Source organism: Enterobacter cloacae complex sp. P24RS, from assembly GCF_014982165.1.
GTDB lineage: Bacteria > Pseudomonadota > Gammaproteobacteria > Enterobacterales > Enterobacteriaceae > Enterobacter > Enterobacter quasihormaechei.
In genome coordinates this window covers 168,266-281,842 of sequence record NZ_JADCKU010000004.1, presented here as the reverse complement: position 1 = coordinate 281,842, position 113,577 = coordinate 168,266, and the positions used below count along the sequence as shown (strand labels likewise).

113 protein-coding genes, 2 tRNA genes and 1 other RNA gene (1 of these 116 running past the window's edge) are annotated in these 113,577 nt (G+C 55.2%); 62 read left to right on the top strand and 54 right to left on the bottom strand.

Annotation, left to right across the window (positions count from 1 at the left end; genetic code table 11):
* On the top strand, positions 1-668 hold the 3' portion of the coding sequence (locus INF58_RS05930) for a methyl-accepting chemotaxis protein (RefSeq protein WP_193527222.1). The gene continues 994 nt to the left of window position 1, outside the view; only the last 668 of its 1,662 coding nucleotides appear in the window; the start codon falls outside the window, past its left edge; it ends in the stop codon at positions 666-668.
* Positions 669-704: 36 nt separating this feature from the next.
* Here INF58_RS05930 and smrA read toward each other — a convergent pair whose 3' ends face one another.
* From smrA to INF58_RS05910, 4 genes are all read right to left on the bottom strand, one after another.
* Positions 705-1,268, bottom strand: coding sequence for a DNA endonuclease SmrA (gene smrA / locus INF58_RS05925; RefSeq protein WP_063866853.1), 564 nt, complete (start codon positions 1,266-1,268; stop codon positions 705-707).
* A 340-nt stretch (positions 1,269-1,608) separates the two neighbouring features.
* Positions 1,609-3,120 carry a glucosyltransferase domain-containing protein gene (locus INF58_RS05920; RefSeq protein ID WP_193527221.1) on the bottom strand — a complete coding sequence of 504 codons (1,512 nt, stop codon included), beginning with the start codon at positions 3,118-3,120 and terminating at the stop codon, positions 1,609-1,611.
* Complete coding sequence (locus INF58_RS05915) at positions 3,107-4,045, bottom strand: glycosyltransferase family 2 protein (RefSeq protein ID WP_193527220.1); 939 nt, start codon at positions 4,043-4,045, stop codon at positions 3,107-3,109. The genes INF58_RS05920 and INF58_RS05915 overlap by 14 nt, the downstream gene beginning before the upstream one ends.
* A 2-nt stretch (positions 4,046-4,047) precedes the next feature.
* The gene (locus INF58_RS05910; RefSeq protein WP_193527219.1) at positions 4,048-4,413 is read right to left on the bottom strand and encodes a GtrA family protein; all 366 of its coding nucleotides are present in this window, start codon (positions 4,411-4,413) and stop codon (positions 4,048-4,050) included.
* Positions 4,414-4,587: 174 nt separating this feature from the next.
* Between INF58_RS05910 and ogt the strand changes: the two genes are divergently transcribed.
* The 3 genes from ogt (at position 4,588) to uspE (ending at position 7,128) form a co-directional block, all read left to right on the top strand.
* Positions 4,588-5,103, top strand: coding sequence for a methylated-DNA--[protein]-cysteine S-methyltransferase (gene ogt, locus INF58_RS05905; protein ID WP_193527218.1), 516 nt, complete (start codon positions 4,588-4,590; stop codon positions 5,101-5,103).
* A 183-nt stretch (positions 5,104-5,286) separates the two neighbouring features.
* Positions 5,287-6,039: a fumarate/nitrate reduction transcriptional regulator Fnr gene (fnr, locus tag INF58_RS05900; RefSeq protein WP_000611906.1), complete on the top strand. Its 753-nt coding sequence runs from the start codon at positions 5,287-5,289 to the stop codon at positions 6,037-6,039.
* 138 nt (positions 6,040-6,177) lie between these two features.
* Entirely contained in the window at positions 6,178-7,128 is a 951-nt protein-coding gene (gene uspE / locus INF58_RS05895; RefSeq protein ID WP_003857535.1) for a universal stress protein UspE, read from the top strand.
* A 40-nt stretch (positions 7,129-7,168) separates the two neighbouring features.
* On the opposite strand, the gene INF58_RS05890 is transcribed toward uspE, so the two are convergent.
* From INF58_RS05890 to pntA, 3 genes are all read right to left on the bottom strand, one after another.
* A complete protein-coding gene (locus tag INF58_RS05890) occupies positions 7,169-8,278 on the bottom strand; it encodes a mechanosensitive ion channel family protein (protein ID WP_193527217.1) in 1,110 nt (369 codons plus the stop codon).
* A gap of 107 nt (positions 8,279-8,385) precedes the next feature.
* Positions 8,386-9,774, bottom strand: coding sequence for a Re/Si-specific NAD(P)(+) transhydrogenase subunit beta (gene pntB, locus INF58_RS05885; protein WP_063451506.1), 1,389 nt, complete (start codon positions 9,772-9,774; stop codon positions 8,386-8,388).
* A gap of 10 nt (positions 9,775-9,784) precedes the next feature.
* A complete protein-coding gene (gene pntA / locus INF58_RS05880; RefSeq protein ID WP_032673495.1) occupies positions 9,785-11,314 on the bottom strand; it encodes a Re/Si-specific NAD(P)(+) transhydrogenase subunit alpha in 1,530 nt (509 codons plus the stop codon).
* A 535-nt stretch (positions 11,315-11,849) separates the two neighbouring features.
* Between pntA and ydgH the strand changes: the two genes are divergently transcribed.
* The 3 genes from ydgH (at position 11,850) to folM (ending at position 15,124) form a co-directional block, all read left to right on the top strand.
* The gene (gene ydgH / locus INF58_RS05875; RefSeq protein ID WP_193527216.1) at positions 11,850-12,794 is read left to right on the top strand and encodes a DUF1471 family protein YdgH; all 945 of its coding nucleotides are present in this window, start codon (positions 11,850-11,852) and stop codon (positions 12,792-12,794) included.
* 185 nt (positions 12,795-12,979) lie between these two features.
* Positions 12,980-14,362 carry an amino acid permease gene (locus tag INF58_RS05870; protein WP_193527215.1) on the top strand — a complete coding sequence of 461 codons (1,383 nt, stop codon included), beginning with the start codon at positions 12,980-12,982 and terminating at the stop codon, positions 14,360-14,362.
* 39 nt (positions 14,363-14,401) lie between these two features.
* The gene (gene folM / locus INF58_RS05865) at positions 14,402-15,124 is read left to right on the top strand and encodes a dihydromonapterin reductase (RefSeq protein ID WP_193527214.1); all 723 of its coding nucleotides are present in this window, start codon (positions 14,402-14,404) and stop codon (positions 15,122-15,124) included.
* Here folM and INF58_RS05860 read toward each other — a convergent pair.
* Complete coding sequence (locus INF58_RS05860) at positions 15,121-15,456, bottom strand: GlpM family protein (RefSeq protein ID WP_063451511.1); 336 nt, start codon at positions 15,454-15,456, stop codon at positions 15,121-15,123. The two genes, folM and INF58_RS05860, sit on opposite strands and share 4 nt — an antisense overlap.
* Before the next feature lie 127 nt (positions 15,457-15,583).
* On the opposite strand from INF58_RS05860, the gene rstA reads away from it, so the two are divergent.
* The 5 genes from rstA (at position 15,584) to tus (ending at position 20,012) form a co-directional block, all read left to right on the top strand.
* Positions 15,584-16,300: a two-component system response regulator RstA gene (gene rstA / locus INF58_RS05855; protein WP_193527213.1), complete on the top strand. Its 717-nt coding sequence runs from the start codon at positions 15,584-15,586 to the stop codon at positions 16,298-16,300.
* Between the two features lie 247 nt (positions 16,301-16,547).
* On the top strand, positions 16,548-16,808 hold the full coding sequence (locus INF58_RS05850) for a hypothetical protein (RefSeq protein WP_193032538.1): 261 nt from the start codon (positions 16,548-16,550) through the stop codon (positions 16,806-16,808).
* 311 nt (positions 16,809-17,119) lie between these two features.
* Positions 17,120-17,488: an anti-adapter protein IraM gene (gene iraM / locus INF58_RS05845; RefSeq protein WP_074177744.1), complete on the top strand. Its 369-nt coding sequence runs from the start codon at positions 17,120-17,122 to the stop codon at positions 17,486-17,488.
* Between the two features lie 221 nt (positions 17,489-17,709).
* The gene (rstB, locus tag INF58_RS05840; RefSeq protein ID WP_193527212.1) at positions 17,710-19,008 is read left to right on the top strand and encodes a two-component system sensor histidine kinase RstB; all 1,299 of its coding nucleotides are present in this window, start codon (positions 17,710-17,712) and stop codon (positions 19,006-19,008) included.
* Between the two features lie 74 nt (positions 19,009-19,082).
* Entirely contained in the window at positions 19,083-20,012 is a 930-nt protein-coding gene (tus, locus tag INF58_RS05835; protein ID WP_193527211.1) for a DNA replication terminus site-binding protein, read from the top strand.
* On the opposite strand, the gene fumC is transcribed toward tus, so the two are convergent.
* Positions 20,013-21,407 (bottom strand): class II fumarate hydratase, encoded by a 1,395-nt coding sequence (gene fumC / locus INF58_RS05830; RefSeq protein ID WP_112792995.1) that lies wholly within the window; start codon positions 21,405-21,407, stop codon positions 20,013-20,015.
* 175 nt (positions 21,408-21,582) lie between these two features.
* Positions 21,583-23,229, bottom strand: a complete 1,647-nt coding sequence (fumA, locus tag INF58_RS05825) for a class I fumarate hydratase FumA (protein WP_063448897.1) — start codon at positions 23,227-23,229, stop codon at positions 21,583-21,585.
* A 199-nt stretch (positions 23,230-23,428) separates the two neighbouring features.
* Here fumA and manA point away from each other — a divergent pair, with 199 nt between their 5' ends.
* Complete coding sequence (manA, locus tag INF58_RS05820; protein WP_193035732.1) at positions 23,429-24,604, top strand: mannose-6-phosphate isomerase; 1,176 nt, start codon at positions 23,429-23,431, stop codon at positions 24,602-24,604.
* A gap of 99 nt (positions 24,605-24,703) precedes the next feature.
* Positions 24,704-26,230, top strand: a complete 1,527-nt coding sequence (locus INF58_RS05815; RefSeq protein WP_193527210.1) for a YdgA family protein — start codon at positions 24,704-24,706, stop codon at positions 26,228-26,230.
* 81 nt (positions 26,231-26,311) lie between these two features.
* Here the strand turns inward: INF58_RS05815 and INF58_RS05810 are convergent, their stop codons facing one another.
* Positions 26,312-27,340, bottom strand: coding sequence for a Mal regulon transcriptional regulator MalI (locus INF58_RS05810; protein ID WP_193527209.1), 1,029 nt, complete (start codon positions 27,338-27,340; stop codon positions 26,312-26,314).
* A gap of 179 nt (positions 27,341-27,519) precedes the next feature.
* On the opposite strand from INF58_RS05810, the gene malX reads away from it, so the two are divergent.
* From malX to add, 3 genes are all read left to right on the top strand, one after another.
* Entirely contained in the window at positions 27,520-29,112 is a 1,593-nt protein-coding gene (gene malX / locus INF58_RS05805) for a maltose/glucose-specific PTS transporter subunit IIBC (RefSeq protein WP_063866957.1), read from the top strand.
* 49 nt (positions 29,113-29,161) lie between these two features.
* Positions 29,162-30,334, top strand: coding sequence for a MalY/PatB family protein (locus tag INF58_RS05800; RefSeq protein WP_193527208.1), 1,173 nt, complete (start codon positions 29,162-29,164; stop codon positions 30,332-30,334).
* A 96-nt stretch (positions 30,335-30,430) separates the two neighbouring features.
* Positions 30,431-31,432: an adenosine deaminase gene (add, locus tag INF58_RS05795; RefSeq protein WP_193527207.1), complete on the top strand. Its 1,002-nt coding sequence runs from the start codon at positions 30,431-30,433 to the stop codon at positions 31,430-31,432.
* A gap of 54 nt (positions 31,433-31,486) precedes the next feature.
* Here add and INF58_RS05790 read toward each other — a convergent pair whose 3' ends face one another.
* On the bottom strand, positions 31,487-32,527 hold the full coding sequence (locus tag INF58_RS05790) for an oxidoreductase (RefSeq protein WP_063448904.1): 1,041 nt from the start codon (positions 32,525-32,527) through the stop codon (positions 31,487-31,489).
* A gap of 240 nt (positions 32,528-32,767) precedes the next feature.
* Here INF58_RS05790 and blr point away from each other — a divergent pair, with 240 nt between their 5' ends.
* The 12 genes from blr (at position 32,768) to gstA (ending at position 42,946) form a co-directional block, all read left to right on the top strand.
* Complete coding sequence (blr, locus tag INF58_RS05785; protein WP_151884424.1) at positions 32,768-32,893, top strand: division septum protein Blr; 126 nt, start codon at positions 32,768-32,770, stop codon at positions 32,891-32,893.
* A gap of 229 nt (positions 32,894-33,122) precedes the next feature.
* On the top strand, positions 33,123-33,338 hold the full coding sequence (gene ydgT / locus INF58_RS05780) for a transcription modulator YdgT (RefSeq protein WP_000217941.1): 216 nt from the start codon (positions 33,123-33,125) through the stop codon (positions 33,336-33,338).
* 85 nt (positions 33,339-33,423) lie between these two features.
* Positions 33,424-33,864: a DUF2569 domain-containing protein gene (locus tag INF58_RS05775; protein WP_193527206.1), complete on the top strand. Its 441-nt coding sequence runs from the start codon at positions 33,424-33,426 to the stop codon at positions 33,862-33,864.
* 76 nt (positions 33,865-33,940) lie between these two features.
* Positions 33,941-34,522, top strand: a complete 582-nt coding sequence (gene rsxA / locus INF58_RS05770) for an electron transport complex subunit RsxA (RefSeq protein WP_022647920.1) — start codon at positions 33,941-33,943, stop codon at positions 34,520-34,522.
* The gene (gene rsxB, locus INF58_RS05765; protein ID WP_112792988.1) at positions 34,522-35,100 is read left to right on the top strand and encodes an electron transport complex subunit RsxB; all 579 of its coding nucleotides are present in this window, start codon (positions 34,522-34,524) and stop codon (positions 35,098-35,100) included. The genes rsxA and rsxB overlap by 1 nt, the downstream gene beginning before the upstream one ends.
* Positions 35,093-37,114 (top strand): electron transport complex subunit RsxC, encoded by a 2,022-nt coding sequence (gene rsxC, locus INF58_RS05760; protein ID WP_193527205.1) that lies wholly within the window; start codon positions 35,093-35,095, stop codon positions 37,112-37,114. The genes rsxB and rsxC overlap by 8 nt, the downstream gene beginning before the upstream one ends.
* Positions 37,115-38,167, top strand: coding sequence for an electron transport complex subunit RsxD (rsxD, locus tag INF58_RS05755; RefSeq protein ID WP_107535226.1), 1,053 nt, complete (start codon positions 37,115-37,117; stop codon positions 38,165-38,167).
* 10 nt (positions 38,168-38,177) lie between these two features.
* Positions 38,178-38,798 carry an electron transport complex subunit RsxG gene (rsxG, locus tag INF58_RS05750; protein ID WP_112792985.1) on the top strand — a complete coding sequence of 207 codons (621 nt, stop codon included), beginning with the start codon at positions 38,178-38,180 and terminating at the stop codon, positions 38,796-38,798.
* Between the two features lie 2 nt (positions 38,799-38,800).
* Positions 38,801-39,487, top strand: a complete 687-nt coding sequence (locus INF58_RS05745) for an electron transport complex subunit E (protein ID WP_063448911.1) — start codon at positions 38,801-38,803, stop codon at positions 39,485-39,487.
* Positions 39,484-40,119, top strand: coding sequence for an endonuclease III (gene nth / locus INF58_RS05740; protein ID WP_015570668.1), 636 nt, complete (start codon positions 39,484-39,486; stop codon positions 40,117-40,119). The genes INF58_RS05745 and nth overlap by 4 nt, the downstream gene beginning before the upstream one ends.
* Before the next feature lie 607 nt (positions 40,120-40,726).
* On the top strand, positions 40,727-42,235 hold the full coding sequence (dtpA, locus tag INF58_RS05735) for a dipeptide/tripeptide permease DtpA (protein ID WP_107535673.1): 1,509 nt from the start codon (positions 40,727-40,729) through the stop codon (positions 42,233-42,235).
* 105 nt (positions 42,236-42,340) lie between these two features.
* Positions 42,341-42,946: a glutathione transferase GstA gene (gstA, locus tag INF58_RS05730; RefSeq protein ID WP_063448912.1), complete on the top strand. Its 606-nt coding sequence runs from the start codon at positions 42,341-42,343 to the stop codon at positions 42,944-42,946.
* Between the two features lie 60 nt (positions 42,947-43,006).
* Here gstA and pdxY read toward each other — a convergent pair whose 3' ends face one another.
* The 5 genes from pdxY to anmK all read right to left on the bottom strand — a co-directional run bounded on the left by pdxY (position 43,007) and on the right by anmK (position 47,589).
* Complete coding sequence (gene pdxY, locus INF58_RS05725; protein ID WP_193527204.1) at positions 43,007-43,867, bottom strand: pyridoxal kinase PdxY; 861 nt, start codon at positions 43,865-43,867, stop codon at positions 43,007-43,009.
* Between the two features lie 66 nt (positions 43,868-43,933).
* On the bottom strand, positions 43,934-45,208 hold the full coding sequence (gene tyrS / locus INF58_RS05720) for a tyrosine--tRNA ligase (protein WP_193527203.1): 1,275 nt from the start codon (positions 45,206-45,208) through the stop codon (positions 43,934-43,936).
* A gap of 125 nt (positions 45,209-45,333) precedes the next feature.
* The gene (gene pdxH / locus INF58_RS05715) at positions 45,334-45,990 is read right to left on the bottom strand and encodes a pyridoxamine 5'-phosphate oxidase (RefSeq protein WP_003857601.1); all 657 of its coding nucleotides are present in this window, start codon (positions 45,988-45,990) and stop codon (positions 45,334-45,336) included.
* Positions 45,991-46,047: 57 nt separating this feature from the next.
* Entirely contained in the window at positions 46,048-46,377 is a 330-nt protein-coding gene (gene mliC, locus INF58_RS05710) for a C-type lysozyme inhibitor (RefSeq protein WP_193527202.1), read from the bottom strand.
* 87 nt (positions 46,378-46,464) lie between these two features.
* Positions 46,465-47,589: an anhydro-N-acetylmuramic acid kinase gene (gene anmK / locus INF58_RS05705; protein ID WP_063866979.1), complete on the bottom strand. Its 1,125-nt coding sequence runs from the start codon at positions 47,587-47,589 to the stop codon at positions 46,465-46,467.
* A 255-nt stretch (positions 47,590-47,844) separates the two neighbouring features.
* Between anmK and slyB the strand changes: the two genes are divergently transcribed.
* Together slyB and INF58_RS05695 are read left to right on the top strand one after the other, a co-directional pair.
* Complete coding sequence (gene slyB / locus INF58_RS05700) at positions 47,845-48,312, top strand: outer membrane lipoprotein SlyB (protein WP_193527201.1); 468 nt, start codon at positions 47,845-47,847, stop codon at positions 48,310-48,312.
* Between the two features lie 196 nt (positions 48,313-48,508).
* Positions 48,509-49,870, top strand: a complete 1,362-nt coding sequence (locus tag INF58_RS05695; protein WP_193527200.1) for a GGDEF domain-containing protein — start codon at positions 48,509-48,511, stop codon at positions 49,868-49,870.
* Between the two features lie 38 nt (positions 49,871-49,908).
* Here INF58_RS05695 and slyA read toward each other — a convergent pair whose 3' ends face one another.
* Complete coding sequence (gene slyA / locus INF58_RS05690) at positions 49,909-50,349, bottom strand: transcriptional regulator SlyA (RefSeq protein ID WP_063448919.1); 441 nt, start codon at positions 50,347-50,349, stop codon at positions 49,909-49,911.
* 187 nt (positions 50,350-50,536) lie between these two features.
* Here slyA and INF58_RS05685 point away from each other — a divergent pair, with 187 nt between their 5' ends.
* From INF58_RS05685 to INF58_RS05675, 3 genes are read left to right on the top strand one after another with little or no spacing between them, the layout of a single operon-like run.
* On the top strand, positions 50,537-50,773 hold the full coding sequence (locus INF58_RS05685; RefSeq protein ID WP_063866984.1) for a DUF1656 domain-containing protein: 237 nt from the start codon (positions 50,537-50,539) through the stop codon (positions 50,771-50,773).
* A 2-nt stretch (positions 50,774-50,775) separates the two neighbouring features.
* The gene (locus INF58_RS05680; RefSeq protein ID WP_063448921.1) at positions 50,776-51,636 is read left to right on the top strand and encodes an HlyD family secretion protein; all 861 of its coding nucleotides are present in this window, start codon (positions 50,776-50,778) and stop codon (positions 51,634-51,636) included.
* Positions 51,636-53,669 carry an FUSC family protein gene (locus INF58_RS05675; protein WP_193527199.1) on the top strand — a complete coding sequence of 678 codons (2,034 nt, stop codon included), beginning with the start codon at positions 51,636-51,638 and terminating at the stop codon, positions 53,667-53,669. The genes INF58_RS05680 and INF58_RS05675 overlap by 1 nt, the downstream gene beginning before the upstream one ends.
* Here the strand turns inward: INF58_RS05675 and sodC are convergent.
* The 3 genes from sodC to INF58_RS05660 form a co-directional block, all read right to left on the bottom strand.
* Positions 53,648-54,166, bottom strand: coding sequence for a superoxide dismutase [Cu-Zn] SodC (sodC, locus tag INF58_RS05670; RefSeq protein ID WP_107535216.1), 519 nt, complete (start codon positions 54,164-54,166; stop codon positions 53,648-53,650). The genes INF58_RS05675 and sodC overlap by 22 nt on opposite strands.
* A gap of 80 nt (positions 54,167-54,246) precedes the next feature.
* On the bottom strand, positions 54,247-55,143 hold the full coding sequence (locus INF58_RS05665) for an aldo/keto reductase family oxidoreductase (RefSeq protein ID WP_107535215.1): 897 nt from the start codon (positions 55,141-55,143) through the stop codon (positions 54,247-54,249).
* Positions 55,144-55,191: 48 nt separating this feature from the next.
* Positions 55,192-55,431, bottom strand: coding sequence for a DUF1289 domain-containing protein (locus INF58_RS05660; RefSeq protein ID WP_063866994.1), 240 nt, complete (start codon positions 55,429-55,431; stop codon positions 55,192-55,194).
* Positions 55,432-55,578: 147 nt separating this feature from the next.
* Here INF58_RS05660 and eptA point away from each other — a divergent pair, with 147 nt between their 5' ends.
* The 5 genes from eptA to rnt all read left to right on the top strand — a co-directional run bounded on the left by eptA (position 55,579) and on the right by rnt (position 60,259).
* Positions 55,579-57,219, top strand: coding sequence for a phosphoethanolamine transferase EptA (eptA, locus tag INF58_RS05655; protein ID WP_193527198.1), 1,641 nt, complete (start codon positions 55,579-55,581; stop codon positions 57,217-57,219).
* 26 nt (positions 57,220-57,245) lie between these two features.
* Entirely contained in the window at positions 57,246-57,845 is a 600-nt protein-coding gene (locus INF58_RS05650; protein WP_063866998.1) for a TetR/AcrR family transcriptional regulator, read from the top strand.
* Between the two features lie 53 nt (positions 57,846-57,898).
* Positions 57,899-58,996: an alkene reductase gene (locus INF58_RS05645; protein WP_063867000.1), complete on the top strand. Its 1,098-nt coding sequence runs from the start codon at positions 57,899-57,901 to the stop codon at positions 58,994-58,996.
* Positions 58,997-59,095: 99 nt separating this feature from the next.
* The gene (gene gloA, locus INF58_RS05640) at positions 59,096-59,503 is read left to right on the top strand and encodes a lactoylglutathione lyase (RefSeq protein WP_063448928.1); all 408 of its coding nucleotides are present in this window, start codon (positions 59,096-59,098) and stop codon (positions 59,501-59,503) included.
* Positions 59,504-59,599: 96 nt separating this feature from the next.
* Entirely contained in the window at positions 59,600-60,259 is a 660-nt protein-coding gene (gene rnt, locus INF58_RS05635) for a ribonuclease T (protein ID WP_063448929.1), read from the top strand.
* A 76-nt stretch (positions 60,260-60,335) separates the two neighbouring features.
* Here the strand turns inward: rnt and grxD are convergent, their stop codons facing one another.
* A complete protein-coding gene (gene grxD, locus INF58_RS05630) occupies positions 60,336-60,683 on the bottom strand; it encodes a monothiol glutaredoxin 4 (RefSeq protein ID WP_003832760.1) in 348 nt (115 codons plus the stop codon).
* Positions 60,684-61,022: 339 nt separating this feature from the next.
* On the opposite strand from grxD, the gene INF58_RS05625 reads away from it, so the two are divergent.
* Positions 61,023-61,781, top strand: coding sequence for a C40 family peptidase (locus tag INF58_RS05625; protein ID WP_063867003.1), 759 nt, complete (start codon positions 61,023-61,025; stop codon positions 61,779-61,781).
* A 122-nt stretch (positions 61,782-61,903) separates the two neighbouring features.
* Positions 61,904-62,485, top strand: coding sequence for a superoxide dismutase [Fe] (gene sodB / locus INF58_RS05620; protein WP_063867005.1), 582 nt, complete (start codon positions 61,904-61,906; stop codon positions 62,483-62,485).
* A 37-nt stretch (positions 62,486-62,522) separates the two neighbouring features.
* Here the strand turns inward: sodB and INF58_RS05615 are convergent, their stop codons facing one another.
* On the bottom strand, positions 62,523-63,689 hold the full coding sequence (locus INF58_RS05615) for an MFS transporter (protein ID WP_045622824.1): 1,167 nt from the start codon (positions 63,687-63,689) through the stop codon (positions 62,523-62,525).
* Positions 63,690-63,850: 161 nt separating this feature from the next.
* A complete protein-coding gene (locus INF58_RS05610) occupies positions 63,851-63,940 on the bottom strand; it encodes a YnhF family membrane protein (protein WP_003857632.1) in 90 nt (29 codons plus the stop codon).
* Between the two features lie 297 nt (positions 63,941-64,237).
* Between INF58_RS05610 and purR the strand changes: the two genes are divergently transcribed.
* Complete coding sequence (gene purR, locus INF58_RS05605; protein ID WP_006809011.1) at positions 64,238-65,263, top strand: HTH-type transcriptional repressor PurR; 1,026 nt, start codon at positions 64,238-64,240, stop codon at positions 65,261-65,263.
* A 17-nt stretch (positions 65,264-65,280) separates the two neighbouring features.
* Here purR and punR read toward each other — a convergent pair whose 3' ends face one another.
* Complete coding sequence (gene punR, locus INF58_RS05600) at positions 65,281-66,192, bottom strand: DNA-binding transcriptional activator PunR (protein WP_047353996.1); 912 nt, start codon at positions 66,190-66,192, stop codon at positions 65,281-65,283.
* A 113-nt stretch (positions 66,193-66,305) separates the two neighbouring features.
* On the opposite strand from punR, the gene punC reads away from it, so the two are divergent.
* Both punC and cfa read left to right on the top strand, forming a co-directional pair.
* Complete coding sequence (gene punC, locus INF58_RS05595) at positions 66,306-67,505, top strand: purine nucleoside transporter PunC (RefSeq protein WP_193527197.1); 1,200 nt, start codon at positions 66,306-66,308, stop codon at positions 67,503-67,505.
* Between the two features lie 297 nt (positions 67,506-67,802).
* Positions 67,803-68,951: a cyclopropane fatty acyl phospholipid synthase gene (gene cfa, locus INF58_RS05590; RefSeq protein WP_063867015.1), complete on the top strand. Its 1,149-nt coding sequence runs from the start codon at positions 67,803-67,805 to the stop codon at positions 68,949-68,951.
* A gap of 31 nt (positions 68,952-68,982) precedes the next feature.
* Here the strand turns inward: cfa and INF58_RS05585 are convergent, their stop codons facing one another.
* Positions 68,983-69,624 (bottom strand): riboflavin synthase, encoded by a 642-nt coding sequence (locus tag INF58_RS05585; protein WP_063448935.1) that lies wholly within the window; start codon positions 69,622-69,624, stop codon positions 68,983-68,985.
* Positions 69,625-69,849: 225 nt separating this feature from the next.
* Here INF58_RS05585 and mdtK point away from each other — a divergent pair, with 225 nt between their 5' ends.
* From mdtK to INF58_RS05565, 4 genes are all read left to right on the top strand, one after another.
* On the top strand, positions 69,850-71,223 hold the full coding sequence (gene mdtK, locus INF58_RS05580; protein ID WP_107535207.1) for an MdtK family multidrug efflux MATE transporter: 1,374 nt from the start codon (positions 69,850-69,852) through the stop codon (positions 71,221-71,223).
* Between the two features lie 153 nt (positions 71,224-71,376).
* Positions 71,377-71,453, top strand: a tRNA-Val gene (locus tag INF58_RS05575).
* A 4-nt stretch (positions 71,454-71,457) separates the two neighbouring features.
* Positions 71,458-71,534: transfer RNA gene (locus INF58_RS05570), tRNA-Val, on the top strand.
* Between the two features lie 122 nt (positions 71,535-71,656).
* On the top strand, positions 71,657-73,252 hold the full coding sequence (locus INF58_RS05565; protein ID WP_193527196.1) for an FAD-NAD(P)-binding protein: 1,596 nt from the start codon (positions 71,657-71,659) through the stop codon (positions 73,250-73,252).
* A 28-nt stretch (positions 73,253-73,280) separates the two neighbouring features.
* Here INF58_RS05565 and INF58_RS05560 read toward each other — a convergent pair whose 3' ends face one another.
* Together INF58_RS05560 and INF58_RS05555 are read right to left on the bottom strand one after the other, a co-directional pair.
* A complete protein-coding gene (locus tag INF58_RS05560; protein ID WP_193033558.1) occupies positions 73,281-73,916 on the bottom strand; it encodes a carbonic anhydrase in 636 nt (211 codons plus the stop codon).
* A gap of 72 nt (positions 73,917-73,988) precedes the next feature.
* Positions 73,989-74,771 carry an MBL fold metallo-hydrolase gene (locus tag INF58_RS05555; RefSeq protein ID WP_193527195.1) on the bottom strand — a complete coding sequence of 261 codons (783 nt, stop codon included), beginning with the start codon at positions 74,769-74,771 and terminating at the stop codon, positions 73,989-73,991.
* A gap of 125 nt (positions 74,772-74,896) precedes the next feature.
* Between INF58_RS05555 and INF58_RS05550 the strand changes: the two genes are divergently transcribed.
* A complete protein-coding gene (locus INF58_RS05550; protein ID WP_193527194.1) occupies positions 74,897-75,037 on the top strand; it encodes a hypothetical protein in 141 nt (46 codons plus the stop codon).
* Between the two features lie 58 nt (positions 75,038-75,095).
* Here the strand turns inward: INF58_RS05550 and INF58_RS05545 are convergent, their stop codons facing one another.
* From INF58_RS05545 to INF58_RS05520, 6 genes are all read right to left on the bottom strand, one after another.
* Complete coding sequence (locus INF58_RS05545) at positions 75,096-76,502, bottom strand: DUF1996 domain-containing protein (protein ID WP_193527193.1); 1,407 nt, start codon at positions 76,500-76,502, stop codon at positions 75,096-75,098.
* Between the two features lie 144 nt (positions 76,503-76,646).
* On the bottom strand, positions 76,647-76,814 hold the full coding sequence (locus tag INF58_RS05540) for a hypothetical protein (protein WP_063867029.1): 168 nt from the start codon (positions 76,812-76,814) through the stop codon (positions 76,647-76,649).
* Between the two features lie 118 nt (positions 76,815-76,932).
* Complete coding sequence (fumD, locus tag INF58_RS05535) at positions 76,933-77,142, bottom strand: fumarate hydratase FumD (RefSeq protein ID WP_003857676.1); 210 nt, start codon at positions 77,140-77,142, stop codon at positions 76,933-76,935.
* A 108-nt stretch (positions 77,143-77,250) separates the two neighbouring features.
* Positions 77,251-78,063 (bottom strand): MetQ/NlpA family ABC transporter substrate-binding protein, encoded by an 813-nt coding sequence (locus INF58_RS05530; protein ID WP_063448942.1) that lies wholly within the window; start codon positions 78,061-78,063, stop codon positions 77,251-77,253.
* Positions 78,064-78,086: 23 nt separating this feature from the next.
* Positions 78,087-78,755: a methionine ABC transporter permease gene (locus tag INF58_RS05525; RefSeq protein WP_193527192.1), complete on the bottom strand. Its 669-nt coding sequence runs from the start codon at positions 78,753-78,755 to the stop codon at positions 78,087-78,089.
* Positions 78,748-79,770, bottom strand: a complete 1,023-nt coding sequence (locus INF58_RS05520; protein WP_193527191.1) for a methionine ABC transporter ATP-binding protein — start codon at positions 79,768-79,770, stop codon at positions 78,748-78,750. Before INF58_RS05520 ends, INF58_RS05525 begins: the two co-directional genes overlap by 8 nt.
* Before the next feature lie 399 nt (positions 79,771-80,169).
* On the opposite strand from INF58_RS05520, the gene INF58_RS05515 reads away from it, so the two are divergent.
* The 4 genes from INF58_RS05515 to lpp all read left to right on the top strand — a co-directional run bounded on the left by INF58_RS05515 (position 80,170) and on the right by lpp (position 85,046).
* Positions 80,170-81,540 carry a cystathionine beta-synthase gene (locus INF58_RS05515; RefSeq protein ID WP_193527190.1) on the top strand — a complete coding sequence of 457 codons (1,371 nt, stop codon included), beginning with the start codon at positions 80,170-80,172 and terminating at the stop codon, positions 81,538-81,540.
* A 12-nt stretch (positions 81,541-81,552) separates the two neighbouring features.
* Positions 81,553-82,698 carry a PLP-dependent aspartate aminotransferase family protein gene (locus tag INF58_RS05510; protein WP_193527189.1) on the top strand — a complete coding sequence of 382 codons (1,146 nt, stop codon included), beginning with the start codon at positions 81,553-81,555 and terminating at the stop codon, positions 82,696-82,698.
* Positions 82,699-83,075: 377 nt separating this feature from the next.
* Positions 83,076-84,497, top strand: a complete 1,422-nt coding sequence (gene pykF, locus INF58_RS05505; protein ID WP_193527188.1) for a pyruvate kinase PykF — start codon at positions 83,076-83,078, stop codon at positions 84,495-84,497.
* Positions 84,498-84,809: 312 nt separating this feature from the next.
* A complete protein-coding gene (gene lpp / locus INF58_RS05500; protein ID WP_001082307.1) occupies positions 84,810-85,046 on the top strand; it encodes a murein lipoprotein Lpp in 237 nt (78 codons plus the stop codon).
* Positions 85,047-85,106: 60 nt separating this feature from the next.
* On the opposite strand, the gene INF58_RS05495 is transcribed toward lpp, so the two are convergent.
* From INF58_RS05495 to sufA, 7 genes are all read right to left on the bottom strand, one after another.
* Positions 85,107-86,120 (bottom strand): L,D-transpeptidase family protein, encoded by a 1,014-nt coding sequence (locus INF58_RS05495; protein WP_063867038.1) that lies wholly within the window; start codon positions 86,118-86,120, stop codon positions 85,107-85,109.
* A gap of 97 nt (positions 86,121-86,217) precedes the next feature.
* Complete coding sequence (gene sufE / locus INF58_RS05490; RefSeq protein WP_063448947.1) at positions 86,218-86,634, bottom strand: cysteine desulfuration protein SufE; 417 nt, start codon at positions 86,632-86,634, stop codon at positions 86,218-86,220.
* Positions 86,635-86,648: 14 nt separating this feature from the next.
* The gene (gene sufS / locus INF58_RS05485) at positions 86,649-87,869 is read right to left on the bottom strand and encodes a cysteine desulfurase SufS (RefSeq protein ID WP_112792962.1); all 1,221 of its coding nucleotides are present in this window, start codon (positions 87,867-87,869) and stop codon (positions 86,649-86,651) included.
* On the bottom strand, positions 87,866-89,137 hold the full coding sequence (gene sufD, locus INF58_RS05480) for a Fe-S cluster assembly protein SufD (protein WP_193527187.1): 1,272 nt from the start codon (positions 89,135-89,137) through the stop codon (positions 87,866-87,868). The genes sufS and sufD overlap by 4 nt, the downstream gene beginning before the upstream one ends.
* Positions 89,112-89,858: a Fe-S cluster assembly ATPase SufC gene (gene sufC / locus INF58_RS05475; protein WP_063448950.1), complete on the bottom strand. Its 747-nt coding sequence runs from the start codon at positions 89,856-89,858 to the stop codon at positions 89,112-89,114. Before sufC ends, sufD begins: the two co-directional genes overlap by 26 nt.
* Before the next feature lie 9 nt (positions 89,859-89,867).
* On the bottom strand, positions 89,868-91,358 hold the full coding sequence (gene sufB, locus INF58_RS05470) for a Fe-S cluster assembly protein SufB (RefSeq protein ID WP_063448951.1): 1,491 nt from the start codon (positions 91,356-91,358) through the stop codon (positions 89,868-89,870).
* A gap of 8 nt (positions 91,359-91,366) precedes the next feature.
* A complete protein-coding gene (gene sufA / locus INF58_RS05465) occupies positions 91,367-91,735 on the bottom strand; it encodes a Fe-S cluster assembly scaffold SufA (protein WP_003857741.1) in 369 nt (122 codons plus the stop codon).
* A gap of 506 nt (positions 91,736-92,241) precedes the next feature.
* On the opposite strand from sufA, the gene INF58_RS05460 reads away from it, so the two are divergent.
* Positions 92,242-92,601 (top strand): CHAP domain-containing protein, encoded by a 360-nt coding sequence (locus INF58_RS05460; RefSeq protein WP_193527186.1) that lies wholly within the window; start codon positions 92,242-92,244, stop codon positions 92,599-92,601.
* Position 92,602: 1 nt separating this feature from the next.
* Positions 92,603-93,055 carry a DUF3828 domain-containing protein gene (locus INF58_RS05455; RefSeq protein ID WP_193527185.1) on the top strand — a complete coding sequence of 151 codons (453 nt, stop codon included), beginning with the start codon at positions 92,603-92,605 and terminating at the stop codon, positions 93,053-93,055.
* A 110-nt stretch (positions 93,056-93,165) separates the two neighbouring features.
* Here INF58_RS05455 and INF58_RS05450 read toward each other — a convergent pair whose 3' ends face one another.
* Both INF58_RS05450 and INF58_RS05445 read right to left on the bottom strand, forming a co-directional pair.
* Positions 93,166-93,894: a MerR family transcriptional regulator gene (locus tag INF58_RS05450; protein ID WP_063867053.1), complete on the bottom strand. Its 729-nt coding sequence runs from the start codon at positions 93,892-93,894 to the stop codon at positions 93,166-93,168.
* Positions 93,895-94,083: 189 nt separating this feature from the next.
* Positions 94,084-95,304, bottom strand: coding sequence for a diguanylate phosphodiesterase (locus INF58_RS05445; RefSeq protein ID WP_193527184.1), 1,221 nt, complete (start codon positions 95,302-95,304; stop codon positions 94,084-94,086).
* A 339-nt stretch (positions 95,305-95,643) separates the two neighbouring features.
* Here INF58_RS05445 and ycgZ point away from each other — a divergent pair, with 339 nt between their 5' ends.
* The 3 genes from ycgZ to INF58_RS05435 are packed head-to-tail and all read left to right on the top strand — an operon-like array spanning position 95,644 to position 96,516.
* The gene (ycgZ, locus tag INF58_RS05440; RefSeq protein ID WP_063448954.1) at positions 95,644-95,883 is read left to right on the top strand and encodes a regulatory protein YcgZ; all 240 of its coding nucleotides are present in this window, start codon (positions 95,644-95,646) and stop codon (positions 95,881-95,883) included.
* Positions 95,884-95,887: 4 nt separating this feature from the next.
* Entirely contained in the window at positions 95,888-96,208 is a 321-nt protein-coding gene (locus tag INF58_RS20910; protein ID WP_227415017.1) for a hypothetical protein, read from the top strand.
* Between the two features lie 29 nt (positions 96,209-96,237).
* Positions 96,238-96,516, top strand: coding sequence for a biofilm/acid-resistance regulator YmgB/AriR (locus INF58_RS05435; protein WP_193527183.1), 279 nt, complete (start codon positions 96,238-96,240; stop codon positions 96,514-96,516).
* A gap of 57 nt (positions 96,517-96,573) precedes the next feature.
* Here the strand turns inward: INF58_RS05435 and INF58_RS05430 are convergent, their stop codons facing one another.
* The 6 genes from INF58_RS05430 to INF58_RS05405 are packed head-to-tail and all read right to left on the bottom strand — an operon-like array spanning position 96,574 to position 102,575.
* Positions 96,574-97,227 carry a LuxR C-terminal-related transcriptional regulator gene (locus INF58_RS05430; protein WP_193527182.1) on the bottom strand — a complete coding sequence of 218 codons (654 nt, stop codon included), beginning with the start codon at positions 97,225-97,227 and terminating at the stop codon, positions 96,574-96,576.
* 41 nt (positions 97,228-97,268) lie between these two features.
* A complete protein-coding gene (locus INF58_RS05425; RefSeq protein ID WP_193527181.1) occupies positions 97,269-97,781 on the bottom strand; it encodes a fimbrial protein in 513 nt (170 codons plus the stop codon).
* Between the two features lie 11 nt (positions 97,782-97,792).
* Positions 97,793-98,740 (bottom strand): fimbrial protein, encoded by a 948-nt coding sequence (locus INF58_RS05420; protein ID WP_193527180.1) that lies wholly within the window; start codon positions 98,738-98,740, stop codon positions 97,793-97,795.
* Position 98,741: 1 nt separating this feature from the next.
* Positions 98,742-101,282 (bottom strand): fimbria/pilus outer membrane usher protein, encoded by a 2,541-nt coding sequence (locus tag INF58_RS05415; protein ID WP_193527179.1) that lies wholly within the window; start codon positions 101,280-101,282, stop codon positions 98,742-98,744.
* A gap of 27 nt (positions 101,283-101,309) precedes the next feature.
* The gene (locus INF58_RS05410) at positions 101,310-101,987 is read right to left on the bottom strand and encodes a molecular chaperone (protein ID WP_193527178.1); all 678 of its coding nucleotides are present in this window, start codon (positions 101,985-101,987) and stop codon (positions 101,310-101,312) included.
* Between the two features lie 57 nt (positions 101,988-102,044).
* Positions 102,045-102,575, bottom strand: a complete 531-nt coding sequence (locus INF58_RS05405) for a fimbrial protein (RefSeq protein WP_193527177.1) — start codon at positions 102,573-102,575, stop codon at positions 102,045-102,047.
* A gap of 354 nt (positions 102,576-102,929) precedes the next feature.
* On the opposite strand from INF58_RS05405, the gene INF58_RS05400 reads away from it, so the two are divergent.
* Positions 102,930-103,589 (top strand): winged helix-turn-helix transcriptional regulator, encoded by a 660-nt coding sequence (locus INF58_RS05400; protein WP_193527176.1) that lies wholly within the window; start codon positions 102,930-102,932, stop codon positions 103,587-103,589.
* A 77-nt stretch (positions 103,590-103,666) separates the two neighbouring features.
* Positions 103,667-104,296 carry a helix-turn-helix domain-containing protein gene (locus tag INF58_RS05395; RefSeq protein WP_193527175.1) on the top strand — a complete coding sequence of 210 codons (630 nt, stop codon included), beginning with the start codon at positions 103,667-103,669 and terminating at the stop codon, positions 104,294-104,296.
* Between the two features lie 46 nt (positions 104,297-104,342).
* Here the strand turns inward: INF58_RS05395 and INF58_RS05390 are convergent, their stop codons facing one another.
* From INF58_RS05390 to INF58_RS05380, 3 genes are all read right to left on the bottom strand, one after another.
* Positions 104,343-104,537 carry a YdiH family protein gene (locus INF58_RS05390; protein ID WP_063448958.1) on the bottom strand — a complete coding sequence of 65 codons (195 nt, stop codon included), beginning with the start codon at positions 104,535-104,537 and terminating at the stop codon, positions 104,343-104,345.
* 85 nt (positions 104,538-104,622) lie between these two features.
* Positions 104,623-105,033: a 1,4-dihydroxy-2-naphthoyl-CoA hydrolase gene (menI, locus tag INF58_RS05385; protein WP_131636812.1), complete on the bottom strand. Its 411-nt coding sequence runs from the start codon at positions 105,031-105,033 to the stop codon at positions 104,623-104,625.
* On the bottom strand, positions 105,030-108,086 hold the full coding sequence (locus INF58_RS05380) for an FAD-binding and (Fe-S)-binding domain-containing protein (RefSeq protein ID WP_193527174.1): 3,057 nt from the start codon (positions 108,084-108,086) through the stop codon (positions 105,030-105,032). The genes menI and INF58_RS05380 overlap by 4 nt, the downstream gene beginning before the upstream one ends.
* A gap of 197 nt (positions 108,087-108,283) precedes the next feature.
* On the opposite strand from INF58_RS05380, the gene ydiK reads away from it, so the two are divergent.
* Both ydiK and rprA read left to right on the top strand, forming a co-directional pair.
* Positions 108,284-109,399 carry an AI-2E family transporter YdiK gene (gene ydiK / locus INF58_RS05375; RefSeq protein WP_063866486.1) on the top strand — a complete coding sequence of 372 codons (1,116 nt, stop codon included), beginning with the start codon at positions 108,284-108,286 and terminating at the stop codon, positions 109,397-109,399.
* Between the two features lie 209 nt (positions 109,400-109,608).
* An RNA gene (gene rprA / locus INF58_RS05370) (antisense sRNA RprA) lies at positions 109,609-109,716 on the top strand.
* Between the two features lie 5 nt (positions 109,717-109,721).
* On the opposite strand, the gene INF58_RS05365 is transcribed toward rprA, so the two are convergent.
* Positions 109,722-112,097 carry a glycoside hydrolase family 3 N-terminal domain-containing protein gene (locus INF58_RS05365; RefSeq protein ID WP_193527173.1) on the bottom strand — a complete coding sequence of 792 codons (2,376 nt, stop codon included), beginning with the start codon at positions 112,095-112,097 and terminating at the stop codon, positions 109,722-109,724.
* A gap of 3 nt (positions 112,098-112,100) precedes the next feature.
* Complete coding sequence (locus tag INF58_RS05360) at positions 112,101-113,501, bottom strand: MFS transporter (protein WP_112792895.1); 1,401 nt, start codon at positions 113,499-113,501, stop codon at positions 112,101-112,103.
* Positions 113,502-113,577 lie beyond the last annotated feature (76 nt).

The window sequence follows — 113,577 nt, the reverse complement described above, 5'->3', positions numbered from 1 at the left end:
ATGCGTCTGAAACCGCCGCTCGCGGCGGTCAGGTCGTGGATAACGTGGTGCGTACCATGAATGACATCGCCGACAGTTCTCAGCAAATTGCGCATATCACCGGCGTTATCGATAGCATTGCCTTCCAGACCAACATTCTGGCGCTCAACGCCGCGGTTGAAGCCGCGCGTGCCGGGGAACAGGGTCGCGGCTTTGCGGTTGTGGCCGGTGAAGTACGGACGCTGGCCAGCCGCAGCGCGCAGGCGGCGAAGGAGATCAAAGGGCTTATTGAGAGCTCCGTCAGCCGGGTGAATACCGGCTCTGAACAGGTGAGCGAGGCGGGTGTGACCATGAAGGAGATCGTCGCGGCCGTGACGCGCGTAACCGATATTATGGGGGAAATCTCGTCGGCGTCTGACGAGCAAAGCCGCGGTATTGAACAGGTCAGCCTGGCGGTCTCGCAGATGGACAGCGTTACGCAGCAAAACGCCGCGCTGGTACAGGAATCGGCAACGGCGGCGGCCGCGCTGGAAGATCAGTCAGAACAGCTGCGCCAGGCCGTGGCGGCTTTCAGGCTGAATGCTCAGGCTTCTCCGGCATCCCGTCCTGAAAACGTGAAAGCGCCCGCACTGCTGCGCCCGTCAACGGCAGGCGCAAATACCTCCGACGCAAACTGGGAAACCTTCTGAGTGACGGGCGGGCGAGCCTGTCGCCCGCCTGGCTGATTAGCGGCTACGCTTGGCGTGGCGCTCCCAGTTATCTCGCTTCGCTTCCTCAGACTTACGCAACGAGACATAGCATGCTCCACTGCCGCCGTGATACGGCTGCGCTTCGCAAAAGGCCTGTACTTCGTCAAACTCGGTCAGCCAGCGCGCAAGATAGCTGCGCACCACGTTAGGGTGCGATTGCTGCTCACGCCCTTTACCGTGCACGATGATCAGGTTGCGCAGCCCGTCACGTCCGGCCTGGCGAATAAAGGAATACACCTGCTGGCGGCATTGCTCCGCGGGCTGGCGTAACAGCGTTAAGCTGGCCTGACGGGAATATTTGCCGGAACGCAGCTTATCAAATACCCCCTGCTGTACCCCTTCCCGCTGGAACATCAACGGCTCTTCAAGGGGGAGCAGTTCAAGAAACCCCAGCGTCAGAAAGTTATCCAGCTGCTCGGTATCCATTTCCTGACGCGCCCGCGTGTTGCGGCTCTGCTGCCAGTGAATATCCGTGCAGCGTTTGAGCGGCTGGACATCCTCCATGGCGTCAAGGAAAAGTGATTTGTCGTCAGGGTTCATGGAAATCCTCCGGCTACATCTGAGTAAGTACTATACCTGCGCCCGTTGCGGGTCTCAACGATCAAACCGTATGCCGCAGGATAGAAATATAAACTTGGTGAATATATTAAAAATGGCACAGGAGAATGTTTAACGAGACTTAACTAAAATTTAAATATTAATACATTTAAAAATTTAAGTTAAATTTTCGTGAAATTAATCACTCTCTTTCCTGTTTTTTTAGATAAAAGCTGTTATAACTTAATAAACCTGCCGAGGGAAAGAACGCGTAGGATCTGTGAAGGGAAGCACTGCTGTGTACTCATGGGCCTGACGATGTCGGCAGGCCCTGTTTTTTTAATTAATGTAATTTATCGCAGGTTGTCTTATTTATATCAACATAGCGCACGTCATCTTTGGCGTACATGATAAACTCCTTCCTGACCAGCTTATTTGGCCATTCGCAAAATTCATTAACGTTTATTGCCACTTTGATTTCGACATCACGATTATATAACTGTGCCTGGCGGGTGGGCCAGATGCTGGAGTTTAACATATACGTGTTATGTAAAATATATTTTGTAAACGGGAAATTATCGCGCACGTTGCGCACCTGGCGCAACCAGAGGCGGTTTATAGAATAATAAGGTGGAACTATAAAGACTTTTGTGGGCAGCGTATTGTTTACAGGATAGTTTAAAATAACGTCAAGCAGCCGATCTTCATAATCATACTGCGCCCGAATAGCACCGGTAATCGCCGCGTTGAGGCTTGCCATTAAGGTAAAGAAAAGGATCCAGCCTGTGCAAAGGTATTTAAAGGCGGCTTTACGCAGATAAACCAGCGGGAAAAACCAGATAAGCATGACGAACTGATTGCCCGCCATCGCCCTTCCGGCGTAGAGCGGATCGCGTAACAATGCCTGAGGCAGCAGTGCCATCAGCAGGCCAAGCCCGCTGAGAAGTAAGAAGAGCGACAGACAGAGCCAGACGCTGCGCTGGATGACTCTGGCACGCATAGCCACGCCACACAGTGAACACAGAAACAGCCCAATCAGCACCACCCCGGCAGTGCCATAAAACGGCGAGAAAAAGATGTCCGCCAGATTACGCAGCCGGGTGAACATTTGCGCCGGAAAAACAATGCTTAGCGTCAGAAGTTTGCTATGAATTAAGGCATAGGGTCTCAACGGCAGGAGCAGAATAAACAGCTTATAAGCGCTAAATCCGGCAAAAAGCGCAACCATCACTCGGCCATAGTGCTCCCGGAGATCGTGACTTAACGATCCCGTATCAAAGAAAGACTTGAACAAGAGCACCGCAATTATCAAAAATGGCGCCACCAGAAATAGCTGATAAAAGCAGAGAGAGGCAAAATAGCAGCCGAAAAACAGCACGTAGCCGCGCCAGCCTCTGCCGCCCATAAAGGGCAGCACCGTGAGCACAAGCGCCGCGCCCATGGTCACGGAATCGAAGCTGTACTGGATGCAGTGAATAAACCAGGGGGAAAAAACAACCGTCAAGGAGAACAGGAAACCGTTCCATGAAGGTTGGTTAATGACCTTCATATACACGACCCAGGCAGTCACCGCCACGCACAGCGCACTAATAAGCTTGGTCAACGGCGCAACGTTGACGGCGTTGATATCTGTCGGCCGGCCAAACCAGCCCGAAAGCAGCCTGATAACGATTTCCGCCGCCGGTCGACCGCTGTCAGCGTACTCTCCCCAGCCGATGCCATCGTAAAGCCCGTAGCCAACAGCATTTCGCCCAATATCGTCGTTAAACAGATAGGTCTGAGTTAACGCAGGGAAAAAATAGATAAACGCGCACAGCGCAAATAAACCCAATACGGCCGCATTATTTTTTAACATCGTCACTGCCCTCGCTGTCCTGTTTGAGGATGTAGCGCGGACGCCCTTTCACCTCAATAAATATTCTGCCGATATATTCGCCCAGCACGCCGATGCTGATTAACTGAACGCCGCCGATAAATAAAATCGCAACCATTAATGAGGGGTAACCGGGAACATCATTTCCCCAGATAAGTTTGTCGATAATCATCCATAGCGCATACGTTAACGACAGGCTGGCGATGAAAAAGCCCAGGTAGGTCCAGAGCTGAAGGGGGAAAATAGAAAATGAGGTGATGCCTTCCACCGCCAGTTTCCATAACGTCCAGCCGTTAAATTTACTGGCGCCAGCCTGACGGGGTTCACGAGTATAGGTGACGACCGCCGTTTTGCCCCCCGCCCATGAGAGCAGCCCCTTCATAAACAGCGTCCTTTCCGGTAGCAGAAGGATGGCGTTTACGGTTTCCCGCGACAGTAATCTGAAATCACCGACATTCTCGACGATACCCGGCGAGCTGATTTTATTGTGCGCGCGGTAAAACCACCGGGCCGTTTGCCGTTTCAGCCAGGTATCGCACCGACGGTCGATGCGCTGGGCAAGCACGGTATCGAACCCGTCCTGCCAGCGTGCAACAAGGGCAGGAATAACATGAATGGGATCCTGTAAATCCACATCAATAGGGATCACCGCGTCACCCGTAGCCGCCCGCAGCCCCGCCAGCAGTGCCGGTTCTTTACCAAAGTTACGGCTAAACTCGACGATGCGAACGCGGCCAGAAAAGGCCTGGCTACGGATAGCCGCGACGGTATTATCGCCACTGCCATCGTCGACAAATATCAGCTCAAACGTATGATTTACGCCGTCCAGATCGCGCCGCAGCGCGTTAAAAAACAGCGGTATGGCCTGCTCCTCATTAAACACGGGAACAACCAGAGAAATAACCATATTCAATCCTTGAATATTACACAGCGAGAAAATACAAAACCTAACACCATGCTGATGAAGGAGAAAAGGCACAGCGTAAATACCGCAGGAAGATCAACAATTTCCGAAACTTTCCCCGTAGACCATGCCAGGCAGGACATTACGGCCATAAATAAAAGATACTTATGCAACGCCCGCTTTTTTTTAAAGGTCCAGACGGCGTTCACCACAAAGCTAAACGATGCTGCAAAAAAGAAGGCCGTAACGTTAGCGAGACTTTGCGGAAATGAAAATAAAAAACAGGTTAACAGGAAGACCAGCACATGAATAATCGTGTTCGCCACGCCGACAGAGATATATCGCATGAATATAAATAAAGAAGCACGCACGTTTTAAGGTATCCCCAACAGTAACGTGCAGAGTATAGGGTGCCGCTCTCAGAAAATATTCTGATCCCGCTTAAATATAATCTGAAAAATCTACCCCTCTTGTTCCAAGGCAGGATCTTGAACAACGGCACATTTCCCGACATGATAATGTTTTTAGCTTTGCAGGTATCTCTTATGCTTACGCTGTTACAGGAATTGATTCCCACGCCTCTGGGACCTCTGTGGGTAATATGTGATGAGCAGTATCGCTTACGCGCGGTCGAGTGGCAGGAACACAGTGACCGTATGGTAGCGCTGCTGGACATTCATTACCAAAAAGAAGGCTATCAGCGCAGAGATACCGTTAACCCGGGTGGTCTTTGCGAAAAGCTCACGGCCTACTTCGAAGGCGATCTTGCCATCATTGATACCCTGCCAACCGCCACGGCGGGCACCCCTTTCCAGCGCGAGGTGTGGCAGGCGCTGCGTAATATTCCCTGCGGGCAGGTGATGCACTACGGTCAGCTGGCAGAGCAGCTTGGCCGTGCCGGTGCGGCGCGCGCCGTCGGTGCGGCAAATGGCTCTAACCCCGTCAGCATTGTGGTGCCTTGCCATCGCGTGATTGGACGTAACGGCACCCTGACCGGCTATGCCGGAGGCGTTCAGCGCAAAGAGTGGCTGCTGCGTCACGAAGGGTATTTTTTACTGTAATTCCCAGGCTATTTGTGCCTATTTTTCTTCCCCTTAGGCTAATAATCCTTAATCAATCTGTGGAATTTCAAGGAGATGGCAATACGCTGCCATCTCTTGCCTTTATTGAAGGATTGCCAGGCTTACGTCCTTACCAAAAAGCTGTTAAAATTGACCAATATCAATTAAGGCTTGAGCAAACCTATGATCCCGGAAAAGCGAATTATACGACGCATTCAGTCTGGCGGTTGTGCTATCCATTGCCAGGATTGCAGCATCAGCCAGCTCTGTATCCCGTTTACCCTGAATGAGCATGAACTCGATCAGCTTGACAACATTATCGAGCGCAAAAAGCCTATTCAGAAAGGGCAGACGCTGTTTAAGGCGGGAGACGAACTGAAATCGCTCTATGCTATCCGTTCTGGCACCATCAAAAGCTACACCATTACCGAACAGGGCGACGAGCAGATCACCGGCTTCCATCTGGCAGGCGATTTAGTCGGCTTTGACGCCATCGGGAGTGGCCATCACCCGAGCTTTGCTCAGGCGCTGGAAACCTCTATGGTCTGCGAAATCCCGTTTGAAACGCTGGACGATCTGTCCGGTAAGATGCCGAACCTGCGCCAGCAGATGATGCGTCTGATGAGCGGTGAGATCAAAGGCGACCAGGATATGATCCTGCTGCTTTCCAAAAAGAATGCGGAAGAGCGTCTGGCCGCGTTTATCTACAACCTCTCCCGCCGTTTCGCGGAACGCGGATTCTCTCCGCGCGAGTTCCGTCTGACCATGACGCGTGGCGATATTGGTAACTATCTGGGCCTGACCGTGGAAACCATCAGTCGTCTGCTGGGTCGTTTCCAGAAGAGCGGAATGCTGGCGGTTAAAGGTAAGTACATCACCATCGAAAACGGTGAAGCGCTGGCGATTCTGGCCGGTCACTCCCGCAACGTGGCATAACCCGCCCGGATAACGAATGCCAGGTCGATAAATTTTCATGATTTATTGATCTGGCAAAAACTTCCCCCCTGTTTCATTCAAGATATATAGGTTACTCTTTTACTTACAGACTGTGGTGACAGTTGTAAGGAGACCTGTATGGCAAAGTATCAAAACATGCTGGTGGCTATCGATCCTAATCAGGACGATCAGCCAGCATTACGACGTGCTGTGTATTTACATCAACGGATTGGTGGCAAAATTAAAGCCTTTTTGCCGATTTATGACTTCTCATACGAGATGACCACCCTTCTGTCGCCTGACGAGCGTACCGCTATGCGTCAGGGAGTGATCAGCCAACGTACCGCGTGGATCCGCGAGCAGGCGAAATATTACCTGGAAGCGGGCGTACCTATCGATATTAAAGTGGTCTGGCACAACCGCCCTTTCGAAGCCATTATTCAGGAAGTGGTGGCCGGTGGGCATGACTTGCTGCTGAAAATGGCGCACCAGCACGACAAACTGGAATCCGTGATTTTCACGCCGACCGACTGGCACCTGCTACGCAAATGCCCTTGCCCGGTATGGATGGTGAAAGATCAGCCGTGGCCTGAGGGCGGGAAAGCGGTCGTGGCGGTCAATCTGGCCAGCGAAGAGGATTATCACAATTCGCTGAACGAGAAGCTGGTGAAGGAGACCCTTCAGCTTGCCGACCAGGTTAACCACACCGAAGTCCATCTGGTGGGAGCGTATCCGGTTACGCCAATCAATATCGCCATCGAGCTGCCTGAATTTGACCCGAGCGTGTATAACGACGCGATTCGCGGCCAGCATTTGCTGGCAATGAAAGCGTTGCGCCAGAAATTCAGCATCGATGAGAACATGACGCACGTAGAAAAAGGGTTACCGGAGGAGGTTATTCCGGATCTGGCAGAGCATTTGCAGGCCGGGATTGTGGTGCTGGGCACCATTGGCCGCACCGGGATTTCTGCCGCGTTTCTGGGGAACACCGCCGAGCAGGTGATCGACCATCTGCGCTGCGACCTGCTGGTTATCAAGCCGGATCAGTATCAGACACCGGTTGAACTGGACGACGAAGAAGACGATTAACCCAAAATGAAAGCCCGCCGGTAACGGCGGGCTTTTTTTATTACGCTTCGCTCAACCGCTGGGCGGGCGCCTCGTCGCCAGCGTCCATCCAGGGCGCGTGAAGAACCATGCTCGGCAGCGCCAGCTTGATCTCCTGCTGATTCAGCCCTTCCAGAATACGGATATTGATCTCCTGCTGAATATCCATGTACTTGTTGTAATCCGCCGTATTAACGATATGGACCACCTCGAAGGTCAGACGATCGCGATCGAAGCCCAGGAAATGGGCGCGGTCAAACTTCGTTTCCCCAACGTCGGTAATGATCTGTTTAACCATCTCACCCACAGAACGCAGTTTATCCGGCGCCGTGTCGCTGGCGACGCCGAAGGTAAAGACGATTCGGCGCGTTTGCATCCGCTTATAGTTATGCAGCGTCTGTTGCAGCAGGATGGCGTTCCCGCAGACAATCTGCTCCCCGCTCAGGCTGCGTATACGGGTGGTTTTCAGACCAATGTGCTCGACCGTGCCGGCGACATCGTTAAACACCACAAAATCGCCAATTTCGAACGGCTTATCAAAACCGATAGAGAGCGAGGCGAACACGTCGCTCAGGATCGTCTGGACTGCGAGGGCGATAGCGATACCCCCTACCCCGAGGCTGGCAACCAGAGCAGTGATGTTGACGCCCGCGTTAGCAAGAATAGACAGCAGCATCACTGACCAGACAATGGCACGGAGGATGAGCCCCGTGATCACCAGCGTAACCGGGTTTTTATGGCTTCCCGGTGCCAGCATGACGTGACGAAGCCACGACACAACCCCCTGATCCATCCACAGCGCCACCTGAATGGCGAAGACCAGGAACCAGGAGTGGCTCACGGTGCTAAAGAGATGGTCCGGTAAGTCAACGAAGCGCAGGCTGAACAACAGCGCCACGACAAACAGCAGGACGCGGCTGGTGCGGTTAAGCATATCCGTCAGGATAAAGCGCATCCGGTTGGTGGTGGGATGCTTGTCGCCCCAGGTGGTGATGCCTTTCTTCACGAAGGCGATCAGGCGCGTCAGCAGCCAGTATACCAGCAGCGTCACAATGACCACCGTGGCGACGCCAATCCAGAATGATGGCGTCATCATCAGCGCGATGATGTCGAAGCGGGACAGAAATTGCATTACACCTCCTCGTATTACACAAAGGGTAAAGTATAGACAGAGGAGAATGGCTGACCGCAGAAATAAGAAAACCGCCCCAGGGGGCGGTTTGGCAGGATGAAGCGAAATTAAAGCGATTTCAGAATCGCATCCACGCTGGCCTTGGCGTCGCCAAACAGCATGTGGGTGTTCTCTTTAAAGAACAGCGGGTTCTGCACACCAGCGTAGCCGGTATTCATAGAGCGTTTGAAGACAATGACGTTCTGCGCCTTCCACACTTCCAGAACCGGCATGCCCGCAATCGGGCTGCGCGGATCGTCCTGCGCCGCCGGGTTAACGGTGTCGTTGGCGCCAATCACCAGCACGGTGTCGGTATCGGCGAAATCATCGTTGATCTCGTCCATTTCCAGCACAATGTCGTAAGGCACCTTCGCTTCCGCCAGCAGCACGTTCATGTGGCCTGGCAGACGCCCCGCCACCGGGTGAATACCAAAGCGCACTTTGATACCGCGCGCGCGCAGTTTTTCCGTGATTTCCGCCACCGGATACTGCGCCTGCGCCACCGCCATGCCGTAGCCCGGGGTGATGATGACGGAATGCGAGTTTTTCAGCATCTCTGCGGTGTCTTCCGCGCTGATCTCTCTGTGTTCGCCCACTTCTTCGTCAGAACCGGTAGAAGAACCGTCAGAACCGAAGCCACCGGCGATGACGCTGATAAACGAACGGTTCATCGCCTTACACATGATGTAAGACAGGATCGCACCGGAAGAACCGACCAGCGCACCGGTGACAATCAGCAGGTCGTTGCTCAGCATAAAGCCTGCCGCCGCCGCTGCCCAACCGGAATAGGAGTTCAGCATGGAAACGACCACCGGCATATCTGCCCCACCGATAGACGCCACCAGATGCCAGCCGAACGCCAGTGCGATAATGGTCATCACCAGTAACGCCAGCACCTGCAAGCCTACGCTTTCGGTGCGCACGAAGATCACCAGCAGCACAAAGGAAACGACCAGCGCCGCCAGGTTCAGCTTGTGACGGTTAGGCAGCATCAGCGGCTTAGACGAGATCTTCCCGCGCAGCTTGCCGAACGCCACAATCGACCCGGTGAAGGTCACTGCACCGATGAAGATGCCAAGGAACACTTCAGTCAGGTGAATGTTAACCAGAATCGGCTCCAGGCCCGGTTCGTGGTACAGGTAGCTGTTAAAGCCCACCAGCACCGCAGCCAGACCCACGAAGCTGTGCAGAATAGCAACCAGCTCCGGCATCTCGGTCATTTCAACGCGTTTCGCCAGACGAATACCAATCGCGCCGCCGATGATCATCGCTACCAGGATCCACGCCACGTTGCCGGTGTCCGGCCCGAAGATGGTGGCAATCAGCGCAATCGCCATCCCGGCGATACCAAAGTTATTTCCCTGCTGAGACGTTTCGTGTTTGGAAAGTCCCGCCAGACTGAAAATAAACAGGATTGCAGCAACAATGTATGCGGCTGTGACTAATCCTCCAGACATATGCTACCCCTTAGCCTTTACGAAACATTTTCAGCATGCGCTGAGTCACGGTGAAACCACCGAAAATATTGATGCTGGCGATCAGCACCGCAATAAAGCTCAGGAAGCTGATCCAGCCGCCATGACCAATTTGCAGCAATGCCCCAACCACGATAATCCCGGAGATGGCATTGGTGACCGACATCAGCGGCGTATGCAGCGCATGGGATACGTTCCATACAACGTAGTAACCGACCACGCAGGAGAGCGCGAAAACGGTGAAGTGGCCAAGGAACTCTTTTGGCGCGACGTCCGCCAGCCAGCCAAACAGGATAATGACCAGCGCCATGATGGCGTATTTGCGCCACGGTGATGCAGGTTTTGCTGGCTCAACGGGCTCTGGCGCCGCTTTCGGGGCAGCCTGAGGCTGAGCAGAAACCTGAATCGGCGGTGCAGGCCATGTGATTTCACCTTCGCGAACGACGGTGACGCCGCGCACCACCACATCATCAAAATCAACGGTGATGTTGCCGTCTTTCTCTTTACAGAGCAGTTTCAGCAGGTTAACGAGGTTCGTGCCGTACAGTTGAGAGGACTGGGTTGGCAGACGCCCCGGCAGGTCGGTATAGCCGATCACCTTCACGCCGTTCGCGGTCGTTGTGACCTGATTTGGCACGGTATACTCACAGTTACCGCCGTTTTGCGCCGCCAGATCGACAATCACGCTGCCCGGCTGCATGGAGTCTACCATTTCACGGGTGATCAGCTTCGGTGCCGGTTTACCCGGAATAAGCGCGGTGGTGACAATAATGTCCACCTCTTTCGCCTGCGCTGCAAAAAGCGCCATCTCCGCTTTGATAAAGGCTTCAGACATGACCTTCGCGTAACCATCACCGCTGCCCGCCTCTTCCTTGAAGTCCAGCTCAAGGAACTCGGCCCCCATACTCTGCACCTGCTCCTTCACTTCCGGCCGGGTGTCAAACGCGCGGACAATAGCGCCCAGGCTGTTTGCCGCCCCGATAGCGGCAAGACCTGCCACACCGGCACCAATCACCATCACTTTTGCGGGTGGTACTTTACCTGCCGCCGTAATTTGACCGGTAAAGAAGCGACCAAACTCATGAGCAGCTTCGACAATGGCGCGATAGCCGGCAATGTTCGCCATAGAGCTCAGCGCATCCAGAGACTGCGCGCGCGAAATACGCGGCACGGAGTCCATTGCCATCACGGTGACGCCGCGTGCCGCCAGCTTCTCCATCAGCTCCGGGTTTTGGGCTGGCCAGACAAAGCTCACCAGCGTAGTGCCCGCGTTCAGCAGTTCAATTTCACTCTCTTCCGGTGCATTGACCTTCAGAATAATGGGTGATTGCCAGACTTCAGCACCGTCCACGACGTCCGCGCCAGCCTGAATAAAGGCCTCGTCATCGAAACTCGCCAGTTTGCCCGCGCCGCTTTCAATCGCGACGGTAAAACCCAGCTTAAGTAGTTGCTCCACCGTTTTCGGTGTTGCCGCTACGCGGGTTTCATTGGCTAACCGTTCTTTTGGTACCCCAATACGCATAGTTTTCCCTTCCATCGGTTTTTGATGATGGTTTGTCGATAATTGCCCGCGGTTTGTATCAATTTTCGCCAGCGTGATAGCGGCGGAGAATGAGTAACCCCGGAAAATAAAACAGTAACAAACTTTCTATAACCTACTGAAAATACCGCCCGCGATCTACCGCCAGAAAACACTATTTCTTACTTTATCTGTGAAAAATAAGCGATCGGGGTCACTGACAGAGATATTTACCTTAAATTCGCCTTCAGGACCGATAAATCGCGCAAGCGAAGCGGTAAAAACATGATATAGCGCCATAAAAGAACAACTCATTAACATTAAATTAACTTGTAAAAGTCATATGCTTTATCAGTTTTGCTTGTCAAACGTCTGTTTTTTCCACATATCACTAAATGTTATCGAATCAGATCCTTTGGTGAGCACAGGCTGTGAAAAATGCCGCAGACAGCGACGGGTGTTAAATGCCATAATCGGGACCGTCTCAAATTAACAACAACACCAGTACATGGTTTGCGCAAGGCGAAGGATTATTTTTATGAAGCTTAAGAACACACTCCTGGCGTCCGCACTTCTTTCCGCGACCGCCCTGTCTGTGAATGCCGCGACAGAGTTAACGCCGGAGCAAGCGGCAGCGTTAAAACCTTTTGACCATACGGTCATTGTGGGTCGCTATAACTCCATTGGCGATGCCGTCGCCGCTGCATCAAAAGCCGCCGATAAAAACGGCGCTGCCTCGTTTTACGTTGTTGACCAGTCCGATCAGGGCAACAGCGGCAACCAGCGCGTGACCGTTGCGCTGTACAAAGAGAATGCCCCGAAAGCGGATGAACAGAAAAACCGCGTGATTAACGGCATTGTTGAACTGCCGAAAGATCAGGCCGTTCAGCTGGAACCGTATGATACCGTTACCGTTCAGGGCTTCTACCGCAGCCAGCCTGAAGTTAACGATGCCATCACCAAAGCCGCGAGAGAAAAAGGCGCTTACGCGTTCTACATCGTGCGTCAGGTAGATGCCAACCAGGGTGGAAACCAGCGCATCACCGCCTTCATCTATAAGCAAGATGCGAAAAAACGCGTGGTGCAAAGCCCGGATGCGATTCCAGCGGATTCAGACGCCGGTCGCGCCGCGTTAGCGAAAGGCGGTGAAGAAGCGAAGAAAGTGGAAATCCCGGGCGTAGCAACGTCTGCTGCACCAAGCGCTGAAGTGGGCCGTTTCTTTGAAACCCAATCCACGAAAGGCGGTCGTTATACCGTTACGTTGCCAGACGGCACGAAAATTGAAGAGCTGAACAAAGCCACCGCCGCGCAGATGGTGCCGTTCGACAGCATCAAGTTTACGGGCAACTACGGCAACATGACGGAAATCTCCTATCAGGTGGCGAAGCGTGCCGCGAAGAAAGGTGCGAAGTACTACCACATCACCCGCCAGTGGCAGGAACGCGGTAACAACCTGACCATCAGCGCCGATCTGTACAAGTAACAAAACGGTTTCATAAAGGCGGCACACTGCCGCCTTTTTTGTTACTTTTTTTCTGATTTCTGCCTCACGTCATTGCATGCATCCGTCACACTCCGTAAAATCCCGCGCCTTAGTGTGATCCACCATTTTTATGCGCCTTAGCGAAATAATTATTCTGGGTTTGGACCTTTCATAACAGGAAGCCAATGGAAAAGAAACTTGGCCTGAGTGCTTTAACTGCACTTGTATTGAGCTCAATGCTGGGCGCGGGCGTATTCAGTTTGCCGCAGAACATGGCGGCCGTTGCCAGCCCTGCCGCATTACTGATTGGCTGGGGCATTACCGGTGTCGGGATTTTGCTGCTGGCGTTCGCCATGCTGCTGCTGACCCGTATTCGCCCGGATCTGGACGGCGGAATATTCACTTACGCCCGTGAAGGTTTCGGCGAGCTGATTGGCTTCTGCTCCGCCTGGGGTTACTGGCTGTGTGCGGTGATCGCCAACGTCTCCTATCTGGTTATCGTCTTCTCGGCGCTCAGTTTCTTTACCGATACGCCCGAGCTGCGCCTGTTTGGTGACGGCAATACCTGGCAATCCATCGTCGGCGCCTCGGTGCTGCTGTGGATCGTTCACTGGCTGATTTTGCGCGGTGTTCAGACCGCGGCCAGCATCAACCTGGTGGCGACGCTGGCCAAGCTGGTGCCGCTTGGCCTGTTCGTCGTCCTCGCCTTCCTTGCCTTCCGTCTCGATGTGTTTACGCTCGATTTCAGCGGCATTGCGCTGGGCGTCCCCGTCTGGGAACAGGTAAAAAATACCATGCTGATCACCCTGTGGGTGTTCATCGGTGTTGAAGGGGCCGTCGTGGTCTCTGCCCGCGCGCGCAACAAGCGCGACGTGGGACGCGCCACGCTGCTGGCCGTCCTGGCGGCGCTGGGCGTTTATCTGCTGGTGACGCTGCTGTCGCTCGGCGTGGTGGTCCGCCCTGAACTGGCGGAAATGCGTAATCCGTCCATGGCCGGGCTGATGGTGAAAATGATGGGTCCCTGGGGTGACGTGATAATCGCGGCGGGTTTAATCGTCTCCGTCTGCGGCGCATACCTGAGCTGGACCATTATGGCCGCAGAAGTTCCGTTCCTGGCCGCCACGCATAAAGCGTTCCCGCGCCTCTTTGCCCGTCAGAACAAAAACAGCGCGCCATCGGCCTCGCTGTGGCTCACCAACATCAGCGTGCAGGTTTGTCTGGTGCTGATCTGGCTCACAGGTTCGGACTATAACACGCTGCTGACCATCGCCTCCGAGATGATTCTGGTACCCTATTTCTTAGTGGGTGCATATCTGTTAAAAATTGCGACCCGCCCGGCACACTATGCGGTCGGCGTCGGCGCCTGTATTTACGGTCTATGGTTGTTGTATGCTTCCGGCCCGATGCATCTGCTGCTGTCCGTGGTGCTTTACGCGCCGGGCCTGCTGGTGTTTATCTACGCTCGCCGTACGCATCAGCTTGATAACGCCCTTAAACGCCGCGAAATGGCGTTGATAGGTCTGCTGTTAGTCGCTGCCGTGCCGGCAACGTGGATGTTAATGGGATAGCGCCGCCTGTCCCATTGTTCAACTGAAAAGGAGATTACGATGGGACACTCGCAGCAACGCCCAATATTGATCACTGGCGCAGGCCGTCGCATCGGCCTCGCCCTCGCCCATCACTTTCTCAATCTTCGCCATCCGGTTATCGTCAGTTACCGAACGGAGTATCCCTCCATTGAAGGGCTTCGAAATGCCGGTGCAGTATGCATTCAGGCGGATTTCTCCACGGATGAAGGCATCCTTGCCTTTGCGGAAAACGTAAAATCCACCACCCACGGGCTGCGGGCGATTATTCATAACGCCAGCACCTGGATCCCTGAAAAAGCCGGACATTCGCTCAGCGAAACGCTTGCCTGCATGATGCAGATCCACGTTAATGCCCCTTATCTGCTCAACCATGCCCTACAGGATCTGCTGCGCGGACACGGCCATGCCGCAGGCGACATTATCCATTTCACCGATTACGTGGTGGAGCGAGGAAGCGATAAACACATCGCCTACGCGGCCAGCAAAGCCGCCCTGGATAATATGACCCGCTCGTTTGCGCGCAAGCTGGCGCCCGAGGTGAAGGTCAACGCGATTGCTCCGGCGATGATTTTGTTCAACGAGGGCGATGATGCCGAGTATCGCCAGCAGGCGCTCAACAAGTCGCTGATGAAAATCGCGCCCGGCGAGAAAGAAGTGATCGACCTGATCGATTATCTGCTGACCAGCTGCTACGTCACGGGCCGAACGTTTGCCGTGGACGGTGGTCGTCCGCTGCGCTAGTGAAAGCGGCTCCAGAAGAATATGAGCACCCAGGCGCTGAGGCTCCAGCAGACCACCGCCCCGCCCAGCGCCACGGGCAGACGCAGAAACCCGGTGAAGTACCACAGCGACAGCAGATAGATAAAATACGGGATGATTGACCACATCCCGAAGACGATCGTGGCGCGCAACGCCTCAATACCCCGCTCGGAGGCCACGATATAGTGTGCGATTAACGCAAAGGTCGGGAACAGCGGAATCAGCCCGGCAATGTAATAGTTCTTCGTTTTAGCCAGCACCCCAATCAATAACACCACCAGTGCACCCAGCGCGGCTTTTATTACCAGCCCCATGCTTTTCCCTTAACAATCAAATAACAATGTTACGCAGCATAACGGAACTCCGGCTAATTGAGAAAGATTAATGGAAGGTTAAGGTTGCGCGGTGTATGTTGACGTTTTTCGCGATAACAGACGTCGTATGAATAAGATTGTTTATGTTGAAGATGAACCCGAAGTGGGGCAATTGATCGCCGCTTATCTGGGTAAACATGATATGGACGTGGTTGTCGAGCCTCGTGGCGATCGCGCTGAGGACGTCGTCACCCGCGAAAATCCGGATCTGGTGCTGCTGGATATCATGCTGCCCGGAAAAGATGGCATGACGCTCTGCCGGGATCTGCGCGCGAAGTGGGACGGCCCGATCGTGCTGCTGACCTCGCTGGACAGCGATATGAATCATATTCTGTCGCTTGAGATGGGCGCTAATGACTACATCCTCAAAACCACGCCCCCGGCGGTCCTGCTTGCCCGCTTACGCCTGCATCTGCGCCAGCACGCCAGCGCCGAACGTGATGCGCCTGCGCCTTCTTTAACGCCGCATAAAGCGATGCGGTTCGGCACGCTTTCTATCGACCCGATTAACCGCCAGGTTACGCTTTCCGGTGAGCTGATTGCGCTCTCAACCGCAGATTTTGACCTGCTGTGGGAGCTGGCAACCCATGCCGGGCAAATTATGGACCGGGACGCGTTGCTGAAAAATTTGCGCGGCGTCAGTTACGACGGGATGGATCGCAGCGTTGACGTGGCGATTTCACGTCTGCGTAAGAAACTGCTGGATAGCGCTACTGAGCCCTACCGCATCAAAACCGTGCGCAACAAAGGCTACCTGTTTGCACCGCACGCCTGGGAAACCTGATGGTGCCCGGCGCATAAGACTTTTCTTGCTATTACAGCAAGATGTTGCATAATTGTACGTATGCACTTCTCCTTCTTCTTCAGGGCACATGCCAGCAGCAGCGACATAAACCAGGAACCGCTTCTGCCGCTTGCCCCAGTTCTTCTTAACCTTCAGAGCTTCTAAGCAGTGACACGCTTCTGACAGTGACGTTGCAAGCCGTACTTCTCCAAAAAAATCTTGATATGAGGATTTAAGCCCATGAAATATGTATAGCTACGATGATGTAGATAACATTAAAACCAACCTTGAATGGATTGTTCATCAAACCACAGCCAGCCAAATGCTGCCTACCCGGCACGACCAAAAAGCCCTCTTTAATCTTCTGGAACTGATCCAGACCTATGAAGCGCTCCTTGAACTGATCGACGAACACGGTATTTCCGTCATTGATGAGGGTATCGCGGAAGGCCTGTCGATTACCGAAAAGCTGATAGCAAAAGTGAAACGTCCGGGAGACGCCATTTAATTATTTTGCGCATTGCCATTACGATGTGTTTTTCCATGGTAATGGCAATGAAACGTTCGGACAATTCCTCACGATTACACCGAAATGTTAAATCTTTTTCTCGATCAAAATTTAACCGACACTCTCCTTCCGTGAGAAAAAATCATAAAAAAAACCCTCACCTCCGTGAGTATTATATCATTGAAATGAAAGGGAATAATCTATACCCAAATAAAATAACGATCAATATCAATAAGTTACGATATTGATTAACTTGAAATCTCGTGCTAAACAAAATTACAGACTTATCATCCTAACCTGAGGGAAGCATAATGGCATGGCGCGTTTTAAGTTCTGTGATCTGTCCTAATACAGGCATTGTTTACTCCTGCATTGTTGGCCTTAAACTGATCAGATTAATTATCTGGTACGAAAGCGATATATATTTAGTGCCGGGAGACAGAATTCACCCTACGAAAAACGGCGTGTTCATTAATGGAGAATTTAGCCAGATATCACTCTATAACGTGTCACCCTACCGGGAAGCACTATGGGAAGAGATAAAAAATAAAATGGCGTGCCCGTTTAATAAAGAAAGCGAAAAAAAAACCTGTTCCTATTCAGTGCATTGTAATGCGCGAAAATGCCCGCACGGCTTTACCACTAATCCGTTAATAATAGGATTACGGCGTAATCATTAATATCGCTAACGAATAACCTATGCCTGCAATGCTCTGATCCGATAAGAAACCTTAATGAGTTGGAGCCCTTTCTTGTGCACACCCCTTACGTTCCAGAAAGCCCGCGCCTGGTATTATGCGCTGCTCCGCCGTGATGACTGTTGTCAGCAGATGTAAACCCTGCTTTGATAGCGTTAATGATGGTGAACAGAAACGCTAGCGTTGCGTATCGGTGATATTTAATGAAAAAGCTGTTTGTACAGTTTTATCTTCTGCTGTTTGTCTGCTTCCTGGTAATGACGATGCTGGTCGGGTTGGTCTATAAATTCACCGCAGAGCGCGCGGGCAGACAATCCCTGGACGATCTGATGAAAAGCTCCCTCTACCTGATGCGCAGCGAGCTGCGTGAAATTCCCCCGCATGACTGGGCACGCACCTTAAAAGAGCTGGATCTGAATCTGTCGTTTGACCTGCGCATCGAGCCGATGAAGGATTTTGATTTAGCGCCGCCCGCGATGCAGCGCCTGCGCGACGGAGACATCGTGGCGCTGGACGAAAAATACACCTTTATTCAGCGTATTCCCCGCAGCCACTATGTCCTGGCCGTTGGGCCAGTACCCTACCTCTATTACCTGCACCAGATGCGCCTGCTGGATCTCGCCCTGCTGGGCTTTATTGCCATCTCGCTCGCTTTCCCTGTTTTCATCTGGATGCGTCCGCACTGGCAGGACATGCTGAAACTGGAATCCGCCGCGCAGCGTTTTGGGGAAGGTCATTTCACTGAACGCATTCACTTCGACAGCGGCTCCAGCTTTGACCGCCTCGGTATTGCCTTTAACCAGATGGCCGATAACATCAACGCCCTGATTGCCAGTAAGAAACAGCTGATCGACGGCATTGCGCATGAACTGCGCACGCCGCTGGTACGCCTGCGGTATCGTCTGGAGATGAGCGAAAACCTGACCGATGCGGAATCCCAGGCGCTCAATCGGGATATTGGCCAGTTAGAAGCGCTGATTGAAGAGCTGCTGACCTATGCCCGCCTCGATCGGCCTCAGACAGAGTTGCACCTGAGTACGCCGGATCTCCCTGTCTGGTTACAGACGCACATTAACGATGTGCAGAGCGTTAATCCTCAGCGAAAACTGCTGACGGCTATTACTCCCGGGGCGTACGGCGCGCTGGACATGCGCCTGATGGAGCGCCTGCTGGACAATCTGATGAACAACGCCATGCGCTACAGCGAAACGACGCTGCGCATAGGTTTAGATTTACAGGGGAGCCAGGCGATTCTGCATGTGGAAGACGATGGTCCCGGCATTGAGCCAGCCGAGCGTGAAAAGGTGTTCGAGCCGTTTGTGCGCCTCGACCCCAGCCGCGACCGCGCTACCGGCGGCTGTGGTCTGGGGCTGGCGATTGTCCGATCCATTGCCCAGGCGATGGGCGGCACGGTTCGCTGTGAAGCGAGCGAGCTGGGAGGGGCCCGTTTCGTCTTTAGCTGGCCGATCTATCACAACATTCCCCTTCCCGTACCTGCCTGACCTAAACCGCACGCTGGCCTGACCCGGCGTGTTGTGCTATACCTCTAGTATGTTGTAACTAATTAGGGGCGATCATGGCGACTTACGATCTCATCGAAAGGCTGAACACTACGTTTCGGGAAATAGAGCAGGCGTTATTGTCCCTGACGGGGCAACTACAGGGCTGCCGCCTGCTGGCCGCCCGTGTCTTTTCCCTGCCCGACGTGGCGAAAGGCGCGGAACACGATCCGCTGAACACCATTGAGGTGACGCAGCATATTGGTAAGGCGGCCCTGGAGCTGACGTTGCAGCACTATCGCCGCCTCTTCATCCAGCAGCAGTCCGAAAATCGCAGCAGTAAGGCCGCCGTTCGCCTGCCCGGCGTCATCTGTCTGCAAACGGATACCGCAACGCGTGAAGAGATTGAGGCGCAGATTACGCATATTAATGCGCTGAAAGCCGCCTTCGAGAAGATCGTGACCGTTGAGTCCGGGCTGGCGCCCGCTGCCCGCTTTGAATGGGTGCATCGCCAGCTTCCGGGGCTGATCACCCTGAACGCTTACCGCTCGCTGACGGTACTGCGCCACCCCGCCACGCTGCGCTTCGGCTGGGCCAACAAGCACATCATTAAAAACTTCACGCGCGATGAGATCCTGGCGCAGCTGGAGAAAAGCCTGAAATCGCCGCGGACGGTCGCCCCGTGGTCGCGGGAACAGTGGATTGAACGGCTGGAGGAGGAGTACCACAGCATTGCCTCCCTGCCGGCTGATACGCGTCTTAAGATAAAGCGTCCGGTGAAGGTGCAGCCTATCGCCCGCGTCTGGTATGCCGGGCAGCAAAAGCAGGTGCAGTATGCCTGCCCAACGCCGCTGATTGCGCTCTACGATGCGGATCGGGGTGCGGTAGTGCCGGATATTGGGGAACTGCTGAACTACGATGCCGAAAATGTTCAGCATCGCTATAAACCCCAGGCGCAGCCGCTACAGCTGATTATTCCGCGGCTGCACCTGTATGTGGCGCAGTGATTACTTAAGGCTGCCCACCATCGCTTCCGGGCGGACCCAGGCATCAAACTCGGCGTCCGTCAGGTAGCCCAGCGCCAGCGCAGAGGCTTTCAGGGTAAGCCCCTCTTTGTGCGCTTTTTTCGCGATTTCGGCCGCTTTGTCATAGCCGATATGGGTGTTCAACGCCGTAACCAGCATCAGGGACTCATTCAGCAGCTGGCTGATTCGCTCGCGATTTGGCTCAATGCCCACCGCGCAGTGCTCGTTAAAGCTCTCCATGCCGTCGGCCAGCAGACGAATCGATTGCAGTACGTTGTGGATCACCATCGGGCGATAGACGTTAAGCTCGAAGTTACCCGACGCGCCGCCCATGTTCACCGCCACGTCATTACCCATCACCTGGCAGCACAGCATGGTCATGGCTTCGCACTGAGTTGGGTTCACTTTACCCGGCATAATGGAGCTGCCCGGCTCGTTTTCCGGAATGCTGATCTCGCCGATGCCGCAGCGCGGGCCGGAGGCCAGCCAGCGGACGTCGTTGGCGATTTTCATCAGCGAGGCTGCCAGCCCTTTCAGCGCGCCATGCGTGTGAACCAGCGCATCGCAGGTCGCCAGCGCTTCGAACTTATTCGGGGCGGTTACAAACGCCTGCCCGGTGATCTTCGCCAGCTCGTCGGCCACGCGCACCGCATACTCGGGATGGGTATTTAACCCGGTGCCAACCGCCGTTCCGCCAAGCGCCAGCTCCGCCAGGTGCGGCAGGCTGTGTTCGATATGCTTAAGGTTGTGCTCCAGCATCGCCACCCAGCCGGAGATTTCCTGGCCGAGCGTCAGCGGCGTGGCGTCCTGAAGATGCGTACGACCAATTTTAACGATGTCGCGGAAAGCCTGCGCTTTCTCGTTAAGCGTCGATTTGAGCACGTTGAGCTGCGGAATAAGCTGCTCGCGGACAGCGATGACAGCCGCCACGTGCATGGCCGTCGGGAACACGTCGTTGGAACTCTGGCTTTTGTTCACGTCATCGTTCGGGTGAACCTTACGCTCCATGCCGCGCGCGCCGCCAAGCAGCTCGCTCGCGCGGTTCGCCAGCACCTCGTTCATGTTCATGTTGCTCTGGGTACCTGAACCGGTCTGCCAGATGGCGAGGGGGAATTCGTCGGGATGCTTGCCCGCCAGCACTTCGTCGGCGGCATTAATGATGGCGCTGGCCTTATCGGCATCCAGCAGGCCCAAATCCTGGTTTACTTTGGCGGCTGCGCGTTTGGTCAACGCCAGCGCCTGGATGAGCGAGACGGGCATTTTTTCTGTCGAAATGCGGAAATGCTCCAGCGAACGCTGGGTTTGCGCGCCCCATAGCTTGTCGGCCGGGACATCGATGGCGCCCATAGAGTCTTTCTCGCGGCGATGCATTGTCATTACTTACTCCTTGATAACAAAGATGGGATTGCTCACATGCTTAAGAGATAAGTATTGATGACTTCTGAGAAACGTTATGGCGCTTTGTGCGCTCTTTTTGACGTCGGATGGCGCTGACGCTTACCCGACCTACGAGAGTGTAAGCCGGGTAAGCGCCACCCGGCAATTTACAGAATTACTTCACACACGCCGAACACTGAGACGACTGGATCTGTTTGAAGAAGTCGTTACCTTTGTCATCCACGAGGATGAACGCCGGGAAGTCTTCCACCTCAATTTTCCAGATCGCTTCCATACCCAGCTCCGGGTACTCCACGCATTCCAGGCTCTTGATACTGCCCTGCGCCAGCACCGCTGCCGGGCCGCCGATGCTGCCGAGATAGAAGCCGCCGTGCTTGTGGCACGCGTCCGTCACCTGCTGGCTGCGGTTGCCTTTCGCCAGCATGATCATGCTGCCCCCGTTGGCCTGCAACTGGTCAACGTAAGAGTCCATACGGCCCGCCGTGGTGGGGCCTAACGAACCGGAAGCATACCCCTCAGGCGTTTTTGCCGGGCCTGCGTAGTAGATCGGGTGATCTTTAATGTACTGCGGCAGCCCTTCGCCGTTGTCCAGGCGCTCTTTCAGCTTCGCATGGGCGATGTCGCGGCCCACGATAATTGTTCCGTTCAGGGAAAGGCGCGTTGAAACCGGATACTGTGAAAGCTGGGCCAGGATCTCCTTCATTGGGCGGTTCAGGTCAACGCGTACCGCTTCGCCCTCACCCGCTTTACGCAGCGCTTCCGGGATATATTTACCCGGGTTGTTCTCCAGCTTTTCGATCCAGATGCCGTCGCGGTTGATCTTGGCCTTGATGTTACGATCCGCAGAGCACGACACGCCCATGCCCACCGGGCAGGATGCGCCGTGACGCGGGAGTCGGATCACGCGAATGTCATGCGCGAAGTATTTCCCGCCAAACTGCGCGCCCAGCCCCAGATTCTGCGCTTCGGTCAGCAGTTCCTGCTCAAGCTGCACGTCGCGGAACGCCTGGCCATGCTCGTTACCTTCGGTTGGCAGACCATCGTAGTATTTGGTGGAAGCCAGCTTGACGGTTTTCAGGGTGCTTTCAGCGGACGTACCGCCAATCACAAACGCGATATGGTACGGTGGACAGGCCGCGGTGCCGAGGGTGCGCATCTTCTCGACCAGATAGTTCTTCAGCTTGCCCGGAGTCAGCAGCGCTTTGGTTTCCTGGTAAAGATAGGTTTTGTTGGCTGAACCGCCGCCTTTGGCGATGCAGAGGAATTTATATTCGTCACCGTCGACGCTGTAGAGGTCAATCTGCGCCGGCAGGTTAGTGCCGGTGTTCACCTCTTTGTACATATCCAGCGCCGCGTTTTGCGAGTAGCGCAGGTTATCTTCGGTGTAGGTGTTGTAGACGCCGTGCGCCAGCGCCGCTTCGTCACCGCCGCCGGTCCAGACGCGCTGGCCTTTTTTACCGGTGATAATGGCCGTGCCGGTGTCCTGGCAGGTCGGCAGAATGCCTTTCGCCGCGATATCCGAGTTACGCAGGAATTGCAGCGCGACGTATTTGTCGTTCTCGCTGGCTTCCGGGTCGCTCAGGATATCGGCAACCTGCTGCTGATGCGCCGGACGAAGCATAAAGGAAGCATCGTGGAAGGCCTGCTGCGCCAGCAGCGTAAGCGCCTGTGGGTCAACTTTGAGGATCTCCTGCCCTTCAAACTCAGAGACAGAAACGTAATCGCGGGTTAACAGGTAATACTCGGTCCGATCCTGACTGAGGGGGAAAGGATCCTGATAATGGAAGGGTTTATTCGACATTGTTCTCTCACTTACTGCGTCGGTCTGTTTATTCAGGGCAGATGTTCCGCTGCCCGGCTTAAAAGCGAGTCAGCTTATCCTACACAATTTTTTAACAAAAACTGAGACTAGTACGACTTTTTACATCCGCAGGTTACTTCCATCCGGTTTATTGCTTTAATACCCGGAGTTAATTCCACATTTGAATCAGGGCTTGATAATGCAAAAACTCATCAACTCAGTGCAAAACTACGCCTGGGGAAGTAAAACTGCGTTAACGGAACTCTACGGTATCGCCAACCCGGACAATCTGCCGATGGCAGAGCTGTGGATGGGCGCGCACCCGAAGAGCAGCTCAAAAATAGAAGATGCCAGCGGCCAGGTTCGCAGCCTGCGTGACGTCATCGACGCCGACAAGGCCGCGCTGCTCGGCGAAAAAGTGGCGAATCGTTTTGGTGAATTGCCGTTTCTGTTCAAGGTACTGTGCGCCGATCAGCCGCTCTCCATTCAGGTTCATCCAAACAAAAAAGCATCTGAAATCGGGTTTGCTAAAGAAAATGCCGCAGGTATTCCCTTAGACGCGGCAGAACGTAACTACAAAGATCCTAACCACAAGCCGGAACTGGTGTTCGCCCTTACCCCTTTCCTGGCGATGAATGCCTTCCGTGAGTTTTCCGAGATTATTTCTCTGCTGCAACCGGTCGCCGGAGCGCATAAGGCTATCGCTCACTTCCTGGAGAACCCAACCGCGGAAGCCCTGAGCGCGCTGTTTGCCAGCCTGCTGAATATGCAGGGCGAGGAAAAATCCCACGCGCTGGCGGTGCTGAAAGCCGCGCTGAACGGCCAGCAAGGTGAGCCATGGGAGACCATTCGCGTGATTTCGGCGTTTTACCCGGACGACAGTGGCCTCTTCTCTCCGCTGCTGCTGAACGTGGTGAAGCTCAATCCGGGCGAAGCGATGTTCCTGTTCGCTGAAACCCCGCACGCCTACCTGAACGGCGTGGCGCTGGAGGTGATGGCTAACTCCGATAACGTGCTACGCGCGGGCCTGACGCCTAAATACATCGATATCCCTGAGCTGGTTGCCAACGTGAAGTTCGAGGCGAAACCTGCTGCGGAGCTGCTTACTCAGCCGGTGAAAAACGGCGCAGAGCTGGACTTCCCGATCCCGGTTGACGATTTTGCCTTCTCCCTGCACGACCTTAGTGCAGACGAAACCGCCATTGCGCAGGAGAGCGCGGCGATCCTGTTCTGCGTGGAAGGTGAAGCGACCTTGCATAACGGTAGCGAGCGTCTGGTGCTCAAGCCGGGGGAATCCGCTTTTGTTCCGGCAAACGAGTCGCCTGTCTTGGTAAGCGGCACTGGCCGTCTGGCGCGCGTTTTTAATAAGCTTTAGGGACTTACTGAATTTTTTAACAACTCTTGCTAAGCTAGTAACAGGCGTTGTAACACCAGGCGGTTTTGACCGCCTGGTTTCATTTTAGGGATAATCGCAATGAAAAAATCGGTCGTAGCGGTAGGAGTGATTGTTGCTTTAGGCGTGATCTGGACGGGTGCTTCCTGGTATACCGGGAAACAGCTGGAAAGCCGTCTGGCAGAGATGATGGCGCAGGCAAACAGCGAGATTAAGCGCAGCGCGCCTGAAGCAGGCCTGGAGCTGAGCTACCAGAATTACCAGCGCGGCTTATTTACCAGCCATATGCAGGTGGTGGTGAAGCCGGTTGCGGGTAATCAGAACGCCTGGCTGAAACCGGGCCAGAGCGTGGTGCTGGATGAGGTGGTCAGCCACGGTCCGTTCCCGCTGGCGCAGTTGAAGAAATTTAACCTGATCCCCTCCATGGCATCAGCCAGAACCGTACTGGTCAATAATGAGGTGACGAAGCCGCTGTTCGATATGGCGAAAAATACGTCGCCGTTTGAGATCAATACCCGCATCAGCTATGCCGGCGATACGCATTCCGACATCGACCTGAAAGCGCTGAATTACGAACAAGGCACCGATAAAGTCGCCTTCAGCGGCGGTAATTTCAAGCTTGACGCCGATCGTGACGGCAAGAATGTCTCCCTGACAGGCGATGCTGAAAGCGGCCTGGTGAATTCAGTTAATGAATATAACCAGAAGGTTCAGCTCACCTTTAACAACCTGAAGGCCAGCGGCAACAGCCGCATGACCGATTTTGACGAGCGTATTGGCGACCAGAAGCTGAGCCTCGATAAGATCGCCATTGCGATTGAAGGCAAGGAGATGGCGGTGCTGGAAGGCATGGATCTGGACGGCAAGTCGGACGTGTCCAAAGACGGCAAAAGCATCAACACCCAGCTGGATTACAGCCTGAAAAGCCTGAAGGTTCAGAATCAGGACCTGGGTACCGGCAAGCTGTCACTGAAAATCGGCAACATTGACGGCCAGGCATGGCACGCATTTAGCCAGAAATACAGCAAAGAGAGCCAGGCTCTGCTGACCGATGCCGCCCTGCAACAGAATCCGCAGGCGTACCAGCAGCAGGCGATGGCGGTGCTGTTTAATAACCTGCCGATCCTGCTGAAAGGCGAGCCGGTAATTACCGTTGCGCCACTGAGCTGGAAAAACGACAAGGGCGAAACCAACTTCAACCTGTCGCTGTTCCTGAAGGATCCGGCAGCCGCTACCGGCGAGCCGCAGACCCTGGCGCAGGAAGTTGACCGCAGCGTGAAGTCGCTCGACAGCAAGCTGACTATCCCGATGGATATGGCGACCGAGTTCATGACGCAGATTGCGAAGCTTGAAGGTTATGGTGAAGAGGATGCAGGCAAACTGGCGAACCAGCAGGTGAAAGGCCTGGCGGCGATGGGCCAGATGTTCCGCATCACGAAAGTGGAAGACAACACCATTTCCACCAGCCTGCAATATGCTAATGGTCAGGTAACGCTCAACGGCGACAAAATGCCGCTGGAAGATTTTGTCGGCATGTTTGGTATGCCGACGCTGGGCATTCCGGCACAGGCTGAACCGGCAGCGCCGCCGGCAGTACCGCAGCAGTAATCGACAAAACCCCTCGCACGAGGGGTTTTTTATTGCCGGGTGGCGGCTGCGCCTTACCCGGCCTACGATTCTGGGCCTGCGTCACTTCACTGTCACTAACCGCGCCGCCACAATCTGATGCCCAGCCTGGACGTCCGCCTTCTCGATCCGCTGCATGATCCTGTCCGCCAGGGTGTACCCCATTTCCCGAGCCGGCGTCGTCGCCCAGACGATGGGGAGATCGTCCAGCGCATTTTCACCCACATCGGCAAACGCCCCCAGCGCCACCTGGTGACCGAAGAAGGTTTCTACCCCGCCCTCACCGCTCTGGCGTCCGGCGCGGATCAAGCCGAACCACGCCCCCATCGCAATCACATCGTTATAGCAAATCACCGCGCTGATTGTCGGGCTGGTGCGGAGCAACGTGCCGATGGCTTCTGCGGCTTTCTTCTGGCTGGATTCGCACTCCACCACCCATTCGCTGTGAAACGGTAGGCCGTATTTGATGAGCGTGGAGCAGTAACCGCCCACCCGCTCGGCACGCGTGAGAGACGAGCTTTTACCACCGAGCCAGGCGATACGCTGATGGCCGCGATGAATAAGATGTTTGGTCAGCATTTGCGCGGCCTGCATGTTATCCGGGCGAAGAGTATCGGCTTCGTCGAGATAGCTGGCGCGCGACGCAAACACCAGCGGTACGCCTTTCTGCGCGGCGCGCTCACAGAGTTCGCTGCCCACGCCGGACGCACCGGCCACTATAACCCCATCCACCCCTTGCGTCAGCAGCATATCCAGCCTGGAGAGCAGTTGCTCCGGTTCCCGCCCACCGTGGAGCAGAAACACCATTCGCCCCTGCGCTTCAAGCGCCTCGGTAAGCCCTGCGGTCAGTTCTGCATAAAACGGCGACGTGAGGTCGCGAACGATCAGCCCTATCACCCCGCTTTGCCCGCCGCGCAGCGCCGATGCCTGGCGATTTCGCACAAAGCCCAGCTGCTCAACGGCCTCGTTGACGCGCTGACCCGTTGCAGGAGAGATGCGCCCCTTTCCGCTCAGTACCAGCGAAACGGTGCTGACGGAAACCCCCGCCGCCAGCGCGACATCGTTGATGGTGATCTTTTTCGCTACAGCCATGTGGTGGCGTGACTCCCTGATAATGAGAACGCTAAAACGTTTTATCAATACGTTATCTTTATACTACCAGTAAAAGCCTGAGAATGTGATTTAGCGCGCACTAAAGTTTGATAAAACGTTTTATCTTCTCGCTGCATCGAGGCCGTTAAATCTCTTTCTACCATTTAAGGAGTCGTTTTATGACGACGAAAGCAGCACAAAAAATATCGCTGTGGGAGTTTTTCCAGCAACTGGGTAAGACCTTTATGCTGCCCGTGGCACTTCTCTCCTTTTGCGGGATCATGCTGGGGATCGGCAGTTCGTTAAGCAGCCACGATGTCATTACCCTGATCCCTTTCCTGGGAAATCCGGTACTTCAGGCGATCTTCATCTGGATGAGCAAGGTCGGATCGTTTGCCTTCAGTTTCTTGCCGGTGATGTTCTGTATCGCCATCCCTCTGGGCCTGGCGCGCGAAAATAAAGGCGTGGCGGCCTTTGCGGGCTTCGTGGGCTATGCGGTCATGAACCTTGCGGTTAACTTTTGGCTGACCGCGAAAGGCATACTGCCGACGACCGACGCGGCCGTACTGAAAGCCAATAACATTCAGAGCGTGATCGGCATTCAGTCCATCGACACCGGGATCTTGGGAGCCGTGATCGCCGGGGTGATCATCTGGATGCTGCACGAGCGCTTCCATAACATCCGCCTGCCCGATGCGCTGGCCTTCTTCGGCGGCACCCGCTTTGTGCCAATTATCACGCTGGTTGTGATGGGGCTGTTTGGCCTGATCATCCCCCTGATTTGGCCCGTTTTTGCGATGGGGATCGCCGGTATTGGCCGCATTATCAACGGCGCGGGTGATTTCGGACCGATGATTTTCGGCACGGGCGAACGTCTGCTGCTGCCGTTCGGCCTACAGCACATTCTGGTTGCCCTGATCCGCTTTACCGAAGCGGGCGGCACCATGGACGTCTGCGGCCACTCCGTGAGCGGTGCGCTGACCATCTTCCAGGCGCAGCTGAGCTGCCCGACCACGCACGGCTTCTCTGAAAGCGCGACCCGTTTCCTGTCACAGGGTAAAATGCCTGCCTTCCTCGGCGGTCTGCCCGGCGCGGCGCTGGCGATGTACCACTGCGCCCGTCCAGAAAACCGTCATAAAATTAAAGGCCTGCTGATTTCCGGCGTGATCGCCTGCGTCGTAGGCGGCACTACCGAGCCTATCGAGTTCCTGTTCCTGTTCGTTGCCCCGGTGCTGTACCTCATTCACGCCGTGCTGACCGGCCTGGGCTTCACCGTGATGGCGGTGCTGGGCGTCACCATCGGAAATACCGACGGCAACGTGATCGACTTCGTGGTGTTCGGTATCCTGCACGGCCTGTCCACCAAGTGGTATCTGGTGCCGGTAGTGGCGGCCATCTGGTTTGCGGTGTACTACGGGATCTTCCGCTTCGCCATCACCCGCTTTAACCTGAAAACGCCAGGCCGCGATGCCGATACGGCCACCAGCGTTGAACAGGCGGTAGCCGGAACCGTGGGTAAATCCGGCTATAACACGCCGGCTATTCTGGCGGCGCTGGGCGGTGCGGATAACATCACCTCTCTGGATAACTGCATCACCCGCCTGCGCCTGTCGGTGGCAGACATGTCGAAAGTGGACACCAACGCCCTTAAAGCTAACCGGGCTATCGGCGTGGTACAGTTAAATCAACACAATTTGCAGGTCGTCATTGGCCCGCAGGTTCAGTCAGTGAAGGATGAGCTGGCAACCCTGATGCGAACCGTCGAAGCCTGATGCCTCGCCCCCCTCGTCATGAGGGGGTTTTACTTTACGGAGCACCGTCATGTTTGATTTTTCTACCGTCGTGGATCGACACGGCACCTGGTGTACCCAGTGGGATTATGTCGCCGACCGTTTTGGCGCTGCCGACCTGCTGCCCTTCACCATCTCTGATATGGATTTTGCCACCGCCCCCTGCATTACCGAAGCGCTGCACCAGCGAATTAACCACGGGGTGTTTGGCTACAGTCGCTGGAAAAATGACGACTTCCTGGCCGCCGTGGCGCACTGGTTCCGGCAACGCTTTAACAGTCAGATTGATAGCGAAACCGTGGTGTATGGACCGTCGGTCATTTATATGGTCTCTGAGCTGATCCGCATCTGGTCCTCGCCTGGCGACGGCGTGGTGGTTCATACTCCGGCTTATGATGCGTTTTACAAAGCGGTCGACGGCAACCAGCGTAACGTTGTTTCCGTGCCGATGCAGAAAACGGCGCATGGCTGGGACGGCAATATGGCCGCGCTGGAAGCGGCGCTGGCAAAACCGGAAAACACGATTTTGCTGCTGTGTAGCCCGCAAAACCCGACCGGCAAAGTGTGGACGCGGGACGAGCTGGCCACAATGGCGGCGCTTTGCAGACGATACGATGTGGCGGTAATCAGCGACGAAATTCATATGGATATGGTATGGGGAACGCATCGCCATACGCCCTGGAATGAGGTGGCGAGTGGCAAATGGGCGCTGCTGACCTCGGGATCCAAGAGCTTCAACATTCCGGCGCTGACGGGCGCCTACGGGCTCATCGCCGATAACGACAGCCGTAACGCCTATCTGAATGCATTAAAAGGCCGGGACGGGCTCTCTTCCCCTTCCGTGCTGGCACTGACCGCACACATTGCGGCTTATCGGCAGGGCGAACCCTGGCTGGATGCGCTGCGGGCATATCTTGCAGAAAATCTGCGCTATATTGCTGACGAACTGAATACCGCCTTTCCGGCACTCAGCTGGCAACCGCCTGAGGCTACCTATCTCGCCTGGATCGACCTCAGCCCGCTCGGTATTGACGACAATACGCTGCAAAAGGTGCTGATTGAGCAGCAAAAAGTGGCCATCATGCCGGGATATACCTATGGAGCAGAAGGAAAAGGCTACGTTCGTCTGAATGCGGGTTGCCCCCGTAGTAAGCTTGAACAGGGCGTTCAGCGCCTCATCGCGGGCATCAACACGCTGCTGTAAATTATTTGCGCAACGGAATATTCCCTTGCGCAAATAGCTTTTTACCCCGTTTTGTTTTTATAATATGGCGCACTTTAACCAGCAAAGAGTGCGACCATGATTGATACACGCCTGCCTTTAACCGATATTCACCGCCACCTTGACGGCAACATTCGTGCCCAAACCATTCTCGATCTTGGCCGCCAGTTCAATTTGACGCTTCCTGCTGAAACGCTTGAAACCCTGATCCCCCATGTGCAGGTCACGTCGAACGAGCCGGATCTGGTGAGTTTCCTGAGCAAGCTCGACTGGGGCGTGAAGATGCTGGCCTCGCTCGATGCCTGTCGCCGTGTCGCCTTTGAAAACATCGAAGATGCCGCACGCAACGGCCTGCACTATGTCGAGCTGCGTTTCTCCCCGGGCTATATGGCGATGACCCACAATCTGCCCGTGGCGGGCGTGGTTGAAGCGGTCATTGAAGGCGTGCGTGAAGGCTGCAAAACCTTTGAAGTTCAGGCGCGTTTAATCGGCATTATGAGCCGTACCTTCGGTGAAGCGGCCTGTCTTCAGGAGCTGGAGGCGTTACTGGCGCATCGCGACCAGATCACCGCCATCGACCTCGCCGGTGACGAGCTGGGTTTCCCGGGCAGCCTGTTCCTGTCTCATTTCAACCGCGCACGTGATGCCGGCTGGCACATTACCGTTCATGCGGGTGAAGCCGCGGGGCCGGAAAGCATCTGGCAGGCCATTCGTGAACTGGGTGCAGAACGTATCGGTCACGGCGTGAAGGCGATTGAAGATCGTGCGCTGATGGATTTCCTCGCAGAGCAACGTATCGGGATTGAATCCTGCCTGACCTCCAATATTCAGACCAGTACGGTGGCATCACTGGCGCAACACCCCCTGAAAACCTTCCTGGAACACGGGGTACTCGCTTCACTGAACACAGACGATCCGGCCGTTCAGGGCGTGGATATTATTCACGAATACACTGTCGCCGCACCGCAGGCCGGACTGAGCCGCGAGCAGATCCGTCAGGCGCAAATCAACGGGCTGGAAATTGCCTTCCTGACGCCAGAAGAGAAACAGTCGCTTCGGGATAAGGTGTCGACCGCATAAACCCTTTGCCGGGTGGCGGCTACGCCTTACCCGGCCTACAAAGGTATTTAACACCTATGCCAGACAGAGCGTGGCGCGATGTCTGGCAGATTCGATCCCCAGCTCGATGAGCTCCATAATCTGGATGGCCTGGCTCGCCGGAACCGGATTTTCACCTGAACCGTTCAGCGCGTCACGGATTGCAGCGTAGTAGGCCGGGTAATTCCCCGGCAGGGTCAACACCGTTTCCTCAACCAGCGTCTCGCCCTCCGCACGCGTCACCACCCCGTCCCGCATGTCGTAGCCCCAGTCCTCCTGCGGTAAGCGTTCGCCATTTTTGAGGCGCTCTTCCTGGGGATCCAGGCCGAACTTCACGTAGCTGCCGCGCGCCCCGTGAAGGATATAGCGGGCCGATTCCGCAGCCGCAAGCATTGTCCCGTGCAGCACGATGCGGCGCTGCGGATAGCTTAAAATGGCGTGAAAATAGTCGGTTGTCTCTGCGCCCGGCCTGAGCTGCGCTAAATCGACCGTCATGCTCACGGGCAGACCAAACAGATGGACGGCCTGATCGAGCAGATGCGGCGCTAAGTCATACCAGATGCCGCTGCCCGGCCCCGCCTGCTCGCGCCAGCGGTCACGCACCTGCGGACGATAACGATCGAAGTGCGATTCAAAATAGGCAATTTCCCCGAGCGTGCCTTCGCTCAGCAGCGCTTTCACCGTCAGGAAATCGCTGTCCCAGCGCCGGTTGTGAAAGACCGACAATAACCGTCCCAGGCTTCGCGCCAGCGCGTCCAGCTCGCGCGCCTGTGACAACGTCACGGTAAAGGGCTTATCGACGACAACATGTTTACCCGCCTCCAGCGCCGCTTTCGCCAGCGGAAAGTGGGTGTCGTTAGGGGTAGGGATAACAATAAGGTCAATATTAGGATCGTTAAACAGATGCTTAGGCTCCGTCACCACCGGCACGTTGGGCCAGTCGGCGTGGACTTTGGCTTCATCGCTGCTTGAAATAGCCGCCAGCGCCATGCCCGGCGTGCCGGCAATCAGAGGTGCATGAAAGGTTTTACTTGCGTACCCGTAGCCAATAAGACCGACGCGGATGTTTTCACTCATCGTGTGCCCCCTCGCTGTGCGCTTATTTATCACTGGCCCTGTGCTTATCGCACAGATTAATAATGTGCCCTGTGCGTTAAAATAGCATCCTGCGGAAACGTTTTTTTGTAACGCCGCATTAAAGGAGACATATTGCCACCGGGAATCGTTCCCAAAGCGCTTGCTCTGGAGAAAAGGGCGCTGTAACATTTGTAATCTGTATTTATGGATAAATTACAAACACATATTATGACGTCAATAATTAATCGAATCATTGAATTAGCGGGATGGATTGTCCTTGGGGTTTCGGTCGTGTTGCTTGGCATTGCCAGCCATATCGATAACTACCAGCCGCCGGAGCCCGTCACTGTCGCACAACAAAAGTAAGCCATATCGTCATAAAGCGTGACACATTACGTTATGGTACGTATTGCCAGCCGTAATGAACGGGGTTACCCTTCTCTTCCAGGCATCTGCTGATGCCTGATTCTTCGCAAAGAAAACTCCTAATTTCGTCGCGTTACCCGAGTGGACAGTTTACGTCTTTATTAATCCGTTTATTATTCGAACGCATTACCTTTATGGGTATTACCCTTTTATATGGAAACTTATTAATATGACAGTTCAGGACTATTTATTAAAATTTCGCAAGATCAATTCCCTTGAAAGCCTGGAAAAACTGTTTGACCATCTGAACTACACGCTGTCGGATAATCAGGACATCATCAATATGTACCGCGCTGCCGATCATCGTCGCGCCGAACTCGTCTCCGGCGGTCGCCTGTTCAACGTGGGGGAAGTGCCTAAGTCCGTCTGGCGTTACGTTGTATAAGAAAGTAGCCTTCGGCGCGAAATGTTATATACTCTCCGCCCTGCAAATTTCTGTATAACATTTCGCGCAGACTATGGGAGAGCGTATGACCGCATTGCCTGGAGAAAGAATTAGGGGCTGGTTAATCGCCCCGCTGGCATGGCTGCTGGTGGCACTATTAAGCGCATCGCTGGCACTGTTGCTTTACACCACCGCACTGGTTACGCCTCATGCTATTCAGACGCTGATGTCCCAGAGTGCGCTTAATATTGCAACGTGGTTTGTGTCGTTCGTTTTCGCGATCGCGATGTGGTACTACACGCTGTGGCTGACCATCGCCTTCTTTAAGCGCCGCAAAAATGTGCCGAAACATTATATTATCTGGCTGCTTGTCTCTGTGCTGCTGGCGGTTAAAGCGTTCGCTTTTTCGCCAGTGCCTGACGCGCTGGCGGTTCGCCAGCTCCTGTTTCCGCTGCTGGCAACGGCGCTTCTGGTGCCCTATTTCAAGCGTTCGACGCGCGTTAAGAAGACCTTCGTTAACCCGTAATAACCTTACAGTTAACCTGTTGTGGCCTGTTGTCGTTTATCCGATAATAGGCGGCTATTTTATTTCAGGCTAAATAATGACCGATTACTTACTGCTCTTTGTCGGAACTGTGCTGGTTAATAACTTCGTACTGGTGAAGTTCCTTGGCCTGTGCCCGTTTATGGGCGTCTCCAAAAAGCTGGAGACGGCAATGGGCATGGGGCTGGCCACCACCTTCGTGATGACGATGGCCTCCATTTGCGCATGGCTGATTGACACCTGGATCCTGATCCCGCTGGACATGCTCTACCTGCGCACCTTGTCCTTTATCCTGGTCATCGCGGTCGTGGTGCAGTTTACCGAAATGGTTGTGCGAAAAACCAGCCCTGCCCTGTATCGTCTGCTGGGCATCTTTCTGCCGCTCATCACCACTAACTGTGCGGTGCTGGGCGTGGCGCTGCTCAACATCAACCTTGGGCATAATTTCATGCAGTCGGCGCTGTACGGTTTTTCCGCGGCGGTCGGTTTCTCCTTTGTTATGGTCCTGTTCGCGTCGATTCGCGAACGTCTGGCAGCGGCGGATATTCCCGCGCCGTTTCGCGGTAACGCCATCGCCCTGGTGACCGCCGGTTTAATGTCTCTGGCCTTTATGGGCTTTAGTGGTCTGGTGAAGTTGTAATGAGTGCTATCTGGATTGCCATCGCGTCCATCAGCGTACTGGGACTCGTCTTTGGCGTCATTCTGGGTTATGCCTCCCGTCGTTTTGCGGTGGAGGACGATCCGGTTGTTGAAAAAATTGATGAACTTTTACCGCAGAGCCAGTGTGGGCAGTGCGGCTACCCTGGCTGTCGCCCTTACGCTGAGGCGGTGGGCGTGCAGGGAGAAAAGATCAACCGCTGCGCGCCGGGTGGTGAAGCCGTCATGCTTAAAATTGCCGCGCTGCTTAACGTCGATCCGCAGCCTGTAGATGGCGATGAACAGGCGCATGAGCCCGTCCGTGCCCTTGCTGTGATCGACGAAGCCAACTGCATCGGCTGCACCAAATGTATTCAGGCGTGTCCTGTAGACGCCATTGTGGGCGCTACGCGCGCGATGCACACCGTTGTGGCGGATCTGTGCACCGGCTGTAATCTCTGCGTGGCGCCCTGCCCGACGCAGTGTATAGAACTACGCCCGGTTGAAACGACTACCGAAAACTGGAAGTGGGATCTTCAGACCATTCCGGTTCGCAATATTCCTGTGGAACAACATGCTTAAGTTATTTTCTGCTTTCAGAAAAGAGAAGATCTGGGATTTCGATGGCGGTATTCATCCGCCGGAAATGAAATCGCAGTCTAACGGCACGCCGCTGCGCCAGATCCCGCTGGCGACCCGTTACGTTATGCCACTCAAACAGCACATCGGCGCTGAGGGTGAACTGTGCGTGAAGGAAGGCGATAGCGTTCTTCGCGGTCAGCCGCTGACCTTTGGTCGCGGACGGATGCTGCCGATACATGCCCCGACTTCCGGTAAAGTGGTGTCCATTGCCCCCCATACCGTTGCCCACCCGTCGGCGTTGTCTGAGCTGAGCGTCATCATTGAAGCCGATGGCGAAGACCGCTGGATCGATCGTGACGGCTGGAGCGACTACCGCGCCCGCAGCCGTGAAGAGCTGATTGCACGCATTCATCAGTTCGGCGTGGCGGGTCTCGGGGGCGCTGGCTTCCCGACCGGCGTCAAGCTGCACGGCGGCGGCGATAAAATCGAAACGCTGATTATCAACGCCGCCGAGTGCGAACCGTACATTACCGCCGATGACCGTCTGATGCAGGACTGCGCGGCGCAGGTGGTTGAAGGTATTCGCATCCTTGCGCATATTCTGCAACCCCGTGAAGTGCTGATCGGTATTGAGGACAATAAACCGCAGGCCATTTCGATGCTGCGCGCGGTGCTGGCCGACAGCCATGATATTGGTCTGCGCGTGATCCCAACGAAATACCCGTCCGGCGGGGCAAAGCAGCTGACGCAGATCCTGACCGGTAAACAGGTACCCCACGGGGGCCGTTCGTCCGACATCGGCGTGCTGATGCAAAACGTGGGTACCGCTTACGCGGTGAAGCGTGCGGTCATCGACGGTGAGCCGTTGACCGAACGCGTCGTCACGCTGACCGGCGAGTCCGTCTCCCGTCCCGGTAACGTCTGGGCGCGTCTGGGTACGCCGGTTCGTCATCTGCTTGAACAGGCGGACTTCTGCCCGGGAAGCGATCAGATGGTCATTATGGGCGGCCCGCTGATGGGCTTTACCCTGCCGTGGCTCGACGTGCCGGTAGTGAAGATTACCAACTGCCTGCTGGCCCCTTCCCCATCGGAGATGGGCGAAACGCAGGAAGAGAAAGGCTGCATCCGCTGTAGCGCCTGCGCGGACGCGTGTCCCGCAGATTTGCTGCCGCAGCAGCTTTACTGGTACAGCAAAGGCCAGCTGCACGATAAAGCTCAGGCGCACAACCTGGCAGACTGTATTGAATGCGGTGCCTGCGCCTGGGTCTGCCCAAGCAATATTCCGCTGGTGCAGTACTTCCGTCAGGAGAAAGCCGAAATCTACGCGATCTCCATGGAAGAAAAACGTGCCGCTGAAGCGAAGGCCCGATTTGAAGCGCGCCAGGCGCGACTGGAGCGCGAGAAACAAGCCCGTCAGGAACGGCATAAGCAGGCCGCCGTGCAGCCTGCGGCCAAAGATCAGGACGCCATTAACGCAGCCCTGGCCCGCGTGCGCGAGAAAAAAGCCACTGCCGCCCAGGCGGTAGCGATCGTGGCGGGACAGAAGCCGGACAACAGCGAAGCGATTGCGGCCCGCGAAGCGCGTAAAGCCGAAGCGCGCGCGCGTCAGGCGGAGAAAGCGCAAAACGCCAATCCGGAAGCCGACATCGACCCGCGTAAAGCGGCGGTGGAGGCGGCTATCGCCCGTGCAAAAGCCCGCAAAGCCGGACAGCAGTCGGTAGTGGTTGAACAGGAAGCGACGGATCCGCGCAAGGCGGCCGTGGAAGCGGCTATTGCCCGCGCCAAAGCACGTAAAGCAGCGCAGAGTCAGCCTGCCGAAGAGGGTGAAGCGCCCGTCGACCCGCGTAAAGCCGCCGTTGAAGCGGCCATCGCCCGCGCGAAAGCAAGAAAAGCGGCGCAGCAGGACGACCTGCCTGCGGCCGCTAACGACGATCCACGCAAAGCCGCAGTCGCCGCCGCGATTGCGCGCGTTCAGGCAAAGAAAGCCGCGCAGCAAGCCGTTAACGAGGATTAAATGGTTTTCAGAATTGCAAGTTCCCCGTATACCCATAACCAGCGCCAGACATCGCGTATTATGATGCTGGTGTGCCTGGCCGCGCTGCCAGGTATTGCCGTTCAGTGTTGGTTTTTCGGCTGGGGTACGCTTTTCCAGTTGATTCTGGGTTGTGCCAGCGCCGTTGCAGCAGAAGCCGCGATCCTGAAGCTGCGCAAAATGGACGTCACGCGCATCCTGAGCGATAACTCTGCCCTGTTGACCGGTCTGCTGCTGGCCATCAGCATTCCGCCGTTCGCCCCGTGGTGGATGGTGGTGCTGGGGACGGTATTTGCGGTGATTATCGCTAAACAGCTGTACGGCGGGTTGGGCCATAATCCGTTTAACCCGGCGATGATTGGCTACGTGGTGCTGCTGATCTCCTTCCCGGTACAGATGACCAGCTGGCTGCCGCCGCATGAGATCGCCGCCACCGTGCCCGGCTTTATGGATGCCCTGCACGTTATCTTTACCGGCCACACCGCGCTGGGCGCGGATATGAACGCGCTTCGCATGGGCGTAGACGGTATCAGCCAGGCCACCCCGCTCGATACCTTCAAAACCTCCCTGCGCGCCGGTCACAGCGTTGAGCAGGTGATGAAATCCTCCATTTTCAGCGGCGTGCTGGCGGGCGCTGGCTGGCAGTGGGTCAATCTGGCCTACCTGCTGGGCGGTGCCTTCCTGCTGCAACAAAAAGCGATCCGCTGGCATATTCCGGTGAGCTTCCTGGTAACGCTGGCCGTCTGCTCGACGCTCGGCTGGGTTATTTCACCGGATTCACTGGCCAGCCCGCAGCTCCATCTGCTCTCCGGCGCGACCATGCTCGGGGCATTCTTCATTCTGACCGATCCGGTCACCGCCTCCACCACAAACCGTGGCCGTCTGATTTTCGGCGCGCTGGCGGGCCTGATGGTCTGGCTCATTCGCAGCTTTGGCGGCTATCCGGACGGCGTGGCTTTTGCCGTGCTGCTGGCGAATATCACCGTTCCGCTCATCGACTACTACACGCGTCCGCGCGTGTACGGCCATCGCTAAGGGTCACGCCATGCTAAAGACAATGCAAAAACACGGCGTCACGCTGGCGATCTTCGCCGCCGCCCTCACCGGAATGACCGCGCTGGTGAACGAACTGACGAAAAACACCATTGAAGAGCAGGCAATCAAGCAGCAAAAAGCGCTGTTCGATCAGGTGATCCCATCAGATCTCTATGATAACGATCTGCAAAAAAGCTGCTTTGTTGTGCAGGCACCGCAGCTCGGTAAAGGAACGCACCGCGTTTATATTGCCCGTAAGGGCGATAGCCCGGTGGGTGCCGTCATGGAAGCCACCGCGCCGGACGGTTACTCCGGCGCGATTCAGCTGCTTGTGGGCAGCGATTTTTCCGGCACCGTGCTGGGCACGCGCGTGACGGAACATCACGAAACGCCGGGCCTTGGCGACAAAATTGAAACCCGCTTAAGCGACTGGATTTTACACTTCGCCGGGAAGATGATTCACGGCGAGGACGATCCCGCTTTCGCGGTGAAAAAAGATGGCGGCGAGTTTGACCAGTTCACCGGCGCCACGATTACGCCTCGCGCGGTGGTTAACGCCGTCAAACGCGCCGGGCTGTATGCCGAAACGCTGCCCGCGCAGATCAATCACCTTTCCGCCTGTGAGGAGTGACCATGAGCCAGGTTAAAGAGGTTATCGTCCAGGGACTCTGGAAAAACAACTCGGCACTCGTACAGCTGCTCGGGTTGTGCCCGCTGCTGGCGGTGACGTCTACCGCCACCAATGCGCTCGGACTGGGGCTGGCGACTACGCTGGTGCTGACCCTGACCAACTTCTCAATTTCTGTTTTGCGCCGCTGGACGCCGTCGGAAATCCGTATTCCGATTTATGTCATGATCATTGCGTCGGTAGTCAGCGTCGTGCAAATGCTGATTAACGCCTACGCATTTGGCCTGTACCAGTCCCTCGGGATTTTCATTCCCCTTATCGTGACCAACTGTATCGTCGTTGGCCGCGCTGAAGCCTTTGCGGTGAAAAACAACCCGGCCATCTCCGCGCTGGATGGGTTTTCGATCGGCATGGGCGCCACTGCCGCCATGTTTGTTCTCGGCTCCGTGCGTGAAATTTTGGGCAACGGCACGCTCTTTGACGGTGCTGACGCGCTGCTTGGCGGCTGGGCGAAGTCGCTGCGTATTGAGGTGTTCCATACGGACACCCCGTTCCTGCTGGCGATGCTGCCCCCGGGAGCCTTCATTGGCCTTGGGATGATGCTGGCGTTAAAATACCTGATTGATGAAAAACGTAAGCGCCGCGCCGCTGAACGCAGCGTACAGGAAGGGATCCCCGAGAAAGCAGCATGAATAAAGAGAAACGCATAGCGATCCTCACGCGCCTGCGCGATGAGAACCCTCATCCAACGACGGAGCTGAATTTTAACTCGCCGTTTGAATTGTTGATCGCGGTGCTGCTCTCCGCGCAGGCCACTGACGTGAGCGTCAACAAAGCAACGGCCCTGCTCTACCCTGTCGCCAATACGCCCCAGGCCATGCTGGAGTTGGGCGTTGAAGGGGTGAAATCCTATATCAAGACCATCGGCCTGTTTAACAGCAAGGCCGAAAACGTCATTAAGACCTGCCGGATCTTGCTGGAGCAACACGGCGGTGAAGTACCGGAAGATCGCGCTGCGCTGGAAGCGTTGCCGGGCGTCGGGCGGAAAACGGCAAATGTGGTGCTGAATACGGCGTTTGGCTGGCCGACGATCGCCGTGGACACCCATATCTTCCGCGTCTCTAACCGCACCCGGTTCGCGCCGGGCAAGAACGTCGAAGAGGTTGAAGAGAAGCTGTTAAAGGTGGTTCCTGCGGAGTTTAAGGTGGACTGCCACCACTGGCTGATCCTTCACGGGCGTTATACCTGCATTGCACGTAAGCCACGCTGCGGCTCCTGCATCATCGAAGATCTGTGTGAGTACAAAGAAAAAGTCTATCCCTGAGCGGTCAGCCTTTTTACATGCCTAAGCCCTTAATTGTAATAAGGGTTCTGGTATCGTTTCCGTTGACCGTAAATTGCCCTCTCTTTTTACGTTAAGCGTTGTCGATTCTTCGGTCATTTAACACTCAAACAGGTTAATAGTTTTTTCATCACCAAAAATTTCTATACATCTGTGATCGCGATCATTCTGATAACCTGATGTTGGATTTTTGTTGTTAAAACCCTTCCTATCCCTTAGCCAGACAAGATCTCATTGGCTCCACACCGCACATAAGACCAGTCATTTTTCAGAATATGGGCTATATCACTGCCATTTGCCCAAAATAGCAGAACATATCGCCATACAGCCATTCAACAGGGCCATTTACAGTGAAAAAAACCAACAATTCTCAACGGATGAAATTTAACGCTGCATAACATTTGCGTGAACCGATGAATATACCGCCGCAGTTATATGTAACAGATTATTACAAACGTATTGCCAGATGGGGCTGGATAGTGAACATTACCCGCCGTTTCCCCTCCCAATATAACTATAAAGCGGATGGACTACGGTCATCACGCTATGAACACCCCCGTTAATATGGGATGTAAAAAAAGAGGTATATGTGTCGACTGCAAACAATAAACCAACAGAGGAAAGCGTAAGTCTGAACGCTTTCAAACAGCCTAAAGCGTTCTATCTCATTTTCTCTATCGAATTATGGGAGCGTTTTGGCTACTACGGCCTGCAAGGGATTATGGCCGTTTACCTGGTGAAGCAACTGGGTATGTCCGAAGCCGATTCCATCACGCTGTTCTCGTCCTTCAGTGCTCTGGTCTATGGCCTGGTCGCTATCGGCGGCTGGTTAGGCGATAAAGTCCTCGGTACGAAACGCGTGATTATGCTGGGCGCCGTGGTTCTGGCGATTGGCTATGGTCTGGTTGCATGGTCCGGGCACGATGCGGGCGTGGTATACATGGGCATGGCCACCATCGCGGTAGGTAACGGCCTCTTTAAGGCTAACCCGTCCTCCCTGCTTTCTACCTGCTACAACAAAGATGATCCGCGTCTGGACGGTGCATTCACCATGTACTACATGTCCATCAACATCGGTTCATTCTTCTCTATGCTGGCAACCCCATGGCTGGCCGCGAAATTCGGCTGGAGCGTAGCGTTTGCGCTGAGCTTCGTGGGTATGCTGATCACCGTTGTGAACTTCCTGTTCTGCCGTAGCTGGGTTAAAGATTATGGTTCTAAACCAGACTTCGAACCCGTGCATATGGGCAAACTGCTGGCAACCATCGTCGGCATTGTGATCCTGGCCGCTGTCGCCACCTGGCTGCTGCACAACCAGGGTATTGCACGTGCCGTACTGGCCGTGGTTGCGCTGGGTATCGTGATCATCTTCGCTAAAGAAGCCTTCGCGATGCAGGGTGCGGCACGTCGTAAGATGATTGTGGCGTTCATCCTGATGCTGGAAGCGATTATCTTCTTCGTTCTGTACAGCCAGATGCCAACGTCTCTGAACTTCTTCGCTATCCGCAACGTTGAACACTCCATCCTGGGTATCGCGTTCGAGCCGGAGCAGTATCAGGCACTGAACCCGTTCTGGATCATGATTGGTAGCCCAATTCTGGCCGCTATCTATAACAAGATGGGCGACCGTCTGCCGATGCCGCACAAGTTCGCTATCGGTATGGTGCTGTGCTCTGGCGCGTTCCTGGTGCTGCCGCTGGGGACGAAATTCGCGACCGATGCGGGTATCGTTTCTGTTAACTGGCTGATCCTGAGCTATGCGTTGCAGTCTATCGGTGAGCTGATGATCTCCGGTCTGGGCCTGGCAATGGTTGCACAGCTGGTTCCTCAGCGTCTGATGGGCTTCATCATGGGTAGCTGGTTCCTGACTACTGCGGGTGCAGCGATCATTGCAGGTAAGATTGCGAACCTGATGGCGGTACCGGATAACGTTACCGACCCGCTGGTCTCCCTGAACGTCTACGGCACCGTGTTCATGCAAATTGGTATCGCGACTGCCGTGATTGCTGTGCTGATGCTGCTGACCGCACCTAAACTCAATCGTATGACGCAGGACGACGACAAATCCGCGAAAGCGACCAACACCGCGAACGCGTAATGTCATCGGGAAACGACTGAACAGAAGCCGCTAATTGATTAGCGGCTTTTTTTTTATCCGAACGCGCACTAACATAGCGGGAACCTCAGCAAAAAGGAGTTACCGATGAAACTGTTCTATAAACCGGGCGCCTGCTCTCTTGCTTCGCATATCACCCTTCGCGAGAGCGGTAAGGATTTCACGCTGGACGGCGTTGACCTGATGAAAAAGCGCCTGGAAAACGGGGATGACTTTTTTGCGATTAACCCAAAAGGGCAGGTTCCGGCCCTGCTGCTGGATGATGGCACCCTGCTGACCGAAGGCGTGGCAATTATGCAATTCCTGGCGGACAACGTACCGGATCGTCAGCTCCTTGCCCCCACCGGCAGCATTGCGCGCTATAAGACGCTGGAGTGGCTTAACTATATTGCCACCGAACTGCACAAAGGCTTTACGCCTCTGTTCCGCCCGGACACGCCGGAAGAGTACAAACCCACCGTACGCATGCTGCTGGAGAAAAAATTACAGTACATCAACGACGCGCTGAAAGACGACCAGTGGATCGGGGGCTCGCGTTTCACCATCGCCGATGCCTATCTGTTTACCGTTCTGCGCTGGGCGCGCGCGGTTAAGCTGAACATGGACGGGTTAGATCATATTGCGTCATATATGGCGCGCGTGGCGGAACGCCCTGCGGTGGCTGCGGCGCTGAAAGCGGAAGGACTGAATTAACCGAGTGGCCTGTGTTGCCGGGTGGCGCTGACGCTTACCCGGCCTACGACCTCTGGACGGTTATAACCGTGTGGCGCTGAAATAGTGCTCCGGCTTCGCGATACGATCCTGCGCCGCAACCACCTGTAGCTCATATTCCTGCATCGACTTTGTCGCAATCATGATTTCATAAACGGCTGCCGTCACGTGCTCCAGCGCGTCGCGCAGGCTCGCGCCCTGCAAGAGCTTCACCAGCAGTAAACCGCTGGTCACATCACCGACCCCGACGGGCTGACGTGTACCGAAATCCACCAGCGGTCGACTGATGTGCCAGGCTTCGTCCTTCGTCACCAGCAGCATCTCAAAACGGTCCTGGCTCAATCCTGCGCGTGCCAGGTGTTTAACCAGTACAATCTCTGGCCCCTGCGCGATCAGCTCGCGAGAAGCGCTTACAGCCTCTTCTACGCTGTTAACCGTATGCTCGCTCAGGATCTCCAGTTCAATCAGGTTGGGCGCAATAATATCGCTGGCGGGCAACGCATGACGGACATGAAACTCCGCAACGCCCGGCGCTACGATGCAGCCCTTTTCCGGATGGCCCATCACCGGATCGCAGAAATATTTCGCCGCAGGGTTAGCCGCTTTCACCTGGCGCACGATGCCGAGGATATGCTCCCCCTGCTCCGCCGAGCCCAGATAGCCGCTCAGTACAGCATCGCAGCGTTTAAGCTGGTCGATATCCGCAATGCCCTGAACGATTTCCGTCAGATGCGACGGCGGCATCACGCAGCCGGTCCATTTACCGTACTGGGTGTGATTCGAGAACTGGACGGTATTGAGGGGCCAGACGTTGGCCCCGAGGCGGCGCATCGGGAATTCCGCAGCGCTGTTGCCAGCATGTCCAAAAACAACGTGGGACTGAATGGCGAGGATGTTCTTCATCTTGTACTTACCAAACCCTGTCAAAACAAAAGGGGCGTGGTTTCCCACGCCCCTGCATACTTTTAATTACTTCCAGCAGACCAGGCAGTAGTTTTTCTTACCGCGACGCAGCAGCGTGTAGCGACCATACAGACGGTCGTTGTCGGTAAAGGTGTATTCCGGATCGGCCTGTTTCTCACCGTTGATGGTGATCGCGTTAGAGGCGATGGTTTTACGCGCCTGACCGCGAGACGGCTGGAGCTCGGAGTCGACCAGCGCCTGCATCAGATCGGCGCCTTTTTCCATCTCCACCATCGGCACGCCATCCTGCGCCAGCTGTTCGAAGTCCTCTTCGCTTAAATCGCTCAGGGTGCCGTTGAACAGGCTCGCCGTGATGCGTTTCGCCGCCGCCAGACCTTCTTCACCGTGAACCAGTTTGGTCACTTCGTCCGCCAGCACGTACTGGGCGCGCGGTGCTTTACCGCTGTTCTTGTCTTCTTCTTCCAGCGCATTGATCTCTTCGATATCCATAAAGGTGAAGAACTTCAGGAAGCGATAGACATCGGCATCCGCCGTGTTAATCCAGAACTGGTAGAATTTGTACGGGCTGGTTTTCTTCGGATCGAGCCATACCGCACCGCCTTCGGTCTTACCGAACTTGGTACCGTCTGCTTTGGTGATCAGCGGCACGGTCAGACCAAACACCTGATTCTGATGAAGACGACGGGTCAGATCGATACCGGAGGTGATGTTCCCCCACTGGTCGGAACCGCCAATTTGCAGAGAGACGCCGTGCAGCTTGTTCAGGCAGGCGAAGTCATAGCCCTGCAACAGGTTGTAGGAAAACTCGGTGAAAGAGATGCCCTGATCGTCACGGTTAAGACGCTGCTTGACCGCTTCTTTGTTAATCATCTGGTTAACAGAGAAGTGTTTACCGATGTCGCGCAGGAACGTCAGCACGTTCATGCCACCAAACCAGTCGTAGTTGTTCGCCGCAATCGCAGCGTTGTCACCACAGTCGAAATCGAGGAACGGTGCAACCTGTTTACGGATCTTGTCCACCCACTCCTGAACGGTGTCTTCGGTATTCAGCTTACGCTCAGCGGCTTTGAAACTGGGGTCGCCAATCAGACCGGTCGCGCCGCCAACCAGCGCGACAGGCTTGTGGCCGGCCATCTGGAAGCGTTTCAGGCATAACAACGGAACAAGATGCCCCAAATGCAAGCTGTCAGCGGTAGGATCGAAGCCGCAATAGAGCGCGATCGGGCCTTGCGCCAGTCGCTCTGCTAACGCTTCTTCGTCCGTCACCTGAGCCACGAGGCCCCGCTCTTGCAATTGTTTAATCAAGTTACTGCTTGCCATCAAATTCTCCATGTATAAACGACTGCACCTTTGCCGGTACACGACTTTTCGCCTGGTGCGAAAGGTACATAGAATAAAGCGCCAGCGCGGTGTGCGCTAGCGTTTAACACAACAAATTTCAGGGTTTACGGCGCCAGTCGGTCTATTTTCCAGCCACCGTTGTCGCGCTGGTATAAAAAGCGGTCGTGGAGACGGTGTTCACCGCCCTGCCAGAACTCCATTTGCTCAATAGGAATGCGGAACCCGCCCCAGAAACTCGGCAGCGGCACTTCACCCTGCTGAAACTTCTGTTTGAGTTCGAGGAATTTACTCTCCAGTACGCCGCGGGCCGAGATTCGGCTGGACTGTTTAGAGACCCAGGCACCGATCTGACTGTCGCGCGGGCGGCTGTGGAAATATTTCACCACTTCGAGGGTAGAGAGGCGCTCCGCCTTGCCGGTGACCATTACCTGACGCTCCAGCATATGCCACGGGAAAAGCAGGCTAATACGCGGATTATTTTCCAGATGGTGAGCTTTACGACTGCCAAGGTTGGTGTAGAACACCAGCCCTTTCTCGTCATAATGCTTGAGCAGTACGATGCGTTGATACGGCTGACCATTTTCATCAACCGTCGCAACCACCATTGCCGTCGGGTCGGCCAGTTTCGCTTCGCAGGCCTGCTTCAGCCAGCGTTCAAAAAGCACCAGCGGTTCAGCGGGAAGATCCTGGCGGCGCAGCCCGCCTTTGGTATATTCACGGCGCAGATGCGCAATTTGCTGTAGTTCGTCGTTATCTGACATGGCGTTAGCTGAAAGTGAGATTAGGTGGCGCTATTGTGCGCGCCCCCTTTAAAAATCTCAACGCTTCGGATTTTCAAGCTGACAATTGTTCAGCACAATGCGGTCTCGCTTGTAGACGGTGGCGCTGTCACCTTTCGACCAGAAGACATAGATCCCGTCAGAGTAGCGCGCACCGGAGGCCGACATTCCCTGCTTCGGCGTCAACAGTTTATTGTCATAAATAAAGCTGGCTTCCTGACGCGTGTTGTTGAGCTTCACCGTCAGCGGTTTTTCATCACAACGGTATTCCAGCGTATCGGTCTGCATACGCTCGACGAACTGGTTATAGACGCTGCATCCGGTCACAAGAAAAGGCACAGCAATGAGAAGAAGTTTTTTCATGGGCAAATTCCGAAGACTATCCTGGTCCTGGAGGGCGTGGCCGCCCTCCTGTTTTTCCCTATTTTACGGATTACGTCTGGCGCTGAATTTCAGTTAACTCTGATTATGGCGCGGGTTTGCGGGGAAAATGGCCCCGAGGACGCTCGCCTCCCGCGCACCGGTGACGGACGGTAAATTCCCAGGCAGACCGGCAACCGTGCGCCAGGCAAGCCAGGCGAAGGCCAGGGCTTCCATATCGTCTCCGCTGATCCCGGCTTCATCAGTGGTGGTGACTTCAGTGCCCGGCAGCAGGGCGGCGAGGCGCGCCATCAGGAGCGGGTTGCGGCTTCCGCCCCCGCATACCAGCAGACGCTCGCACCCGCCGCTGAGCAACACCTGTTCAGAAATCGACACGGCGGTAAGCTCGGTCAGCGTGGCCTGCACATCCTGAGGCGCCAGACCGGGGAAGCGCGCCAGCTGACGTTCAAGCCAGCCGTAGTTGAAATACTCTCGCCCCGTGCTTTTCGGCGCTGGCAGAGCAAAGAAAGGATCGCTTAACAGGGTTTGCAGCAAGGGAAGGATCACTTTACCCTGGCTGGCCCACTGCGCGTCTTTATCGTAGGGTTTACCGCTCTGACGCCAGATCCAGGCATCCATCAGCATATTGCCGGGTCCGGTATCGTATCCACGTACGGGCTGCCCGGGAATGAGCATCGACAGGTTGGCGATCCCGCCAATGTTCAGGACCATTCTGCGCTCCACCGGGTGCGCCAGCAGCGCCTGGTGAAAGGCCGGCACCAGCGGCGCGCCCTGCCCGCCAAGGGCCATATCCCGACGTCGGAAATCGCCCACGACCGTCACGCCGGTTTTTGCCACAATCTGGTTGTTATCGCCAATTTGCATCGTGTGCGGCGCCTCGCCGACCGGTTCATGCCAGACGGTCTGCCCATGGCAGCCTATCGCCACGATATCCTGCGGGTGGAGTCTTTCTTGCTGCATCAGGGCCAGGACCGCATCAGCAAACAGTGCCCCCAGACGCACATCCAGCTGGCCCAGCTGGGAAAGCGTCAGCTGTTGCCCCTGGCAGATATTCAGAATCTCTTCTTTTAACGAGACCGGAATAGGCCAGCTCAGGCTTGCCTGCTGCGCCACCATGTTTTCATCAATGGCAGCCAGAACGACATCCACACCGTCGAGACTGGTACCAGACATCACACCGATATAGCGACCCGATTTCATGCGCTTTCCTTACGTTACGTGGGCTAAGTGCAACCACTCCACCATAAATAACGCTGCTTTGCTATGCGGCGATAATAATTTTTAACAATCTCAGGCCTGTAACGCAGGCGGCTTTTGTTTATGTTCCGTTAAGCCACGTTCCAGTAAAATTTATTTATTCGGCATGCAAAGATAGGAAGTGTGGTCAGGAATGCCATATAATTTAGCCATAACGGATGCCCCGTCCGGGCGTTTTTTGGTGAACAGGAGAGTCAAATGATTTTACGTGTAATGGGCGTTTCGCTGATTGGTTTAACACTGGCGGGTTGTGTGAACGACAATTCACTCTCCGGCGACGTATATAGTGCAACTGAAGCTAAACAGGTACAGAACGTGACATACGGTACTATCGTTAATGCCCGTCCTGTTCAGATTCAGGGTGGCGATGACACGAACGTTGTGGGCGCTATTGGTGGTGCTGTACTGGGTGGTTTCCTGGGTAACACCATTGGCGGCGGCACCGGTCGCTCTCTGGCTACCGCAGCGGGCGCAGTGGCCGGCGGTGTAGCGGGTCAGGGCGTTCAGGGTGCGATGAACAAAACCCAGGGCGTTGAGCTGGAAATCCGTAAAGACGATGGCAGCACCATTATGGTTGTGCAGAAACAGGGTAACACCCGCTTCTCTGCTGGCCAGCGCGTGGTTCTGGCAAGCAACGGAAGCCAGGTCACCGTCTCCCCGCGTTAATATCCCGCTGGATGCGGTCTCTTCGGGCCGCATCCCTTTACAAAAAATATCATTTTAAAAAATATATTTCTAAAAACATATTCACATGATGAATGGTTAATTTCATCTGAAATTGTTCCTGCGCAAAGTATCTTTTATTTCTCTCCTTTAGACTCGTCTGATTCTCTTTTTCTCTCTTTTATTTTTTTAAAATTCTATGCTTGCGATCTGTCGATTTGTAAAGAACCGCTTTGTGGCCTTCGCACTGGGGTGCATTGTTATCATTGCCGCATTACAAGGTTTTTTTATAAAGCTTGTTGAATGGGTTCCTTCATTCTCTCCGCTATTTTTCCCTACGCTCACGATATTTCTCCTGGTATTCCATCTGTTTATCGCCTGTTTTATGGCGATGAAATACTGGTGCGATAAAAAACGGTTATATCTCGTTCCGATTGCGTTGGCCTTTGCCGGTTCTGCACTGCTGATGGTGGGTACACTGTCCAGCTTTCCGGCCTGGCTGGATCTCTATCAGTTCAACGAGGCGAACTATAATGACGCGATGATCTTTTATATGTTCCGCCACCTCTTAATGGCGGTGCTGATGATGGCCTCAGTATTGCTGTATACGCTGCGCGCTTCCCCCCTTTCACGAAGCGCCCACATCGGCATTGTCGCCGGGTCGACGCTCTTTACGGGCTGCATGCTCGGGCTGGCGTGGTTCTATTCCAGCCATTCCACGATGCTAACCCTGGATCTTGTGGATAATGAAACCCGGAAGTTTATGGTTCTCTGGAGCCAGACCATCAATATCATTTTGGTCATTCTTTGGGTTATCACCTTAATCACCCTGATGGCCGTAACCCGGATAAGAAATTTGTTCTGGATCGGCGGCAATTTTTTATGCGTCTGTTATGTCGTCACGCTGTTAATGCTGTTGTTAGGCGGACACGCGGAAGATGTTTCATGGTATCGCGCACGGTTATTCGAAACCGTCGCGACGTTAATGATTATTTTCATTTTACTTTCCGACGTCTTTAATTTGTATCGTGATTCGCACGTCAAATATCAGCAGTCTTATCAAAATTCAATCCGCGACCCGCTTACCCGTCTTTATAATCGCAGCTATTTTTATGATTCGTTAAATTACGCCCTCAGCTCGGCAACGGAGGCACATCCGGTATCGGTGGTGGTAAGCGATCTTGACCGTTTCAAGCGCATCAACGACTGTTACGGGCATTTGCAGGGGGATAAGGTTTTACAGTTTGTCTCTAATCTGCTGACGGATTCCGTACGCCCCCAGGATATCGCGGCCCGAATCGGCGGTGAAGAGTTTGTGCTGATGCTGACCAATACCCCTTCAGACGCCGCGCGGCAGGTGGCCGAGCGCATTCGCCTCAAGCTGAGCGGGTTTGATAAAGCCAGCAGCGGTGGTCATCTGCCGGAGCCCATTACCATCAGCATGGGCGTATTCACCGCAACGTCGCCAGAAACCAGTGCGGAAACCTGCGTGGAGAGCGCAGATAAAGCCATGTACGAGGCAAAAGAGACGGGGCGCAACCGGGTGGTGGTATTCAGATAATAAGAAAGGCCCTGGATTCACAAGGCCTTTTCTTTCGGTCAGTCGCGGGATTGCAGATCGTGGATATTCTGCTCAAGACGGGCAATGAGTCCGATCAGCATCTCCAGCTCTGCGGGGGAAATACCGGACAGGATCTCCCCTCGCGTCTTACTGATGACGGTTTCCATCTCAGTAATAATCGGGGCCGCTTTTTCCGTCAATTTGATCCGCTTGGCGCGACGGTCGCTGGCGCAGGTTTGTCGGGAGATGAGTCCCTTCTCTTCCAGCTGGTCAAGGGTACGCACCAGTGACGGCTGCTCAATGCCAATCGCTTTTGCCAGTTGGATCTGTGACTGGTCGGGCGGGAGCTGATGAATATTATGCAGCGTAACCCAGTGCGTCTGCGTGAGTTCCAGAGGTTTCAGGCGATGGTCAATCAGAGCACGCCAGATGCGTACCAACCTTGCCAGATCAGAACCTAATGGCGATTCCAATTTCATCTCCTTATAATTAGCTTGCTAAGTGATTATAGTGATTTTAGAATAGTTTGCAGTATTTGTATTGCCAAAACAAATGCAATCACGGTATTCATCATTCCTGAAACGATGATTTACACTGAACTGTAATGCGCCATCGCATTGAAACATGCCCTTGTGGCCCTTACCCCACTGCAAAGGATCGCTGCTTGTGACGTTCTTTTCCCCCTCCGCAGGGTTGCCCCTCCAGGATCTGATTGTTGGCGCATCGGTCTACTTTCCGCCACTCTTTAAAGCCGTGATGGTTGGTTTTGTGATCTGGCTCATTGCGCATCGCCTGCTGCGCGACTGGATGTATTCCGGTGAAATCTGGCACCCGATGTTGATGGATCTCTCCCTGTTTACCCTCTCCGTCTGTCTTGGCCTTGCCGTGTTAACCGTGTGGTGAGAATGTCATTGAAAACGTTAAAATACTTTTCCACTCTTTTCGTTTTAGCCCTGGCGCTGCTGGCCGGCTGGTGGCTCTGGAATTATTACATGCAGTCGCCCTGGACGCGCGATGGTAAGGTTCGTGCAGAACAGGTCAGCATCACGCCTCAGGTATCCGGCAGTATCAGCGCGCTACTGGTGAAGGATAATCAGTTCGTTCACGCAGGCGATGTGTTATTCCGCATTGATGAGACCCCTTTCCACATTGCGGTTCTTAATGCCCAGGCGCAGCTCGCTAAGGCTCAGTCCGATCTGGCAAAAGCCAATAACGAAGCCGACCGCCGCCGACACCTGTCGAGAAACTACATCTCTGCGGAAGATCTCGATACCGCCAACATCAATGTTAAAACCATGCAGGCCAGCCTGAAGGTTGCAGAGGCAACCCTGAAACAGGCCGAGTGGCAGCTGACCCAGACGGTGGTTAAAGCCCCGGTGGATGGATGGGTAACGAGCCTGTCTACCCGCGTAGGTGATTATGCCACCACAGGGCAGCCGGTCTTTGCCCTCGTCGATAGCCACTCTTTCTATGTTGTGGGCTATTTTGAAGAGACCAAGCTGCGCCATATCCGCGAGGGCGCACCTGCCCGAATCACACTCTACAGCGGCGCAGAGACGTTACAGGGTCACGTTGGCAGCATAGGCCGGGCGATTTACGATCAGAGCGTCGAAACCGACTCGGGCCTGGTGCCCGATATCAAACCCAACGTGCCGTGGGTGCGTCTGGCTCAGCGAGTCCCTGTTCGCGTCGAGTTTGATCAACTGCCGAAAGACATTACCCTGGTCTCAGGCACTACCTGCACCGTCTCCATCGGGTCGCGGTGATGAACCTGGAGGCTTTCTCCTGGCGCAATACGCCCTGGATAAAAGCGACGCGCCCGCAGTGGCGCTACGCGCTGCGCAACGGCATCGCCATGTGTCTTGCGCTTACGGTTGCCTATTACCTGAATCTGGATGAACCCTACTGGGCGATGACCTCTGCGGCGGTCGTCAGCTTCCCGACCGTCGGTGGCGTTATCAGTAAAAGCCTCGGGCGCGTGGCGGGTAGCCTGCTGGGAGCGACCGCCGCGTTGCTCCTTGCTGGCCACACCCTGAACGATCCCTGGCTGTTTCTGTTAAGCATGTCGGCATGGCTGGGGCTGTGCACCTGGGCCTGCGCCCATTTTACCAATAACGTTGCCTACGCCTTTCAGCTGGCAGGTTACACCGCGGCCATTATCGCCTTTCCCGTCGTTAACGTGCTGGATACCACCGAGCTGTGGGATATCGCCCAGGCACGCGTGTGTGAAGTGATGGTCGGCATTCTGTGCGGGGGCGTTATGATGATGATCCTGCCCAGCACCTCAGATGGCACCGCGCTCATCACCGCCCTTAAAACGATGCACGCGCGTTTGCTGGAACATGCCAGCCTGCTCTGGCAGCCTGATACTAACGATGATATCCGTATCGCGCATGAAAAAGTCATCGGCCAGATCCTGACCATGAACCTGCTGCGCATCCAGGCTTTCTGGAGCCACTACCGTTTTCGCCGTCAGAACACGCTGCTTAACTATTTGCTGCATCAGCAATTGCGGATGACGAGTGCGATCTCAAGCCTGCGCCGGATGTTGCTGAACTGGCCTGCACCGCCCGCGCATACCCGGGAGGTTATCGAGGCGCTGCTCGCCACCCTTGCGCGTCCGGATGCCGATATCTATACTGTGGCCCGCATTATCGCCCCGCTCGCCCCAACGGATGAATATGACTACCGGCACCGCGCCTTCTGGCAGCGTCTGAACTATTTTTGCCGCCTGTATCTGCGCAGCAGCCGCTGGTTAAAAGCCGTCGAAAATGCTACGCCCGTCACCGAATTTTCCGTTCCCGGTAGCCCTGCTCTGGCGCGCCATACTGATGCGATGGAAGCGCTGTGGAGCGGATTTCGCACCTTTTGCGCGCTGATGCTGGTTGGCGCATGGGCCATTACCACCCAGTGGGAAGCGGGGAGCGCGGCGCTCACCCTCGCCGCCATCAGCTGCGTGCTCTATTCCGTGGCGGCCTCCCCGTTCAACTCCCTGACGCTCCTGATGCGCACCCTGGTGCTGCTCTCGCTGTTCAGCTTTGTCGTTAAGTTCGGTTTGATGGTGCAGATAAGCGACCTGTGGCAGTTCCTGCTGTTCCTGTTTCCGCTGTTAACCACCATGCAGCTGCTTAAGCTGCAAATGCCTAAACTGGCCGGCCTGTGGGGACAGCTGATTGTCTTTATGGGCTCCTTTATTTCGGTGACAAATCCGCCGGTGTACGATTACGCCGAGTTCCTCAATGACAACCTGGCGAAGATCCTCGGCGTGGGGCTGGCGTGGCTGGCCTTCGCCGTGTTGCGCCCGGGCTCTGACGCGCGTAAAAGCCGCAGGCATATCCGGGAGTTACGCAGAGGTTTCGTGGATCAGCTGAGCCGCAGGCCGCACCTGCGCGAAAGCGAGTATGAATCGCTGGTTTACCATCACGTCAGCCAGCTGAACAACAGCAAGGATTCCCTCTCCCGACGCTGGCTACTGCGCTGGGGCGTGGTGCTGCTGAATTGTTCGCACGTGGTATGGCAGTTACGCGCCTGGGAGACGCGTTCCGACCCGCTGGCGCAGGTTCGTGATAATTGTATTTCCATGCTCCGCGATGTGATGAGCGAGCGCGGGGTTCAGCAACGCCCCCTTAGCGTCACGCTGGTCGAACTTCAGCGTATTTGCGACGTGCTGGCGCGCCATCACCTGCCAGCGGCCCGCGACCTGGCGTCCATTATCTGGCGGCTGCACTGCTCCCTGTCACAGCTTGAACAGGCGCCGCCACCCGGAACGATTGGCGATCAGATCACGCCGCAGGCATAGCGCGCCCCGCCGCCGCCCAGCGGTTTAGGCTGATCGGACATGTTATCGCCGCCCACGTGGATCATCAGCGCTTTGCCTTTGACCTCGTCAATCTTTTTCAGCCGTGGCGCAACAACGGGATCGGTAGCTTTACCGTCGTTATTAACCACCAGCACCGGCAGATCGCCGAGGTGCCCCATGCCTTCAGGACCTTCATGCTTGCCGGAGTTATGCGGATCCAGATGTCCCCCTGCGGCTTCCGCCGCAGTTGGTTTGCCCTCTTTCATTGCGGGTTGACAGCTGCCTTTGGCATGGACGTGATAACCGTGCTCACCGGGTGGAAGAGCCTTGAGATCGGGTGCAAATTCCAGCCCTTTATCGGTTTCGGTGATTTTCACCGTCCCGATGGACTGGCCTACTCCCTGAGAAGTGACGAGATTCATTTCAACTTCTTCGCTGGCTGCCTGCGCTCCTGCGCAAACAACCAGCGTGACCACTGCCAGAGCAAAACGCTTCATATGACCTCCACGGGTTATTTTTTGCACCTTAAGTCTATACCAGAGGCGCAGATTTCACCGGAAAGTCAGACTCCGCGTGATCAGGGTACGTCGTAGCCCAGAGCCGCCTTGCGGATGCGGAACCACTGCTGACGCGACATATCCAGCTCTTCAGCCACCAGCGCCGCGCGTACGCGCTCAATTTTGCCGGAGCCGATAATGGGCAGCGGTTTAGACGGCAGGCGCAGGATCCAGGCGTAAACCACCTGCTCAATGCTTTCCGCATTCAGTTCGCGGGCCACGGTTTCAAGCTCGTTACGCAACGGCTGGAAGGCCTCATCGTTAAACAGGCGACCGCCGCCGAGACAAGACCAGGCCATCGGACGAATGCGTAACTGTTGCAGCTGATCGAGCGTTCCGTCCAGCAGCAGCGGCTGGTGAACAGGCGAGATCTCCACCTGGTTCGTCGCCAGCGTAAACGGCAGACGAGACTGCAACAGCGTAAACTGTGCCGGAGTGAAGTTAGACACGCCGAAATGACGTACTTTACCGCTCTGGTGCAGCGTCAGGAACGCTTCCGCAACCTCATCCGCATCCATCAACGGATCGGGACGATGGATCAGCAGCAGGTCGATACGATCGGTGGCGAGGTTGACCAGCGACTGCTCGGCGCTTTTAACGATATGCGCGCTGTCGGTGATGTAATGTCCGAGGGCATGCTCCGGTTTTGCCGTGGTGGCAATACCGCATTTGGTCACAATCTCCATACGTTCACGCAGCGCCGGCACCCGCTTCAGCGCTTCGCCAAAGGCAGCCTCGCACTGATAGCCGCCATAAATATCAGCGTGATCGACGGTAGTGATCCCGAGATCGAGATGCTCTTCAATAAAGTTCGCCAGCTGGACGGGAGACATATTCCAGTCCATCAGGCGCCAGTAGCCCATTACAAATCGGGAGAATTCCGGGCCCTGCGGGGCAAGGGTAATACGCTGAACCATAACATTTTCCTCAAGGAAGTCATGTCCCCAGTATACGCAATTACCTTGCTAAAACAGTGAGGGTTGCTGAGGTTCTTCGGTTTCTACCGCTTTGTTTGCGCGAATTTTACGCAGCAGACGCTGTCGACAGAGCCGTAAGACCTCCTGCTTTTGCGCGTCGCTGAAGTTTTGCCAGTTAAAACGTTCATCGCGCGTGCGCATGCACCCGCGGCAGTACCCTTTTTCATCAACCTGACAAATACCCCGGCACGGGCTCTGGACAGGGAAAAATTCCAGTTGCTCTGCCACACCCACCTCCACAACGCCATCATTCCCTACAGTGAAGACCCTAATTTGCCTGCATGCAAGGGTGTTCCCCACAAACGGGGCATTAAGGTTTCGCTAATCTTCGCTTCTTATACTCGTCGCATTGATATAACGAATGGTTGAATCATCATGTGGCTTGCTAAAAAGTTACGCTGTAACGATATAAAATTTACCCTGGCCTGTGCGCTTTTTTTCACCGTGTTAAATGCGCTGTTTATTCAGCGTAGCTGGTCGATTATCGCACCTTCCCGTGTGCACGACGTGCTTTTTGCCGCCAGCGTGCCGCTGGTGCTGTTCTGCGGTTGGGTCATTGTTTTTAGCCTGCTGAATATTCCCTACATTCGCAAGCCGCTCATGATTGTCCTGACCATAGGATGCGCCGCCGCGACGTATTTTATGTATACCTATGGCGCGGTTATCGATCAGAACATGATGGTGAACGTATTCGAGACTAACTCTCAGGAAGCGACAGCCCTGGTGACGCCGCAGATGCTCCTGTGGCTGGTCGTGGCGGGTCTGGTTCCTTCCATCGTGTTAGCCCTGACGCGCATTCGAAGTGGAAAATGGTGGTATGCCCTGCTGACGCGTTTCGCCGCCATGCTCGGCGCGCTGTTGGTGATTATCCTGGTCGCGGCGGTATTCTATAAAGACTACGCTTCGCTGTTCCGCAATAATAAAAGCATCGTGAAAATGGTCACGCCAGCGAATTACGTCAGCGCCATAGTGAAGTACAGCGAAATGCGCTGGTTTGCCGGCGACCAGACGTTGGTCCGCATCGGCGAGGATGCCCATAAAGGCGCGCTGATTTCCGGCCAGCACAAGAAAACCGTGCTGGTTCTGGTGGTGGGCGAAGCCTCCCGCGCCGCAAATTACTTGTTAAATGGTTACCCGCGTGAAACCAACCCCGAGCTGAAAAAGCAGGATGTCATCAACTTCCCACAGGCAACCTCCTGCGGCACGGAAACCGCCGTTTCCGTCCCATGCATGTTCTCCGGCATGACACGAAAAAAATATGACGCTGACCTCGCCCACCATCAGGAAGGTCTGCTTGACGTGCTTAACCACGCCGGATTCAACCTGCTGTGGCGCGACAATGACGGCGGGTGCAAGGGCGCCTGTAACCGCGTGCCACATACGGACATGACGCAGTGGAAACTGGATCGGTTCTGTAAGGACAAATCCTGTCTGGACGATGTCAACCTGTACCGTCTGGATAACGTGCTGGATGGTCTGAAGCAGGACACGGTTCTTGTTATTCACCTGATGGGGAGCCACGGCCCGGCCTATTACAACCGTTACCCGGACAGCTTCCGGAAATTTACGCCGACGTGCGATACCAATGAAATTCAGGATTGCGATCATCAGTCGCTGATCAATACCTATGACAACTCGATTCTGTATACCGACAGCGTCCTCAGCCGAACCATCGACGCGCTGAAAGCCCGGCAGGCCAGTATGAATACGGCGCTGATTTACCTCTCCGATCACGGTGAGTCCCTCGGCGAAAGCGGTATTTATCTGCACGGCACGCCGTATATGCTGGCCCCGGAGCAGCAAACGCATATTCCGTTCATGTTCTGGCTCTCCCCGGATTACGTGAAAAACTTTGGCGTAAACCCGGACTGCCTGCGCGCCCATGCTGCAAAAGATGCGGTTTCGCAGGATAATTTGTTCGCCACCGTGCTGGGCATGATGGACGTGAAATCAACGGTTTATCAACCACAGCTGGATATTTTGTCGCAGTGTCGACGCCAGGCTGACTTGCATTAGACCGAACGGTCTATTAGAGTGAAGGCATGAGCAGACACACAGAACACGATACGCGCGAACATTTACTGGCTACCGGCGAGCGCCTTTGCATGCATCGCGGGTTTACCGGGATGGGGCTGAGCGAGTTGTTAAAAACCGCTGAAGTCCCTAAGGGATCGTTTTATCACTATTTTCGATCCAAAGAGGCGTTTGGCGTGGCCATGCTGGAGCGGCACTACGCCAGCTATCATCAGCGCCTGGCAACCCACTTCGCCTGCGGTGAAGGGAATTACCGGGATCGTATTCTGAACTACTATCAGGAAACGCTGACGCAGTTCTGTCAGCAGGGCATCATCAGCGGTTGCCTGACGGTAAAACTGTCTGCCGAAGTGTGCGATCTTTCCGAAGACATGCGCACCGCCATGGATAAAGGGGCCAGCGGCGTTATCGCTCTGCTGGCTCAGGCGCTGGATAAAGGCCGCGATGAACAAACGCTCGGCTTCTCCGGCGATCCGCTCACGCAGGCACAGGTGCTCTATTCCCTCTGGCTAGGCGCCAACCTGCAAGCAAAAATTTCTCGCAGTGCCGTGCCGCTCGAAAGCGCGCTGGCGCATGTGAAACGTTGTATTACGGCGCCCGGCGCGTAGCCGGCGTTTTTATTTACCCTTTTACTAGTCGACTGGTCTACTCAGGAGCCGTTATGTCCGCTGAAAAGCTATTTACCCCACTGAAAGTCGGTGCCGTTACCGCCCCAAACCGCGTGTTTATGGCCCCACTCACCCGTCTGCGCAGCATCGAGCCGGGCGACATCCCAACGCCATTGATGGGTGAATATTACCGTCAGCGCGCCAGCTCTGGCCTGATCATCTCCGAAGCCACGCAGATTTCTGCCCAGGCCAAAGGCTACGCCGGTGCGCCGGGTCTGCACAGCCCGGAACAGATCGCCGCGTGGAAAAAAATCACCGCAGGCGTGCACGCTGAAGATGGCCGTATCGCCGTTCAGCTGTGGCACACCGGTCGTATCTCGCACAGCAGCATCCAGCCTGGCGGTCAGGCGCCGGTTTCTGCCTCTGCCCTGAACGCGAATACCCGTACTTCCCTGCGCGATGAAAACGGTAACGCGATCCGCGTCGACACTACCACGCCGCGCGCGCTGGAGCTGGACGAGATCCCGGGTATCGTGAACGATTTCCGCCAGGCCGTTGCCAACGCCCGTGAAGCAGGCTTTGACCTGGTCGAGCTGCACTCTGCGCACGGTTACCTGCTGCATCAGTTCCTGTCACCATCCTCCAACCAGCGTACCGACCAGTACGGCGGCAGCGTCGAAAACCGTGCGCGTCTGGTGCTTGAAGTGGTAGACGCCGTTTGTAACGAGTGGAGCGCTGACCGTATTGGTATTCGTGTCTCCCCGATCGGTACCTTCCAGAACGTCGACAACGGTCCGAACGAAGAAGCGGACGCGCTGTATCTGATTGAAGAGCTGGCGAAACGCGGTATCGCATATCTGCACATGTCCGAGCCGGACTGGGCTGGCGGCAAGCCTTACACCGAAGCCTTCCGCCAGAAAGTGCGCGAGCGCTTCCACGGCGTGATTATCGGGGCGGGTGCCTATACGGCAGAAAAAGCCGAAGACCTGATCGGGAAAGGCCTGATCGACGCCGTGGCCTTTGGCCGCGATTACATTGCAAACCCGGATCTGGTGACCCGTTTGCAGAAGAAAGCCGAACTGAACCCGCAGCGCCCTGAAAGCTTCTACGGTGGCGGCGCGGAAGGTTATACCGACTACCCTTCACTCTAATCCCGCTTTGTACGTTGATAGCGGCGACATTTCGCCGCTATACTAAAACATCGTTTCTGTTCAAAAAGATAATCCATTTCATTGGTTAATGAGGAAATTATGCGCCTACTTCACACCATGCTGCGCGTTGGCGACCTGCAACGTTCTGTCGATTTCTACACTAACGTTCTGGGCATGAAGCTGCTGCGCACCAGCGAAAACCCGGAATATAAATACTCTCTGGCTTTTGTGGGTTACGGCCCGGAGTCAGATGAAGCGGTCATCGAGCTGACCTATAACTGGGGCGTGGACAGCTACGAGCTGGGCACGGCTTACGGCCACATCGCGCTGGAAGTGGATAACGCGGCGGAAGCCTGCGAACGTATCCGCAGCAACGGCGGTAACGTCACCCGTGAAGCCGGTCCGGTTAAAGGCGGCACCACCGTGATTGCGTTTGTTGAAGATCCGGATGGTTATAAAATCGAGCTGATCGAAGCCAAAGACGCTGGTCGCGGTCTGGGCAACTGATCCCACAGGGCGCACTATGCGCCCGTTGTTTTGCTGCATCCCCTCTCAAAATTTGCCATAATGCGCACTGCTTTTTCCCCCTTGTAAGAGACCCTGATGTCCGATAACGCTCAATTTACCGGTCTGTGCGACCGTTTTCGTGGTTTTTATCCCGTTGTCATTGATGTAGAAACAGCCGGATTTAACGCTAAAACCGATGCGCTGCTTGAGATTGCCGCCATCACGCTGAAGATGGATGAACAGGGCTGGCTTGTACCGGACACCACGCTGCATTTCCACGTTGAACCCTTTGAAGGGGCAAACTTACAGCCAGAGGCGCTGGCCTTTAACGGAATCGACCCGACAAACCCGCTGCGCGGGGCGGTAAGCGAATACGAGGCGCTGCACGCCATTTTCAAAATGGTGCGTAAAGGCATGAAAGAAAATGACTGTAGCCGCGCCATCATGGTGGCCCACAACGCGACGTTCGATCATAGCTTTACCATGGCTGCCGCCGAGCGCGCCTCGCTGAAACGCAATCCATTCCATCCGTTTGTGACCTTCGACACCGCTGCGCTGAGCGGCCTGGCGCTGGGGCAAACCGTGCTGTCCAAAGCCTGCATCACAGCGGGTATCGCGTTTGACGGCACCCAGGCCCATTCCGCCCTGTACGACACAGAGCGCACGGCGGAGCTGTTCTGCGAGATCGTCAACCGCTGGAAACGACTGGGCGGCTGGCCGCTGCCGATGGGCGACGAGGCCGATATTCAGTCATAAGTCGGGTAAGCGACAGCGCCACGCGAAAAAAAAGCGACCAGCATAATGTGGTCGCTTTTTTATATCCGCAGAAAACTTACTCTGCGTCCGGCTCTTCGGTTTTATACTTCGCCGCAGTCTCTTTGATCAGCTGCTGCAATTCGCCACGCTGATACATTTCAATCAGGATGTCGCATCCGCCAACCAGTTCACCGTCAACCCACAGCTGTGGGAAGGTCGGCCAGTTTGCGTATTTTGGCAGCTCGGCGCGAATGTCCGGGTTTTGCAGGATATCAACGTAAGCAAAACGCTCACCACAGGCAGACAGCGCCTGAACAGCTTGCGCGGAGAAGCCGCAGCTTGGCAGCTTCGGGGAACCTTTCATGTACAGGAGAATCGGGTTTTCAGCGATCTGGCGCTGAATTTTTTCAATAGTGGTGCTCATGTCTTGCTTCCTTTAACTTCTGTTACGGCATCAGTCTGACATTGTAGCGGTTCAGGCCGACATCGGAAAATAACATTTTTGTCACGTCTCATTATTTTATCGCTTATCGCATAAAGTTGCATTGCAAATGACGCTTAACGCCACGCACCGTGCGGTTTTGCTTAAGGAGCGAACACGCGTGCAACAGAATGGTGAATTTTTTTGCACTTGCTAACGAAACACAATTTTTGAATGAAAAATGCTATTAACTTATTCTGATTTTATGGATTAGAATCGACAGGTTTTGTAAATCTCACGCGGGTATGCATTGTTGGCCTGCACTTATCAGGGGACTGCCCAGTGGCGCGGATAACTAAAATCTCGATGACGCTCTGTGCTTTACTGTTTACCACACTCTCATTGACGCCAGCGGCGAACGCCTCCGAACAGGCGCGGCATTCTGCTGTACAAAAAACGCATCTGGCAAAAGCCACAGAACGTAAGAAAAAAACCACCAGCAAAACCGTTAAAAAGAAAACCACCGCTCAGACCAAAAAGACCGCCTCCAGCAAAACCAAAACCCTCCGTTCCGGCACGCACAAAACCACCCGTAAAACCGCCAGCCTTGTGAGTGAAAAATGCACCGTGCGCAAAGGGCATAAAACAAAATGCGCTAAAGTGACGAAGCTGGCTGACGTGCATAAAGCGCGTATGCAGAAAGCGCAAAAAACGGCGATGAATAAGCTGATGGGGCAAATTGGTAAACCGTATCGCTGGGGTGGCACCTCTCCCCGCACCGGTTTTGACTGTAGCGGGCTGGTCTATTATGCCTATAAAGATTTGGTGAAGTTCCGCATTCCTCGCACCGCCAATGAAATGTACCACCTGCGCGACGCCGCGCCTGTAAACCGTGGCGAGCTGCAAAATGGCGACCTGGTGTTCTTCCGCACTCAGGGACGCGGCACGGCCGATCACGTTGGGGTGTACGTGGGTAACGGTAAGTTTATCCAGTCACCGCGCAGCGGACGGGACATTCAGATCACCTCCCTCAGCGAAGATTACTGGGTGCGCCACTATGTGGGTGCGCGCCGCGTGATGACGCCAAAAACCGTCCGCTAAACTCTGCCCTGTCGCCCGTGCGGCAGGGTAAGTTCCTCTTTTGCATACCCTTTCAATTTGCTATTCTGTCCTTGTTGTCTGTAGGGTTATTGGCAACGTATAAAACAATAAGGAGAGAAGCAATGTCGTTCGAATTACCTGCACTACCGTATGCAAAAGACGCCCTGGCCCCGCACATTTCCGCGGAAACCCTGGAGTACCATTACGGCAAACATCACCAGACCTATGTCACCAACCTGAACAACCTGATTAAAGGCACCGATTTTGAAGGCAAAACGCTGGAAGAGATCGTGCGCAATTCAGACGGTGGCGTTTTCAACAATGCTGCTCAGGTGTGGAACCACACCTTCTACTGGCACTGCCTGGCACCGAATGCAGGTGGGGAACCTACCGGTGACCTGGCCGCAGCGATTAACGCCGCGTTCGGCAGCTTCGCGGATTTCAAAGCGAAGTTTACTGACGCCGCCGTTAAAAACTTTGGCTCCGGCTGGACCTGGCTGGTGAAAGAGGCCGATGGCAAACTGGCTATCGTTTCTACCTCTAATGCGGGTACCCCGCTGACCACCAGCGCAACGCCGCTGATGACCGTGGACGTATGGGAACACGCCTATTACATTGATTATCGTAATGCGCGCCCGAACTACCTGGAGCACTTCTGGGCACTGGTTAACTGGGAATTTGTTGCGAAGAACTTCGCCGCGTAAGGGACACGCAGAAGGGGCAACCCTTCTGCGTTTTTGTTTATTCCGCCGTACACACCGCTTCTGGCTGTTTACGCCCGGACATCAGCACCAGCAGCAGGCCGAGTGCGGCAATGATCGCCCCCATCACCGGCACAAAGCTGTAACCTAAACCACCGGAAATCACCGCCCCGCCCGCTGCGGCTCCCAGCGCATTGCCCAGGTTAAACGCACCGATATTCACGGATGATGAGAGCCCCGGCGCCTCATGCGCAACGCGCATCACGCGCATCTGCAACGGCGGCACCACGGCAAAGGTTGCGGCGCCCCACACCACCATAGCAACCGCGGCACCCACTTCGTTACGCGCCAGCCACGGGATCGCCACCATGATGACGATCAGCAGCGTTAAGAAGCCTTTCAGCGTCCCACTCACGGAGCGGTCGGCAAATTTCCCGCCGAGATAGTTGCCAATCGAGAACCCGACACCAATCAGCACCAGCATCGCGGTAACAAAGAGTGGCGTTGCGTGGGTAATGTCGTGCAGCACCGGGGAGATATAGGTGTAGAGCGTAAACATCGCCCCCGCCCCCAGCACCGTGGTGAGCAGCGCGGAAAGCACCTGGGGACGCATTAGCACCGCCAGCTCTTTACGTACTTCCGGACGTTCTCCCGCACTTCCTTTCGGCAGCGAGAAGAACAGCGCGACCATCGCAACCACGCCCAGTCCGGCGGTTGCGAGGAAAGACATACGCCAGCCGATGGCTTCTCCCAGCCAGGTGGCGGCGGGAACACCGCCGATATTAGCGATGGTGAGACCCATAAACATGGTGGCTACCGCGCTGGCCTGCTTATGTTTTGGCACCACGCTGGCGGCAACAACCGAGCCCAGCCCGAAGAAGGCGCCATGGTTCAGGCTGGTCAGAATACGGGAAAGCATCAGGGTGGTGTAATCCGGCGAAATCGCGGAAAGCACGTTGCCCAGGGTGAAAATCGCCATCAGGAAAATCAGCGCATTGCGGCGCGCGCGGTGCGAAAGCAGCAGCGTCATCAGCGGCGCGCCCACCATCACGCCGATCGCGTAGGCGCTGATCAACATACCGGCCGCAGGGATAGAGACGTCCACGCCCCGGGCGATAACAGGCAATAACCCCATCGGGGAGAATTCAGTGGTGCCAATCCCAAAGGCGCCAATCGCCAGGGCCAGCAGGGGAAAATTGATTTTCATGAATAAACTCCGGATACCGTGCCGTTACCCGGCACAGAATTAAGAAGTCAAAAGCATGACATCAATCACAAAAAATGAGAAGTTAACATTTTGGCAAAAGATTTTTGCCGGAAAGATAACAATAGCGGCAAGCGAGGGAGAAAATTCTCCCTCCACCTAAATCAGTGCAGCGCAGCGGTTAAACCACCCGCAACAATCAGGGCAAGAACAACAATGGTGGTAAACAGCGAAAACTTCAGATCGGTACTCATCAATTTTTCTCCTTTTATTCACCCTACGAAAAGTGAGCCTGCTCATTTTTACACAGTTCAGGTCAAAAATCTTCCAGGATTTAAGCGGATATCCACTTTACCTCTTCCCCTTTTCATCAAGATAGGACAAAATTCCACGCTAAATTTATTAGCGTACCGGCCACTGACCCCCTCCTGACGTCCTGTGTCGTTTTCCCGGCGTGTCGCAACTCAAGATTGCGTAATAAGGGTGAGAGAAGGCAAACGTTTACCTTCAATGGTTTCAGGAGCTTAGGATATGGTCTGGAGTGACATTTAATGGCAACAATTAAAGACGTAGCAAAACGCGCAAACGTTTCCACTACAACCGTATCACATGTTATTAACAAAACGCGTTTTGTCGCTGAAGAGACGCGCAATGCCGTCTGGGCAGCGATCAAAGAACTGCACTACTCGCCAAGTGCGGTCGCGCGTAGCCTGAAGGTTAATCACACCAAATCGATTGGCCTGCTGGCCACCAGCAGTGAAGCGGCCTACTTTGCTGAAATTATCGAAGCCGTTGAAAAAAACTGCTTCCAGAAAGGCTATACCCTGATCCTGGGCAACGCGTGGAACAACATTGAGAAACAGCGCGCTTATCTGTCGATGATGGCGCAAAAGCGCGTCGACGGCCTGCTGGTGATGTGTTCTGAATACCCAGAGTCGGTCCTTTCCATGCTCGAAGAGTATCGCCACATTCCGATGGTGGTGATGGACTGGGGCGAAGCGCGCGCCGACTTCACCGATTCCGTTATCGATAACGCCTTTGAAGGCGGCTACATGGCGGGACGTTACCTGGTGGAACGCGGTCACCGTGAAATTGGCGTGATCCCGGGCCCGCTGGAGCGTAACACCGGTGCTGGCCGCCTGGCCGGTTTCATGAAGGCGATGGAAGAGGCGCTGATTACCGTGCCGGAAAACTGGATTGTTCAGGGCGATTTCGAGCCGGAGTCGGGCTATCGCGCCATGCAGCAGATCGTCTCCCAGCCGCATCGCCCTACTGCTGTGTTCTGCGGCGGCGATATCATGGCCATGGGCGCCCTCTGTGCGGCAGATGAACTCGGCCTGCGCGTCCCGCAGGATATCTCGGTGATCGGCTATGATAACGTGCGCAACGCCCGCTTCTTTACGCCGGCGCTGACCACCATTCACCAGCCGAAAGATTCGCTGGGTGAAACCGCCTTCAATATGCTGATGGACAGGATCGTCAACAAGCGTGAACAGTCCCAGTCTATTGAAGTGCACCCGCGCCTGATTGAACGCCGTTCCGTTGCGGACGGTCCGTTCCGCGACTATCGTCGTTAATCCTTTTACGGGGCCAGCTATGCTGGTCCCCGTAACCACTCCCGGTTCAGCGTTTCGCTGTCTCCCAGATAATCCAGCAGCCAGGCCATGGCCGGGGATACGTCGTTTTGCTGCCACGTCAGACAGCACGCGGCGTCCGGGAAGGGATTTTCCAGCGTCAGAGCCACCCACTCCCCCGCGTCGATGCGCGGACGCGCAAAATGCACCGGCACCATGCCAACGCACAGCCCCGCGCTCAGGCAGGTGGCTGACGACTCCCAGTCCGGCGCGACCACGCGGCGCTGATTATCCAGCAGCCAGGTAATACGCTTCGGCAGCGAACGGGACGTATCTTCCAGCACCAGCGAGGGCCAGTTGCGCAAGGTGTCATCGCTCAGCGGCCCTTCCAGCGCCGCCAGCGGATGATCGCGCGCGACCACGCAGGTCCAGCTCAGCATGCCCATGTCGCGAAACGCGTAGCGCCCCCCAACCGGGATCGCCTGGGTGGCGCCAATTGCCATCTCTGCCCTGCCGTCCGCCAGCGCATCCCAGACGCCGTTAAACACCTCCTGTGAAACGCGCAATTCGACGTCGGAGAAATGACGATAGAAATCGACGATCATCTGCCGGGTGCGTTCCGGCTTAACGATGTTATCCACCGCGATGGAAAGATGACCGCGCCAGCCGTTGGCGATCTGCTGGCACTGCTCGCGGGTGATCTGCATTTTTTTGATAACAGACCGCCCCTCTTTCAAAAACCACGCGCCGGCGGGCGTGAGCTCCACGTCGCGATGGCGCCGCTCAAACAGCGGGACCGCCAGCCACGCTTCCAGCTGACGCACCGTATAGCTGATGGCCGACGGAACGCGATGCAGCTCCTGGGCGGCACCGGTAAAGCTGCCGTTACGCGCCACGGCATCGACCACTTCAAGAGAATAATCTGACCACATCTTTTGCCTGCAAAATTTTTGAATTCACCCGCCAAATATTAGCGTTTCACAAGCCGCTTTGCACCTCCTACACTCTGCGCCAACGTACACCTGCCTCCTCAGGAGAATAAACAGTGCAACCCAGGAAAGGATTTTTAGTCTGGCTCGGCGGCTTAAGCGTGCTGGGCTTTTTGGCGACCGATATGTATCTGCCCGCGTTCGCCGCGATGCAGGAAGATTTGCAAACCCCTGCCGCCGCCATCAGCGCCAGCCTGAGTTTGTTCCTCGCAGGCTTTGCTTTTGCGCAACTGCTCTGGGGGCCGCTCTCGGATCGTTTTGGCCGTAAACCCGTCCTGTTGCTGGGACTGGCAATTTTTGCCGTAGGCTGTCTGGGCATGCTGTGGGTCCGCGATGCCGCCTGGCTCCTTGTGCTGCGCTTCATCCAGGCCGTCGGCGTCTGTGCCGCAGCGGTCACCTGGCAGGCGCTGGTAACCGATTATTATCCGGCTTCGCGCACTAACCGCATTTTCGCCACCATTATGCCGCTGGTCGGCCTGTCGCCGGCGCTCGCCCCGCTGCTGGGCAGCTGGATTCTGGCGCATTTCGACTGGCAGGCCATTTTCGCCACGCTGTTTGCCATCACGCTGGTGCTGATGCTGCCCGCGTTCGGGCTCAAGCCTGCGCGTAAAAAAGAGACGCATCCGGACGCGCAGCCAGTGACCTTTACCTCCTTACTGCGGGCAAAAGCCTATCGCGGTAACGTGCTGATTTATGCCGCCTGCTCTGCCAGCTTCTTTGCCTGGCTGACCGGTTCGCCGTTCATTCTGCATGACATGGGCTACAGCCCGGCGGCTATCGGCCTGAGCTACGTTCCACAGACCATCGCCTTCCTGGTGGGTGGCTATGGCTGTCGCGCCGCACTGCAAAAATGGGAAGGCCAACAGATGCTGCCCTGGCTGCTGGTGTTGTATGCGTTAAGCGTGATTGCGACCTGGGCCGTCGGCTTTATTCCCGGTGCCGGGCTTGCAGAAATTTTGATCCCGTTCTGCGTTATGGCGATCGCTAACGGGGCCATTTACCCAATTGTAGTGGCGCAGGCGTTACGTCCGTTCCCGCAGGCGACGGGCCGCGCTGCCGCGCTGCAAAATACCCTGCAACTTGGCCTGTGCTTCCTGGCAAGCCTTGTGGTCTCTGCGCTGATTGCGACCCCGCTGCTCACCACCACCAGCGTAATGCTGGTCACCGTTGCGCTAGCGGGTCTGGGGTATCGCATGCAGTCCTCCGCGCGTCGCGAGCAGAATGACAACGCGCAAACCGAAACGTCTCATGCCTGATTGCGCGGGAAATTATGTTAAAAACCAGTGATTAGGTTGCTAACAATTTTCTGTTGAATCACCCATTTTTGAGGCCTATACTGAAATTGGTTCGATAAATACGATAAATATTAAGCGTTAACGGGAGCCGGAGCGCTCCCGTTTTACCATGGAAGGCATTTCGGCAAGGGTTATCTCCCTTCCTCTGTTCTACGTCGGATATTAGCCTCGCGGGCATTTACCGTGAGATTTCTCACAAACCAAAAAAGCGTCTACGCTGTTTTAAGGTTCTGATCACAGCAAGGTGATGGAGAAGCTATGAGTTCATCGTGTATAGAAGAAGTCAGCGTTCCGGACGATAACTGGTCCCGGATCGTCAGTGAACTGTTGGGACGTGCGGGCATTACGATTAATGGCTCATCGCCCTCCGATCCCCAGATTAAGCATCCCGATTTTTTCAAACGCGTTTTGCAGGAGGGATCGTTAGGGCTGGGTGAAAGCTATATGGACGGCTGGTGGGAGTGTGAACGGCTGGATATGTTCTTCTCCAGCGTGTTACGCGCCGGTCTGGAAAATCAGCTCCCCCGTCACTTCAAAGATACGCTACGTATCGCCTCTGCCCGCCTGTTCAATCTGCAAAGTAAAAAGCGCGCGTGGATCGTCGGCAAAGAGCATTACGATCTGGGCAACGACCTTTTCAGCCGCATGCTCGACCCGTTAATGCAGTACTCCTGCGGATACTGGAAAAAAGCGACGACCCTGGAAGAGGCGCAGCAGGATAAGCTACAGCTGATCTGCGATAAATTGCAGTTGCAGCCCGGCATGCGCGTGCTGGACATCGGCTGTGGCTGGGGCGGCCTTGCCTGGTTTATGGCGAAGCATTACGGCGTGAGCGTCGTCGGGGTCACGATTTCGGCTGAACAGCAGAAGATGGCGCAGGCGCGTTGCCTGGGGCTGGATGTCGATATCCGGCTTCAGGATTACCGCGACCTGAACGAGCAGTTCGACCGCATTGTTTCCGTTGGCATGTTCGAGCACGTCGGGCCCAAGAACTACAGGACCTATTTCGAGGTCGCTGACCGGAACCTGAAGCCTGACGGTATTTTCCTGCTACACACCATTGGCTCTAAGCGCACCGACAACAACGTGGATCCCTGGATTAATAAATATATCTTCCCGAATGGCTGTTTACCCTCTGTTCGCCAGATTGCCAACGCCAGCGAACCGCATTTCATTGTGGAAGACTGGCATAATTTTGGCGCAGATTATGACACCACGCTGATGGCGTGGCATGAACGTTTCCAGGCCGCATGGCCTGAAATCGCCGACAACTATTCGGAACGATTCAAACGAATGTTCAGCTATTATCTCAATGCCTGTGCCGGAGCTTTTCGCGCGCGGGATATACAGCTATGGCAGGTGGTGTTTAGTCGCGGGATTGAGCACGGCCTGCGCGTGGCCCGCTAAAAAAATAACCCCGGTTGCCCGGGGTTATTTTTTATTCTTCTTCCACGGCCTTTATTATCGCCGCCTCTTTCGCCGCCAGCACGCGCTCAACGGTATCCACGACCGCCTGGGTCTGCGGATCAATTTCGATATTCACCCGCTGCCCCAGTTTTTTTGAACCAAGCGTTGTACGTTGCAACGTTTCTGGAATTAAATGCACGCAAAAACGGGTTGGCGTCACTTCACCTACGGTCAGGCTAATCCCATCAATGCCAATAAATCCTTTATAAAGGATGTATTTCATTAAGGTGGGATCCTGCACCTTAAACCAGATTTGACGGTTATTTTCCGAGGTCACGATTTTCGCCACTTCGGCGGTGGTCATAATATGGCCCGACATCAGGTGCCCGCCAATCTCATCGCTGAATTTCGCCGCCCGCTCAACGTTGACGGTATCCCCCACTTCCAGCTCGCCCAGGTTAGTGATGCGCAGCGTCTCTTTCATTAAATCAAAAGCGATCTGGTTACCGTTAATTTCGGTCACCGTCAGGCAGCAGCCGTTATGCGCTATCGACGCCCCGGTTTCAATGCCGTCGAGCATATATTCAGGCAGCTCGACCACGTGAGTGCGGAAATTCGGTTTTTCATCAATGGACACCACTTTGGCAGTGCCCTGCACAATACCAGTAAACATGCTTACAGCTCCTGTTCATTCCGAACGGCGATGACACCGTATAATCCCACCACAATAACAGTTGAAAAAACAGGTTGCCAGTGATGCGCAATTTCTGGCGATTTTTTCACTAGATAATTAGTTAAACCCCGCTACAATAGCTGGCATCCCTCTGTTTTTTCTTCTTGCTGCCAGTTACGGCGGCCTTTTTAGTCTCTCAAATAACTACAATACAAAGGTGTTCACGTGCAGAAGTATATGATCGAAGCGCGTCAGTTATTAGCACTGGCAATACCGGTGATCGTCGCGCAGGTAGCCCAAACCGCAATGGGATTTGTGGATACGGTAATGGCCGGTGGTTACAGCGCCACCGATATGGCCGCCGTGGCGATCGGAACCTCAATCTGGCTCCCGGCCATTCTGTTTGGTCACGGCCTGCTGCTGGCGCTGACGCCCGTTATCGCACAGCTTAACGGCTCCGGTCGACGTGACCGCGTGGCCCATCAGGTTCGCCAGGGCTTCTGGCTGGCCGGGGGCGTCTCCGTCCTGATTATGATCGTTCTGTGGAACGCCGGGTATATTATCCGCGCCATGCATAATATCGATCCGGCGCTGGCAGATAAGGCGGTCGGTTATTTGCGCGCCCTGCTCTGGGGTGCCCCCGGCTATCTGTTCTTTCAGGTAGCACGTAACCAGTGTGAAGGGCTGGCAAAAACCAAGCCGGGCATGGTGATGGGCTTTATCGGCTTGCTGGTGAATATTCCCGTGAACTATATCTTCATTTACGGTCATTTTGGCATGCCGGAGCTCGGTGGCGTGGGCTGCGGCGTTGCGACGGCAGCGGTGTACTGGGTGATGTTCGGAAGCATGCTCACCTACATTAAACATGCGCGATCCATGCGCGACATTCGCAACGATACCGCCTTTAGCACGCCTGACTGGTCGATGTTGACCCGCCTGACCCAGCTGGGTCTGCCCATTGCGCTGGCGCTGTTCTTTGAAGTGACGCTGTTTGCCGTTGTCGCCCTGCTGGTTTCGCCGTTAGGGATTATTGATGTGGCAGGCCACCAGATCGCGCTGAACTTCAGCTCTTTGATGTTTGTTCTGCCGATGTCGCTGGCGGCTGCGGTGACGATTCGCGTGGGCTTCCGTCTGGGGCAAGGTTCTACGCTGGATGCGCAAACGGCTGCCCGCACCGGGCTGGGCGTCGGCGTCTGCATGGCGGTCTGTACCGCCCTCTTTACCGTGCTGTTGCGTGAGCAAATTGCCCTGCTCTATAACGACAATCCGGAGGTAGTGACTCTGGCCTCGCACCTGATGCTGCTGGCGGCCATTTATCAGATCTCTGACTCCATCCAGGTAATTGGCAGCGGCGTGCTGCGTGGGTATAAAGATACGCGTTCCATCTTCTTTATCACCTTCATTGCCTACTGGGTGCTGGGCCTGCCGAGTGGCTACATTCTGGCGCTCACGGATCTGGTGGTGGATCGCATGGGGCCAGCCGGGTTCTGGATGGGCTTTATCATCGGCTTAACGTCTGCGGCCATTATGATGATGCTGCGCATGCGCTTCCTGCAACGTCAGCCCTCTACGGTTATTTTGCAGCGCGCTGCACGTTAATGACCCTGTAGCCGCCGGCTGGCGGCTACTTTCTCTTCACTTTGCGCGGTAATGAAGCAATCGCGTGAAATCAGAGAGAAAAATGCATTTTCCCTCTTGCCACCTTGGTGCTGTGCCGCTAATATTCGTCCCCGTTGTCACCGACAACACAATGCGTTCATAGCTCAGTTGGTTAGAGCACCACCTTGACATGGTGGGGGTCGTTGGTTCGAGTCCAATTGAACGCACCATTCTGCGTCCGTAGCTCAGTTGGTTAGAGCACCACCTTGACATGGTGGGGGTCGGTGGTTCGAGTCCACTCGGACGCACCATTTCAGTCCTGAAATGGTGCAAAAATCCTCTTCTTAACATCTTAATTTCTCCCTGCATTAAACGGCCTAATCTTTCTCCTGCTACGCTTTTCTTATGGTTCAGAAACGCAGGAACGCTTTCGATGAAAAAAATTGCCATTATCGGCTCAGGCCCAACAGGGATTTACACCTTCTACTCACTTCTTACCAACGCAGCGCCCCTTTCGATCACCGTGTTTGAGAAAGCAGATCAGCCCGGCGTCGGTATGCCTTACAGCGATGAAGATAACTCCCGACTGATGCTGGCGAATATCGCCAGTATCGAAATCCCGCCCATTTTTATCACCTATCTCGACTGGCTTAAGCAGCAAAATGCAGCCCATCTTGCCCGCTATAGCGTCGACAAAGACAAACTGCACGACCGGCAGTTTCTGCCCCGTATTCTGCTGGGTGAATATTTCCACGACCGTTTTCTCGCCGTCGTTGCCGAGGCGAAAAAGGCAGGATTTCAGGTTGAGGTTCATCCCAACGCAGAAGTAACGGATATCAAAGCAGATGCAGACGGCGTGGCCCTGTCAGTGAACGATGCGCCTTTCTCCAGAAGATTTGACCTTGCCGTGGTCGCCACCGGTCACGTCTGGCCTGATGAAGATGAAGCCACCCGCGCCTGGTACCCGAGCCCATGGTCGGGGCTGATGGACGCAGAGATCCGAGCCTGTGAGGTGGGGATCATGGGGACTTCCCTTAGCGGGCTGGACGCCGCGATGGCGGTTGTGATGCAGCACGGTCGGTTTACCGGCGAGCAGTTCGTTGTCAATAAAGGCAGCGAGGGGTTAAAAATCACGCTGATGTCCCGCACGGGCGTTCTGCCGGAAGCCGACTTTTACTGCCCTATTCCTTATGAACCGCTGTCGGTGTTAACAGCATCTGTGGCGGAAAGCGAGATCGCTAAAGGCCCGGACGGGCTGCTTGACCGCATCTTTGCGCTGATGGTGAAAGAGCTTGAGCTGGCCGATCCGCAGTGGTGCCATGCGATATCGCTCAGCACGCTGAATGCCGACACCCTTCGTGAGGTCTGGTTTGAGGATCGTAAAAATCATGGTCCTTTCACCTGGGCCGAATCGAACCTGAAAGAAGTGGAGCGCAACAAGCGCGACAAACGCACCGTTGCCTGGCGCTATACCGTGCTTCGTCTGCATGAGGTGGTTCAGGCGATTGTCCCTTCACTTAACGAACAGGACAGAGAGCGGTTTAAGTCGGGGCTGGAGCGCGTATTTATCGATAACTATGCCGCTATTCCACCGCAGTCTATCCGCCGGTTACTGGCGCTCCGAGAGGCAGGGATCATCAGCGTGGTCGCCCTCGGTGATGATTACGACCTGGATATCGGCAGCGATCAAACCGTCATCACCACGCAAGAAAAGAGTTATCGCTTCGATGTCTTTATTGATGCGCGCGGGCAAAAACCGCTCAAAAATAAGGATATCCCCTTCCCGACGCTGCGCAAACAGCTTGAGGAAACGGGCGATGAGATACCGGACGTGGGGGAAGACTACACGTTGCTGTCACCTGCGTCTCTGCGCGGACGTATCGCGTTTGGGGCGATCCCCTGGCTGATGCACGACCATCCGTTTGTTCAGGGTTTGTCAGAGTGCGCTGAAATTGGTAAGGCGATGGCGAAAGCGGCGGGAAATCCTGCGTCGGGCGTGCGGCGGAAATTACCGTTCATGGAGTTTTAACCGGGCTTCCCTGCCCTACGGTGTCGGATTACTCGAAGAAGACTTCCGGGTTTTCCGACAGCGATACAAAGCTTTTGGTGTTCTTATCCAGGGCAAGGATTTTGCCGCTTTCAATATCATACACCCAGCCGTGCAGGCGAATGGCGTTGTTGCGCAGGCCTACCGCCACCGACGGATGGGTCTTGATGTTGCTCAGCTGCGCAAAGACGTTCTCCTGCACCATCGCATTCACTTTATCGACTGGCGTATCCCAGGTTTTCTTCTCCACCACCGCTTTAGCCGCATCAGAATAGCGCAGCCAGTGGGAAACGGCCGGCATGGGCTCCAGATCCGCGTTGTCGGCAATCGCCTTCATCGCGCCGCAGTTTGAGTGACCGCAGATAACGATATCGGTCACGCCGAGAGCCACCACCGCGTATTCGATGGTCGCTGAGACGCCGCCAGGCTCCGGCCCGAACGGTGGCACAATGTTGCCAGCGTTTCGAATGACAAAGAGCTGTCCTGGCTCCTGTTGCGTAACCAGTTCCGGAACCAGACGGCTGTCGGAGCAGGAGATGAACAGCGCTTTGGGATTCTGACTGGACGCTAAACTACGAAAAAGCTCTTTACGTTGCGGGAAAATCTCTTTTTGAAAGCTGAGAAAACCTTCAATGATATGTTGCATAGCCATTTCTCTTTTATCTGTTTTAGTTTAGGTATGATCGCGATCACACTCGTAAAATTTAACCACCGTGCCTTATCGGAGACAAGCAATATATTTCTGGCCCGACCGCTGCACGATCTCATCCGCGTTCGTCAGGATGTTTTGTCCTTCAAAGGCCCCGTACAGGCGCTGGTACTTTTTCCCCGCCAGTCGGTCGGTCACCGACTCGACGGTGCGGGCAGGCAGCGGGAGCATATTCGGATAACTCCACATAAACGACACGGCGTCTTTACCCGGCGTGACCTGCAAAATATCACCGGCCAGCAGTACGCCGTCGCCTGACTGCCAGTGCAGCACCGTGCCGCCTGCGAAATGCCCGCCCAGTCGCAGCAGCGTTACCGACGGCATAATTTCCAGAGTGTCCTCCTCCCAGAAGCGTATCGCCGGACTGTCACGCATTACCCACTGCCGATCGCTGGCGTGCAGGTAGATCGGCGCGTTAAACGCCGCGGCCCACTCCTGCATGGTGGTGTAGTAATGAGGGTGCGAAATCGCAATCGCGCCGATCCCGCCGAGCGCGTCAATTAACGCTCTGGTGGCCGGGTCAAGGTTCGCGATGCAGTCCCACAGGATATTGCCCTGCGGCGTGCGCAGCAGGATGGCGCGCTGGTTAATAGCAAAAGAGGGGACGGTTTTGATGCTGAACAGCTGCGGCTCCAGCTGTTGCCATTTGTTGGTATGCGTGGCCGTAAGACTATCGAAATCCGTCCACGCCTGGCCCGTCACCGGAACATACTGGCGTTCATCGTCGCAAATCGGGCAGCGTTTGGGGGGTTCATCGTAAGCGGTACCGCAGGTTTTACACAGCGTAATCATCAGCGTTCCTCAGCAATAAAGCACTGAGTATGGCAGGGATTATCCATATGTGCTGCGGGGTGCATCGCCCCCTTTTTTTGACTTATACTGTGCCAGTATCAAAAACTGAATAACGCAGGTGGCACATGGAAATTGATCTCGATAACTTAGTCTTTAACGGGCTGGATGAAGCAGAAGAGCGCAACGCGGAACGTCTCGACGACGCGGATAAAAAAACCCAGGCGATTGTCGCCGATGACGACTGCGGCGATGCCTGCAAGATCTGACGAGAAAGCACCGGAAGCCCCGGTGCTTTTTTTTTATGCATAAGGTTTTCACGCGCTATCAGTTCTCCGGCGTTTTGCTAAACCCGGTGAGCATCAGGATCAGACTTTGCGGAGATGATGCCGTCTCAAACTGATAGTGGTTTCCCTGACGATCGCCGCCGATATACCACGAAATTTCGGTTTTCCCTTCTGCCAGCGCCTTGCGTACCGCTTTATCGACATCCACCATCCGGTATTCGCGGGCGTGGTTCAGGTACAGCACCGCATCCGACCGGTAGTTGCAGGACGGTCGCGCGTGCCAGTTCACGCTGGCCGGATCCCAGTCGTTGCTCGCCGGATAGAAGAAGATTTGATCCGCGCCGTTGGTTTCCACTTTCCCGCCATAGATACGCACGCGGTACTTAAACTGGGCAGGATCCTGTCCGGCAGGTAACGGAGGAATGTTGAACTTCACCAGCGACAAGGTTTCGCTGTTTTTCGTCCTTCCGCCGTTCTGCCAGTTATCCTGCACCAGTAAGGCCTGAGGATCGGGCTGCGACAGTGTGGGTTCTAGGCTGCTTAGCCAGACGTTGGCCTTCGCTTTTGAATATCCGTACGGGACGGTGGTGCCGCAATCCAGCCCGCGGTTCATACACAGGTCGGTCATAAAGCGCGCGGCATCTTCCGTCCAGCCGTTCATGAAGTCAGCATGCGCCGTATAGAGGCTTCCCCACCGCTCCTCGCGCTCATTACCGTGCATGATGGGGTCGAGTGAAAGCTGCGCTTTGCTGGTGTCCAGAGCGCTAATCGTCGGGAGCACGTACGCGATATTCATGTTCACCGTCGGGATCTTAATCGGGAAGGCGGACGGACACTGCCCTTTCGTGTCGTAGGTGGCGTTAACCAGACCGTGGGCAGGCTTCAGGTGTACCCCATCCCAGCAGTTGGGGAACTGAATGCCGATATTAAACTGCACGGCATCCTTCGCCTTGCGTAAGCCGCAGACTTCACCCGTTTTGCTGGTGTAGCCCTTACCGTTGGCGCATAAAAAGGTGATATGGGGATTGGGCGCGGTGCCGTGATGATCGCCGGCCAGCAGCGACAGCCCCGCCGGGAACGGATGCAGCGGCCAGGCGTCAACGTTCGATGCCTGATAATAGGTTTTTTGGTAGGCGGGTTTCACCACCGTTCCGTCCGGCAACCTCAGCGAGGGCGCCCAGTAGGCCGAGCTGTCTGCTTTATTATCGCAGGTCGTCTTTTCTTGCGTACGCAGCGATTCGCGGCTGGAGTAAGCGTCCGTTTGCACGTTACCAAAAAAATCGTGCAGCATGGCCTCGTTGGGCATGCCGTACATCATAATGGCATCATCGCCAAGGGTGTGGGAATAGCCGCAAACCACGTGCGCCTGTGGCGCAGCGTGCGCCGCGTGCATGGCAAGCAGTAGCGCGGCGGCAGAAAGTGTGGGGGGGAGTACTGTCCGTTTCATTATTATCTCCATCTGAGAAAGGAGATAGTGGTAACAAAACGGCTATCAATTACCGAGGATTTACCTGCGTACTTTTCCGCTCATCCCCGCTTTACAGCAGGCAGGCACAGCTCATTCCAGTACATTTCGCGCGTCCGGCGCAGTTCAGCGTGTCGTTTTAACATAGAACCACTCCGGATCAATGTTGGCTACGTCCACGCCGTACAGGCTGGCGACAGGCAGTATTGACTCAAGAACACGTTGCGCGCTGTTCTCCGCATTCGCTGGTTGGGTGGCAAAAAACCGCCGTAACGTGCCGATCCATTTTTTCATCGTCATTACCCCTCTCGCTTAACCTGAACTCAGTTAAACACGCCTTCATCATGAAGAGGAAATAACAATACTGACTGTTGATATGCAGGATTTGAGAAACGCCCAAGGCGCCGGCGCGCTAGCCGGCCAGCGCTTTAACGACCGTTTCCATCGCTTTGGTGGTCAACTCGCTGCGCTTAACGCGCTGGTTCGCCAGCGCGGTACGCAGTACGCCCGCAATGACAATATGTTTCGGCTCTTGCCCTAAATCACGCATTTCGAGAACGACCTTGCCTACCACCCGACACATCTCCTGGTACAGCGCTTCGTCTTTGGTCACATTACCCATTGCCATCACTCCGATGCCTTAAACCGTCAGCTTAAAGCATTCGTCGGCTGGATACAAAAAAGAAGCCCGGCGTATTGCTCGCCGGGCTTCGTCTGGAAAATCAGGCGATTAGTTGTTTACCGGGATGACCGCACCTTTGTATTTGGTACGGATCCAGTCCTGGATCTCTTTGGAATGCAGCACGTTCACCAGCGCGACGATATCTTTCTTCTTCTCGTCACCGCGATGGACGGTAATGATGTTGGCGTACGGGTTATTCTCACCGCTTTCAACCGCAATCGGATCGTGCACCGGATCCAGGCCCGCGTCGATGGCGTAGTTAGCGTTGATCACCACCGCGGCACCTTCGTCGTTGTTGTACATCTGCGGCAGCAGGGACGCTTCCACATTCGGGGTAAATTCCAGCTTTTTCGGGTTTTCCACGATATCGCTGATGCGCGCGGTCACTTTATCGATGCCAGGCTTCAGCTTGATCACCCCCTCCTTTTCGAAGATGGAGAGAATACGTCCTTCCTCGGAAACCGCATCACGCATGATGATTTTGCCGCCTTCCGGCAGATCCTTCAGCGATTTGTATTTTTTCGAATAGATACCGATCGGCTCAATGTGGATAGCGCCCGCACTGACAAAATCATAATCCTTATCGCCCGCGTGATCTTTCAGCACGCTGTTCAGATAAGGGATGTGCTGGAAGTAGTTGGCGTCGATGTCACGCCCCGCCAGCGCGGTGTTGGGCAGAATGTAGTCCTGGAACGGCTTAATCTCCAGATCGATACCCTGCTTTGCCAGAATCGGCTTAGCCTGCTCCAGAATTTCCGCGTGCGGCGTGTTGGATGCCCCCACGGTCAGCGTATCCGCCCAGGCGGCAAAGCTCAGGGCGCTCAGGGTGGCTGCGGCGATCAGTGTCAGTGTCTTTTTCATGATGTGGTTCCTGTGTGTATTTATTAGCGTTTATCTAACAGTGAAGTAATGACATCGCCGCAGAACTGGATAATGAACACGATGAACAGAATGGTCACCGTTGCCACCAGCGTGACGTCACCATGGTTGCGCTGGAATCCTTCCAGATAAGCCAGATTTCCCAAACCGCCGGCGCCTATCACCCCCGCCATTGCGCTGTAGCTCACCAGCGCAATCAGCGTCACCGTCATGCCTGAAACCAGCGCGGGTGAGGATTCCGGCAGTAAAACCCGAAACACTAACGTGCTCAGCCGTGCGCCCATCGAACGCGTGGCTTCGATAACCCCTTTGTCCACTTCACGCAGGGCGATCTCGACCAGACGGGCGTAAAACGGTGCGGCGCCTACAATCAGGGCGGGCAACGCGGCGTTAGCGCCAAGAATGGTCCCGACGACGGTCTTGGTGAACGGGATCAGCAGCACGATGAGAATGATGAACGGAATGGAGCGGAACACGTTCACCACAATTGACATCACGCTGTAGACCGTGCGGTTTTGAAATAACCCGCCGCGGGCGGTTAAAAACAGCGCCAGACCAAGCCCGATCCCCAGAACAAACGTCGCCACGCCCGAAAGCGCGGTCATGTAGAGCGTCTCCTGAGTTGCAGCCCACAGTTGATCCCACTTCAGGTGCGGAAAAAGTTCTTCAGCCATGCTTAATAACCTCGCCTTCAATATCGCTTTGCTTCAGATCGGCGAGGATATTGTTCAGTTGTTCATCCGATGCCACCACGTGTACCCAGAGCTGCCCGAAAACACCGTGGGCGGTTTGCGTCATTTTGCCGTGCAGGATATTAAACGGCAGGCCGTAGCGCAGGGTCAGTTCCCCGACGATCGGCCTGTGCGTGCTGTGCCCGGTAAAGGTGAGTTTGATTACCGTGCCCTCCAGCCCGGTTGCCAGTTCCGTATTGAAGGTTTCATCTTCGGCGTACTGGCTCACCTGTCGGACAAACTGCTGGGTGATCGGCTGCTGCGGATGCGTAAAGACGCTCAGCACGTCCCCCTCCTCCACCACTTTCCCGTTCTCCATTACCGCCACGCGGTCGCAGATTTTGCGCACCACGTGCATCTCGTGCGTGATCAGCACGATGGTCAGGTTAAAGCGACGGTTAATGTCCAGGAGCAGATCGAGGATCTGATCGGTCGTCTGCGGATCCAGCGCGGAGGTGGCTTCGTCACACAGCAGCACGTCGGGATGATTGGCCAGCGCGCGGGCGATGCCCACACGCTGTTTTTGTCCGCCGCTCAGCTGCGACGGAAAAGCATTCTCGCGCCCCCTCAGGCCGACCAGATCCACCAGCTCGGCGACGCGTGCCTGAATTTTCGCTTTCGGTACACCGGCAATTTGCATTGAAAAGGCGATGTTTTCCTTCACCGTGCGCGACCAGAGCAGATTGAAGTGCTGGAACACCATGCTGATTTTCAGGCGTGCCTGACGCAGCGCTTCTCCTTTTGCGGCGGAGATATCCTGTCCGTTAATGGTGACGCGTCCGGCGCTGGGCTTTTCCAGGCCGTTCAGCAGACGGATCAGGGTACTTTTCCCGGCTCCGCTGTAGCCGATAATCCCGTAAATCTGTCCCTGCTCGATCGTCAAATTAACGTTATCAACGGCTGTCAGCGCCACCTTTCCGTTGTCAAAAATCTTCGAAATATTGCTGAGTACAATCATTCTTATTCGTTATCCGTGCCGCGTATAGCGGTTTAGCAGTATGGATGTCCAAAAGATAGTAAACAGCCGTTATCAGCTTTTAAATGACCAAAAAGGAATGTCTTATAACGCGATGAAATAAGTCGCGACCTGGCGGCTGAAAAGCGCTTAGATGAATATCAGCAATACATATCCGACAGCTGCATATCAGCGCCTTCTCACCCGCCTGAATGGGTTGTTTTTTCAGCATTTTGCGCGCATATAGACATCCTCACATCCGGACAACTTTACGTCTCGCTGTCTTTCCATCTGAAAACACGACGAATATTCCTTTCCGTTCTAATACCCAGTGAAACGTTCTTTATTGAGAAAATTTCAGGATCCTATTATCCGGTCATCCCCCTCTCACAGGACATGACCATGATGCTTTACCACTCCGTCACCGAACTGATTGGCCGCACGCCGCTGATCCAGCTGCACAAACTGGATACCGGTCCCTGCTCGCTGTTTCTGAAGCTGGAAAACCAAAATCCCGGCGGTTCGATCAAAGACCGCGTCGCACTGTCGATGATTAACGAAGCCGAACGCTCGGGGCAACTGCGGCCCGGCGGGACCATTATCGAAGCCACTGCGGGGAACACCGGGCTGGGGCTGGCGCTGATCGCCGCGCAGAAAGGCTATTCGCTGATTCTGGTGGTGCCGGACAAAATGAGTCGCGAAAAGATTTTCCACCTGCGGGCGCTGGGTGCGCAGGTGGTGCTGACCCGTTCCGATGTCAATAAGGGGCATCCGGCCTATTATCAGGATTACGCCCGGCGGCTGGCGAACGAACTGCCCGGCGCGTTTTACATCGACCAGTTCAACAATGAGGCTAACCCGCTGGCGCACCGCACGACCACCGCGCCGGAACTGTTTGAGCAGCTTGACGGCCAGATCGACGCCATCGTCGTCGGCGTTGGGTCCGGTGGTACGCTGGGCGGCTTACAGGCGTGGTTCGCCGAGCACTCACCGCAGACGGAATTTGTGCTTGCCGATCCGGCCGGGTCGGTGCTGGCAGATCAGGTTGAGACCGGACGCTATAACGATGCCGGATCGTGGCTGGTTGAGGGGATTGGCGAAGACTTTATTCCTCCGCTGGCGCACATCGAAGGGGTTAAACGCGCCTGGCGCATTACCGATCGCGAAGCCTTCACCACCGCCCGCGAGCTGCTCAAAACGGAAGGGATCCTGGCGGGCTCCTCCAGCGGCACGCTGCTGGCGGCGGCGCTGAAATATTGTCAGGCGCAGACCACGCCAAAACGCGTGGTCACCTTCGCCTGCGACAGCGGCAATAAATACCTCTCGAAAATGTTCAACGACGACTGGATGCGCCAGCAGGGGCTGATCGCGAGTCCGCAGGCTGGGGATCTCTCCGACTACATTGCCCTGCGCCACGATGAAGGCGCTACGGTGACTGCCGCCCCGGACGACACCCTTTCCACCGTGCTGGCCCGCATGCGGCTGTACGACATCTCCCAACTGCCGGTGCTCGATAACGATAAGGTCGTCGGCATCATCGACGAATGGGACCTGCTGCGACACATCGGGGGGGAAGCCGATCGCTTCTCTCTCCCCGTGACGGCGGCCATGACGCGTCAGGTGGAATACCTGGACAGGCAGGCCCCGGAGAGCGCCCTGCACGCCATCTTTGACCGTGGCCTGGTAGCCATTATCTATGACAACGACCGTTTTCTGGGTCTGATCACCCGTAGCGACGTTCTCACCGCCTGGCGTAACCGCCTGGAGAAATAAAAGGAGCAAAAGATGAAAAACCTGGCAACCCTCAGCGTTCACAGCGGCGAGTTTAACGACCCGCACGGCGCCGTCATGCCGCCGATTTACGCCACCTCGACGTTTGCGCAACCGTCTCCGGGTGAGCATACCGGCTATGAATATTCCCGAAGCGGCAACCCCACCCGCCACGCGCTGGAGACCGCGATAGCCGAGCTGGAGGGCGGCACGCGCGGGTACGCCTTCGCATCAGGGCTGGCGGCCATTTCCACCGTGCTCGAACTGCTGGATAAAGACAGCCATATCGTCGCCATTGACGACGTGTATGGCGGTACGTATCGCCTGATCGAAAACGTGCGCAAGCGCAGCACCGGGCTACAGGTGAGCTGGGTTAAGCCGGACGATGTGGCCGGTCTTGAGGCCGCCATTCGCCCGGACACCCGCATGATCTGGGTGGAGACGCCGACAAATCCGCTGCTGAAGCTGGCCGATCTGGCGGCCATCGCGGAAATTGCCCGGTGTCATAATGCGATCAGCGTGGCGGACAATACCTTCGCCTCTCCGGTCATTCACCGGCCGCTGGAGGCAGGGTTTGACATCGTGGTGCACTCCGCCACCAAATATCTCAACGGTCACTCAGACGTGGTTGCCGGGCTGGCTGTTGTCGGCGCAAACCAGGAGCTGGCGGATCGCCTGGGCTACCTGCAAAACGCAGTTGGAGGCGTTCTGGATCCGTTCAGCAGCTTCCTGACCCTGCGGGGTATTCGCACCCTGTCGCTGCGCGTAGAGAAGCACAGCGCCAACGCGCTGGCGATTGCGCAATGGCTGGAGGCGCATCCGCAGGTTGAAAGCGTGTACTATCCCGGGCTGGCGTCGCATCCGCAGCATGCGCTTGCCCGTCGCCAGATGGCGCTGCCGGGCGGCATGATCTCGGTCGTCTTAAAAGGTGATGCGCAACGCGCGACTGACGTTATCCGTCACCTTACGCTTTTTACCCTGGCCGAAAGTCTGGGCGGCGTGGAGAGTCTGGTGAGCCAGCCCTACAGCATGACCCACGCCTCGATCCCGCTGGCGCAGCGCCTTGCCAACGGCATTGTGCCGCAGCTGATCCGCCTGTCGGTGGGCATTGAAGATGCGAGCGATCTGATCGCCGACCTTCAGCAGGCGCTGAAAAAGTGAGCAAAAAACGGTGGGCGTTACGCCTGCCGTCATAAGATGACATTAGGCCTTAACGCATTGATAACAAACTTATGTGAATCTGCACAGATTGTTTTTGAAACACCGTTTCCATTTTCCTTTTTGCTGCAAATCAGCGTATAATGCGCGCCAAATCCCTGGTGAATGGTTTCAGCGCTTGGAATACAAAAAACAACGTACAACTTCTCCTCTCCTCCGTTGGGCTGGCACTCAGGCACACTTTCTTCTGCACGCTCATTTGATGTCACCTATTCTTAGTGCGTGTCATATACTCTTTCGCAACACAGGTTTGACTCCGCGGCGGTGCGCCCCCGGATTGAGATTTCCATATCCTTCCCAACTTAAAGACTAAGACTGTCATGAAAAAGACGAAAATTGTTTGTACTATCGGCCCGAAAACCGAATCCGAAGAGATGCTGAGCAAAATGCTGGACGCCGGCATGAACGTGATGCGTCTGAACTTCTCCCACGGTGACTATGCTGAACACGGTCAGCGTATCCAGAACTTGCGCAACGTGATGAGCAAAACCGGTAAAAAAGCCGCGATCCTGCTCGACACCAAAGGTCCTGAAATCCGTACCATCAAACTGGAAGACGGTAACGACGTTTCTCTGAAAGCGGGCCAGACCTTCACCTTCACCACCGACAAATCCGTTGTGGGTAACAACGAAATCGTTGCCGTGACCTACGAAGGCTTCACCAGCGATCTGTCCGTTGGCAACACCGTGCTGGTGGATGACGGCCTGATCGGCATGGAAGTAACCGCGATCGAAGGTAACAAAGTTATCTGTAAGGTGCTGAACAACGGCGACCTGGGCGAAAACAAAGGCGTTAACCTGCCGGGTGTGTCCATTGCTCTGCCAGCGCTGGCTGAAAAAGACAAACAAGACCTGATCTTCGGTTGCGAACAAGGCGTTGACTTCGTTGCTGCGTCCTTTATCCGTAAACGTTCTGACGTGGTTGAGATCCGTGAGCACCTGAAAGCGCACGGCGGCGAGAACATTCAGATCATCTCCAAAATCGAAAACCAGGAAGGCCTGAACAACTTCGACGAAATCCTCGAAGCGTCTGACGGCATCATGGTTGCGCGTGGCGACCTGGGCGTTGAAATCCCGGTTGAAGAAGTGATCTTCGCGCAGAAGATGATGATCGAGAAATGCGTTCGCGCGCGTAAAGTGGTTATCACCGCAACGCAGATGCTGGACTCCATGATCAAAAACCCACGCCCTACCCGCGCGGAAGCAGGCGACGTAGCGAACGCCATCCTCGACGGTACCGATGCCGTTATGCTGTCTGGTGAATCTGCGAAAGGTAAATACCCTCTGGAAGCGGTCAGCATCATGGCGACCATTTGCGAGCGTACCGACCGCGTGATGAAAAGCCGTCTGGATTACAACAACGACAGCCGTAAACTGCGCATCACCGAAGCCGTGTGCCGTGGTGCGGTAGAAACCGCTGAAAAACTGGAAGCCCCGCTGATTGTTGTGGCAACCCAGGGCGGTAAATCTGCGCGTGCCGTGCGTAAATACTTCCCGGATGCAACCATCCTGGCCCTGACCACGAACGAAACCACCGCGCGTCAGCTGGTGCTGAGCAAAGGCGTGATCCCACACCTGGTCAAAGAGATTGCGTCTACCGATGATTTCTATCGTCTGGGTAAAGAAGTGGCGCTGGAACTGGTTGATTGTGGTCTGGCACAGAAAGGCGACGTTGTGGTTATGGTTTCTGGCGCGCTGGTACCAAGCGGCACAACCAACACCGCATCTGTTCACGTGCTGTAATAATTCCCGAACAAATTATATTTTTGTTAAAAAGCGTCCTTCGGGGCGCTTTTTTTATTCCCGCCTTTAACCAGAACTATTCAAAAAGCAAATCGGGTTTTTCTATTTAATCGCGATTTATCTAAGATGAATCCGATGAAAAATGCCTTTTTTAACATAGCTTTTTCGTAAAAATTGCCGATTTCGTTGCTTCTTTGAGCGAACGATCAAAAATAGGCGTAATCCCATCAAAAAAATATTCTCAACCCAAAAAACTTTGTGTAATACTTGTAACGCTACATGGAGATTAACTCAATCTAGAGGGTATTAATAATGAATCGTACTAAACTGGTACTGGGCGCGGTAATCCTGGGTTCTACTCTGCTGGCAGGTTGCTCCAGCAACGCTAAAATCGATCAGCTGTCTTCTGACGTTCAGACTCTGAACGCTAAAGTTGACCAGCTGAGCAACGACGTGAACGCAATGCGTTCCGACGTTCAGGCTGCTAAAGACGACGCAGCTCGCGCTAACCAGCGTCTGGACAACCAGGCTACTAAATACCGTAAGTAATAGTACCTGTTAATAAAATGGCGCACATTGTGCGCCATTTTTTTTGCCTGCGTCAAACTCCTACTGAATCACCTTCTCTCCCTCGCCTTCCGCCACCGCCGCTGAGACACGACTGTTTTGAACAGACAGGACAGAACTGCTGGCTGCCGAACCGTTACCCGCTGAAACGGCAACCGGGATCCCCGCCCTGCGCGCCAGCGCTTTATCGATGAGCGTTTTATCGCTGCCTGATTCCGCTGCAAAAGCGGTAAACGCCGCAGAGTGCGCAAATGGCACCGTCTGTGGGTTTTCGCCCTCAGCCTGCGCCAGCGGCCTGTGTACCTCGATATAGCGTTTGCCGTCCGGCTCCACAGAGAACTTCACCGGCTCATTGATAATCTGAACCCGCGTGCCGACGCGGGCTTGTTCAAACAACGCTTTGATATCCGGCGCATTCATCCGCATACAGCCCGAGCTGACCCGCAGCCCCACGCTGTCCGGTGCGCTGGTGCCGTGGATAAGATATTCCCCATTGCCGATGCCCAGACGCAGCGCATAGCGCCCCAGCGGGTTATTAGGCCCGGCGGGTACCACAGCCGGCAGTTTTATGCCCTGGGCCAGTGAGCGCGCTCTGATGCCCGCAGGCGGGGTCCAGGTGGGATTGGGGATCTTCTGGCTCACACGGGTGGTGCTGACCGGCGTTTCCAGCCCAAGCTGACCGATACCCAGCGGATAGACCTGAACGATATTTTCACCTGGCGGATAGAAGTAAAGACGCAGCTCCGCCAGATTCACCACAATGCCTTCACGATCGGTGTCCGGCAGCAGCATCTGGGAAGGAATGGTAATGACCGTTCCTGGCGCAGGGTTCACCGGTGCAATGGTATTATTGGTTTCAAGAATAAGCTGTGCTGCGGTATTAAACCGACGAGCGATAGCCTGGAGCTTATTGTCGCCTTCCTGAATGGTGTATGTCTGGTTTTGCCCAATCAGGCGGCTGCCTGCGGGCGGTAACGGATAATCAACCGCCCTGGCTGAATTAACAGCACTGAGCGAACCAAGGAGTAATAGAGTTATTAGAGACGCGCGCTTCATGCTGAGATTCCTTATTCACTGACTGAACGTCAGAAAGCTGAAAAACCAGCGAGGTGGAAACCACCCCGCGAAACAGAATGAATGCTGTTCAGTTAGTTTAGCTAAGGATTGCGGCTTTAGCGCGAATGGCGCGGATCATCGCTTCCAGCCCCTGGGATCGGGACGGGGTGAGGTGTTGGGTTAAGGCCATTTTTTCAAACCACGGACGGACGTCAAAGGCGACAATATCCTGCGCCGACATCCGGTGATAGAGAATAAATACGACGGCAATAAGCCCCTTCACAATGGCGGCATCGCTGTCGCCCTGCAATTCGATTACGCCATCATCCGTCTGCTGCATCAGGATCCAGACCTGGCTCTGACAGCCCTGAATGATGTTGTTCGGGTTATGCGCCTCTTCGCTGAGCGGCGGCAGGCGCTGCCCCAGCTCGATAATATAAAGGTATTTCTCTTCCCAGTTTGCGCAACGTCCAAAGTTGCGCAGCAGTTTATCTCTGTCCGGCAAATCTGCCATCTCTCGCCTCTCCGTTAGCCAAGCAGCTGGTGAATACGTTTTAGTCCCGCCACCAGTCTGTCGACCTCTTCCGTTGTGTTGTACATCACCAGCGATGCGCGGCACATGGCCGGTACCTGATAATACGCCATCAGCGGCATCGCGCAGTGATGCCCGGTACGTACGGCGACGCCGTAATTATCCAGGAAACTGCCCACATCATAGGCGTGATGCTTGCCGAGGTTAAAGGCTATCACACCCAGACGGTCAGCAGGGCCGTATAAGGTCAGTTCCGGGACGCTGGCAAGCTCCTGCAAGGCGTACTGCATCAGCAGCTGTTCGTACTGCTGAATTGCCGCCAGCCCCGTTTCAGAGACGTAGCTAATGGCGGCACCCAGCCCGATAATCCCGCCGGTGTTTGGCGTACCCGCCTCGAAACGCCACGGGGCGCGGGCGTAAGTGGTTCCTTCCGTCAGGCTGACGGTGGCGATCATCGAGCCGCCCCCTTCCCACGGCGGCATGGCCTGAAGAATATCCTCCTTCACATACAGCACGCCGATGCCCGTCGGGCCATAAAGCTTGTGCCCGGAGAAAACGTAGAAGTCGCAGTCCAGGGCCTGAACGTCAACCGCATGGTGCATGACCGCCTGGGCACCATCAATCAGCACTTTTGCACCGGCCTGATGGGCTTTATCGATAATCAGCGCCACCGGATTTTCCGTCCCCAGCACGTTTGAAACGTGAGTAACGGCCACCAGCCGCGTCCTGTCGTCCAGCAGGGCGTCCAGCTGTTCAAGCTGGAGCGTGCCGTCTTCATTCAGGGGAACCACCCGCAGCTGGGCCCCTGCGCGCTCACAGAGCATCTGCCAGGGCACGATGTTGGCATGGTGCTCCATCTGGGTGATGATGATGTTATCCCCCGCGTGCACCTGCGCATTGCCCCAGCTATTGGCCACCAGGTTGATCCCTTCGGTGGTTCCACGCACGAACACCAGTTCTTCCGGCAAACGCGCGTTGAGGAAGCCCGCGACCTGGGTACGCACGTTTTCCATGCGCTGGGTCGCCTCGGCGCTCAGGGTGTGGATCCCGCGATGTACCGCCGCATAGCCGTGGCGGTAAAATTCAGCTTCCGCTTCCACTACCTGATTCGGTTTTTGCGCGCTGGCCGCGCTGTCGAGATAGGCCAGCGGAAGACCGTTCACTTCACGGGTCAGTACCGGAAAATCGGCCCGGACTTTCTCTACGGGAAATGTCATGCTTCGCCTCCAGGCAGCCGCTGACCGATACGGGCCAGCACCTGCTGTTTAAGTCCGCCGTCGGGCAGCGCTTCCGTCAGCTCAGCCGCAAAGGCGTAAATAATCATCTTCTGCGCGGCCTGCTGGTCTATCCCGCGCGAGCGCAGGTAGAACATCTGCTCGTCGTCAATACGCCCGACCGTCGCGCCGTGGCTGCACTTCACGTCGTCCGCGTAGATTTCCAGCTGCGGCTTGGTGTCCACCTCTGCCAGACGTCCCAGCAGAAGGTTGTTGTTGGTCATCTGCCCGTCAGTTTTGATGGCGTGCTGCGCCACGTTGATCAGGCCGTTAAACACCGCACGACCTTTGTCGCTGACGATAGTTTTATGCAGCTGACGGCTGTTGCAGTAGCCTTTGTTGTGCTCAAGCCAGGTGCGCGTGTCGCACACTTCTGCCTTCACCGGCATCGCCAGGCTGTTCATGCGCAGCGTGGTGTTCTCACCGTTCAGCTGGGTACTGGTGTTGTGGCGTAACACCGCGCCGCCAAGCAGGAAGCTGTGGCTGTACGCCGCGGCATCCTGGCCCAGCAGAATATCGTTGTGGGCGAAGTGGTGACTGAGCGGATTCTCAAACGCCAGCTTGATATGGTGCAGCTGGGCGTTGGCCGCCACGTTCATCGTCAGACGCGAGCCGGTAAAATGACGGGTGTCATTCAGACTAACGTAATGCTCAATCACCGTTGCTTCCGCCCCTTCTGCCAGCTCGAGATGGTGGCGATAGTGGGCGGTGTTGATCTCGTCGCCCTCAACGCCCTGCGTGATATGCATCAGCAGCAGCGGTTTCGCCGGGCGCTGGTTACGCTTAACGCGAATATGGGTGACAGACTGCGACAGGCTCTCCGTGAGGTGCAGGAAGACTTCAGGCTGGACCGGAGCGCTCAACGACTGGCGCTCGTCGTTAATGGCGATATCGAACCCGCTCTCCTCCACGCTGTCGCTGAGTTCCTCCCGGAACTGCCCGTCAACAAACACCAGACGCACGGCATCCACGCTCAGCGCCAGCGCATCGCGCTGGCCAGGGCTAACCTGGGCAAGGCGCGTGACAAACTCGCCGTTCAGCAGACCGTCCAGCGGGGTATATTTCCAGTTCTCATGCTTACGCGTCGGTAAACCGAGACGCAGCAGCTGCTGGAGATGGTGCTGAGCCTGTTCTGAACGCGAATCACCCTGCGCTTCAAACAGCCGGTGCCACTGCTGGAGTGCATTACTGCTGTTCGGTAAGCCAGCCATAACCCTGCTCCTCCAGTTGTTTAACCAGGGTAAAATCACCGGATTTCACAATGCGTCCCTGGTAAAGCACGTGGACATAGTCCGGTTTGATGTAGTCCAGAATTCGCTGGTAGTGCGTCACGATAATAAATGAGCGGTTCCCGTCACGCAGAGAGTTCACCCCGTCAGCGACGATCTTCAGGGCGTCGATATCCAGACCGGAGTCGGTCTCGTCGAGAATGCACAGCTCAGGCTCAAGCACCGCCATTTGCAGAATATCGTTACGTTTTTTCTCACCGCCGGAGAAACCCACGTTTACCGAACGGGTGAGCAGATCTTCCGGCATTTTCAGCAGCTTGATTTTCTCTTCCATCAGATCCTGGAAGTCAAAGCGATCCAGCGCCTCAAGTCCGCGATACTTGCGCACCGCGTTTAGCGCGGTTTGCAGGAAGAACTGGTTGCTGACGCCCGGAATTTCCACCGGATACTGGAAGGCCATAAAGATGCCCTCACCGGCACGCTCTTCCGGCGACATCTCCAGCAGATCTTTGCCGTTAAACTCAACGGAGCCGCTTATGACTTCATAGTCCTCGCGTCCTGCCAGCGTCGCTGAAAGCGTACTTTTCCCGGAGCCGTTTGGCCCCATGATGGCGTGAACTTCACCCGGCTTGACGTCAAAATTGAGGCCACGCAGGATCGCTTTCTCTTCCACGCTGACCTGTAAATCTTTAATGCTTAACATGTGCTTTCCTTAACCGACGCTGTGTTCAAGACTAATGGCGAGGAGTTTCTGGGCTTCAACGGCAAATTCCAGCGGCAGTTCGGAGAACACGTCCTTACAGAAGCCGTTAACAATCATTGAAATCGCATCTTCTTCACTGATCCCGCGTTGCAGGCAGTAGAAAAGCTGATCTTCACCGATGCGTGACGTGGTCGCCTCGTGCTCCAGCTGGGCGCTGTTATTGCGGCACTCGACGTACGGGAAGGTATGTGCCCCGCAGTCGGCGCCAATCAGCATGGAATCGCACTGGGTGAAGTTACGCGCGTTGGTGGCCGTCGGCATGATTTTCACCAGCCCGCGATAGCTGTTCTGGCTGTGTCCGGCGGAGATCCCTTTCGAAATGATGGTCGATTTGGTGTTTTTACCGATGTGGATCATCTTGGTGCCGGTATCGGCCTGCTGATGACCGCTGGTCAGCGCCACGGAGTAAAATTCCCCGATGGAGTTATCCCCGCGCAGGATGCAGCTCGGGTATTTCCAGGTAATGGCGGAGCCGGTTTCTGACTGCGTCCAGGACATTTTGCTGTTTTCGCCTTCGCACAGCGCGCGCTTGGTGACGAAGTTCAGAATACCACCGGTATTGCCGTCGCCCGGGAACCAGTTCTGTACCGTGGAGTATTTCACTTCCGCGTCTTTATGGATGATCACCTCAACCACCGCCGCGTGCAGCTGGTAGCTGTCGCGCACCGGCGCGGAACAGCCTTCGATATAGCTGACGTAGCTGCCCTCATCTGCCACCAGAATGGTGCGTTCAAACTGCCCGGTTTTTTCTGCGTTGATGCGGAAATAGGTCGAGAGCTCCATCGGGCAGCGTACGCCTTTCGGCACGTAGATAAAGGTGCCGTCTGACGCCACCGCCGCATTCAGTGCTGCAAAGAAGTTATCGTTACTGGGCACCACGGTGCCGATGTATTTTTTCACCAGCTCAGGGTGATCGTGAATGGCTTCACCAAAGGAGCAGAAAATAATCCCCTGCTCCGCCAGCTTTTCACGGTAGGTGGTCGCCACCGAGACGGAGTCAAAAATGGCGTCTACCGCCACCTCTTTACCCTCGCGCACGGGCACGCCGAGCTGATTGAACGCCTCTTCCACCTCTTTGCTCAGGAAGCTGTTCTCTGCACCGGTTTGCTGTACCGCGCCGGGCTGCGAGGCACAGGTGTCATCACAGCTGCCGCAGGACGGCGCGGAGTAGTAGCTGTAATCCTGATAGTTCAGCTTATCGTAGTGCGCTTTCAGCCAGTGGGGCTCTTCCATCTCCTGCCACGCACGAAACGCGCTCAGGCGAAACGCCAGCATCCATTCAGGCTCGTTACGTTTGGCCGAAATGGCGCGCACGACATCTTCACTGATGCCTTTCGCCAGCTCATCGGTTTGCAGCTGCGTGAAGAACCCCTCTTTGTAGTTGAGGTTTCCGCCGCTCCAGGTGTTTACATCACTCGTTGCTTCAGTATTACGAGACATAGTACCGCCTATACCCCAAAGCTTTCGCCGCAGCCACATTCGTTCTGGGCTTTCGGGTTATGAAATTTGAATAACTGGTTTAAACCTTCACGAACGTAGTCGACTTCGGTTCCATCGATAAACGGCATAGCCTGTAGCGCGACATAGAGCTTAGCGCCGTCGGTTTCAAAGACCAGGTCATCCTTTTCAGGTTCGGTGACGGTGTCCAGCACGTAGCCAAAGCCCGCGCAGCCCGTCTGCTTAACGCCTAAACGTACGCCGAGGATGTCGGGGTTTTTAGCCACCAGCTCATGAATGTGCGCCGCCGCCGCAGGCGTAAGCGTTAAGCCACGCCAGGCAAAATCGGCCGGATTGAAGGTTTCTGAATGCAATTCCATAGGTCCACCTCATCTGATAAGCCACCAGGGCATAACACCATGTTAGTGATAACGATTATCACTTCAACCCCCTGACAGCAGGGGCTTTGGGCTAAACCGCCCTTTTTGGCTACTTTCTTTAAGCATAGACCCTGTGACGGGATGCGGATGGGATGGTGATATTTGTTTAATGCATTGATAAATAATGCATTTCAGAGGAAAGACGGTAAGGTGAAGGGCAAAAAGAAAAATTGTATTGGAAATACCTATTTTTGAGATAGATTTTTTATTTTCATGAATGCAGTCGATTATTAAAAAATCAGCCGCTTAATTCATCATAGCGAAAGACAATAGCGGGAATAAAAAATGTTCGTACGTACCGGGCATAAAGATGTTTGATGGATAAATTAATCATTATTTATCAAACTGATAGTGGTTAAATTCCGATCACGATTAATTACATAAACTCGTCACTTTTCGGCGTAATGTTTCCCTTGTTAACCAGTCAATCAGTAAGGGATTACATTATGTGGAGCGCCCATAAAGCCGCAGTATATGCTCGTCAGCATGCTGGCCAGCATAGCCAGAAAAGATGCGCAGAATTCGTTTCAAAAGCCATTCGCGCCGGCGGTGCTAATCTACAGAACACGCATTATGCTAAGGATATGAAAAGCAATTTAATTCTGGCTGGCTTCCACCAGGTTTACGGTGAGCCTGTTGAGGGTGATGTGGCGGTGATCCAGCCCACAGCCCACCATCCCTATGGCCACGTATGCATCTATGGCGGGAACGGCGTCTGGTACTCTGATTTTGTTCAGAGAACAATGTATCCGGGAAAAGAATACCGGGAAGTAAAGCCAGCGTATGCAATTTACAGACATGACTGATATGAAAAAAATAATTCTGGCGGGCCTGCTTCTGCCCACTCTCATATCAGCTGCACAGACGTTACCACCTGAGGCATCCGCTGCCCTTCAGTTTAATAAATGGTACATCTCGCAAATTATTAGCGGGAAAGAGCCCCAGAAAAACTATGACGAGTTGAGACCCTACGTCACCCGTGAAACCATCAGCAAACTCAAAGCGATGGATAAGCTGGATCCAGATGAATATGACGTGCCTGACGTCGATATGTTCATTAAGGCTCAGGGATATGAAGATGACTGGGGCGTAGTCAGTGCGCGGGCGCTGGATTACGATGCCGCCTGCATGCAGGTCTACATTTCATTCGGCAAAAAGCGGGATCACACCGTGATTGACTGCATGGTCAAGGAAGATGGCGAGTGGAAAGTCGAATCCGTGGCCAGCATGAATATTCCAGACAACCTGACGATGGAGTAAACCGACGATATGACAGAGGTACTGATGCCATGCATCTTCGCGGATACCCCTGTCGTATCGCCAGAAAGCAAAAAATCCGCGCTGGTGGTTTACCGTCGGACCCCTTAGCTTCAGTGATGGAACGCGACGGCAAAGCCCTGTTCACGCCAGTGGTCGAGCTGTTGCTGCTGGCGAGGCGTTGGCTCTTTTCCGGTCCAGACGAAAATTTTTTGCCCCGGGAAGAGTTCCGGACGCGGAGAATCAATCGGTTCGGCCAGCACGTCGATATGCCAGCCCTTGTAGGCCAGACGGGCCGCTTCCAGCCACAAATGCGTACGGTCGTCGCACTCCCACCCTATCAGCAGCGCGTCTTTCCCCGCTTTTTTGCGCGATTCCACCAGGCTTGTAACGGCAAACTCAATCAGGACGCCATCAAGCAGGCTCGCCATATGGCGCACCGTATTCTGGTCCTGGTTCATTCGTTGTCGTACAGGGGTGATGATGTTATCAATCAGTACATCCATCGCATGATCGCGACGGAACTCACCGATTTTGGCGCGCAGCTTTGCCGGATTGGCGTAGCGCAGAACGGTTAACATCTCTTCCTGAAACGATGCCCAGTTCCCCTGAGTCATCACTTCCGTATTTTCAAGAAGCGCTTTTACTTTGCCGACCGAAACACCCGTTTTCATCAGGCGTTTGATCTCTTCGATACGCAGGATATCTTCATCGTCAAACTGACGATGACCCCCTTCGCTGCGCTGCGGCTTCAACAATCCATAACGGCGCTGCCAGGCACGCAGCGTAACGGGGTTGATACCGCATCGTTCGGCTACTTCGCCGATACTGTAATAGGCCATTAACTCCCTCACGCACAATACTTCCATACCTAACCAAACCAACCTTATCAGATTGTACAATATATTTGTATAACTAACTCCGGGTTCGGAGGCAAGTGAATGGCCCAGAGAACCACTCACTCGTTAATGTATTGTTGTATAAATTTAGCCAAACGTACAGGTCACTCTTAAGAATGACGTACAGGATTTCTATAAATCATACTTTTTCTCTGGCCAGGCAATCGCCGGAATGCCCCCCAGACGCGGGCTGGCGAACAGGTTTCCCTGGAACTGAGAAATCCCGGCAGATTCCAGCCACATCCACTCTTCAGCCAGCTCTACGCCGACTGCGCAGAACAGAATTTCCAGGGACGCGCAGCATTTGATGATCGCCTGAATAATAGCCTGACGCGGGCCGCTCTTGTGCACGTTGGCAATCAAATCACGATTAATCTTAATTCTGTCCGGCTGGAACTGGGCCAGCAGTTGCAGACCGGCGAACCCCGCACCAAAGTGATCGATAGCCACGCTAATACCGGCGCTTTTAAGCTGTCTGACCGCGCTGGTGAACTCCTCAAAGCGCGAGATCGCCTCGCTCTCGGTAAACTCGACCACAATTTGCTCCGGCACAAAACCGTTCGCCTCTATTGCCGTGAGTAAAAAATCGACGGCACCGGGTACATTGACCAGCGTCATTGGCAGCAGATTGATGGACAATGTTTGATTCCCCAGGCCCAGTGCGCTGGCCATCGACAAAGCCACCTGCTTGCTCGTTAAATCCGATTCGTACAGCGCCTCACGCGGCTGGTTAGCAAAATACTCTTCCGGCGACTCCCCGGACGGCGTGCGGAGCAGGGCTTCCCATGAGACCACCTGCTGCATAAACGGATCGACGATAGGTTGAAATGCGAAACTACAGTCAGCCCCCTTTGCCACAACCGTCGGCTGCGAAGATAACGGCGTGTTTTCGGTGACAAATTCCCAGGAATCTGCCGAAGGCAGCTCAAAATAGTTCGCTTTTTCAGTGGCTTCAACGAATGTGCGGAAAAATTGCAGGGCGCGATCGTTATAGGTCAGCTGATAGCGGGTAGTGCCTTTATCGAGAACCTGTTGCAGCACTTCGTCCGTGTCGTACTGACGAAGGTCAAAAAGCTCCATCCCGGCGTTGCCAAAGCGCCGGGAAGGACCGTGATCGCTCAATAATTCAACCACGTTGTGATGCCGTGGGTCGCGGCAGATGAGCTGATAGATCTCATTTACGTTCTCAGCGGGCCCTTCAAGTAATTGAAAAAAGTGTGTGCCGTTAAACAGCAAAATCCCCGTTACATCTAACTGGCGATTTCTACAATTTGCAGCATCGACCATGTCTTCCAGCGCTTTAACTGGAACGTCCTCGCAGATATGACTGCGGTAAATAATGGTTGTGAGCATGCTAATCCTGGAAATTGAAGGGGTGACCACGAAAACGCGTGGGGAGAACTCTGTTATAGCACATTTATTGCCCAACAAATAATTTACATCTCAACGATTTACGCGGCTTCTTTACGCTATTTGCTTGCTTGTACAACTCTGCGACGCCGCTTCGGATTGTACAATATATTCTGTAAATTCCGCATAAAATTTAACACGCTCAACTATATGATAAATAATATATTTATAAAATATATTATAAAATTCTTAAGAAATTGTACATTTTAAATGTACAGATTTGAAAATTATGTATACCTTAAATGTAACGTTACTGATTACAGAATTTTACAGGAGCGAAACATGCAGCAGAAAGGTTACGTCGCAGACTCAGCAACCGCCATTGCGCAGTACTTCGAAAAAGCCGCGCTTCCAACCCAGCAGGAAACCCTGGGCCAGGTTGTTGTTGAAATTCTTAGCGATGGGCGAAATCTGAATCGCAAATCGCTCTGCACAAAACTGTTAAGTCGCCTCGAAAAGGCTAAAGGCCCTGAAGAGGAACGCCATTATCACCTGCTTCTTGGTCTGCTCTTCGAACGTTAATGTTATGAAAGGCAGTGATGCAGATAGCCTGATCGACCAGCTTATTGGAGAAGCCGCGCTTTCACTCTTGAAGGGGCGCGCTCCCGTGACGACCGAGGGGTTGGTTCAGCATCTGCGTAACATGCAAGCACGTGAAACGGATCCCCAGCGGCGGGAGACACTGGCGACGGTGATAGCTGAAATCAGCTCTGGCACGGTCGCTTTTACAGGTCGCAGAACCGCACAAGGACGAACACAGAGAGAGGGATCTCTTAAGAATAATCGAGACAATGTAGTGCCGTTATTTGGTCATGGAAAACCTTCCAGTCCCAAGAAGATACATTGACTACAACTTCACAGCTACGGTGAGAACAAATGAGACAAAATATTCAGCTTCAACCCGAATACCACTCTGCCTTTTTAGATAGCGCGCTGTCGGAGTATTTCCGTCATGCGGGCGATCGCTTTGCTGAAGAGTCTGCCATTTTTTCGACTGCGGTTCGTTGTATTCTCGCTTCCGAAGGTCATCTGACCAACAAAGCGATCATTCTCTGGCTGATCCAGACGCTGGAAACCACCGACGACGTCGTCAAGGCGGATGTGATCCGTAAGACGCTGGAGATTGTTGTCGGTTATACCATGGACGATCTTTAAGGCCTCCCCCTTCCCCCATAAACGGATAGCGTGCCAGGCGCGCTATCCGCTGCCCTTTCAGGTTACTGGTTGTGCATAACTGTTTTCCAGGTAGTCCCGAAGCAGGTTCGGTCGGCTCTTTTTCTCAATTAATTTTCTCAGCAAGACGATCAACTCGTAATCGCTACGCAGATTAAATTTCTGCATCATCATATACTTATGGGTAAAAACCGTTTTCTCGCTCATGTCCAGCGCGTGAGCGGTCTGCACAACCGACAGCCCTCTGTAGAAATTGACCATAATACGCACTTGCTGTCGGGATAACCCCTTATGCTGGCAGTCGAAACAGCGCTTTTTATTCCACGTGTAACCCGGTAATTGCGTCCTGAACCACGCGATAAACAGGACGCCGCTAATACGATCGAGCGATGCACGGCGAGGGAGAAATATAATGTCCTCAAAGCAGGAGGGTAACGCCGTAAAGCGCAGCTCATCGTCGACGAGGCCTATCACAATCCCTTTTTGCCGGGCCAGTAACTCGGGAAAACAGGTCAGCGTTTCACCCTGACATAATGAAAGGACAATGATATCGGCCTGACTGACGTTTTCATGGGTCAGGCCAGGGTTAAACGTGATGGCGCGATGAAAGTTATGCTTAAAAAAATCCTCGAAAAAGTACTGTAGCCCAGCCTGAAAAAACAGATCCGTATCCTGAATCAGAATATTCAACATCGTTCATCCCCACGTCGTTAATAAATGCTTATCACCGGCATTCAGTTGTACTGCATCGTCATCACCACAACTGCACTGATGCTGCCCGGCGTGGCGCCACCCGTTACGGATTTGACCGAAGCCTGCATATCCATGGTCGCGGTTCTGTCGGCGGCAATGGTTTGGGTCATGCTGGAACCTGTTCCTTTGAGCGTACCGGTTTGGGCATCAAGCATGGCTATCGCCACGTGGGAGGCCGACCCGCTGTTTAGAAAATAGTCTGCCCCCGCCACGGGATCGGGGCTGCCGGTAAAAGAGACGGTCACACGCTGCGTTCCCGTTGGGCACTGGGTAAACAGCAGGCTGAAGGATACCGGATCTGAAGTCGAGCCCGGCGTCGCCATGTTGGTTGCCTGAATATTGCCCAGGTTGACATCAAGGCTGTTATTCCCGCCATTGAATACGCACGGCGACGCAACGATATTCCCCGTCACGCCGACGTTCACGCTATCAGCGGAGAAAACTTTCCCGCTGAGTAAAACCAGCAACAGCAAAGTGCTGTACCTTATTTTCATCTTGTTACCTGCTACTGATAGGTCAAATTAAGGGTCGCGGAGGCATTCGCTGAGCCTGACTCCACGCGGGTCAGCGTTTGGTAATATCGCGCCGTTAACGGTAATGTCTCCTGTCCGCCAGCAGACTGGCGCAGGAAAAGTCGGCTGTTCATCACCAGCGGTGTCCCGTTATAGATAAGCTGCACCCCAACCCCTTTTGCGGTGCCGGCATTTCCCTGCCCGGTTAAGGCCATCACGCTGGTGTTCGCGCTGTCCGGATTCTGTATGCCACTGAGCGAGACATTAATATTGGTTCCGGCGGCGCAGGTCAGTCCCAGGTTTTGCGTGTTCTGTGCCCCCGTCGGCGTGGTGCCAACCACGGAGCCGAACGCCGAAGCGGGAATATCCCCTATCGGGAACGTCAGCTGTGACGTATTGACCGTGCACGCCAGGGCATTAATGGTTCCGGAGGTGAGTTGCACGGTCAGGCCGTCACGGTAGATACCGTCGCTCCCCTGAAGCGTTACGACGCCGACAACCCCTGGCGTTAACGCCCCCGACGACACCGGGCCCGTCACCACCAGCTCGATCTTCCCGCCGTACCAGTCCACGTAGGAGGTCTGCGCGTTGTAGGAAAACGTATTGCTCGGGTTTTCAAAATAGGCGTTTGAAGAAAAGCGTATGCCTATCCCGCTGACGTTAGTGTTGTAAACATGGTTGCCGTAGCTGCTCGGCGTGGCGCTGGTGTAGCGCATGCTAAATCCCAGCATCAGTGGATTGGTACAGCCGGTAAGATAGGAACCGGTGTTCGAGGCCGCGCCGGAAAAGACCACCGTGCCGACGGGCGCATCGCGCTGCACGTTGATGGTTCCCACGGACAGGGTTGAAAGCTGCGGCGTGATGGTAGTGCAGGTACCGGCACGGGCGAGGTTTCCCGCCGCGAGCAAACCAAGAAGCAAAATCGCGTTAAAACATTTCATGTTAGCGTTCCTGACGGCAGGTGGCGCGCATATCAGCGATCCCGCCGTACGTTGAGTGTTTCGGCAGGCTGAAATCAGCGCGGCATTGCTGGCTGGACTGACTGCCCCACGTCGCGACTAGCGTTCCCTGGTCGCGCATTCCGGTTAAATAAACCTGGCCGCGATCGCCCACAATAAAGCTGCCGCTGTCATCACCGACGAGGGTAACCACCGCGCCAAACGGCACGGCGCGATCGTTGTCGGTTAAGGTCATCAACACCCGACGACCCGATTTCGCAAGGTAATCGGCTTTCACCACCGCTCCCCGCGTCGGCGTTACCGTGCGGGTGTTAATCTCCAGTTCGACATCGTCCGGCATATTTTCCGGATCGAGAGTGAGATCGTTTTTCCGGTAGACCGAAAGGTTGCCCACAACCGTATAACCGCGGAAATCTGTCCGTACACCGGGCTGATTGCGGATATCCACGCCGTGCGCGCCAGGGGCTTTGATTAAGGCGTTAGTCTCCCCCAGCGGCTGAGAAAGCGTGATGCCATCGGCGTGGGCGAGAATGCCGCCTTGCAGCCCGTAATTCAGGCGTTCACTGTTTTTGTCATAGCCATAACCCGCCGTCACTTCGCCATAGGTGCCCCGGTAGTCCGCGTTCAGGTTGCCGGTATAGCCCACGCCCTCTGTGCCATATCCCTGCTGAACGTTCCAGTTCAGGGCTCGGTTTTCGAGCGCAACCCCGTTCAGGCCGATACTGCGCGTCGTCCCGTTATTCCTGCTGGCGTTCATGCCGTAGTTAGCCCACGTCTGCGGCAGAAATTTATCCAGCGGAATGCTGATGTTGAACGCCAGCAACTGGTCGTGGTCAGCCTGTTTTTGACCGTCGTGGCTCTCCGACGCTGAACGGACATTTCTGCTGTAGGTCCATGTCATGCCATAGCTGATGTTGTGCCAGTAGTTGCTATAGCCGACGCTCCACGACGCCATCGACTTACCGTCATTCCAGTAATCTTCTCGCGCCGCAGTGAGCGTGATCGCCCCCAGGTTATCCCCCAGCATCTGGCTCATCGTCAGCTCTGCACGGTTACGCCGCCTGTCCTGAAGCGCACTGCCGTCGCCGTACGAATCGAGTACGTCCTGCATCCAGTAATAGCCGCGGGTGGAGTAGCGATACCCGGCAATCGCAAAGTTTGTCCCGGTATTGATAAAATTCTTGCTGTACCGGGCTCGCCACGACTGACCGCTTGTTTTCGCGGTATGCTCCGGCGTCGACCAGCCCTGAGTGACGTCAGCGGATATCGCCCCGAGATCGCCCATGTTTTTGCCCACGCCCAGAGCCGCCGACTGGTACTTATCTGCCCCCTGAACGCCGCCATAGAGCGTGATGCCGTGGCGGAGGCCGTAAATCCCGGTCAGTTGCCCGAAAGGCGTTTTCTCCACGCTACGGTTGTACGAGCGATACTGCCCGGCGGTAAGGGCATATTTGAGGCGGCCCTCCCGTTGCAGGACCGGCAGCGAAGCGTACGGCAGGGTAAAATGTTGCTCACTGCCGTCGGCTTCGACGATCGTCACATCCAAATCCCCCGCGCCGCCCGTGGGGTACATGTCCGCGATCTCAAACGCGCCCGGCGCCACGTAGCTTTGGTAGATTTGATAGCCATTCTGACGCACCACGACCTGCGCATTGGTTCGCGCAATACCGCGCACTACCGGCGCGTAGCCCTTTAGGGAATCCGGCAGCATATCGTCGTCGGACGCCAGCTGGACGCCGCGAAACGGCATGCTGTCAAACACATCGGCAGGCGCGGAACTGTCGCCAAGCGTGAGCTGGGCTTTCAGAGGAATGATGGCGCGCTGCATCCAGGTGTAGACGTTGTCCCACCTGTCCTGGCCGGACGCATCACGGGACCAGGTGGTGTAGTTGCGTAACCGCCAGGGGCCGACATTGATACCAGGCCGCAGGTTGGCATACTGGCTGTCGCTGCTGGTATCCGCCCCGCTTCTCGCCCGACTATTCGCACCGCTCAGGCTGTAGTTGAGCATGGCGGCGGTAATGCCCTCATCCCACCTATCTGGGGGAACATAACCTCTGGCCGGGAGATCGATAGCCGCCTGCGGGATGCTGATCGCCAGACGCTGGGCGCCGAACTGGAAGTCTGCGCTGGCCTGTGGGATCGCCTTGAGATCTGCGCACTCACGCTGAGCGGCGAGCTGTGGAAAAAGCGCCGTTTTCACGCCCCACGCTTTTAACAGCCCGACGCTCAGGCACGGCTGCAACGTTTCGCTGCCGTTGGCATCCTTCACCGCGATGAAGCGAATATCCCGCGTTTCCAGCAGCTGGTCGTCAAGAATAATATCAACGTGGTACGTCCCGGGCGCCTGCGAGCCGGATTCAAAGGCTGATAAATCCGCTTTTCCCATTCCGGGATTATCCAGCTCTATCAGTTCCGTATTAAACGTATCGCTGGCATACAGCGCGGGAGAGATACCCGCGAGCGCGAGGGCAATAAATATTGCCAGACGTGCAGGCTGCACTGTATTAAATGCCGTGGTCATGACGAACACCTGATTAATGCAAAGGGATCACAAACTGGCCCGGTGTAATTCGCCAGGACTGCCATAATCGTTAATGACCTTAAACGTCAGCGCATTGCCCTGGGCCCCCTTCGGTAACTGAAACCAGGCTGAACCTGAAGGCATTACGTACGTGACATCGTCGAGTTTTTTATCCCCTACCGTAATTTCATTGAAGTTGATAACGTACGGCGTAGGGTTATTCACCTGGAGGGTATTCCCCGCACGATGCCAGGTTAATTTGTTGGCCTGGTCTTCGGGCGTAGACGCGCGAAGACGCTCTGGCCGATAAATCAATTTAATGCGCGTTTTAACGGCAATTTGCAGCGCGTTCATCTGCTTTGAGGCCGATGGAATAGCTTTAATATTTAACCAGAATAAACTTTCCTGTTCCTGGGGCAGCGAGCCCGTCATAACAATACGCTCAAGGTTTTTTTGCCCACCGTCCAGCCGATACAGCGGAGGGGTAATAATAAAAGGCGCTTTACCGGACTGACCATCCTGAACATCGATCCACGACTGGATTAAATAAGGAACGTTATCAGGATTAGTAATACTTATTGACGCCTCTTTTTTAGCCCCATCGAAAATAATACGGGTGCCGCCAATAACGACGCCGGCGCGGGCGGATGTCAACGTAAGCGTTAACAGCGCCATAGCCAGGCCAGTTGTGGTGATAAAACGCATTTTAATACCTCATAAAGCAAGGGGCCGGGCGGCCCCCCGCTGATTACTGCCAATGACCTAGTTGTAAACCACGGAGAAGTTTGCGACTGAGTTAGCCGGACCCGCGGTAACGGACGACGCGGTAGAAACATACTGAGCGTAGAAGTTCAGCGTATTATCGGCCGTGCTGCTCAGCGCGTAGGTATACCCATTGCTGCCGTGCAGCGGCAGATCGGCTTTATCTGCCGTCATCAGGTTAATCGCCACCCCTGTGGCTGCCCCTGCCACGGACGTATCCACCGCCAGCAGGCTGGCATTGGTTAAATCCGGCGTGCCGTCAAAACGGACTTTTGCATTAGTGACCGTCACCGGACAGTTTTTCAAAATAATATTGAACTGTGTCGCAGCCGTTCTGGCACCCGTCGTCGGAAATTCCGTTTTATAATAATCGCCTAATACCACCACCTGATTCTTAGATGCCACATCAACGTCGCAGGCAGAATCCAGAATATTCCCGTTAAAATTAACGGTACCGGCCGCCGCAAATACATTCGTCACGGTGAGTGCAGAACCTGCCGCTAACATTGCTATCATCAATTTCTTATTCATAAATCTTTATCCTGTATTACCTTATTTATTACTGACATTCAGTTGCAGAAATAAAAGCCCTGCCGACAAGTCAAAATTTATACAACTCTTATTCCGCGCACAATGATTTTCAGGGTCTAGCTGTAGACCCTGCTTTAACAAAAACAAAACATATTCGCCAGGAAACGCCTTAAGAATAATGGTCACAGTCTACTTTTAGACCTGAGTTAAAAATATTTTAAATTCAATTAATTAACTCCTGAAAAAAGACAAGTCTATAATTAGACTTGCCGAAAACATTCCCTGACCCACTGTTTTTTAAGATAATTCTTCATGCCGATCAAAAAATGATCGCATGAGTGAGTGAGGTCTCAAATGAATACCCGATTCGCCCCCGAGCCAGAAGTTGATAAGTCAACAGCGCTTGGTGCTAAGCCTTTTAAGCACATTGAAAAAATAATCGATAATGTTCTGCCGCATGCGGAGAGATGCATTATGGCTAAAGGGGAAGTTATCCATTATTACTCAGGGGATACCCGTCTGTGTTTTTTACTGTTACACGGCAGCGTGGCCTTGCACCGCCGTGGTGACGGCATTGTTTTAAATTCTGAATCCGCGCCGTTTATACTCGGCGTAAGCAGCCAGTTTTCGTCTGAACATCTGTACGTCAGAGCGCTGGAAACCTCAGAAGTGGCTCGCGTTTCGCTGGCGTGTTTCAATCATGTTATTGCCCAGCAGAATTTATGGGAGCATTTCTCAAACCTGCTGATCTATACCGCATCGCGCGTCTACGAGCATTGTGCCCAGATATCGCAAATGTCGGCTTATGACATCATCCGCTTTCAGCTGGTAGAACTGATGCAGGAGCCGGAAGCCATAAGACAAAACATAACCGCCGCGGCCTACATCAAAAGCCGCACCTATCTTTCACGCAGCGGTATTATGCGGATCCTGGCGGAGTTGCGGACAGGGAAATACATCACCATGGAGCGCGGCGTGCTAATCGAGATCCACCATTTACCCCGTAAGTACTGAGGCCGTATTTATCTCTGGAGAAGGTGGAAAAGAAGAGCGACACTATAGAAAGTACTGTCTCTTTCCAGGTTAACGCTATGTTTTCTGACAAACCATCGCATCGCGGCTCTCCCTATGCCCAGGAACTGATTTCTCATTTACAGCCGCACTGCGCCACGCATAAAACCGATCGCGGTGAACAGCTCGATCTTCAGGTTAACGGGCAAAGCATGTGTTATTTAATTCTTGAGGGCACGATCGCCATCTACAGAAGAAGCGACGACATGATGCTTTCAACGGCGCGCAGTCCCGCCCTGTTTGGCCTCGCTAATCTGACGGACATTTATTTTAACGATTATCTCAGAACGGTGACGCCTTGCCTGATCGGTGTGCTCACGACTGACCGCGTGGCTGACATTATTAAAGAGAAGGCGCTGTGGGGGCTGCTTTCTCAACATCTTATGTTTGTCTATAACCGCCTCTATCACAACGTCATGCCGAAAGGCGCGCCAACGGCCTACGAGATGATTCGACAGCAGCTCATGCTGCTCATGCAGGAAGATGACAGCTACCGGTGCAGCGTGACGGCGGAAAAGTATATCAGGGATAAAACCCAGCTTTCCCGAAGCGGCGTAATGCGGATACTTGCTGACCTGAAAACGGGCGGGTTTATCGAAATGGAAGAAGGCCGGCTCATTAAAATTAACAAACTACCGGCTAAATACTGAGTTTCGGGTACAAAAAAGGCCGCGCTTGCGGCCTTTTCTTCACTGCTTAATGGACGTGAACGCCCAACCGCCAGGCAAAGTAGATCTCTTCTTTCAGCTCGTTTGAAGAGAGCGCCAGCAAATCCGTAAATTCCAGCTCAAGCTGTTTCAGCTTCTTCAGGTACTGCGCTGGAGACAGATTGCTTTTATCGCGACGTAAATATTCAATTGCCAGTCGTGTTGGGGTTATTTCAGTATCCATGATGTCCTCGCTTATGTTCAAAACGTGACCAGTATATCACAACCGGACGGCTATTTTTTGACCAAAAACAAGACATCTGGAAACTTTACACAACGGCCGTCGTCAGCCTGGACGAACAGCACAGGCGATCCTGCTCGTCCAGAATATCGATCTGCCACACCTGATGACGGCCTCCGGCGTGCAGCGCACGGCAAACGCCGCGCACGCGCCCGCTGCGAACGGCGCGGATGTGATTGGCATTGACCTCCAGCCCGACCACCTTCTGCTCCCCTTCCGTGCACAGGTAGCCTGCGACTGAGCCGAGCGTTTCAGCCAGCACGACGGACGCGCCGCCGTGCAACAGGCCAAACGGCTGATGCGTACGGCTGTCTACCGGCATCGTCGCCTCCAGTTCGTTGTCGCCAATGCGCGTGAACTGGATATCCAGTAAGCCGACCATGTTTCCTGCACCCATGGCATTTAATGCCTCCAGCGTGACCGCACGTTTCCAGATCATCCCATAATCTCCAGTAAAGCCTGCAATGGATGGCGCACACCGTTACCTTCCACCCGCTTCACCTGGCTGCGACAGGAGTACCCCGTTGCCAGACAGCGGTTGCGCGGCAGGCGCTGCATTGCCTGATGCCACGACAGCTCATAAATGCCGAGGGAATTGGCGTGGTTTTTGACTTCATGACCGTAGGTGCCAGCCATACCGCAGCAGCCCACGTTGACGCTTTCCAGCTTCGCACCAAAGCGGGCGAAGATAGACGCCCACTGGGCGGGCGCCGTCGGCAGCGCGGTCACTTCAGTGCAGTGCCCAAACAGATACCAGGATTCTCCGCTGGCCTCCTGAGCGTCCGTTTGCTTCAGCACCGCAGGCAGCCACTCGTGGACCAGTAAGACCTGAAAATCACCGCGCGTATCGCCGAGCGTCTGCTTATATTCGTCGCGATAGCAGAGCACCAGCGCCGGATCGACGCCAACCATCGGCATGCCGAGCTGCGCCACGCGGTTCAGGAAGTCTGAAGTTTTCTGCGCGGTTTTCGCAAAGCGGGTCAGGAAGCCTTTAATATGCTGCGCTTTACCGTTCGGTGAGAACGGCAGCACCACCGGCTGATAACCCATTTTCTCCGCCAGACGCACAAAATCCGCCACCACCTGCGCATCGTAGTAGCTGGTAAACGGATCCTGCACCACCAGTACCGTCTTCGCTTTCTGCTCCGGCGAGAGTGCCTCCAGCTGTTCCAGGGTCATATTCGCCGAGCGGTGCCCCACCAGCCGACGCTGCAACGAGGGAACAGAGAGCAGCGGCAAATCGACCATCCCGATATGTTTTTCGGAAAGCTTGCGCACCAGCGGCTGGTTGATAAAGAAGTTAAAGGTTTTTGGCGCACGGGCCATCAGCGGCGCGTAGCTCTCGACCGTCGCCACCAGATGGTCGCGCATTGGGCGCAGATAACGCGTGTGGTACAGCTGGAGGAAGCGTGAACGGAACTCCGGCACGTCGATTTTAATCGGGCACTGGGTTGAACATGCCTTGCACGCCAGGCAGCCGGACATCGCCTCCTTCACCTCGTGGGAGAAATCATATTCGCCTTTATTCGCATGCCAGCTGTTGCGGGTGCGTTCGATAAGCCCGCGCAGGCTGGCGCGTTTTTCCGGCAGCTCCTGCTCCAGCTTGAGCGGGTCAACGCCGCGATCGGCCAGCAGGCGCAGCCATTCTCGCACCAGCGTCGCGCGTCCTTTCGGGGAGTGGATGCGGTTGCTGGTAATTTTCATCGACGGACACATCGGGCTTTTCACATCAAAGTTGAAGCACAGCCCGTTGCCGTTACACTCCATCGCGCCGCGCCAGGAAGCGCGCACCGCAATCGGAATTTGGCGATCATAGGTGCCGCGCTTAACGGCATCCACCCGCAACATCGGCGCATCAACGCCCTCCGGCGGGCAGATTTTTCCCGGGTTGAGGCGGTTATCAGGATCGAACGCGGCCTTCACCTTACGCAGCTCGGCGTAGAGCTGTTCGCCAAAAAAGGCCGGGCTGTACTCGGCGCGGAACCCCTTGCCGTGCTCGCCCCACAGCAAACCGCCGTATTTGGCCGTCAGGGCCACAACCTCGTCGGAGATCTCCTTCATCAGGATCTCCTGCTGCGGATCGCACATGTCCAGCGCCGGGCGCACGTGCAGCACGCCCGCGTCAACGTGCCCGAACATACCATAGCTCAGGCCATGACCGTCGAGCAGCGCGCGAAACTCAACGATGTAGTCAGCCAGATGCTCCGGCGGCACGCAGGTATCTTCCGCAAAGGGAATCGGCTTCGCCGCCCCTTTCGCGTTGCCGAGCAGCCCCACCGCCTTTTTACGCATCGCGTAGATGCGCTCGATGCCGGCGAGATCGTTACACAGCTGCCAGCCAATGACGCCGCCCTCGCCCTGCGCAATCAGCTCGTCCAGCCGCTGGCAGAGTGTGCTCATCTGGCTTTCAATGAGCTCTGCGTCGTCCCCGGCAAACTCAACGATGTTCAGGCCGAGCATCTCTTTATCCGGTACGTCGGTAATCAACTCGCTCACCGAGTGCCAGACGATATCTTCCCGGGCCAGATTCAGCACCTTAGAGTCGACGGTTTCCACCGACAGCGCCCGCGCTTCCACCATAAACGGGGCATTACGCAGCGCGGAGTCAAAGGAGTTGTATTTGACGTTTACCAGACGGCGCACCTTCGGCAGCGGGGTGATATCCAGACGCGCTTCGGTGATAAAGGCCAGCGTACCTTCTGACCCGGTCAATACGCGGGTAAGATCGAACTGGCTCATGTCGTCGTTGAAGACATGTCGCAGATCGTAACCCGTCAGGAAGCGGTTTAGCTTCGGGAATTTGTCGAGGATCAGTTCGCGATTTTCGCGACAGCGCTCCAGCACGGTGCGATAAATCCGTCCGCTGGTGGTGCTCTCCTTTGCCAGCGTTTCGGCCAGTTCGATCGGCATCGGCTGGGTGTCGAGAATATCACCCCCCAGCAGCACCGCCCGCACCCCCATCACGTGATCGGAGGTTTTACCGTAGACCAGCGAGCCCTGCCCGGAGGCATCGGTGTTGATCATCCCGCCAAGGGTCGCGCGGTTGCTGGTGGACAGTTCCGGCGCAAAAAAATAGCCGTACGGTTTTAAAAACTGATTGAGCTGGTCCTTGATCACCCCCGCTTCCACGCGCACCCACCCCTCTTCCGGGTTGATCTCAATGATGCGGTTCATATAGCGGGACATATCAATGATGATGCCCTGATTCAGCGCCTGCCCGTTGGTGCCCGTACCGCCGCCGCGCGGGGTAAAGACGAGAGAGGTGAAACGCTCCTGCGATGCCAGGCGGGCGATAAGCGCCACGTCCGCGGTAGAGCGCGGGAAAACGACGGCATCGGGAAGAAGCTGGTAGATACTGTTATCGGTTGCCATCGTCAGCCTGTCGGCATAATTGGTGGCGGTATCACCTGTAAAACCCTGTTGCTCCAGTGCCTGCAAAAAATTAAGCACCAGCTGAACGACGCCAGGTGCCTGAGAAATCTGTGGGATCATGACTATCGTCCCTAATGAGAGTGGTGGGAATCGTTTGCGTTGTATCACAACTTTTTATCACATTTTTTTCTTATACGCTCAGCAGAATTACAGGCAGAATTCGCCTGTCAAAAATCGCTGAGATCATTAATGATTAAAGAGATGCGGTTTACGTTCTCGCCAGTCAGACTGGCGTTCTTTTAAGGAAAGTTTTATTTATGGTCAACCTTCGCCAGCCCAGGGATGTTGCGCAAATTTTACTGTCGGTGCTGTTCCTGGCCCTCATGATTATTGCGTGTCTGTGGATTGTTCGGCCTTTCGTGCTCGGCTTTGCCTGGGCCGCTACCGTTGTTGTCGCCACCTGGCCTTTACTCTTACGCTTGCAGAAACTGCTGTTTGGTCGTCGCGGCCTCGCCGTAATGGTGATGACGCTGCTGCTGTTCCTGCTGTTTATTATTCCCATTGCACTGCTGGTGAATAGCCTGGTGGACAGCAGCGGCCCGGTTATTCGCGCGGTCACCAGCGGTGACATGACGCTGCCGGATCTCGCGTGGCTGAACAGCATTCCGGTCGTGGGCGCTAAACTGTACAGCGGCTGGCATAGCCTGCTGGAGATGGGCGGCAGCGCGCTGATGGCGAAAGTGCGTCCGTACATCGGCACGACCACCACCTGGTTTGTGGGTCAGGCCGCCCACGTTGGCCGCTTTATGATGCACTGTGCGCTGATGCTGCTCTTCAGCGCCCTGCTCTACTGGCGCGGCGAGCAGGTTGCACTGGGCGTACGTCATTTCGCCACCCGGCTGGCAGGCAAACGCGGCGACGCGGCCGTACTGCTGGCAGCCCAGGCCGTTCGCGCGGTGGCGCTTGGCGTGGTGGTGACGGCGCTGGTGCAGGCGGTGCTTGGCGGTATCGGACTGGCGATCTCCGGCGTCCCTTATGCCACTATTTTCACTGTCGTCATGCTGATGACCTGTCTGGCGCAGCTTGGTCCGTTGCTGGTGCTGGTCCCCTGCATTATCTGGCTTTACTGGACGGGTGATACGACCTGGGGCACGGTGCTGCTGGTCTGGAGCTGCGTGGTGGGCACCATGGATAACGTGATTCGCCCGCTGCTCATTCGCATGGGCGCTGACCTGCCGCTGATCCTGATCCTGTCCGGGGTGATCGGGGGGTTGATTGCCTTCGGCATGATTGGTCTGTTCATCGGTCCGGTGCTGCTTGCGGTAACCTGGCGTCTCTTCTCCGCCTGGGTGCATGAAGTGCCGCCGCCGGGAACCGATCCGGACGTCATGTTAAGGGAACTAGAAGAGCTGGAAGACAAGAACGCGCAGTAAGGTTTTATGCCGGGTAGCCCCAGCGCTTACCCGGCCTACACTCTTTGCAGCAATACTTAAACGTTGCTAAACTATTTATTCTCTGCACACTGGTCAGACCCGCCTTTTCCAGCCTAAAACCGTCATTCTCTTCAAGAAATCTTTACCTACCTTTAACTATTGAGACGAATCCGATCGACTCAAAATCCTGGCATGCCTACTATTAAGACACGGTTATAAATCAACACCTTGATTTATAAGCATGGAAATCCCCTGAGTGAAACAACGAATTGCTGTGTGTAGTCTTTGCCCATCTCCCACGATGGGCTTTTTTTTATCCTTTTTACGTTCGCGTAATATTACAGCGGCTGAGCATCTGCCAGTCACCCGCCAGCACCCGCGTCTCCCCGGTCACCTGCACCGTTACAACCTCGCGAATATCCGCCGAGGAAGCGCCAACCTGTAGCTCAAACTCCCCTGGCTCGACAATTCGCTTCCCGTCCCGGCGGGTGAAATTGAACATCTCCACCGGCAGAGTAAAGGTCAGCGTGGCGGTTTCTCCCGGTGCAAGCGTAACGCGCTGGAACGCTTTCAGCTCCTGAAGCGGACGCACCTGCGTGGCGACCTTATCGCGCACGTAGACCTGCACCACTTCGCTGCCGCTGCGCTCGCCGGCGTTGGTGATATCGATACGTAATGTCACCTCTCCAGCGATCGGGACGCGGCTTTCAGCCAGCCGTGCCGCTCCCCAGCTAAATTGCGTCCAGCCGAGCCCGTAACCAAACGGGTAACGCGCGCCGAAATGGAAGGCAAACGGCGTGCCCCCGCTTTTCAACTTGTGATTGTAGTAGTACGGCATCGCTCCGGCGCTTTTCGGCACGCTCACCACCAGCCTGCCCTGCGGTTCGGCGCGGCCGGTTAACACGTCGGCAATTGCCCAACCGCCTTCCTGTCCGGGCGCCCAGGCCATTATCAGCGCGGCCACCTTCTCTTCCAGCCCCTGAAGGTTATAAGGACGCCCGCCCGTCATGACGACAATCACCGGCTTGCCGGTTGCCACCAGCGCGTCCAGCAGCTGCTGCTGCACGCCCGGCAGCGCCAGCGAATCGGTATCCGAGCCTTCCCCCACGGTGCCGCTCTGGAATAGCCCGGCAAGGTCGCCAACGCAGGCCACCACTACGTCACTCGCTTGTGCAGCGCTCACGGCGTCGGGGATCAGATCCATGCGTTGTGACACCGGCGACTGCTGCATCGGCTTACCGCCGCTGTCGCCCGGGAAAACCGGCGCGCCCGCCATCCGTTTTTCAATAATGTGACACCCTTTCGCGTAACGTATCTGCGATGCGCCAAGGTACTGCTCCAGCGCGGCACGCGGGGTGGTCACCTGCGAGGTCTCTTCAACCATATCGCTGATGATCAGGTGAACCGGGAAGCTGTAGCCGCTCAGTAGCGCCAGCGGATCGTCTGCCGTCGGCCCGACTACCGCTACACGCGGTTTGCCGCCCAGAGGCAAAATGCCGTTATTTTCCAGCAGCGTTATCGATGTGGTTGCCACCTCGCGCGCCGCCTGTCGGGTCGCCTCGCTTTGCAAATCGATACCGTCTTCATCGACGTACGGGTTTTCAAACAGCCCGAGGCGGAATTTTTCACCCAGCACGCGCGCCACAATCTCATCCACCTTCGCCATGGAGATGAGCCCACGCTCTACCGCTTCCGCCAGGTGGCGCGCGCAGTCATCCTTCGGCAATTCCACATCCAGCCCGGCGTTAAACGCCAGCGCAGCCGATTCCGCTGGATCGTGAGAAATTCCATGGTGCTGGTGCAGCAGGCTGACGCCGCCGTAGTCCGCCACGATAATGCCGTCGAAGCCCCACTGCTCGCGCAAAACGGTGGTGAGCAGGAAATGGTCGCTGTGGCCCGGCTGATTATCGATGTCGTGATAGGCCGGCATTACCGAACCGGCGTTGGCCAGCTTGACCGCCATCTCAAACGGCAGCAGGAAAGTATCGTTTAGCTCGCTGAAGCCGAGATGGACCGGGGCATGGTTGCGCGCCCCTTCGCTGAACGAGTGGCCCACGTAATGCTTCAGGGTCGCCAGCAGATCGCGCTTGTCACCCTGCAATCCCTTCACGTACGCCGTGGCCATCACCCCAACCAGCCACGGATCTTCGCCAAAGGTCTCTTCCGTACGCCCCCAGCGTACGTCGCGGGAGACGTCCAGCACCGGGGCCAGCCCCTGCTGGCACCCGACTGAGCGGGCCTCTTTGCCAATCTGCTCCGCCGCGCGCTGCACCAGCGCCGGGTCCCAGGTGGAACCGTAGTTCAGCGACGACGGGAAGAGCGTGGCGTCTTTACACAGCAAGCCGACCAGACACTCCTCATGGAACAGCGCCGGAATGCCGAGCCGAGTCTCCTCCATCATCAGGCGTTGCAGGCGGTTGGCGGCACGCACGCCGGTCTTCGCATCGACAATGTGCGTGCCGAGCGGACGGGTGATCTGCCCGACGCCCAGCTTCAGCCTTTCGCTGAGGGACACCTGTTCGCTTACACCGGCAAACTTATCGCTCAGATCGCTGCGCTCGCGATGGTTGCCGTTTTCATCGAGGATCAGCCAGTATGCGTGCATCTGGGCAAATTTCTCTTCCGGGGTCATACGCGCCAGTAGATCGGCGACACGCTCGTGTACGGGACGTCCCGCGTCCCTGTAGATCGCAGTCATGGTTTACTCCTGTAGTGCGGATTGCGCTGCCGGGCTAAGCTGCCCCGCATCGTTTCGAATATCGCGTTTGCTGGCCAGCTCCCGGGCGATGGCGTCCACCAGCCGGCTGTTGAGTTTGTAGATGGCAAGGAGCGCCACCATGCACAGGAACAGCGCGCAGGGGATCAGGGTGAACAGCGCGTTGATCGTTGCGAGTACGTGAGGGGCCTGGTTTGCCTGTCCGGGAGCGTAATCCACCATGCCAAGCACCCAACCGACCACTGCCCCACCCAGCGCCAGCCCAAACTTGATGGCAAACAGGGCGGTAGAGAAGACCAGACCGTCCAGGCGGCGGCCGCTGCGGTGCTCTTCGTAGTCCACCACGTCTGAGAACATGGTCCATTGCAGCGGCGTGGTCAGGTTCTGAATAAAACTAAATACAATATTCAGACCGAATATCAGCCACACCTGCGAAGGGGGAATGAAGAAAATCAGCGCGCCAAAAATAACGAAGGAAATAATGGTCCACTGATAGGCACGCACGCGGTCGAATTTCCCCAGCAGGCGTTCTGATAATAATGCGCCGCTCAGGGATGCCACCATGCCGGAAACAATAAAGGCAAAGACCAGATCGGGACGTAACAGAACATAGTTAACGTAATACATGGTCGCAGAGCCGCGCGTTACGACGGCGGTTAACAGTAAAATATTAAACAGAAAAACAATTCGCCACTGGCTGTTGCCGGCCAGCAGTTTTAAATCCGTCAGCATCGAGCCGGAGGTGTCATTGCGCGGAGAGTAGCGCTCCCGGGTCATAAAGAAGCAGCAGAAGAATAAAACAATCCCCAGCAGCCCCATCAGGCTCATGGCATAGAAATAGCCTTTCTGCACATTACCCTGACCTAATAATGAGACCAGCGGCAGCGCAATAACCGTCACAATCAACCCGCCGATAAACGACAGGCCAAAGCGCCAGGATTGCAGCGAGTGGCGCTCGCGCGGGTCGAGCGTCAGCGCGCCGGGCATGGCGCAGTAAGGCACGTTAATGGCGGAGTAGATCAGGCTCAGGATGGCATACGTCACGCAGGCATAGACAATTTTTGCCGTCGCCCCGGCATCCGGCACGTAGAAGGTAATGAGGCAGCTCACGCCAAACGGAATGGCAAACCAGAGCAGCCAGGGGCGAAAACGACCGTGGCGCGTCTGAGTGCGATCCACCAGCGCGCCAATGCACGGGTCGACAAACGCATCGACCACGCGCACCACTAAAAACATGGTGCCCATAATGGCCGCTGGCAAACCGAATACGTCCGTATAGAAATAAGCGAGAAATAACGTTGCCGTTTGCCAGACCAGCGCGCTGGCCATATCACCCAGGCCATAACCTATTTTATCTTTGGTGCGTAATACAGAGGAGATTGTCATTGTTATTTGCCTTTTTATCAGGTTAAAACGTATTTCAACCAGTCGCGCATCATCCCGAAGGATGCACACGGTAAGG

What these genes read in the sequence shown, in the direction of transcription:
- INF58_RS05550 (WP_193527194.1), top strand. Translation starts at nt 74,897, where the DNA reads ATGGAAATTGATCTCGATAACTTAGTCTTTAACGGGCTGGATGAAGCA.
- INF58_RS20910 (WP_227415017.1), top strand. Translation starts at nt 95,888, where the DNA reads ATGAAAGGCAGTGATGCAGATAGCCTGATCGACCAGCTTATTGGAGAA.
- add (WP_193527207.1), top strand. Translation starts at nt 30,431, where the DNA reads ATGATTGATACACGCCTGCCTTTAACCGATATTCACCGCCACCTTGAC.
- INF58_RS05615 (WP_045622824.1), bottom strand. Translation starts at nt 63,689, where the DNA reads ATGAAAATCAATTTTCCCCTGCTGGCCCTGGCGATTGGCGCCTTTGGG.
- slyB (WP_193527201.1), top strand. Translation starts at nt 47,845, where the DNA reads ATGATTTTACGTGTAATGGGCGTTTCGCTGATTGGTTTAACACTGGCG.
- sufS (WP_112792962.1), bottom strand. Translation starts at nt 87,869, where the DNA reads ATGACATTTCCCGTAGAGAAAGTCCGGGCCGATTTTCCGGTACTGACC.
- sodB (WP_063867005.1), top strand. Translation starts at nt 61,904, where the DNA reads ATGTCGTTCGAATTACCTGCACTACCGTATGCAAAAGACGCCCTGGCC.
- sodC (WP_107535216.1), bottom strand. Translation starts at nt 54,166, where the DNA reads ATGAAGCGTTTTGCTCTGGCAGTGGTCACGCTGGTTGTTTGCGCAGGA.
- rsxD (WP_107535226.1), top strand. Translation starts at nt 37,115, where the DNA reads ATGGTTTTCAGAATTGCAAGTTCCCCGTATACCCATAACCAGCGCCAG.
- INF58_RS05850 (WP_193032538.1), top strand. Translation starts at nt 16,548, where the DNA reads ATGTATAGCTACGATGATGTAGATAACATTAAAACCAACCTTGAATGG.
- INF58_RS05395 (WP_193527175.1), top strand. Translation starts at nt 103,667, where the DNA reads ATGTTTTCTGACAAACCATCGCATCGCGGCTCTCCCTATGCCCAGGAA.
- tus (WP_193527211.1), top strand. Translation starts at nt 19,083, where the DNA reads ATGGCGACTTACGATCTCATCGAAAGGCTGAACACTACGTTTCGGGAA.
- rstB (WP_193527212.1), top strand. Translation starts at nt 17,710, where the DNA reads ATGAAAAAGCTGTTTGTACAGTTTTATCTTCTGCTGTTTGTCTGCTTC.
- rsxB (WP_112792988.1), top strand. Translation starts at nt 34,522, where the DNA reads ATGAGTGCTATCTGGATTGCCATCGCGTCCATCAGCGTACTGGGACTC.
- iraM (WP_074177744.1), top strand. Translation starts at nt 17,120, where the DNA reads ATGGCATGGCGCGTTTTAAGTTCTGTGATCTGTCCTAATACAGGCATT.
- malX (WP_063866957.1), top strand. Translation starts at nt 27,520, where the DNA reads ATGACGACGAAAGCAGCACAAAAAATATCGCTGTGGGAGTTTTTCCAG.
- INF58_RS05870 (WP_193527215.1), top strand. Translation starts at nt 12,980, where the DNA reads ATGGAAAAGAAACTTGGCCTGAGTGCTTTAACTGCACTTGTATTGAGC.
- slyA (WP_063448919.1), bottom strand. Translation starts at nt 50,349, where the DNA reads ATGAAATTGGAATCGCCATTAGGTTCTGATCTGGCAAGGTTGGTACGC.
- gloA (WP_063448928.1), top strand. Translation starts at nt 59,096, where the DNA reads ATGCGCCTACTTCACACCATGCTGCGCGTTGGCGACCTGCAACGTTCT.
- pntA (WP_032673495.1), bottom strand. Translation starts at nt 11,314, where the DNA reads ATGCGTATTGGGGTACCAAAAGAACGGTTAGCCAATGAAACCCGCGTA.
- INF58_RS05860 (WP_063451511.1), bottom strand. Translation starts at nt 15,456, where the DNA reads ATGGGGCTGGTAATAAAAGCCGCGCTGGGTGCACTGGTGGTGTTATTG.
- pntB (WP_063451506.1), bottom strand. Translation starts at nt 9,774, where the DNA reads ATGTCTGGAGGATTAGTCACAGCCGCATACATTGTTGCTGCAATCCTG.
- pykF (WP_193527188.1), top strand. Translation starts at nt 83,076, where the DNA reads ATGAAAAAGACGAAAATTGTTTGTACTATCGGCCCGAAAACCGAATCC.
- INF58_RS05815 (WP_193527210.1), top strand. Translation starts at nt 24,704, where the DNA reads ATGAAAAAATCGGTCGTAGCGGTAGGAGTGATTGTTGCTTTAGGCGTG.
- sufE (WP_063448947.1), bottom strand. Translation starts at nt 86,634, where the DNA reads ATGGCAGATTTGCCGGACAGAGATAAACTGCTGCGCAACTTTGGACGT.
- INF58_RS05430 (WP_193527182.1), bottom strand. Translation starts at nt 97,227, where the DNA reads ATGTTGAATATTCTGATTCAGGATACGGATCTGTTTTTTCAGGCTGGG.
- INF58_RS05410 (WP_193527178.1), bottom strand. Translation starts at nt 101,987, where the DNA reads ATGCGTTTTATCACCACAACTGGCCTGGCTATGGCGCTGTTAACGCTT.
- ydgH (WP_193527216.1), top strand. Translation starts at nt 11,850, where the DNA reads ATGAAGCTTAAGAACACACTCCTGGCGTCCGCACTTCTTTCCGCGACC.
- INF58_RS05445 (WP_193527184.1), bottom strand. Translation starts at nt 95,304, where the DNA reads ATGCTCACAACCATTATTTACCGCAGTCATATCTGCGAGGACGTTCCA.
- INF58_RS05585 (WP_063448935.1), bottom strand. Translation starts at nt 69,624, where the DNA reads ATGTTTACTGGTATTGTGCAGGGCACTGCCAAAGTGGTGTCCATTGAT.
- INF58_RS05390 (WP_063448958.1), bottom strand. Translation starts at nt 104,537, where the DNA reads ATGGATACTGAAATAACCCCAACACGACTGGCAATTGAATATTTACGT.
- grxD (WP_003832760.1), bottom strand. Translation starts at nt 60,683, where the DNA reads ATGAGCACCACTATTGAAAAAATTCAGCGCCAGATCGCTGAAAACCCG.
- rsxA (WP_022647920.1), top strand. Translation starts at nt 33,941, where the DNA reads ATGACCGATTACTTACTGCTCTTTGTCGGAACTGTGCTGGTTAATAAC.
- sufC (WP_063448950.1), bottom strand. Translation starts at nt 89,858, where the DNA reads ATGTTAAGCATTAAAGATTTACAGGTCAGCGTGGAAGAGAAAGCGATC.
- INF58_RS05915 (WP_193527220.1), bottom strand. Translation starts at nt 4,045, where the DNA reads ATGGTTATTTCTCTGGTTGTTCCCGTGTTTAATGAGGAGCAGGCCATA.
- INF58_RS05545 (WP_193527193.1), bottom strand. Translation starts at nt 76,502, where the DNA reads ATGAAACGGACAGTACTCCCCCCCACACTTTCTGCCGCCGCGCTACTG.
- INF58_RS05645 (WP_063867000.1), top strand. Translation starts at nt 57,899, where the DNA reads ATGTCCGCTGAAAAGCTATTTACCCCACTGAAAGTCGGTGCCGTTACC.
- INF58_RS05675 (WP_193527199.1), top strand. Translation starts at nt 51,636, where the DNA reads ATGAACCTGGAGGCTTTCTCCTGGCGCAATACGCCCTGGATAAAAGCG.
- INF58_RS05890 (WP_193527217.1), bottom strand. Translation starts at nt 8,278, where the DNA reads ATGCAATTTCTGTCCCGCTTCGACATCATCGCGCTGATGATGACGCCA.
- INF58_RS05790 (WP_063448904.1), bottom strand. Translation starts at nt 32,527, where the DNA reads ATGAGTGAAAACATCCGCGTCGGTCTTATTGGCTACGGGTACGCAAGT.
- INF58_RS05450 (WP_063867053.1), bottom strand. Translation starts at nt 93,894, where the DNA reads ATGGCCTATTACAGTATCGGCGAAGTAGCCGAACGATGCGGTATCAAC.
- INF58_RS05515 (WP_193527190.1), top strand. Translation starts at nt 80,170, where the DNA reads ATGATGCTTTACCACTCCGTCACCGAACTGATTGGCCGCACGCCGCTG.
- gstA (WP_063448912.1), top strand. Translation starts at nt 42,341, where the DNA reads ATGAAACTGTTCTATAAACCGGGCGCCTGCTCTCTTGCTTCGCATATC.
- eptA (WP_193527198.1), top strand. Translation starts at nt 55,579, where the DNA reads ATGTGGCTTGCTAAAAAGTTACGCTGTAACGATATAAAATTTACCCTG.
- rsxC (WP_193527205.1), top strand. Translation starts at nt 35,093, where the DNA reads ATGCTTAAGTTATTTTCTGCTTTCAGAAAAGAGAAGATCTGGGATTTC.
- uspE (WP_003857535.1), top strand. Translation starts at nt 6,178, where the DNA reads ATGGCAAAGTATCAAAACATGCTGGTGGCTATCGATCCTAATCAGGAC.
- rsxG (WP_112792985.1), top strand. Translation starts at nt 38,178, where the DNA reads ATGCTAAAGACAATGCAAAAACACGGCGTCACGCTGGCGATCTTCGCC.
- sufA (WP_003857741.1), bottom strand. Translation starts at nt 91,735, where the DNA reads ATGGAATTGCATTCAGAAACCTTCAATCCGGCCGATTTTGCCTGGCGT.
- lpp (WP_001082307.1), top strand. Translation starts at nt 84,810, where the DNA reads ATGAATCGTACTAAACTGGTACTGGGCGCGGTAATCCTGGGTTCTACT.
- pdxH (WP_003857601.1), bottom strand. Translation starts at nt 45,990, where the DNA reads ATGTCAGATAACGACGAACTACAGCAAATTGCGCATCTGCGCCGTGAA.
- INF58_RS05510 (WP_193527189.1), top strand. Translation starts at nt 81,553, where the DNA reads ATGAAAAACCTGGCAACCCTCAGCGTTCACAGCGGCGAGTTTAACGAC.
- INF58_RS05810 (WP_193527209.1), bottom strand. Translation starts at nt 27,340, where the DNA reads ATGGCTGTAGCGAAAAAGATCACCATCAACGATGTCGCGCTGGCGGCG.
- INF58_RS05680 (WP_063448921.1), top strand. Translation starts at nt 50,776, where the DNA reads ATGTCATTGAAAACGTTAAAATACTTTTCCACTCTTTTCGTTTTAGCC.
- INF58_RS05665 (WP_107535215.1), bottom strand. Translation starts at nt 55,143, where the DNA reads ATGGTTCAGCGTATTACCCTTGCCCCGCAGGGCCCGGAATTCTCCCGA.
- INF58_RS05400 (WP_193527176.1), top strand. Translation starts at nt 102,930, where the DNA reads ATGAATACCCGATTCGCCCCCGAGCCAGAAGTTGATAAGTCAACAGCG.
- INF58_RS05360 (WP_112792895.1), bottom strand. Translation starts at nt 113,501, where the DNA reads ATGACAATCTCCTCTGTATTACGCACCAAAGATAAAATAGGTTATGGC.
- menI (WP_131636812.1), bottom strand. Translation starts at nt 105,033, where the DNA reads ATGATCTGGAAACGTGCGGTCACGCTGGAGGCATTAAATGCCATGGGT.
- INF58_RS05540 (WP_063867029.1), bottom strand. Translation starts at nt 76,814, where the DNA reads ATGAAAAAATGGATCGGCACGTTACGGCGGTTTTTTGCCACCCAACCA.
- tyrS (WP_193527203.1), bottom strand. Translation starts at nt 45,208, where the DNA reads ATGGCAAGCAGTAACTTGATTAAACAATTGCAAGAGCGGGGCCTCGTG.
- smrA (WP_063866853.1), bottom strand. Translation starts at nt 1,268, where the DNA reads ATGAACCCTGACGACAAATCACTTTTCCTTGACGCCATGGAGGATGTC.
- INF58_RS05800 (WP_193527208.1), top strand. Translation starts at nt 29,162, where the DNA reads ATGTTTGATTTTTCTACCGTCGTGGATCGACACGGCACCTGGTGTACC.
- INF58_RS05650 (WP_063866998.1), top strand. Translation starts at nt 57,246, where the DNA reads ATGAGCAGACACACAGAACACGATACGCGCGAACATTTACTGGCTACC.
- INF58_RS05365 (WP_193527173.1), bottom strand. Translation starts at nt 112,097, where the DNA reads ATGACTGCGATCTACAGGGACGCGGGACGTCCCGTACACGAGCGTGTC.
- INF58_RS05420 (WP_193527180.1), bottom strand. Translation starts at nt 98,740, where the DNA reads ATGAAATGTTTTAACGCGATTTTGCTTCTTGGTTTGCTCGCGGCGGGA.
- fumD (WP_003857676.1), bottom strand. Translation starts at nt 77,142, where the DNA reads ATGGGTAATGTGACCAAAGACGAAGCGCTGTACCAGGAGATGTGTCGG.
- folM (WP_193527214.1), top strand. Translation starts at nt 14,402, where the DNA reads ATGGGACACTCGCAGCAACGCCCAATATTGATCACTGGCGCAGGCCGT.
- ydiK (WP_063866486.1), top strand. Translation starts at nt 108,284, where the DNA reads ATGGTCAACCTTCGCCAGCCCAGGGATGTTGCGCAAATTTTACTGTCG.
- INF58_RS05745 (WP_063448911.1), top strand. Translation starts at nt 38,801, where the DNA reads ATGAGCCAGGTTAAAGAGGTTATCGTCCAGGGACTCTGGAAAAACAAC.
- ycgZ (WP_063448954.1), top strand. Translation starts at nt 95,644, where the DNA reads ATGCAGCAGAAAGGTTACGTCGCAGACTCAGCAACCGCCATTGCGCAG.
- pdxY (WP_193527204.1), bottom strand. Translation starts at nt 43,867, where the DNA reads ATGAAGAACATCCTCGCCATTCAGTCCCACGTTGTTTTTGGACATGCT.
- INF58_RS05425 (WP_193527181.1), bottom strand. Translation starts at nt 97,781, where the DNA reads ATGAAAATAAGGTACAGCACTTTGCTGTTGCTGGTTTTACTCAGCGGG.
- INF58_RS05530 (WP_063448942.1), bottom strand. Translation starts at nt 78,063, where the DNA reads ATGAAAAAGACACTGACACTGATCGCCGCAGCCACCCTGAGCGCCCTG.
- INF58_RS05525 (WP_193527192.1), bottom strand. Translation starts at nt 78,755, where the DNA reads ATGGCTGAAGAACTTTTTCCGCACCTGAAGTGGGATCAACTGTGGGCT.
- INF58_RS05405 (WP_193527177.1), bottom strand. Translation starts at nt 102,575, where the DNA reads ATGAATAAGAAATTGATGATAGCAATGTTAGCGGCAGGTTCTGCACTC.
- manA (WP_193035732.1), top strand. Translation starts at nt 23,429, where the DNA reads ATGCAAAAACTCATCAACTCAGTGCAAAACTACGCCTGGGGAAGTAAA.
- INF58_RS05610 (WP_003857632.1), bottom strand. Translation starts at nt 63,940, where the DNA reads ATGAGTACCGATCTGAAGTTTTCGCTGTTTACCACCATTGTTGTTCTT.
- INF58_RS05565 (WP_193527196.1), top strand. Translation starts at nt 71,657, where the DNA reads ATGAAAAAAATTGCCATTATCGGCTCAGGCCCAACAGGGATTTACACC.
- INF58_RS05775 (WP_193527206.1), top strand. Translation starts at nt 33,424, where the DNA reads ATGACCGCATTGCCTGGAGAAAGAATTAGGGGCTGGTTAATCGCCCCG.
- INF58_RS05495 (WP_063867038.1), bottom strand. Translation starts at nt 86,120, where the DNA reads ATGAAGCGCGCGTCTCTAATAACTCTATTACTCCTTGGTTCGCTCAGT.
- cfa (WP_063867015.1), top strand. Translation starts at nt 67,803, where the DNA reads ATGAGTTCATCGTGTATAGAAGAAGTCAGCGTTCCGGACGATAACTGG.
- INF58_RS05560 (WP_193033558.1), bottom strand. Translation starts at nt 73,916, where the DNA reads ATGCAACATATCATTGAAGGTTTTCTCAGCTTTCAAAAAGAGATTTTC.
- ogt (WP_193527218.1), top strand. Translation starts at nt 4,588, where the DNA reads ATGCTTACGCTGTTACAGGAATTGATTCCCACGCCTCTGGGACCTCTG.
- fumC (WP_112792995.1), bottom strand. Translation starts at nt 21,407, where the DNA reads ATGACAATGCATCGCCGCGAGAAAGACTCTATGGGCGCCATCGATGTC.
- punR (WP_047353996.1), bottom strand. Translation starts at nt 66,192, where the DNA reads ATGTGGTCAGATTATTCTCTTGAAGTGGTCGATGCCGTGGCGCGTAAC.
- INF58_RS05460 (WP_193527186.1), top strand. Translation starts at nt 92,242, where the DNA reads ATGTGGAGCGCCCATAAAGCCGCAGTATATGCTCGTCAGCATGCTGGC.
- INF58_RS05455 (WP_193527185.1), top strand. Translation starts at nt 92,603, where the DNA reads ATGAAAAAAATAATTCTGGCGGGCCTGCTTCTGCCCACTCTCATATCA.
- ydgT (WP_000217941.1), top strand. Translation starts at nt 33,123, where the DNA reads ATGACAGTTCAGGACTATTTATTAAAATTTCGCAAGATCAATTCCCTT.
- rnt (WP_063448929.1), top strand. Translation starts at nt 59,600, where the DNA reads ATGTCCGATAACGCTCAATTTACCGGTCTGTGCGACCGTTTTCGTGGT.
- INF58_RS05555 (WP_193527195.1), bottom strand. Translation starts at nt 74,771, where the DNA reads ATGATTACGCTGTGTAAAACCTGCGGTACCGCTTACGATGAACCCCCC.
- INF58_RS05380 (WP_193527174.1), bottom strand. Translation starts at nt 108,086, where the DNA reads ATGATCCCACAGATTTCTCAGGCACCTGGCGTCGTTCAGCTGGTGCTT.
- anmK (WP_063866979.1), bottom strand. Translation starts at nt 47,589, where the DNA reads ATGAAATCGGGTCGCTATATCGGTGTGATGTCTGGTACCAGTCTCGAC.
- sufD (WP_193527187.1), bottom strand. Translation starts at nt 89,137, where the DNA reads ATGGCTGGCTTACCGAACAGCAGTAATGCACTCCAGCAGTGGCACCGG.
- sufB (WP_063448951.1), bottom strand. Translation starts at nt 91,358, where the DNA reads ATGTCTCGTAATACTGAAGCAACGAGTGATGTAAACACCTGGAGCGGC.
- fnr (WP_000611906.1), top strand. Translation starts at nt 5,287, where the DNA reads ATGATCCCGGAAAAGCGAATTATACGACGCATTCAGTCTGGCGGTTGT.
- nth (WP_015570668.1), top strand. Translation starts at nt 39,484, where the DNA reads ATGAATAAAGAGAAACGCATAGCGATCCTCACGCGCCTGCGCGATGAG.
- INF58_RS05695 (WP_193527200.1), top strand. Translation starts at nt 48,509, where the DNA reads ATGCTTGCGATCTGTCGATTTGTAAAGAACCGCTTTGTGGCCTTCGCA.
- purR (WP_006809011.1), top strand. Translation starts at nt 64,238, where the DNA reads ATGGCAACAATTAAAGACGTAGCAAAACGCGCAAACGTTTCCACTACA.
- INF58_RS05435 (WP_193527183.1), top strand. Translation starts at nt 96,238, where the DNA reads ATGAGACAAAATATTCAGCTTCAACCCGAATACCACTCTGCCTTTTTA.
- INF58_RS05415 (WP_193527179.1), bottom strand. Translation starts at nt 101,282, where the DNA reads ATGACCACGGCATTTAATACAGTGCAGCCTGCACGTCTGGCAATATTT.
- INF58_RS05520 (WP_193527191.1), bottom strand. Translation starts at nt 79,770, where the DNA reads ATGATTGTACTCAGCAATATTTCGAAGATTTTTGACAACGGAAAGGTG.
- fumA (WP_063448897.1), bottom strand. Translation starts at nt 23,229, where the DNA reads ATGTCGAATAAACCCTTCCATTATCAGGATCCTTTCCCCCTCAGTCAG.
- INF58_RS05920 (WP_193527221.1), bottom strand. Translation starts at nt 3,120, where the DNA reads ATGTTAAAAAATAATGCGGCCGTATTGGGTTTATTTGCGCTGTGCGCG.
- rstA (WP_193527213.1), top strand. Translation starts at nt 15,584, where the DNA reads ATGAATAAGATTGTTTATGTTGAAGATGAACCCGAAGTGGGGCAATTG.